Origin of the sequence: Dyella sp. BiH032, assembly GCF_031954525.1 — a bacterium.
In the GTDB taxonomy this organism is placed as follows: domain Bacteria; phylum Pseudomonadota; class Gammaproteobacteria; order Xanthomonadales; family Rhodanobacteraceae; genus Dyella_D.
On the sequence record NZ_CP134867.1, the window covers coordinates 516,225 to 625,667 of the forward strand.

General features: G+C 65.0%; 112 protein-coding genes, 2 tRNA genes and 1 pseudogene (2 of these 115 running past the window's edge). 37 read left to right on the forward strand and 78 right to left on the reverse strand.

Annotated elements, in window-relative coordinates:
• From RKE25_RS02040 to RKE25_RS02060, 5 genes are all read right to left on the reverse strand, one after another.
• On the reverse strand, positions 1–17 hold the 5' end (the start) of the coding sequence (locus tag RKE25_RS02040) for an autotransporter-associated beta strand repeat-containing protein (RefSeq protein WP_311840605.1). Its footprint begins 4,591 nt before the window's first position; only the first 17 of its 4,608 coding nucleotides appear in the window; its start codon is at positions 15–17; its stop codon lies beyond the left edge, outside the window.
• Between the two features lie 576 nt (positions 18–593).
• Positions 594–1,007: a VOC family protein gene (locus RKE25_RS02045; protein WP_311840606.1), complete on the reverse strand. Its 414-nt coding sequence runs from the start codon at positions 1,005–1,007 to the stop codon at positions 594–596.
• 164 nt (positions 1,008–1,171) lie between these two features.
• A complete protein-coding gene (locus RKE25_RS02050; protein ID WP_311840607.1) occupies positions 1,172–1,399 on the reverse strand; it encodes a hypothetical protein in 228 nt (75 codons plus the stop codon).
• A gap of 161 nt (positions 1,400–1,560) precedes the next feature.
• The gene (locus RKE25_RS02055; protein ID WP_311840608.1) at positions 1,561–2,790 is read right to left on the reverse strand and encodes an RNA polymerase sigma factor; all 1,230 of its coding nucleotides are present in this window, start codon (positions 2,788–2,790) and stop codon (positions 1,561–1,563) included.
• Positions 2,790–3,218 (reverse strand): YciI family protein, encoded by a 429-nt coding sequence (locus RKE25_RS02060; RefSeq protein WP_311840609.1) that lies wholly within the window; start codon positions 3,216–3,218, stop codon positions 2,790–2,792. The genes RKE25_RS02055 and RKE25_RS02060 overlap by 1 nt, the downstream gene beginning before the upstream one ends.
• 109 nt (positions 3,219–3,327) lie before the next feature.
• Between RKE25_RS02060 and RKE25_RS02065 the strand changes: the two genes are divergently transcribed.
• The gene (locus RKE25_RS02065) at positions 3,328–3,843 is read left to right on the forward strand and encodes a DUF6151 family protein (RefSeq protein ID WP_311840610.1); all 516 of its coding nucleotides are present in this window, start codon (positions 3,328–3,330) and stop codon (positions 3,841–3,843) included.
• Between the two features lie 36 nt (positions 3,844–3,879).
• On the opposite strand, the gene RKE25_RS02070 is transcribed toward RKE25_RS02065, so the two are convergent.
• Positions 3,880–4,809, reverse strand: a complete 930-nt coding sequence (locus RKE25_RS02070; RefSeq protein WP_311840611.1) for a LysR family transcriptional regulator — start codon at positions 4,807–4,809, stop codon at positions 3,880–3,882.
• Positions 4,810–4,929: 120 nt separating this feature from the next.
• On the opposite strand from RKE25_RS02070, the gene RKE25_RS02075 reads away from it, so the two are divergent.
• On the forward strand, positions 4,930–5,685 hold the full coding sequence (locus RKE25_RS02075; protein WP_311840612.1) for an SDR family oxidoreductase: 756 nt from the start codon (positions 4,930–4,932) through the stop codon (positions 5,683–5,685).
• A 123-nt stretch (positions 5,686–5,808) separates the two neighbouring features.
• On the opposite strand, the gene RKE25_RS02080 is transcribed toward RKE25_RS02075, so the two are convergent.
• Together RKE25_RS02080 and RKE25_RS02085 are read right to left on the reverse strand one after the other, a co-directional pair.
• The gene (locus RKE25_RS02080) at positions 5,809–6,681 is read right to left on the reverse strand and encodes an NmrA family NAD(P)-binding protein (RefSeq protein ID WP_311840613.1); all 873 of its coding nucleotides are present in this window, start codon (positions 6,679–6,681) and stop codon (positions 5,809–5,811) included.
• Positions 6,682–6,711: 30 nt separating this feature from the next.
• Positions 6,712–7,644, reverse strand: a complete 933-nt coding sequence (locus tag RKE25_RS02085) for an NADP-dependent oxidoreductase (RefSeq protein WP_311840614.1) — start codon at positions 7,642–7,644, stop codon at positions 6,712–6,714.
• Positions 7,645–7,760: 116 nt separating this feature from the next.
• Here RKE25_RS02085 and RKE25_RS02090 point away from each other — a divergent pair, with 116 nt between their 5' ends.
• Positions 7,761–8,645: a LysR family transcriptional regulator gene (locus RKE25_RS02090; protein WP_311840615.1), complete on the forward strand. Its 885-nt coding sequence runs from the start codon at positions 7,761–7,763 to the stop codon at positions 8,643–8,645.
• Between the two features lie 125 nt (positions 8,646–8,770).
• On the opposite strand, the gene RKE25_RS02095 is transcribed toward RKE25_RS02090, so the two are convergent.
• Positions 8,771–9,751 carry a lipase family protein gene (locus RKE25_RS02095; protein ID WP_311840616.1) on the reverse strand — a complete coding sequence of 327 codons (981 nt, stop codon included), beginning with the start codon at positions 9,749–9,751 and terminating at the stop codon, positions 8,771–8,773.
• A gap of 457 nt (positions 9,752–10,208) precedes the next feature.
• Here RKE25_RS02095 and RKE25_RS02100 point away from each other — a divergent pair, with 457 nt between their 5' ends.
• Positions 10,209–10,919 carry an rRNA pseudouridine synthase gene (locus tag RKE25_RS02100; RefSeq protein ID WP_311842307.1) on the forward strand — a complete coding sequence of 237 codons (711 nt, stop codon included), beginning with the start codon at positions 10,209–10,211 and terminating at the stop codon, positions 10,917–10,919.
• Between the two features lie 212 nt (positions 10,920–11,131).
• The gene (locus RKE25_RS02105) at positions 11,132–12,655 is read left to right on the forward strand and encodes an alpha/beta hydrolase (RefSeq protein ID WP_311840617.1); all 1,524 of its coding nucleotides are present in this window, start codon (positions 11,132–11,134) and stop codon (positions 12,653–12,655) included.
• A 33-nt stretch (positions 12,656–12,688) separates the two neighbouring features.
• Here the strand turns inward: RKE25_RS02105 and RKE25_RS02110 are convergent, their stop codons facing one another.
• The gene (locus RKE25_RS02110) at positions 12,689–13,459 is read right to left on the reverse strand and encodes a TIGR00266 family protein (RefSeq protein WP_311840618.1); all 771 of its coding nucleotides are present in this window, start codon (positions 13,457–13,459) and stop codon (positions 12,689–12,691) included.
• A 282-nt stretch (positions 13,460–13,741) separates the two neighbouring features.
• Here RKE25_RS02110 and RKE25_RS02115 point away from each other — a divergent pair.
• Positions 13,742–13,993: pseudogene (locus RKE25_RS02115) on the forward strand (RebB family R body protein); the annotation flags it as partial.
• 485 nt (positions 13,994–14,478) lie between these two features.
• On the opposite strand, the gene RKE25_RS02120 reads toward RKE25_RS02115, so the two are convergent.
• Entirely contained in the window at positions 14,479–15,399 is a 921-nt protein-coding gene (locus RKE25_RS02120; protein WP_311840619.1) for a hypothetical protein, read from the reverse strand.
• A 662-nt stretch (positions 15,400–16,061) separates the two neighbouring features.
• Here RKE25_RS02120 and RKE25_RS02125 point away from each other — a divergent pair.
• A complete protein-coding gene (locus RKE25_RS02125) occupies positions 16,062–16,364 on the forward strand; it encodes a hypothetical protein (protein ID WP_311840620.1) in 303 nt (100 codons plus the stop codon).
• Positions 16,365–16,475: 111 nt separating this feature from the next.
• Here RKE25_RS02125 and RKE25_RS02130 read toward each other — a convergent pair whose 3' ends face one another.
• From RKE25_RS02130 to RKE25_RS02140, 3 genes are all read right to left on the reverse strand, one after another.
• Positions 16,476–20,189 (reverse strand): hypothetical protein, encoded by a 3,714-nt coding sequence (locus RKE25_RS02130; protein WP_311840621.1) that lies wholly within the window; start codon positions 20,187–20,189, stop codon positions 16,476–16,478.
• A 207-nt stretch (positions 20,190–20,396) separates the two neighbouring features.
• Positions 20,397–21,398, reverse strand: coding sequence for an HNH endonuclease (locus tag RKE25_RS02135; protein ID WP_311840622.1), 1,002 nt, complete (start codon positions 21,396–21,398; stop codon positions 20,397–20,399).
• Positions 21,399–21,401: 3 nt separating this feature from the next.
• Positions 21,402–21,662 carry a MazG-like family protein gene (locus RKE25_RS02140; protein ID WP_311840623.1) on the reverse strand — a complete coding sequence of 87 codons (261 nt, stop codon included), beginning with the start codon at positions 21,660–21,662 and terminating at the stop codon, positions 21,402–21,404.
• 803 nt (positions 21,663–22,465) lie between these two features.
• Here RKE25_RS02140 and RKE25_RS02145 point away from each other — a divergent pair.
• Positions 22,466–22,942, forward strand: coding sequence for a DUF805 domain-containing protein (locus tag RKE25_RS02145; protein WP_343215234.1), 477 nt, complete (start codon positions 22,466–22,468; stop codon positions 22,940–22,942).
• Positions 22,943–23,082: 140 nt separating this feature from the next.
• A complete protein-coding gene (locus RKE25_RS02150; protein ID WP_311840624.1) occupies positions 23,083–24,699 on the forward strand; it encodes an FAD-dependent oxidoreductase in 1,617 nt (538 codons plus the stop codon).
• A 187-nt stretch (positions 24,700–24,886) separates the two neighbouring features.
• On the opposite strand, the gene RKE25_RS02155 is transcribed toward RKE25_RS02150, so the two are convergent.
• Positions 24,887–25,984 (reverse strand): PQQ-dependent sugar dehydrogenase, encoded by a 1,098-nt coding sequence (locus tag RKE25_RS02155; RefSeq protein WP_311840625.1) that lies wholly within the window; start codon positions 25,982–25,984, stop codon positions 24,887–24,889.
• Positions 25,985–26,198: 214 nt separating this feature from the next.
• Between RKE25_RS02155 and RKE25_RS02160 the strand changes: the two genes are divergently transcribed.
• The 3 genes from RKE25_RS02160 to RKE25_RS02170 all read left to right on the forward strand — a co-directional run bounded on the left by RKE25_RS02160 (position 26,199) and on the right by RKE25_RS02170 (position 28,769).
• Entirely contained in the window at positions 26,199–27,344 is a 1,146-nt protein-coding gene (locus RKE25_RS02160) for a histidine kinase (protein ID WP_311840626.1), read from the forward strand.
• Complete coding sequence (locus RKE25_RS02165) at positions 27,341–28,165, forward strand: LytTR family DNA-binding domain-containing protein (protein WP_311840627.1); 825 nt, start codon at positions 27,341–27,343, stop codon at positions 28,163–28,165. The genes RKE25_RS02160 and RKE25_RS02165 overlap by 4 nt, the downstream gene beginning before the upstream one ends.
• 112 nt (positions 28,166–28,277) lie before the next feature.
• Positions 28,278–28,769 (forward strand): nuclear transport factor 2 family protein, encoded by a 492-nt coding sequence (locus RKE25_RS02170; RefSeq protein WP_311840628.1) that lies wholly within the window; start codon positions 28,278–28,280, stop codon positions 28,767–28,769.
• 129 nt (positions 28,770–28,898) lie between these two features.
• Here the strand turns inward: RKE25_RS02170 and RKE25_RS02175 are convergent, their stop codons facing one another.
• The 9 genes from RKE25_RS02175 to poxB form a co-directional block, all read right to left on the reverse strand.
• Positions 28,899–29,237 carry a hypothetical protein gene (locus RKE25_RS02175; protein WP_311840629.1) on the reverse strand — a complete coding sequence of 113 codons (339 nt, stop codon included), beginning with the start codon at positions 29,235–29,237 and terminating at the stop codon, positions 28,899–28,901.
• 77 nt (positions 29,238–29,314) lie between these two features.
• Entirely contained in the window at positions 29,315–30,151 is an 837-nt protein-coding gene (locus RKE25_RS02180; protein ID WP_311840630.1) for a type II CAAX endopeptidase family protein, read from the reverse strand.
• A 385-nt stretch (positions 30,152–30,536) separates the two neighbouring features.
• A complete protein-coding gene (locus RKE25_RS02185; protein ID WP_311840631.1) occupies positions 30,537–31,007 on the reverse strand; it encodes a hypothetical protein in 471 nt (156 codons plus the stop codon).
• Between the two features lie 42 nt (positions 31,008–31,049).
• On the reverse strand, positions 31,050–32,570 hold the full coding sequence (locus RKE25_RS02190) for a TolC family protein (RefSeq protein WP_311840632.1): 1,521 nt from the start codon (positions 32,568–32,570) through the stop codon (positions 31,050–31,052).
• Positions 32,557–34,431 carry an FUSC family protein gene (locus RKE25_RS02195; RefSeq protein WP_311840633.1) on the reverse strand — a complete coding sequence of 625 codons (1,875 nt, stop codon included), beginning with the start codon at positions 34,429–34,431 and terminating at the stop codon, positions 32,557–32,559. Before RKE25_RS02195 ends, RKE25_RS02190 begins: the two co-directional genes overlap by 14 nt.
• A gap of 70 nt (positions 34,432–34,501) precedes the next feature.
• On the reverse strand, positions 34,502–35,557 hold the full coding sequence (gene mdtN, locus RKE25_RS02200) for a multidrug transporter subunit MdtN (RefSeq protein WP_311840634.1): 1,056 nt from the start codon (positions 35,555–35,557) through the stop codon (positions 34,502–34,504).
• Positions 35,554–35,871, reverse strand: coding sequence for a hypothetical protein (locus tag RKE25_RS02205; RefSeq protein WP_311840635.1), 318 nt, complete (start codon positions 35,869–35,871; stop codon positions 35,554–35,556). The genes mdtN and RKE25_RS02205 overlap by 4 nt, the downstream gene beginning before the upstream one ends.
• Positions 35,858–37,105 carry an MFS transporter gene (locus RKE25_RS02210; protein ID WP_311840636.1) on the reverse strand — a complete coding sequence of 416 codons (1,248 nt, stop codon included), beginning with the start codon at positions 37,103–37,105 and terminating at the stop codon, positions 35,858–35,860. The genes RKE25_RS02205 and RKE25_RS02210 overlap by 14 nt, the downstream gene beginning before the upstream one ends.
• 80 nt (positions 37,106–37,185) lie before the next feature.
• Entirely contained in the window at positions 37,186–38,907 is a 1,722-nt protein-coding gene (gene poxB / locus RKE25_RS02215) for a ubiquinone-dependent pyruvate dehydrogenase (RefSeq protein WP_311840637.1), read from the reverse strand.
• A 204-nt stretch (positions 38,908–39,111) separates the two neighbouring features.
• On the opposite strand from poxB, the gene RKE25_RS02220 reads away from it, so the two are divergent.
• Positions 39,112–40,212, forward strand: a complete 1,101-nt coding sequence (locus tag RKE25_RS02220; RefSeq protein ID WP_311840638.1) for an AraC family transcriptional regulator — start codon at positions 39,112–39,114, stop codon at positions 40,210–40,212.
• 157 nt (positions 40,213–40,369) lie between these two features.
• On the opposite strand, the gene RKE25_RS02225 is transcribed toward RKE25_RS02220, so the two are convergent.
• Positions 40,370–40,666 (reverse strand): SRPBCC domain-containing protein, encoded by a 297-nt coding sequence (locus tag RKE25_RS02225; protein WP_311840639.1) that lies wholly within the window; start codon positions 40,664–40,666, stop codon positions 40,370–40,372.
• A gap of 456 nt (positions 40,667–41,122) precedes the next feature.
• Between RKE25_RS02225 and RKE25_RS02230 the strand changes: the two genes are divergently transcribed.
• Positions 41,123–41,725: a TetR/AcrR family transcriptional regulator gene (locus RKE25_RS02230; RefSeq protein ID WP_311840640.1), complete on the forward strand. Its 603-nt coding sequence runs from the start codon at positions 41,123–41,125 to the stop codon at positions 41,723–41,725.
• Between the two features lie 113 nt (positions 41,726–41,838).
• Positions 41,839–42,873: an alpha/beta hydrolase gene (locus RKE25_RS02235; RefSeq protein ID WP_311840641.1), complete on the forward strand. Its 1,035-nt coding sequence runs from the start codon at positions 41,839–41,841 to the stop codon at positions 42,871–42,873.
• A gap of 67 nt (positions 42,874–42,940) precedes the next feature.
• Here the strand turns inward: RKE25_RS02235 and RKE25_RS02240 are convergent, their stop codons facing one another.
• Both RKE25_RS02240 and RKE25_RS02245 read right to left on the reverse strand, forming a co-directional pair.
• Positions 42,941–43,534 (reverse strand): NAD(P)H-dependent oxidoreductase, encoded by a 594-nt coding sequence (locus RKE25_RS02240; RefSeq protein WP_311840642.1) that lies wholly within the window; start codon positions 43,532–43,534, stop codon positions 42,941–42,943.
• A gap of 48 nt (positions 43,535–43,582) precedes the next feature.
• Entirely contained in the window at positions 43,583–44,431 is an 849-nt protein-coding gene (locus RKE25_RS02245) for a class III extradiol ring-cleavage dioxygenase (RefSeq protein ID WP_311840643.1), read from the reverse strand.
• Between the two features lie 80 nt (positions 44,432–44,511).
• On the opposite strand from RKE25_RS02245, the gene RKE25_RS02250 reads away from it, so the two are divergent.
• Entirely contained in the window at positions 44,512–44,886 is a 375-nt protein-coding gene (locus tag RKE25_RS02250; protein ID WP_311840644.1) for a helix-turn-helix domain-containing protein, read from the forward strand.
• A 100-nt stretch (positions 44,887–44,986) separates the two neighbouring features.
• Here the strand turns inward: RKE25_RS02250 and RKE25_RS02255 are convergent, their stop codons facing one another.
• The gene (locus tag RKE25_RS02255) at positions 44,987–45,895 is read right to left on the reverse strand and encodes an AraC family transcriptional regulator (protein ID WP_311840645.1); all 909 of its coding nucleotides are present in this window, start codon (positions 45,893–45,895) and stop codon (positions 44,987–44,989) included.
• A 132-nt stretch (positions 45,896–46,027) separates the two neighbouring features.
• On the opposite strand from RKE25_RS02255, the gene RKE25_RS02260 reads away from it, so the two are divergent.
• Entirely contained in the window at positions 46,028–46,750 is a 723-nt protein-coding gene (locus RKE25_RS02260) for an SDR family oxidoreductase (protein WP_311840646.1), read from the forward strand.
• Between the two features lie 20 nt (positions 46,751–46,770).
• Here RKE25_RS02260 and RKE25_RS02265 read toward each other — a convergent pair whose 3' ends face one another.
• Positions 46,771–47,346 carry a TetR/AcrR family transcriptional regulator gene (locus RKE25_RS02265; protein WP_311840647.1) on the reverse strand — a complete coding sequence of 192 codons (576 nt, stop codon included), beginning with the start codon at positions 47,344–47,346 and terminating at the stop codon, positions 46,771–46,773.
• Positions 47,347–47,470: 124 nt separating this feature from the next.
• Here RKE25_RS02265 and RKE25_RS02270 point away from each other — a divergent pair, with 124 nt between their 5' ends.
• Entirely contained in the window at positions 47,471–48,880 is a 1,410-nt protein-coding gene (locus RKE25_RS02270) for an amidase (protein ID WP_311840648.1), read from the forward strand.
• A gap of 142 nt (positions 48,881–49,022) precedes the next feature.
• Here RKE25_RS02270 and RKE25_RS02275 read toward each other — a convergent pair.
• Positions 49,023–49,098 (reverse strand) — tRNA-Ile (locus tag RKE25_RS02275).
• 161 nt (positions 49,099–49,259) lie between these two features.
• On the opposite strand from RKE25_RS02275, the gene RKE25_RS02280 reads away from it, so the two are divergent.
• Positions 49,260–49,637, forward strand: coding sequence for a SnoaL-like domain-containing protein (locus RKE25_RS02280; protein WP_311840649.1), 378 nt, complete (start codon positions 49,260–49,262; stop codon positions 49,635–49,637).
• A 70-nt stretch (positions 49,638–49,707) separates the two neighbouring features.
• Here the strand turns inward: RKE25_RS02280 and rpoD are convergent, their stop codons facing one another.
• Positions 49,708–51,567: an RNA polymerase sigma factor RpoD gene (gene rpoD / locus RKE25_RS02285; RefSeq protein ID WP_311840650.1), complete on the reverse strand. Its 1,860-nt coding sequence runs from the start codon at positions 51,565–51,567 to the stop codon at positions 49,708–49,710.
• Positions 51,568–51,734: 167 nt separating this feature from the next.
• The gene (gene dtd / locus RKE25_RS02290; RefSeq protein WP_311840651.1) at positions 51,735–52,175 is read right to left on the reverse strand and encodes a D-aminoacyl-tRNA deacylase; all 441 of its coding nucleotides are present in this window, start codon (positions 52,173–52,175) and stop codon (positions 51,735–51,737) included.
• A gap of 126 nt (positions 52,176–52,301) precedes the next feature.
• On the opposite strand from dtd, the gene RKE25_RS02295 reads away from it, so the two are divergent.
• Positions 52,302–53,210, forward strand: coding sequence for a lipid A biosynthesis acyltransferase (locus tag RKE25_RS02295; protein WP_311840652.1), 909 nt, complete (start codon positions 52,302–52,304; stop codon positions 53,208–53,210).
• A 3-nt stretch (positions 53,211–53,213) separates the two neighbouring features.
• On the opposite strand, the gene RKE25_RS02300 is transcribed toward RKE25_RS02295, so the two are convergent.
• The 4 genes from RKE25_RS02300 to RKE25_RS02315 all read right to left on the reverse strand — a co-directional run bounded on the left by RKE25_RS02300 (position 53,214) and on the right by RKE25_RS02315 (position 57,213).
• Positions 53,214–53,549 (reverse strand): hypothetical protein, encoded by a 336-nt coding sequence (locus RKE25_RS02300; RefSeq protein WP_311840653.1) that lies wholly within the window; start codon positions 53,547–53,549, stop codon positions 53,214–53,216.
• A 7-nt stretch (positions 53,550–53,556) separates the two neighbouring features.
• A complete protein-coding gene (locus RKE25_RS02305; RefSeq protein ID WP_311840654.1) occupies positions 53,557–55,263 on the reverse strand; it encodes a glycosyltransferase family 39 protein in 1,707 nt (568 codons plus the stop codon).
• Between the two features lie 91 nt (positions 55,264–55,354).
• Complete coding sequence (locus tag RKE25_RS02310) at positions 55,355–56,395, reverse strand: CDP-glycerol glycerophosphotransferase family protein (RefSeq protein WP_311840655.1); 1,041 nt, start codon at positions 56,393–56,395, stop codon at positions 55,355–55,357.
• A 2-nt stretch (positions 56,396–56,397) separates the two neighbouring features.
• Positions 56,398–57,213 carry a glycosyltransferase family 2 protein gene (locus RKE25_RS02315; protein WP_311840656.1) on the reverse strand — a complete coding sequence of 272 codons (816 nt, stop codon included), beginning with the start codon at positions 57,211–57,213 and terminating at the stop codon, positions 56,398–56,400.
• 766 nt (positions 57,214–57,979) lie between these two features.
• Between RKE25_RS02315 and RKE25_RS02320 the strand changes: the two genes are divergently transcribed.
• The 5 genes from RKE25_RS02320 to RKE25_RS02340 all read left to right on the forward strand — a co-directional run bounded on the left by RKE25_RS02320 (position 57,980) and on the right by RKE25_RS02340 (position 63,109).
• The gene (locus tag RKE25_RS02320; RefSeq protein WP_311840657.1) at positions 57,980–58,909 is read left to right on the forward strand and encodes a hypothetical protein; all 930 of its coding nucleotides are present in this window, start codon (positions 57,980–57,982) and stop codon (positions 58,907–58,909) included.
• A gap of 74 nt (positions 58,910–58,983) precedes the next feature.
• Complete coding sequence (locus RKE25_RS02325; protein WP_311840658.1) at positions 58,984–59,880, forward strand: glycosyltransferase family 2 protein; 897 nt, start codon at positions 58,984–58,986, stop codon at positions 59,878–59,880.
• Positions 59,877–61,100: an O-antigen ligase family protein gene (locus RKE25_RS02330; RefSeq protein WP_311840659.1), complete on the forward strand. Its 1,224-nt coding sequence runs from the start codon at positions 59,877–59,879 to the stop codon at positions 61,098–61,100. The genes RKE25_RS02325 and RKE25_RS02330 overlap by 4 nt, the downstream gene beginning before the upstream one ends.
• The gene (locus tag RKE25_RS02335; protein ID WP_311840660.1) at positions 61,097–61,978 is read left to right on the forward strand and encodes a glycosyltransferase family 2 protein; all 882 of its coding nucleotides are present in this window, start codon (positions 61,097–61,099) and stop codon (positions 61,976–61,978) included. Before RKE25_RS02330 ends, RKE25_RS02335 begins: the two co-directional genes overlap by 4 nt.
• Before the next feature lie 21 nt (positions 61,979–61,999).
• Positions 62,000–63,109, forward strand: a complete 1,110-nt coding sequence (locus tag RKE25_RS02340) for a glycosyltransferase family 4 protein (RefSeq protein ID WP_311840661.1) — start codon at positions 62,000–62,002, stop codon at positions 63,107–63,109.
• A gap of 12 nt (positions 63,110–63,121) precedes the next feature.
• Here the strand turns inward: RKE25_RS02340 and RKE25_RS02345 are convergent, their stop codons facing one another.
• The 4 genes from RKE25_RS02345 to def all read right to left on the reverse strand — a co-directional run bounded on the left by RKE25_RS02345 (position 63,122) and on the right by def (position 67,667).
• Positions 63,122–64,849, reverse strand: coding sequence for a glycosyltransferase family 39 protein (locus RKE25_RS02345; protein ID WP_311840662.1), 1,728 nt, complete (start codon positions 64,847–64,849; stop codon positions 63,122–63,124).
• 78 nt (positions 64,850–64,927) lie between these two features.
• Entirely contained in the window at positions 64,928–66,223 is a 1,296-nt protein-coding gene (rsmB, locus tag RKE25_RS02350; protein ID WP_311840663.1) for a 16S rRNA (cytosine(967)-C(5))-methyltransferase RsmB, read from the reverse strand.
• On the reverse strand, positions 66,220–67,146 hold the full coding sequence (fmt, locus tag RKE25_RS02355) for a methionyl-tRNA formyltransferase (RefSeq protein ID WP_311842309.1): 927 nt from the start codon (positions 67,144–67,146) through the stop codon (positions 66,220–66,222). The genes rsmB and fmt overlap by 4 nt, the downstream gene beginning before the upstream one ends.
• 11 nt (positions 67,147–67,157) lie before the next feature.
• The gene (gene def / locus RKE25_RS02360) at positions 67,158–67,667 is read right to left on the reverse strand and encodes a peptide deformylase (protein ID WP_311840664.1); all 510 of its coding nucleotides are present in this window, start codon (positions 67,665–67,667) and stop codon (positions 67,158–67,160) included.
• 189 nt (positions 67,668–67,856) lie between these two features.
• Here def and RKE25_RS02365 point away from each other — a divergent pair, with 189 nt between their 5' ends.
• The 6 genes from RKE25_RS02365 to purD all read left to right on the forward strand — a co-directional run bounded on the left by RKE25_RS02365 (position 67,857) and on the right by purD (position 76,394).
• Positions 67,857–68,981: a LysM domain-containing protein gene (locus RKE25_RS02365; protein WP_311840665.1), complete on the forward strand. Its 1,125-nt coding sequence runs from the start codon at positions 67,857–67,859 to the stop codon at positions 68,979–68,981.
• A gap of 77 nt (positions 68,982–69,058) precedes the next feature.
• On the forward strand, positions 69,059–70,192 hold the full coding sequence (dprA, locus tag RKE25_RS02370) for a DNA-processing protein DprA (RefSeq protein WP_311840666.1): 1,134 nt from the start codon (positions 69,059–69,061) through the stop codon (positions 70,190–70,192).
• A 165-nt stretch (positions 70,193–70,357) separates the two neighbouring features.
• Positions 70,358–72,859 (forward strand): DNA topoisomerase I, encoded by a 2,502-nt coding sequence (locus tag RKE25_RS02375; protein ID WP_311840667.1) that lies wholly within the window; start codon positions 70,358–70,360, stop codon positions 72,857–72,859.
• A complete protein-coding gene (locus RKE25_RS02380; RefSeq protein ID WP_311840668.1) occupies positions 72,860–73,432 on the forward strand; it encodes a Sua5/YciO/YrdC/YwlC family protein in 573 nt (190 codons plus the stop codon).
• A 199-nt stretch (positions 73,433–73,631) separates the two neighbouring features.
• On the forward strand, positions 73,632–74,999 hold the full coding sequence (locus tag RKE25_RS02385) for an AMP-binding protein (protein WP_311840669.1): 1,368 nt from the start codon (positions 73,632–73,634) through the stop codon (positions 74,997–74,999).
• A gap of 111 nt (positions 75,000–75,110) precedes the next feature.
• On the forward strand, positions 75,111–76,394 hold the full coding sequence (gene purD / locus RKE25_RS02390; RefSeq protein WP_311840670.1) for a phosphoribosylamine--glycine ligase: 1,284 nt from the start codon (positions 75,111–75,113) through the stop codon (positions 76,392–76,394).
• A gap of 68 nt (positions 76,395–76,462) precedes the next feature.
• Here purD and RKE25_RS02395 read toward each other — a convergent pair whose 3' ends face one another.
• Positions 76,463–76,801 (reverse strand): hypothetical protein, encoded by a 339-nt coding sequence (locus tag RKE25_RS02395; protein WP_311840671.1) that lies wholly within the window; start codon positions 76,799–76,801, stop codon positions 76,463–76,465.
• Between the two features lie 52 nt (positions 76,802–76,853).
• Between RKE25_RS02395 and RKE25_RS02400 the strand changes: the two genes are divergently transcribed.
• Together RKE25_RS02400 and RKE25_RS02405 are read left to right on the forward strand one after the other, a co-directional pair.
• The gene (locus RKE25_RS02400; protein WP_311840672.1) at positions 76,854–77,615 is read left to right on the forward strand and encodes a hypothetical protein; all 762 of its coding nucleotides are present in this window, start codon (positions 76,854–76,856) and stop codon (positions 77,613–77,615) included.
• Between the two features lie 158 nt (positions 77,616–77,773).
• Positions 77,774–79,648, forward strand: a complete 1,875-nt coding sequence (locus RKE25_RS02405; protein ID WP_311840673.1) for an MFS transporter — start codon at positions 77,774–77,776, stop codon at positions 79,646–79,648.
• Positions 79,649–79,669: 21 nt separating this feature from the next.
• Here RKE25_RS02405 and ampE read toward each other — a convergent pair whose 3' ends face one another.
• The 8 genes from ampE to RKE25_RS02445 form a co-directional block, all read right to left on the reverse strand.
• Positions 79,670–80,539 carry a regulatory signaling modulator protein AmpE gene (gene ampE / locus RKE25_RS02410; protein WP_311840674.1) on the reverse strand — a complete coding sequence of 290 codons (870 nt, stop codon included), beginning with the start codon at positions 80,537–80,539 and terminating at the stop codon, positions 79,670–79,672.
• A gap of 99 nt (positions 80,540–80,638) precedes the next feature.
• A complete protein-coding gene (nudC, locus tag RKE25_RS02415; protein ID WP_311840675.1) occupies positions 80,639–81,631 on the reverse strand; it encodes an NAD(+) diphosphatase in 993 nt (330 codons plus the stop codon).
• 13 nt (positions 81,632–81,644) lie between these two features.
• A complete protein-coding gene (gene erpA, locus RKE25_RS02420) occupies positions 81,645–82,022 on the reverse strand; it encodes an iron-sulfur cluster insertion protein ErpA (RefSeq protein WP_311840676.1) in 378 nt (125 codons plus the stop codon).
• Between the two features lie 64 nt (positions 82,023–82,086).
• The gene (locus RKE25_RS02425) at positions 82,087–82,509 is read right to left on the reverse strand and encodes a polymer-forming cytoskeletal protein (RefSeq protein WP_311840677.1); all 423 of its coding nucleotides are present in this window, start codon (positions 82,507–82,509) and stop codon (positions 82,087–82,089) included.
• The gene (locus tag RKE25_RS02430; protein WP_311840678.1) at positions 82,496–83,245 is read right to left on the reverse strand and encodes a DUF6776 family protein; all 750 of its coding nucleotides are present in this window, start codon (positions 83,243–83,245) and stop codon (positions 82,496–82,498) included. Before RKE25_RS02430 ends, RKE25_RS02425 begins: the two co-directional genes overlap by 14 nt.
• A gap of 122 nt (positions 83,246–83,367) precedes the next feature.
• Positions 83,368–83,838, reverse strand: a complete 471-nt coding sequence (bfr, locus tag RKE25_RS02435) for a bacterioferritin (protein ID WP_311840679.1) — start codon at positions 83,836–83,838, stop codon at positions 83,368–83,370.
• 144 nt (positions 83,839–83,982) lie between these two features.
• Positions 83,983–84,180, reverse strand: a complete 198-nt coding sequence (locus tag RKE25_RS02440; protein WP_311840680.1) for a (2Fe-2S)-binding protein — start codon at positions 84,178–84,180, stop codon at positions 83,983–83,985.
• A gap of 79 nt (positions 84,181–84,259) precedes the next feature.
• On the reverse strand, positions 84,260–84,817 hold the full coding sequence (locus RKE25_RS02445) for an RNA pyrophosphohydrolase (RefSeq protein WP_311840681.1): 558 nt from the start codon (positions 84,815–84,817) through the stop codon (positions 84,260–84,262).
• Between the two features lie 184 nt (positions 84,818–85,001).
• Between RKE25_RS02445 and RKE25_RS02450 the strand changes: the two genes are divergently transcribed.
• Positions 85,002–85,078: transfer RNA gene (locus tag RKE25_RS02450), tRNA-Met, on the forward strand.
• 212 nt (positions 85,079–85,290) lie between these two features.
• A complete protein-coding gene (locus RKE25_RS02455) occupies positions 85,291–86,511 on the forward strand; it encodes an integrase arm-type DNA-binding domain-containing protein (protein ID WP_311840682.1) in 1,221 nt (406 codons plus the stop codon).
• Here the strand turns inward: RKE25_RS02455 and RKE25_RS02460 are convergent.
• Positions 86,508–86,852, reverse strand: a complete 345-nt coding sequence (locus tag RKE25_RS02460; RefSeq protein ID WP_311840683.1) for a hypothetical protein — start codon at positions 86,850–86,852, stop codon at positions 86,508–86,510. The two genes, RKE25_RS02455 and RKE25_RS02460, sit on opposite strands and share 4 nt — an antisense overlap.
• Before the next feature lie 101 nt (positions 86,853–86,953).
• Between RKE25_RS02460 and RKE25_RS02465 the strand changes: the two genes are divergently transcribed.
• The gene (locus RKE25_RS02465) at positions 86,954–87,445 is read left to right on the forward strand and encodes a hypothetical protein (protein ID WP_311840684.1); all 492 of its coding nucleotides are present in this window, start codon (positions 86,954–86,956) and stop codon (positions 87,443–87,445) included.
• Between the two features lie 42 nt (positions 87,446–87,487).
• Here RKE25_RS02465 and RKE25_RS02470 read toward each other — a convergent pair whose 3' ends face one another.
• From RKE25_RS02470 to RKE25_RS02525, 12 genes are all read right to left on the reverse strand, one after another.
• The gene (locus RKE25_RS02470; protein WP_311840685.1) at positions 87,488–89,080 is read right to left on the reverse strand and encodes a hypothetical protein; all 1,593 of its coding nucleotides are present in this window, start codon (positions 89,078–89,080) and stop codon (positions 87,488–87,490) included.
• 91 nt (positions 89,081–89,171) lie between these two features.
• Positions 89,172–90,002: a S24 family peptidase gene (locus RKE25_RS02475; RefSeq protein WP_311840686.1), complete on the reverse strand. Its 831-nt coding sequence runs from the start codon at positions 90,000–90,002 to the stop codon at positions 89,172–89,174.
• Positions 89,999–90,325, reverse strand: coding sequence for a hypothetical protein (locus RKE25_RS02480; RefSeq protein WP_311840687.1), 327 nt, complete (start codon positions 90,323–90,325; stop codon positions 89,999–90,001). Before RKE25_RS02480 ends, RKE25_RS02475 begins: the two co-directional genes overlap by 4 nt.
• A 389-nt stretch (positions 90,326–90,714) precedes the next feature.
• The gene (locus RKE25_RS02485; RefSeq protein WP_311840688.1) at positions 90,715–91,146 is read right to left on the reverse strand and encodes a hypothetical protein; all 432 of its coding nucleotides are present in this window, start codon (positions 91,144–91,146) and stop codon (positions 90,715–90,717) included.
• 219 nt (positions 91,147–91,365) lie between these two features.
• Entirely contained in the window at positions 91,366–94,059 is a 2,694-nt protein-coding gene (locus tag RKE25_RS02490) for a toprim domain-containing protein (protein ID WP_311840689.1), read from the reverse strand.
• 8 nt (positions 94,060–94,067) lie between these two features.
• Positions 94,068–94,352 (reverse strand): hypothetical protein, encoded by a 285-nt coding sequence (locus RKE25_RS02495; RefSeq protein ID WP_311840690.1) that lies wholly within the window; start codon positions 94,350–94,352, stop codon positions 94,068–94,070.
• Complete coding sequence (locus RKE25_RS02500) at positions 94,349–94,666, reverse strand: hypothetical protein (RefSeq protein ID WP_311840691.1); 318 nt, start codon at positions 94,664–94,666, stop codon at positions 94,349–94,351. Before RKE25_RS02500 ends, RKE25_RS02495 begins: the two co-directional genes overlap by 4 nt.
• On the reverse strand, positions 94,659–95,033 hold the full coding sequence (locus tag RKE25_RS02505) for a hypothetical protein (RefSeq protein WP_311840692.1): 375 nt from the start codon (positions 95,031–95,033) through the stop codon (positions 94,659–94,661). Before RKE25_RS02505 ends, RKE25_RS02500 begins: the two co-directional genes overlap by 8 nt.
• Complete coding sequence (locus RKE25_RS02510) at positions 95,030–95,299, reverse strand: AlpA family phage regulatory protein (RefSeq protein ID WP_311840693.1); 270 nt, start codon at positions 95,297–95,299, stop codon at positions 95,030–95,032. The genes RKE25_RS02505 and RKE25_RS02510 overlap by 4 nt, the downstream gene beginning before the upstream one ends.
• 10 nt (positions 95,300–95,309) lie before the next feature.
• Entirely contained in the window at positions 95,310–95,645 is a 336-nt protein-coding gene (locus RKE25_RS02515) for a hypothetical protein (RefSeq protein ID WP_311840694.1), read from the reverse strand.
• Positions 95,646–95,675: 30 nt separating this feature from the next.
• On the reverse strand, positions 95,676–95,990 hold the full coding sequence (locus RKE25_RS02520; protein WP_311840695.1) for an ogr/Delta-like zinc finger family protein: 315 nt from the start codon (positions 95,988–95,990) through the stop codon (positions 95,676–95,678).
• Positions 95,987–96,178: a hypothetical protein gene (locus tag RKE25_RS02525; RefSeq protein WP_311840696.1), complete on the reverse strand. Its 192-nt coding sequence runs from the start codon at positions 96,176–96,178 to the stop codon at positions 95,987–95,989. The genes RKE25_RS02520 and RKE25_RS02525 overlap by 4 nt, the downstream gene beginning before the upstream one ends.
• Before the next feature lie 151 nt (positions 96,179–96,329).
• On the opposite strand from RKE25_RS02525, the gene RKE25_RS02530 reads away from it, so the two are divergent.
• Positions 96,330–96,728, forward strand: coding sequence for a helix-turn-helix domain-containing protein (locus RKE25_RS02530; protein WP_311840697.1), 399 nt, complete (start codon positions 96,330–96,332; stop codon positions 96,726–96,728).
• Positions 96,729–96,783: 55 nt separating this feature from the next.
• Here the strand turns inward: RKE25_RS02530 and RKE25_RS02535 are convergent, their stop codons facing one another.
• From RKE25_RS02535 to RKE25_RS02610, 16 genes are all read right to left on the reverse strand, one after another.
• Positions 96,784–97,107 carry a hypothetical protein gene (locus RKE25_RS02535; RefSeq protein ID WP_311840698.1) on the reverse strand — a complete coding sequence of 108 codons (324 nt, stop codon included), beginning with the start codon at positions 97,105–97,107 and terminating at the stop codon, positions 96,784–96,786.
• 10 nt (positions 97,108–97,117) lie between these two features.
• A complete protein-coding gene (locus tag RKE25_RS02540; protein WP_311840699.1) occupies positions 97,118–98,056 on the reverse strand; it encodes a hypothetical protein in 939 nt (312 codons plus the stop codon).
• 244 nt (positions 98,057–98,300) lie between these two features.
• On the reverse strand, positions 98,301–98,519 hold the full coding sequence (locus RKE25_RS02545; protein WP_311840700.1) for a hypothetical protein: 219 nt from the start codon (positions 98,517–98,519) through the stop codon (positions 98,301–98,303).
• The gene (locus RKE25_RS02550) at positions 98,519–98,881 is read right to left on the reverse strand and encodes a hypothetical protein (RefSeq protein ID WP_311840701.1); all 363 of its coding nucleotides are present in this window, start codon (positions 98,879–98,881) and stop codon (positions 98,519–98,521) included. Before RKE25_RS02550 ends, RKE25_RS02545 begins: the two co-directional genes overlap by 1 nt.
• Before the next feature lie 279 nt (positions 98,882–99,160).
• Entirely contained in the window at positions 99,161–100,189 is a 1,029-nt protein-coding gene (locus RKE25_RS02555) for a phage late control D family protein (RefSeq protein ID WP_311840702.1), read from the reverse strand.
• Complete coding sequence (locus RKE25_RS02560; protein WP_311840703.1) at positions 100,186–100,644, reverse strand: phage tail protein; 459 nt, start codon at positions 100,642–100,644, stop codon at positions 100,186–100,188. Before RKE25_RS02560 ends, RKE25_RS02555 begins: the two co-directional genes overlap by 4 nt.
• A 10-nt stretch (positions 100,645–100,654) precedes the next feature.
• Positions 100,655–103,450, reverse strand: coding sequence for a hypothetical protein (locus tag RKE25_RS02565; RefSeq protein ID WP_311840704.1), 2,796 nt, complete (start codon positions 103,448–103,450; stop codon positions 100,655–100,657).
• A 1-nt stretch (position 103,451) separates the two neighbouring features.
• Positions 103,452–103,565 carry a GpE family phage tail protein gene (locus RKE25_RS02570; protein ID WP_311840705.1) on the reverse strand — a complete coding sequence of 38 codons (114 nt, stop codon included), beginning with the start codon at positions 103,563–103,565 and terminating at the stop codon, positions 103,452–103,454.
• 8 nt (positions 103,566–103,573) lie between these two features.
• A complete protein-coding gene (locus RKE25_RS02575) occupies positions 103,574–103,894 on the reverse strand; it encodes a phage tail assembly protein (protein WP_311840706.1) in 321 nt (106 codons plus the stop codon).
• A 53-nt stretch (positions 103,895–103,947) separates the two neighbouring features.
• Positions 103,948–104,457: a phage major tail tube protein gene (locus RKE25_RS02580; RefSeq protein WP_311840707.1), complete on the reverse strand. Its 510-nt coding sequence runs from the start codon at positions 104,455–104,457 to the stop codon at positions 103,948–103,950.
• A 56-nt stretch (positions 104,458–104,513) separates the two neighbouring features.
• Complete coding sequence (locus RKE25_RS02585; protein ID WP_311840708.1) at positions 104,514–105,692, reverse strand: phage tail sheath protein; 1,179 nt, start codon at positions 105,690–105,692, stop codon at positions 104,514–104,516.
• Positions 105,693–105,715: 23 nt separating this feature from the next.
• Positions 105,716–106,069, reverse strand: a complete 354-nt coding sequence (locus RKE25_RS02590; RefSeq protein WP_311840709.1) for a GPW/gp25 family protein — start codon at positions 106,067–106,069, stop codon at positions 105,716–105,718.
• A gap of 1 nt (position 106,070) precedes the next feature.
• The gene (locus RKE25_RS02595; protein ID WP_311840710.1) at positions 106,071–106,643 is read right to left on the reverse strand and encodes a phage baseplate assembly protein V; all 573 of its coding nucleotides are present in this window, start codon (positions 106,641–106,643) and stop codon (positions 106,071–106,073) included.
• A gap of 73 nt (positions 106,644–106,716) precedes the next feature.
• Positions 106,717–107,427 carry a hypothetical protein gene (locus tag RKE25_RS02600; protein ID WP_311840711.1) on the reverse strand — a complete coding sequence of 237 codons (711 nt, stop codon included), beginning with the start codon at positions 107,425–107,427 and terminating at the stop codon, positions 106,717–106,719.
• Positions 107,427–107,792: a hypothetical protein gene (locus tag RKE25_RS02605; RefSeq protein ID WP_311840712.1), complete on the reverse strand. Its 366-nt coding sequence runs from the start codon at positions 107,790–107,792 to the stop codon at positions 107,427–107,429. Before RKE25_RS02605 ends, RKE25_RS02600 begins: the two co-directional genes overlap by 1 nt.
• Positions 107,789–109,443, reverse strand: the 3' portion of a protein-coding gene (locus tag RKE25_RS02610) for a hypothetical protein (protein WP_311840713.1). Its footprint extends 427 nt past the window's final position; 1,655 of the gene's 2,082 nt are visible here — the last part of the coding sequence; its start codon lies beyond the right edge, outside the window; the stop codon is at positions 107,789–107,791. Before RKE25_RS02610 ends, RKE25_RS02605 begins: the two co-directional genes overlap by 4 nt.

A 109,443-nucleotide genomic window follows, 5' to 3' on the forward strand; every position in this document is an offset into this window, starting at 1 on the left:
CGGTAAACGTGATTCATGCTTTCCCCTGTCGTTACGTCGATACCGCGCGATGGCGGACGTGCCGACGTGCAGGCGTGCGTCGTCGGCATGGTCGTGCACCGCGTTCGGCGGCAGGTGGGCAACCACAGGCGCGCAGGCCAGACGCCTTCGCGCCCGGACCTTGCACACATCAAGCGATCCCCCTTACAGACGGCGTTCGCCGTTTTCCTTCATCGAGCCGAAGACGCTCCGCTACGCCGGGTGTATGCCGATGGCTTTTCGGCCATGCATGACCGTCCAAGCGCTTCATGCCGAGCATCTATGCGATTCGCAGGCCAAGGTCGTCTTTCTGGAAGACGGCTTTGGCTGACCGCGAATGATACGGCAGTCCTCCGCGCACGGATGCGATACGGACAGGGCCGCTTTTTACCCTGGGCTATCGAAGGAGATCCTGATTCCGCGCTGGCCGCTGTGCGGGAGCCCGGCGGATGCAACGGACGGATGACGCTCGCGTCAGGCGATGCATATGGTGGTACTCATGCGACTCCCGGAGGCGGCCGTACCCCGGGGCAAGCCCTTCGGGCGAAGGCGTAGCTGCCTTCGCCCGATCCTGCTTAGCCGTGCGGCGGGATGGCGCTGGGGTCCATCCACATGATTTCCCAGATGTGGCCATCCGGATCCTCGAAGCTGCGGCCGAACATGAAGCCGTAGTCCTGGACGGGCGTGGGGTCGGCCTTGCCGCCGGCCGCGCTGGCCTTCTCGACGATGGCGGACACCTCGTCGCGGCTGGCCGCCGACAGGCACAGCAGCACCTGGGCATTGGCATGCGCGTCGACGATCGGCTTGCTGGTGAACTGGCGCCACTTGTCGTGGGTGAGCAACATCGTGTGGATGGTATCGGAGAACACCATGCCCGACGCGGTGTCGTCCGAGAACGCCGGGTTCTTCACCGCGCCGACCGCTTCGTAGAACGCCGTGGAGCGCTTGAGGTCCGTCACCGGGAGGTTGACGAAGATCATCTTGTTCATGAGGTTGCCTTGGGTTACGCGCCGGGGCGGGATTGCCGCGGCTGTCTACCGACGAGCGGGACGGAGGGAAATCGACAAAGGCCGTCATGCCAAGAATCTTTTATCGGCGCGACGGTCTCGTTCCAGGTGGGCGGCTCATCCGTCACTGCCGGCCGCGAACCGGCTTACGCCTCGGCCTTCATCACGATCAGCTGCGGGCTGTCGTCCAGGCCTTCGATGCGATCCGCCAGATGGACATGGCCGAACTCGGCGCGCTCCATGTCGGCGGCGAGGTGGGTGAGCACCTCGGCGATCGCGCGCAGCTCGTCCGGCGTGCACACCATGGTGACCTCGGAGAGCTTCAGGGGAGCTTGCGAGGTGACGGCGTTGTCCGCGTAGCCGAAGAGCTTCATGCCTGGGAATCCCTGATTCGATGGGGCGCGGAGTGTAGCAGGGGGGCGTGCGGCGGAGCTTTCGCGCCACCGTCGGCGTGATCCGCGGCACGGTCCGCACACAGGGACCTGAAGGTCGAGGCGGGGCGAGTACGTTGCCAACCGTCGAATCGCCCACCGCCCTACCCGAGTTCCGACAGCCGCCGTCGCAGGAACCGCTGCTCCGCCGCCTGTCGCGTAAGGGCGAGCGCGTGTTCGTAGGACTGGCGTGCTTCCCAGGCGCGCCCGAGCCGGCGCAGGACATCCGCGCGGGCCGCGTGCGCGTACATATAGTGTTTGAGCCCACCGGTCAGCATGGCCGCGTCGATAGCCATCAAGCCCGCTTCCGGCCCATCGCGCGCGGCGATGGCTGCGGCGCGGTTGAGCGCGACCACCGGCGACGGTTCCAGCTGGTACAGGATGTCGTAGAGCGATATGACCCGGGACCAATCGGTGCGCTCGAAGCTCTCGGCGTCCGTGTGCGCGGCGGCGATCATCGCCTGCAGCAGGTAGGGGCCCGCCTTCCGCGTGGTGAGGGCGTCGGCGACCAGCTGCTCGGCCTCGGCGATCTGCTCGCGATTCCAGAGCGAGCGGTCCTGGTCTTCGAGAGAGACGAAGTCGCCCGCCGCGTCTACGCGGGCGGCCCGGCGCGCGTCGTGCGACAGCATCAGGGCGAGAAGGCCATGCGCTTCGGGTTCGCGCAGCAGTCCGGCGACCAGGCGTCCCAGCCGCAGCGCTTCGTCGCACAGCAATGGCCGCATCAATGTGTCGCCGGCGGTGGCGACATAGCCTTCGTTGAAGACGAGGTAGATGACCTTGAGCACCGGTTCGAGGCGGAGCGGCAGGTCGGCCGGCGATGGCGTTTCGTAGGGAACGCCCGCGTCGCGCAGCTTGGCCTTGGCGCGTACGACGCGCTGGCCGATGGTGGGCGCCGGCACCAGATAGGCGCGGGCGATGTCCTCGGTGGTGAGTCCCGCCACTTCGCGCAAGGTGAGCGCGACCTGTGCGTCCGGCGATAGCGCGGGGTGGCAGCACAGGAAGATCAGCCGCAGCTCGTCGTCCTCGATGGCTTCCGGCAGCTCGGGCGCCGGGGTGGTTTCGTCGAACGCCGGTGCCGCGAGCAACGCCTCCGCGAGCCGCCCGTCGCGGCGCCAGCGGTCGATGGTCTTGAAGCGCCCGGCTGAAACCAGCCAGCCATACGGGTTGGCGGGAACGCCTTCGACGGGCCAGCGGTCGGCGGCCGCGGCGAAGGCTTCGTGCAGCGCTTCCTCGGCGGCGTCGAAATTCCCCAGCAGCCGGATCAGCGTGGCACGGACGCGCCGCGCCTCCTGCCGATAGGCCGCTTCCAGCGCGACGTAGGCGCCCGGCTCCATCACAGGACCGGGCGGGGTTTCGAGTCATCGGGCACGGGGCGCACTTCGATCGAGCCCAGCGTGGCGAAGGGCAGGCCGCCGGCGATCTGCACCGCCGCGTTGAGGTCGGGCGCCTCGATCACCACCAGGCCGCCGAGCATGTCCTTGGTTTCCAGGAAAGGGCCGTCGGTGGCGGAGAGGCTGCCGTCGCGCACCTGCACGGTCATGGCCTCGTCCGGCAGGGCCAGCGGCTGGGCGAAGACGAGCTGGCCCTTGGCGCTCAACGATTGGTTGTGCGTACTCGCGGCCACAAGCATGGCATTCGATGTCGGGCTGCCGTCGAAGACCTTCCTGGGATCGAAATAGATCAGGCAGACGTAGCGCATGGCGAGGTTCCCCTGGCGGATGGTGTCGTCTACTAGTCGATCCAGCACGGCCGAATTCGACATGGACGGAGAAAAAAAGCCTGCCGCTGTCGAAAACCGTGATGCACGGGCGACCACCCACTACCGGTCATCGCCGCATGACCCCATCCCCAACGGACCAAGGAGTCATGCCATGCCGCCCCAGCCGCGCCATACCTCGTCCTGCGCTTGCGGCGCCGTCCTGCTCGAAGCCTTCGGCCCGCCGATCGACGCCGTGGCCTGCCATTGCGCGGACTGCCGGAACGCGGGCCAGCGGATTCAGGCGCTGCCGGAGGCCCCACCCGTCCTCGACGCCGGCGGCGGCACCGCCTTCCTCGTCTTCCGCAAGGACCGCATGCGTCCGGTCCGCGGCGCCGAGCGCCTGCGCGCGCTCAAGCTCAAGCCCGCATCGCCCACCTCGCGCTATATCGCCACCTGCTGCAACGCGATGATGTACGCCGGTTTCGACGACGCCAAACACTGGGTGTCGATGCATCGCGACCGCTTCCAGGGCGAGGTGCCGGCGGTGCGGATGCGCGTGTGCACCGGTTCCTTGCCGGACGACGCCGTTCCGACGGATCTCCCGCGCCATCGGGGCTACCCGTTGTCGTTGATAGGGAGGCTGGTGCTGGCCGGGCTGGGCAAGTGGATGCGAGGGGCGGCCGGCTGAGCGCATGGCGCAGGCGCCGCGGCTCGTATCGCCGCATCAGCCCCGGTCGCGGCCCGGATGGCGGTCGTAGGGCTGGAACACGCGCGCGACCCATTCGACGAAGGCGCGCAGCCGGGCGTTCTCGTGCTTGGACCGCTCGAACACCACGTGCAGGTCGTGCAGCGGGCGTTGCCAATCCGGCAGCAAGTGGACGAGACGGCCGCTTTCGAGATAGGGCGCGGCCATGAAGCCGAACGTCTGGCCCACGCCCAGGCCGTGCACGAGCGCGTTCAAGTGCGCCGTACTCTCGTTCACCAGCAGGCCATGGCTGCTCCGTGGGTCGATCTCCATCGTGTCCTCGCCGCGCTGGAACAGCAGGCGGAACGGGCGGCCCGTGAGCGACGAGAAGTAACCGACCACGTCGTGCTTCTCGCGCAGGTCGTCCGGGTGCGCGGGGGTGCCGCGGGCCCGCAGGTAGAGCGGGCTGGCGCAGGTCACGTAGTCGAGGCTGGCGATGCGCCGGGCGACCAGCGAGGTATCGGTGAGCGCGCCGCCGCGGATCACGCAGTCGACCGCATCGCCCACCAGGTCGACGTGCCGGTCGCTGACGCCCAGCTCCAGGCGGATGTGCGGAAAGGCGGCGCGGAACTCCACCAGCCGCGGCAACAGGATGAGGTTCGCCAGCGAGGACCCGACATCCACGCGCAGCCGGCCGCGCGGACCGTCCTGCGGGTCCGAGAACAGCGTGTCCATCTCATCGAGATCGGCGAGCACCTGCGTGGCGCGCTGGTAATAGGCCTTGCCTTCGTCGGTGACCGACACCTTGCGCGTGGAGCGCTGGAACAGCTTCACGCCCAGGTGCTGTTCCAGCTCCTGGATCAGCTTGGTGACGGTAGCGCGCGGCATGTCCAGCGCGTCGGACGCCTTGCCGAAGCCGCCGGACTCGGCGATCCGGACGAACACGCGCAGCGCGGTCAACTGATCCATGGGGGCTCCGGTGGCGACTATTCACCGGTGTGAATAGTGATGTGCGGCTGCCCATCTTAATCCGCCGTGGCCCGCGGCCTACCGTACGCCCATCGCATCACTCACTCACGGAGTTACCTCATGAATACCCGACTGAAAGGCAAGATCGCCCTGGTCACCGGCGGCACCAGCGGCATCGGCCTCGCCTCCGCGCTGGAACTGGCCCGCGAGGGCGCCAAGGTCTATGTCACCGGCCGCCGCCAGGCGGAACTCGACGCCGCCGTGGCGGCCATCGGCGCGAGCGCCACCGGTGTGCGCGGCGACGTGACCCGGCCCGACGACCTGGCTGCGCTCGCCGCGCTGATCAAGGACAAGGAAGGTCGCCTGGACATCCTCTTCGCCAACGCCGGCGGCGGCACCATGGCGCCGCTGGGCCAGATCACCGAGCAGCACTTCGACGACACGTTCGACCGCAACGTCAAGGCACTGGTCTTCACCGTGCAGGCCATGCTGCCGCTGATGCCGGCGGGGGGCTCGATCATCCTCACCGGCTCCATCGCCGGCAGCAAAGGCACGGCCGCCTTCAGCATCTACAGCGCTTCGAAGGCTGCGGTGCGCGCACTGGCACGCAGCTGGGTGCTGGACCTGAAAGAGCGCCAGATCCGCGTCAACGTGGTGAGCCCGGGTTCGATCCGCACGGTTGGCTTGGCCGAGCTGGGCGGCGAGTCCAAGGATGCGCAGGATGGCTTGCTCGCCTACCTGGCCTCCCTGGTGCCGATCGGGCGGTTGGGCGAGGCGTCGGAGATCGCCAAAGTCGTGGCCTTCCTCGCTTCCGACGATTCGAGCTTCTTCAACGGCGCCGAGCTTTTCGCCGATGGCGGCCAGGCGCAGATCTGAGTGCTCGAAGCCATGTGGCACGGCCGTTTGCGTAACGTCGAACAGTGCCTGCGCCGGTAGACCAGGAAACGCCGGAAGGATCGAGGCATCGCGCCTCGATCCTTCCGCCTGTGCATGCGCCGGTTAGTCGTGCGAGCCCACCATCTCCCGCACCGCCTCGCGATAGCTGCGCAGCGACCGGCCCAGCATCTTCTCCAGTGTTCCGGCCGTGCCCTTCTCGGCATGCATGCCGCGTTGCTGGATGCCCTGCATCATCAGGCGCATGTCGTAGGCCAGCCAGTCCGGGCCGTAGGCGGCCATCTGCCGTTCGAAGCCATCGAGGTCGTCGCCGCCGTAGGGGATGTCGCGCTGCAGTGCTTCGCCCCAGATGCGTGCAGCGGACTCGCCGGTGAGTGCCTCGGGGCCGGCCACATCCAGCGTGCGCCGAGGCAGCGGATGGGGTGCGCGATGCCGTGCCAGCAGTTCGACGACCGCGATGTCGGCGATGTCGCGCACGTCCACCATGCTCACGCCGGCCTGGCCGATCGGCATCGGATAGACGCCGTAGTTCTCGACCACCGACTGGATGCGTTCGTCGTTCTGCATGAAGTACGCCGGGCGAAGGACGGTCACCGGCAGGTCGAGGCTTTTGATCATGCGCTCGACCGTGTGCTTGCCGGTGAAGTGCGGCACGTTGGTGTAGAGGTCGGCGTGGATCACCGACAGATAGACGATGCGTTCGATGCCCGCCTCGCGGGCCAGATTCAAGGTCATCAGCGCCTGGGTGGTTTCGTCGGCGGTGACGGCGTTGAGCAGGAACAAGGTGCGGACGCCGGACAGCGCCGCGCGCATGGAGGCCGCGCTGGTCATGTCGCCGACCACTTCCGTCACGCCCGCGGGGAGCGCGATCTTGCCCGGCGTGCGCACGAGCGCTTTCACTTCTTCGCCGCTGGCGGCGAGGCGCTGGACGATCCGGGAGCCGACAGTGCCGGAGGCACCGGTAATCAGGATGCTCATGGTCTTTTCCTCGAATGGGAGATGGGAAGGTCAGAGGGCGAAGTCGACGACGGTCTTGCCGACTTGCGGTTGCGTGCGGTTGCGCTCGATCGCGGCGGGCAGCTCGTCGAAGCGGACGGCGGCGGCGACCTTGGAGCGCAGGCGTCCGTCCGCCACGTCGTCGGCGATGGCCTGCAGCCGCGCGGTATCCGGCGTGTTCACGAACCACAGGCCGCGGCGGCCGGCGGGCGTGTTGGAGAGGATGGCCGGCGACGCGGTGCTGACGATGGCGCCGTCCTCGGCCAGTACCGACCACGAGCGGGCGAGTACTTCGCCGCCGACGTAATCGAGCACCAGATCGATGTCGCGGGCGGAAGCCTCGAACTGCTCCAGGTCATAGGCGATGACGTGGTCCGCGCCCAGGCCGCGCACATAGTCCGCGTGTTCGCTCAGCGCCGTGGCGAATACCTCGGCGCCCGCCTGGTGCGCGAACTGCACCGCGAACCCGCCCAGGCCGCCGGCGGCGCCGTGGATCAGGATGCGCTGGCCGGCATGGATGGGGCCGGCGAAGTGCAGGCTTTGCCACGCAGCGACGGCGGCCACTGGCAGCGCGGCGGCGTCCACGAAGCTCAGCGCGTCGGGAATGATGGCGAGGTTCGCCGCGTTCACGGCGACGAGATCCGCGTAGGCGCCCAGCCCGCCGAGCGGGCCCATGACGCGATCGCCTTCGCGCAGTCCCGTGACACCCGGGCCGACCGCCTCGACGACGCCGGCCAGTTCGATGCCCAGCGTGGTGGGCAGCTGCAGAGGGAAGGCGTCGCGGACGTAGCCTTCGCGGACTTTCCAATCCAGGCCGTTCACGCCGGCGGCGCGAACGCGGACCAGCGCTTGGCCCGGGCCGGCGGTCGGCGCTTCCGCGGACGCGACCTGGATGGCGTCGGGGCCGCCGTACTGGGTGAGGATCAGGGCACGCATGGTGTTCATGGGGTTCTCCTTGGGTTTGGGGCACCGAAGTGCTTGCGTGGGACCCAAGGTAGGCAGTTCCGCATTCAAAACACAGACTCTAAGATGTAGACATGTCGTATCAAAAATGAGACGCCATGGACCTCAACGCCCTCGAAGATTTCCAGCTGGTCGCCGCCCACGGCGGCTTCGGCAAAGCCAGCCGCGCGAGCGGTCGTTCCAAAGCCACCTTGTCGCGCCGTGTCGCCGACCTCGAAGAAGCATTGGGCCTGCGCCTGATCGAACGAGGCACGCAGCGGCTGGAGCTGACCGAAGCCGGCCAACTGCTGCTCAGCCGCACCGAAGGGCCGATGCGCGAAGTCACCGAAGCCGTCACGGCTGCGCGCGACGGCCAGGCCGCGCCGCGCGGCCGCTTGCGCATCGCGGCGCCGGTGTTGTTCTCGCAGTTGGTGTTGGGCCGGCTCGCCGCGCGGTTCCGCGCGCTCTATCCCGAAGTGGAAATCGAAGCCGTGGCGGAGGATCGCCGCGTCGATCTGGTCAACGAGCACTTCGACATCGCCATTCGCGTCAATCCGCGCAAGGACAGCGACCTGGTCGGCCGCTGCTTCGCCCGCGACCGGATGGTGCTCGCCGCCGCGCCCTCGGTACCGATGCCGAAAGGCCGGCGCGACAAACCGTTTCCGGTACCCGCCGTAGTGATGCCCACCTTCCGCGACGGCGATCTCTGGACGGTGCGCAACGGCCAGTTCACCGTCGCGCCGCAGCCGGTGCTGCGGCTGTCATCGCTGCTGATGGTGCGCGATGCCATCGCTGCCGGCGCGGGCGCGGCGATGGTGCCGCAGTCGATCATCGGCGGGCTGCTGGAGAAGGGCGAGCTGGTGAGCTGGGGCATCGCCGGCGACGAAGTGGAGCTCTGGGTGCTGCACACGTCGCGGCGATTGCAGAGCCCGAAAGTGCGGGCCTTCGTGGAGTTCATGAGCCAGCAGTATCCGGGTGGATCGCTGGTGATTCCGGCGGGATGAGGGCGATCGCCGGGATGTCACCTCTCCAGCGCATGTCGATGGAGAAACGCTTGGAGGACGACCGGTTCGATGATCCTCCCGATCGCCTCCCTCTCCACCGGACATCGGTGCCCTGCTTCACCGCATCACGAGTTAGGCGGCAACCAGACGTCCCCGTCCTTCAAGCCCAGCAAGGACAGGTAGGCATTGACGTGCTGGTAAGCAGCCTGTTTGTCGAAGTCGGTGTCCTTGTTCTCGATGATCGAGGTATTGACCGCCCCCGTGAGCGTCTGCGCGCCGGCCGTCGGCTGCTGGTAGTTCAGGAAATCCAGCACCAGCATGTTGTTGTTGATGCCGTTCTTGATCTTGTCGGGCGTGGCGATGTCTGGCTCGTAGATGGTCAGGATGGTCTGGATGCTGGTGGGGTTCCAGGCCTGCGGTACCGTGTCCTTCGAGTTGACGATGCGGGTCGACGCGCCGGCCATGGTCTGGTCGAAGTAATCGGCGAACTGTTGATTGCCGGCGGTCGGCCCGGCGAAGGTGAAGCAGCTCAAGGTGGCCGACGGGAGCTGCTCTTTCAGGTAAAGCGCGAGCACCGAGGCGAGGGCTCCGCCGAGGCTATGCCCGACCATGACGACCTTGCCGCCCGACGACGTCTGGCCCTGCAGGTAACTCACCAGGCTGGCGCCCGAGGACGTACTTTGGATGATGGCTTGCGCGCCGGCCATGGCGCCTTTCGAGATGGAGGCATCCGACGGCGCGCCCGAGATCAGCGCGCTCGCGCCGGTCTGGGCGATGTCGTTGTCTTCCTCGTCCACGTCGTAGTCCGAACTCCCGTTCGTCCCGCTGGTCACCACGCGCAAGTCGCCCGAAGGGTCTTTGAAAACGGCGGTGACGTTGGCGGTGTAGCCCGCGGTGTCTCCTTTGGTTCCCGGGTCCAGATAGATGGAAGGCCCCCACACGAGAGCGAAATCCTTCGCATACGTGGACTGCTTGATCCGGTTGACGATATTCGCCTGCACCACTGACACACTTGGGTTCTGTAGGGCATGGCCTTGGTCATCCACGGCGGCGTTGTTGAGTACAAACGCCAGCGTGAGATTGATGTTCGTGTCGTTCGAAGACATAGCCGCACTCCTTGCTTGGGTACAAGACAACGTTCCCCGCTCCGGGATGGAGGAGGTGCTCAGAAACGTGGGTCTTTGTCGCCGGCTGGGCGCGTGGAGGAAAGTCGATACGCTCCCTATTCGACTTGATCACCTTGGGTGCTGGTTGAACATGGCCTGCAGATTCGGGAGTACTCACCGTGCGGCATGCAAGCCATGATGTCCGTCTCGTGAAGCAAAGCTAAATGCGCAGCCGTGCAAGTGTCGTGAAAAACGCGACGTTCTTTTTTTGCAGCTTGGCGATCGTTTTTCTTGAGAGACGTCGGAGTAAAGAGGCAAAGCAACGGGTCACTCCGTGCAACGCGTCGCGTTGCCGAGCATGCGGACGCCGTTCCGATCTGCCGCAGCTGCTACTCGCCGCGCCGGCGCCAGCTGGGCGATGCCTATAATGGCGAACATCACTTTCCTGGCAGCACCCATGACCGAACCCGTACGCCTCGCCAAACGTGTCGCCGCTCTGGCTCAGTGCTCGCGGCGCGAGGCGGAGATGTATATCGAAGGCGGTTGGGTGCGCGTGGATGGCGTGACCATCGAGGAGCCGCAGTTCAAGGTGCTGGATGAGCGCATCGAGATTGATCCGCACGCGAAACTGGAACCGCCCGAGCCCGCCACGCTGGTGTTGCACAAACCTGCCGGCATCACGCTCGACGAGGCGCGCGCTCTGGTGAATCCGCAGAGTCACGCCGAGGACGACCCCTCCGGCGTGCGTTTGCTCAAGCGCCACTTTGCTCGGCTGGAAGCACCATTGTCGTTGCCGGACAAAGCCAGCGGCCTGCTCGTGTTCACGCAGGACTGGCGCGTGAAGCGCCGGCTGGAAGAGGACGCCGACCGTATCGAGCAGGAGTTCGTAGTGGAAGTGACAGGCACGCTCGCGCCAAATGGCCTTGCCCTGCTCAACCACGGCCTGGTCTTCGACCATTACGCCTTGCCGCCGATCAAGGTGAGCTGGCAGAACGAAACGCACCTGCGCTTTGCATTGAAACGCATCGCGCCGGAGAAGATCGAGCGCATGTGCGCCGCGGTGGGGTTGAAGGTGCTGGCGATGAAGCGCCTTCGCGTCGGCCGCATTTCCATGGCGCGGTTGCAGCCGGGCGAATGGCGGTATCTGGCGGGTACGGATCGCTTCTGATCCGCGCCTGCAGGTGGCGATGGAGCGCCGGTTGTCGCGACACACTCACCTCGCGTGCCTTGGCGTCCTGCAATTCATCCGGCTCAATCCTTTCCCTCCGTTCCACCCCCGCCGCTCCCTTGCGCCAACCTGACCTTCCTGCCTAGATTCACGCCCATGCCGTAAGAACTCGCCAGGGGTGGCGTGCACGGCATTCGCGAAGGGAGAAGCCGATGCCGTTCCGTGCTGCACGCGTAGTCATGCGCGCGTCGTTGATCGCGCTTGTCATGGGTTCTTCGGCGTCATGGCCCGCCGCGGCAGCGGAACCTGCCCATCGCGCTGGCGAGACCGTCATCGAAAGCGGTGTGGCCACCGCGATCGACGGCTCGTCCATGCCCTACGAGATCGGCACGCTTTACGTGCCGGAGAATCGCACCAAGCCCGGCAGCCGGCTCATCGGCGTCGGCTTCGCGCGCATCAAGGCCGCGAAGCCAACCCAGGCGCCGCCCATCGTGCTGCTGGCGGGCGGGCCGGGCGTGACCATGCTCGATATCGTGCTGGACAAGGACGAGACCGCACGGCGGCGGGTCAAGGCGTGGCAAGCCTATGCGCAGGTGGCCGATCTGCTCGTCATCGAACAGCGCGGCTACACGCTGCGCGGCGATCGCATGGAGATCCCCAGCAAAGCGCTGCCGCTGGATCGCCCCACCACGGTGGCCGACGACATCGACGTCACCCGCGACTTGGCGCGCCGCGCACCCGCGGCGTATCCGCAGGCCGATCTCTCCGGCTACTCCATCGGCGAGATTGCCGATGACGTGGCCGATCTCAGCCGGGCGCTCGGCTACGACAAGATCAGCGTGGTCGGCGCGAGTTTCGGTTCGCAATGGGGCTTTGCCGTGATGAAGGCGCACCCGGGCCTGGTGGCGCGCGCTGTCATCACCTCGGCCGAGCCGCTGGACTACGGCTACGACATGCCTTCCCAGGTCTACAGCATCTATCAGCGCATTGCCTGGGAAGCCGATCAGGATCCCGCACTGAAACCCTGGTTGCCGTCCGGCGGACTCGTGGCGGCGATCTGGGCCGTGCGCGAGCGCCTGGCCAAGGCGCCGGTCACGGTGACGGTGAAGGACACCGCCGGCAAGACGCAGCGCGTGGTGCTCGGCGTGGAGGACTACCAGTCCGCGCTGCTCGACGCCGCGCAGCACGCCGCCACGTTCCCGCGCTTCGTGCTCGATCTCTACCACGAGCATTACGACGCCTGGGCGCGCGATGCCATCGCCAGCCGCGCGGGAGAAAACCGTTCGTTGATCAATCCGCTGATCAACATCGGTCTGGACATGAGCGCGGAGCGGAAAGCCCTGCTGCGCACCGATCCGGCGCTGCCGATCATCGGCGGCTGGAACTTCGCCGGTTATCTCGCGACCAAGGGCGAATGGGCCACGCCGGATGCCGGCGACCGTTTCCGGCGACCGGTCCGGGATACGACACCGGTGTTGTTCGTCCAGGGCGATTGGGACCCATCGACGCCGATGGAAAACACGCTGGCCATGCTGCCGTGGTTTCCCAACGCCCGCATGATGATCCTGCACCGGGCGCAGCATGGCGGCACGTTCCAGTGGCTGCGCACGCGGCCGGAACTGGCCGCCAAGGTCTATGACTTCCTGCGCACTGGGAGTTTCGGCGACTTGCCGAGCGAGGCGAGCCTCGACCCGGTGGCGTTCGAGAAGCCCGAAGTGGCCGCGCCGCCGCGCTGATACGGCGGCGGCCACGCCATGCCGCGTTTCAACTCACCGATCGTCCCCGCTTAGCAACGAGCCCACGATGCCGCCCACCAAGCCGCTGCCGAGCGCCGCACGGTTGGAGCCGCCTTCGCCGCTGGGCATGTATTCGGCCAACTGGTGCGCGAGCCGCGAGATGGGCAGCGTCTGCAGCCACACGGTGCCGGGGCCGGTGAGCGAAGCGAGGAAAATGCCGTCGCCGCCGAAGAGCGCGTTCTTGATGCCGGGCACGGTGACGATCTGGAAGTTCACCGAGCCCTGGAACGCGCCGACGTGCCCCGGATGAACGCGCAGGTTCTCGCCCGGCGCCAGATCTTTGCGGATCAATTCGCCGGAAAGCTCCAGCCACGCGGTGCCTGTGCCGCCGAGCTTCTGCAACATGAAGCCGCTGCCGCCGAAGATGCCCGCACCCAGCGATTGCTGAAAGCCCACGCTGATCGACACCTGCGGCGTGGCGCAGAGAAAGCCGTGCCGATGCACCATGTACTCGTTACCCGGGCTGAGCGACACCGGCACGATATGGCCCGGCACCTTGGTGGCGAACGCCACTTCGCCCGTAGTGCGCGCGGCCTTGTATTCGGTCATGAACAAGGTGCCGCCGCCGATCACGCGCTTGAGCGCACCGAACAGACCGCCACCACCGCCCATCTGGGTGTGCGTGCTCATCTGGATGGACGAGGTCATCCAGGAAAGCTCGCCACTTTCCGCGAAGATGCTTTCGTTGGGGTCGAGCTGGACTTCCAGTACGGGCATCACGGTGCCCTGGATGCGGGTTTGCATGAAGGTGTCCCTTGGGTCTCGGGTAGATCGCGGACGGAGGCCGCGCGGCGAGCGCATGGTCCGCGCAATTCGCGCCCGGGGAGAAGTGCCTTTTGGCGACGCAAGAACCTGCGTTCAGCGCCCGCGCCATGCCACACCAAACGTGGCACTGTGTGGCGCGGGCGGATTTCGACGATGCTATGCCCGCAGCAAGCAGGGGAATTCGGTACCAACACACCTACCCGGCTGGACGCGCGTCGCGATGGCGCGCGGCCGGGCGACCTCATTCGGAAGGGAGCTCTCATGTCCGCCACTACCCCATCCATCAATACGCCGGTCAACCCGCAGGTCACCGACGCCGTGACGCAAAGCAATGGCGTGCCCACCTACGGCCAGGCGCCGGCCATGGCGCTGGCCTACCTCTATCAGGTCACGGCCTGTGTACTTGCCAACGCCGCGCAGAACGCCGTCTCCGCACAGCAACAGAGCGCCATCACGGCGCAGGCGGCGACGACCGAGGCCGTGGTCCAGTTGTATGCGATCGACACGGCGAACAAGAGCCCGGCACTCGATGCGGCGCCGTCTTCCCGTGACATGGCAACGGCCGCGGCTTTGCCGGAGACGCTGGCGCATGGCGCTGGCGTGGCCGCGCCGCATCACGTGGTCGGCTTCGACCATGCCGGCCCCTGGGCCCATGCCGCGCACGAGTTGATGGGCGCCGTGGCCAGCGCGCTGCGCGAGTTCGAGCAAGTGGCGCAGGAAACCAACATGGCCACCATCAAGCAGGCGGCGACCACCGCGGTGTTGGCGAACATGATCAAGGCGCCGGAGCGGTTGGAGCAGTATCAGAAGATCTTGGCGTTGATCGAAGAGCTTTGAGGTCGCCAGCTACAGGCGACGCTTCGTGCGTTCACCATGGGCATATCCGCGCATGACCGTGCGCGGTTTCGATATGCCCATGGGCGCGCTCAGGTCAGGCCATGCACGGTGCCGGCCAGCGATGGAAGCCGCTCTGGCCGGCGATCACGCGCCGGCGTGGTTCACTTGGATGGAAGCAGGTGGAGCTTCGACACCTCTTGTCGCAGCGCTTCCTTATTCCCCTCCTTGGGCCAACCGATGACCTCGCCGGTCACCTTGCCGTCCTTGAGGAAGATAAACGTCGGCGTCTGCCAGATACGGACCTCAGGCCAGTCGTTTCCCGCATAAGCGATGGACATGGGCGCGGATGGGTGCTTGCGGTTCCAGTCCTGGAACGGGGTGATATCCACGCCACGATCCGGTGGCGATACCCACACGGACGACCGCTCGAAAATCCTCTCCAGCACGGGGTCCGACTCGATCGCCGCCATCGCGTGCTGCGTGAAATGGCAAAGAGGATGAGCCACCACCAGGATGTGCTCCCCTTGTTCCAGCGCCACCTTGCCTCCCGTCACCGCATTCCCGGCGGCGGCGATATGCAATACGGCATGGTGCACGTCGCCAACCGGCGCACCGCGATAGGCAATGGGCTTGGCCAGGCCCGCCTCGCCATGCTTCGCATAGTAGGCAGCCATCTCGTCAAACTTCCGCCCTTGGAAAAGCGCGGCATAGAACGTCTCGACTTCGCTGGATGAGGCTTCGTGCCGGGCTTCCAGAGCCATCGTGATCCGGCGCAGATCCGAGAGATGCGCATCCGTGGCTTCATAGAAATCCGCGGACGAGGCGGCCATGAACATGGCATGGAGATCGCGTGAGGGGACGTTCGCCAAATCCATGGACTGCACGGGTGCGAACAGCTGCGCATAGGTCGCGGAGATCAGGCGGGCGCGGTCCGCTGAGTTGGCGTTGTTTCTCGATACCTTCTCCAACTGCAGCTGGGCTTTCTCCCACGGCGTGGGCTCATCATGAGCTGCTGCCGCGCCGTGAAAGAGCACGCCGGCCATGACCAGGAGGATGGATAAGCGCCGAGCTAACGCCATCATGCAAGTTCCTTTGCGTGGATCGTGGATAACGAAGAGTATGTGCAGCGCGCACGGATCGGCGTTCGCGCAAGGCGTTTGACGGCCGAAGTTTCCTATCGATGCTGCCAAATCGCGCGGCGCTTTCGCAACCACACCAAGTTCGCGCACGTCGTAGGCGCGAGACTACAGACAACAAAAAATGATTTTGATAGTGTCGATGGCGTTGCCCGCGGAGTGGTGATGCGCGTCGCGGACAACCATGGCAGCAATGCTATGAGAGCGCGGGCCAAGGGTGCTGGACACACCCCTGACCCGCTGACCATAACCAACTAAACGGGAGTTGATCATGGCTAAGCCAGATCATACGGTACTTGCACGCCCGCCGATCCCCTCGGCGACATCCTCATCGCCAAATCGGGCCGTCTGCATACCTCGCAGACACGGTTGAAGAACCGCGGCCCAGGTGGTTTTCGTTGGAAGAATCCTAGCCGTGTAACCCGGCGCGTCGCCCTGCGCGACGGCGGAACTCACTGACGCCGCATTCCACTTCTCAATCAAGCCGCCCGGGGTCCAGCCATGGACCACCGGTGAAACCTCGAGTCCGTGTGATCGCGGCACGCTGAGTGGTTGGCGGCGTGCCGTTTTCGGAGCGGGGAGCGGCGCTTTATGACAAGGAGTTACTTATGGATGTTTTTGGCGAACCCTGGACCACACGTCATGCCCGCTATTTCGTTGATCCCAAAGCGGGGGCGGAGGCGCTGCTCAACGATGCCTCGGAATGGCTGCAGTACGCGCAGGCCAACCTCAATGTGCTGATCGAGCTGGTTAACGAGCGCGGTGCGCCAGACGTGCGGCGGTTGACAGTGGTGTTGGAAGGGATTGGCGCGTTTATCGAGATGGGGATGCGTAGCGCCGGGCAGGCGCATATGCGGGTGCAGTTGGAGAAGGTGCGGAAGGGGATGAGAAGTCCTGTAGCCGTGCCGTAGAGATACGGTGATCGCAGTGATAACGCAGTCGGCGGCCTTACTTCTGGCCGCCGCCACTCACGCATGCTTAGCCATGCGAAATGGCGCTGGGTTCCAAAAAGAGCGACGATATCAAGCGACCCCGGCTGGTGGAGATTTCCATACATCTGATTGCGACTCGTGGTCCTTGCGGAGCTTGAAGAGGGCAACAGGGTCTATTTCCAGGAATGCTACCGAGGCTTGAGGCTGGCCATGCATATGAAATATCTGTCGTTTAAATGATTCTTTATACGGTGCATAGGCGTTACTTCCTCCATATAGTCCATTGTTGGCAATTATTATCATCTGAAACATGTGGTAGTGAAGAGCTAAAGACATTTGGTCAAAAGTCCCCACATCTCTATTTAGAGCTGGTATTGCATAGACATCTGAAACATTGCGCAAGTCGGAGGCCAAGGATAGGTCAGTCGCGTCATAGCAAATTGAACCAGTTAACCAAAGCGGTCCGCTTGATACTTCTCCAAATTCGTAACCGATCAGCCATTGACAGGGTCTAAACCCCTGAAGGAGCGGGGTCCCTACATTAAGTTGGCGCTCCTGTGGAGATAGATTTTTCTTTCCCTGTAATCGGATGCGCATCTGTAGTCCATGCGACTTCGATGTCACCGGAATAATCCATAGCGCCGAGTTCACAAGTGGCTTTCCCTTCAGCAGCTCCTGATAGGTAAGGCCGGCAAGAATAATGGTTTTGTGAGCACGGGCAAAAGGAATAAGGTGAGTAGACACATCATTTGGATGAACCGCTAACTCAGGAAGTATCAGCCAGTCCAGGCGTCCTTCCTTACCCAAGTGGGTTTCTCGAAGGTCAAGCATGCGTTCTACTGCTGCGAGTGCGGCCGAGATGTGTCGTCTATGTTTCTTCCGAGTCACCTCATGATCACATTTGAGGTCATTTAGAGAGAAGTCTTGATCGGACGGAAAGATCGTTTGAACCACGCAAGCTCGTAACGGCCTAACTGCGCCGTCTCTTGCTAAGGCTGGGGCCGACATCGGTAGGATCAAAAGGTCATCGTCAACTCCACGAATACTCCTGAGCTCCAGCTGCCTGACACCGAGGGCCAGCCTAGTTGCCTCGAGACCACGCTCAACGAAACTAAATTCTGAGGGTACTCGGCACCCTGGCCACCGCAAGAGAGCCATCAAGAGCTTCTCGATCCACTCCGATATTGGCAACCAACCATCACCGAAGCTTTCATGTCCGCTAAATAATCCGTGGATACGCTGATAAGCGTGACCAGGTGCGGGTATGTATGTGCCGGCTAAGCTTCGCCAACTCCGCGAACGTACCGCCTGGGTGAAATCACAACGTGCGGTAAGTACGTAGCGGAGGAGAAAGCCTAGTTGAAAACGCCACCTTTCGCCTATGGGGCACCATTTGGGCGGGGAGTACAAAGATTCGGCCGAAGTAACAGATCGCGCTAGGTGAACCTGTTTGATTCTCCAAGGTTGTCTTACGTCATCAACACCTAAGTAGACGTTGATCGGGATAATTACTTCATTATCATGGCGCTCGATTGCATTAAGCAAACTGCTGGCAAAGCTGAGAACTGAAAATTCGTTGCGCAATGGACCGTCATTAGGACCGACCCCCACAACGTCCACCAGATTTTTCATTTCGGGCCTAATGGGGCGCATCGATAGACATAGATCATCAAGCTGTCGTTGCCCCAGAAGAGATTGAACTGAAGGCTGCTGTCTATAAACCTCCAGCGCCAGAGTCATATCCCTCTCAACCACTTCGGCCATTAGCCTTGGTGTCGCGTGCTTGGCGATCCTATCTATTGCCTGGAGGTCGTCTCCAAATGATCGGTACGAGAGCACCGCAAGAATCGCAAATTCTCTTGAAGAGGTGGGTAGGAATCTCCCCTCCTTGAACAGCAGCAATTCGCGATAATATTTGGTTTCTGAGTGGCCGCCCCTTCGTATCGTTAGGAGGCCAGGCTTTCTTCTTGTCGCCAGATACAGCAATAGCTGTTGTTTTAGGTACCACGGCAAAATAACAGCCTTCTGCTCCATGAGGCGCACTGCTTCACGCTCAAGGGCCAATCTATATTGCTCAATATCAATTCCCTCGGGCATGCTTTCGTCAGATTGGACGTAGCCGGTCTCCGTTGCGCCTGCACGGAATATCTCCGAAAGGCAATACCATGCTACACGCCGTGGAGCTCCTCGAGGGCCGCCTTTTGTTGTAAATGGCTTGAGCAAAAAAAGTACGTTTGTGAGAACGTCCTTCGACGGCCAAAGATCGAGCCCAATCCTTAGGAGGCGAACATTTGCTGGATCATCCAGCCACGCCTCTATTAGGCCGAGCGCGAACGCCTTTGCTTCCTCATCAAGCTCCCGCTTGGTCCTCTGTTCACGTAAGCCAGTTTCCTCGTCGCGGTATTGAAGACCAGCCGTCGGGTCATCAGGCTGCTCTAGGAGCATTGGGCGAAGTGATCTATATGTTGCGCGATACCGGCCGGCCGCGAATCTGGCGACCGTCGCATCTCTGACATCAGGAACCGGCGCTAAGGACCAATTGCGACTAGATGTTTGTGTTTCTGAGTAGCGCTGTTGCGATCGAATCAAACCTTGGACCGCATCTAATATTTCAACGCCACCTACGGTGTCGAAGCCGCCAGAGATTGCGCCTTGAATTCGGGCCATCTTCCTGCTTTGACGAACGAGCGGCTTCTGCTCCCCGCTAAGTGCAAAGGCGTGAGTCTTTTCATTGGAAACGACTAGCCCCGTCGCACTCCGGTCGAGAAGTCCCTGAAGCCAGATAGTGACTTCTTCTTCAATTTTTTCCAGAGGGATTCCAGATTCAACTGTCAGGATGATTCGAAGATCGTCAACATATCGTACGACGTCGACAACGACACCACCGGGAAAGACCTCGGTTGAACCAATGCTCCGTCGCAGGAGATCATCAAAGTCGAGGAGAACTAGATTGGCGAAGAATCCAGCGGATACTAGGCCCTGCGGTAGCGCGATGTGGCTAAATCCGTGAATTCCAGTCTTGCGCTCATAGTCGCCAACTTCTACTCGATCTCGTTCGCTCCAACTCCAAGAAAGTGCGCGCTCTGCGAGTTCCCGAAACCCCTGGTTCGCATCAGGGCCTAGCAGTTCGTCTAGCTTTGCGTTTAGTAGGGAGGGTCGAACTCGATCATAAAATCTACTCAGATCCGAATGGACAACTACATGCCGATTTGATCCATCCTGCGCACTGGATTCTGCGACAACGTCCGCTCTTGTAAGGAAGGTTCGGTAATCCTGAAAGTACGCCCTATATAGCTTTGAGGATCCCCATCTGTGTGTGAGAGCTAAACCTTGGCTATCGCAGAAGAGGCGGTTTCCATAGGAGATGACAGCTTGGCGGTCCGCATATGAGGTGTAGCTGCCGCGCGGGTCGCCTTGTCTAGTCTCCACTCGGTCCGCGACGCACATCATCACAGCGGTTGCCACGACCTGACTTCGGAGACTAACGTGAGCCAATGGACGAAGTTTTGATGTGACATCTTCCTCCACTGGTCGCCATTGCTGCCCATCCGGGCTTACTCGCCACCGTTGGCTTTTAGGTGCGGGGACAATGCGCAACTCATCATTGGACCACTCAGTAGGATTTTGAAGACTTTCCCGCAATCCGGCCAAGAACCTAGGTAAGTCGACCGCTGTACGATCTAGCTCCAGAGTGTCTGCGTACCAATTGTGATTGCGGATGTACGCGGAGGTCTTTTTCCATGCCTGAATAAGGACGAAGTCCTGTGTCAGCAAATCCAGGCTAGGGAACAATACTTCGATCATTTTTTCCCCTCCTCGTAGTAACGCCGGTGCAAGTTCGCTCTGGGGCCGAAACTGCAAGCTACGTAACTAGCCCACTTCTTGCCGTGCCTCGAACTTCCTCTAGAGCCTGGATCATCCTAATCGAGCGTGAGCAGGGCGATGCGAATTGAGGGCAGAGGCCATTAAAGAAGGCAAGAAGTAAAAATTTTTATGCCTCCAACCTTTGCATTACGCACGAATAGAAGGAGACATGTACTTCAGAGTGAGTGCCTCCAGACTAGGTTCTTGGCTCTTCTTCAAAGGTGATCGAATCTTTCGCGACTCGTATTTCGCATAGATGGACCTCAAAAGCCGCTTATGCAGTTCAATCGTCCCTTCCGGAGAAATCTTGAGCTGCCCAAGGTCAAACAACGTGTGGATATCAGCGCGAAGAAGTAGCCCGTTCTGGACCACATTGGAGTCCTTGCCAAAATACGGAGCGATGTGGGCCGCTTCTAGAACGGCTTCGATATCGCATCCCGTAACCGCGCACTTTCCCTCGTACGCAGCCATCAAGGCTTCGCGAAATTTAAGCTGGCCCTGCCGCCGCACGACTTCCCGAAGCACCTTCGTCCTGCCATCGGCCATGCTTGCAGGGTTGAACGAGTCTGCTTCGGAAGCCTCGGCTCGCACTTGTTCTAGCTCGAGTTCCAAGGGTAGATCGGGAAGTGAGCGTTGGAACATCTGCTCGACGAAGTGATCCAGCGAACCGAACTTCTCGAGAATGGTTTGTACTTTCTCGTCCGAGATTTTGGTGAACCCTTGATACTTGCGGTGGAGATAGCTGGCCACAGGTTCAGCCTGGACGCCCACATCGAGCGCCTGCGGCTGGGTGAGCAAGTACATGTACTCCCATGTACGGCCTTTGTCGTCCGTGCCCCAGATTTCGCGTGCCATGCCCTCGTCATGCAAGGTGCCGGAGACGATTGAAACGAACCTGTACCTGTTGCCGTAGACGGTCAGCACGATGTCGCCGACGCGTATGGCTTCCCACCTAGGCTTGTTCCTTGGCCCTGGTACGGCACCCCATGCATAGAAGCCGTCGGCATTGGTCAGCGCCTTGAATTGAGCCGTGCGCTCTGGACCGAGAACTTTCTCCATGCGTGAGAAGGAAACCGCCTGAGTGATTGAGTCTTTCAGGTGATCCCGGGCTTCGGGTGTGCCTGCGGTGAAGATGAAGATACGTCTCATAGCTCAGTAGTCCGAATACTTATCGGACTTCCCGCGGACGAGCTCCGCCGGGTACTTCGCATCGTTGAGCTTCAACTTCTCATCGGTGGCCGCGAGGATGTCGATGCCGGTGACTGAGCAGAAGCGCATGAGGTAGATGAATACGTCAGCGGCTTCCTGGGTGACGGCGTCTTTCTTTTCCTGGGGGATGGATGCGAAGTCTTCGCTGCCATCGCGCCACTGAAAGATCTCCATCAACTCCGATGCCTCGATGGCGAGCGCCATGCTGAGGTTCTTGGGTGTATGGAATTTGCCCCAGTCTCGATCTGCGCTGAACTGGTCGATCCGCTGCCGAAGCTCCGCGAAGGAAGGCATGGCGTTTGTAGGCATAGACGTTCCCCAAGGACTTGGGGCGCACGCGGACTCAATGCGAAGCAGCCACTCCATAGTGCAGCTTCTGGTACGAACCAGCCCCCGGGAAAGATCTTATACGAAATCTCCTGGTTGCTAGGACAAGGGCGACCGGCGCCGACGAGAGCTGCAAGAGGAGCTACAGGGGATAGAAGATCTGGAGTTGCTTACTGCAGCTGCTTACTTCGGCCGTGTTTTATCCGGACGCCAGACATTCGGCTCATTCCATGAGCCGAATAGACCCAACTATTCGGCTTACATCCACCCCAGTCTTCGGTAGCAGACGCAGCCCGGTCGCCTCCATCTCCCTGTGATTCCGCCAGCTGGGACTCGCATTCGGAGGTACTGAGGCGAACACTCGGCCGCTTTGCCTACTGGCAGCTGGCGGATAGGAGACAGGTCCATTAGCTCCTTGTGTGCTGCCAAAGCGCCGTATATGCACCGCATTGTTCGCCTTTCATATCAGGATGCCTTGGGCGTGATGCGCCTTACAGCAGGCCGCCACCCTCGTGCCGCACCCATGCCGTCCCCCTGTCGTCACGCAAGCAGCGCCTACGGCAGCATGATGCCAACACCCCAGACACCACCTGCCAAGGACCACCCATGCACATCAACGGCCCCCCCGCCTCCGCGAACTGCGCACCGCCCGTCAGTGGTCGCAGGAGCAGCTGGCGAAGCTGAGCGGCTTGAACCTGAGGACGATCCAGCGCCTGGAAGCGGGCGCCAAGGTCTCGACGGAATCCTTGCGGGCCTTGGCCGCTGTGTTGGAGGTGCCGGCCGAGAGTCTGCTGCTGGGTAGCCCGTCGCCCAGTCAGCCGGCGCTTCAGGCGATGCGCGAAGGCGTGTTGCGTGGTCTGGAGTTCAATGGGGTGACCTCACGGACGGATTTCTGGTGGTTTGCCCTGGCCGTGGCGATGCTGCTGGCCTTCGCTCAGCTGCTCGCCGAGGCCACCGCCCCGTTGCCGCTGCAGATCGCCTCTTTAATAGTGCTGTTGCCGTGGATCGCGGCATGCACCCGGCGCCTGCGCGATGCCGGCCTCAGCCCCTGGTGGCAGCTGATCAGCCTGGCGCCGGTGGCAGGGATCGTGGTGCTGCTCTATCTGCTCAGCTATCCGAGTAAGGCGGTGGAGCCGGGCGAAGCGGTCGTGGGCTGATTGCGTACGGCTGGGGCATCGCCACCGGCAAGGCGGCAGCCGGGGCGCGTGGTTGTCATAGGCTCATCGCCACAGTGGACAAGTTCCCTCTTCCCGTATGGGATAGCGCCATACCCACCAGACCCACACCGGAGCCCCAAGTGGAAACCATCGGCCGCGACCTCCGCGAAATGCAACGCGTCCCCCTGGACGCCGCCCACGTCGCCGCCATGCGCGCCGTCGGGTCCGAGGCCCACTATCCGGCGGGCACCTTTCTGGTGCAGCCGGGCGACCCGATCGACCGGTTCGTCTATGTCGACGAGGGGGAGATCGAGGTTGTGAATGCCTTTACGGGGGAGCGGCTGGTGCCTTCGACCCTGGGGCCGACGCAGTTCATGGGGGAGATCGCGTTCCTCAATGGCGGCACGTGGTCCTTGCCCATGCGGGCAGCGAAGGACACGCGCGTGCTGGAAGTGCCGCGCCCGGCCATGCTGCGGCTGATGTCCGAGATACCGGAGATGTCGGACATCATCATCACCGTGTTCTCGGCGCGCCGGCGCCGCCAGCTGGATGCGCGCGACGGCACGCTGGTGCTGATCGGCGAGGACGCGGACCGGAACCTGCAGCGGATCGGCGAATTCGCCAGCCGCAACCGCGTGCCGTACGTCTCCCTGGCCATCGGCAGCGCGGAGGCGCACCAGGTCGCCATCAGCTGCGGGACCACCGCGGATCGGCCGGTGGTGATCTTCGGCCGCAACCACGTCATGACCGAACCGACGCCCGACGCGGTGGCCCGGTTCTTCGGCCTCAATTTCGACTTGGCCGACGAGGAGCCGGTGGACGTGCTGATCGTGGGCGGCGGCCCCGCGGGCGTGGCGGCGGGCGTGTATGCAGGGGCCGAGGGCCTGAGCGCGATGGTGGTGGAGGACATGGCCATCGGCGGCCAGGCCGGCACCTCCAGCCGCATCGAGAACTACATGGGCTTTCCCACCGGCATCTCCGGCGCCGACCTGGTGTGGCGCGGCGAGGTGCAGGCGATGAAGTTCGGCACGCGCTTCATCATGCCGCGCCGGGTGGCGAGCGTGGAGCGGCGCGACGATGGCAAGTTCTGCGCCACGCTGGACAACGGCCAGCGCATCCTGGCCGGCGCCATTGTGGTGGCGACGGGCGTGCAGTACCGGCGGTTGCCGATCGACCGCATGGAGGAGTTCGAGGGCTCCGGGGTGTACTACGCCGCCACAGAGAACGAGGCGCGCCATTGCAAGAACGGCGAAGCGCTGATCGTCGGCGGCGGCAACTCCGCAGGCCAGGCCGCCATGTTCCTGAGCCGCGCGGCCAGCCACGTGCGCCTGCTGGTGCGCGGCCACTCGCTGGCATCGTCCATGTCGAACTACCTGTCCAGCCGGTTGGCAGCGGACCCGAAGATCACCATCGACTACGGCGCTTCGGTGCGCGCGCTGCATGGCGGCGAGCGGCTGGATGCCGTGACGGTGCATTACAGCGAACGTGGCGAGGATGTGACGGTGCCGGCGTGCGCGCTGTTCGTCATGGTGGGCGCGGCGCCGAACACGTCGTGGTTGTCGGGCCTGGTCAAGCTGGATGCGCAGGGCTTCGTCGAGACCGGGGAAGCGGCGGGCGCGGACTCACCGTATGCGACGTCGCAACCGGGCATCTTTGCGGTGGGTGACGTACGAGCCGGGTCGGTGAAGCGGGTGGCGTCGGCGGTGGGGGAAGGGTCGGTGGTGATTTCGAAGGTGTGGGGTTATTTGAACGGGTGAGGCATTGACGGGGAGTCTTGGAACGCATGAGTCAGGCGAGACTCTTGCCTCCGTTGGACGCTCTGTTTTCGGGTGTAACGGTTGGCCTCAGTGGGATGGCTCATGCCGGCGTGCCGCTGGCCGAAGCCGATGCATGCCACCCAAAGCGATAGGCCAGGCCGGCCTGTGTCTGGCCGCTTCATGCCGGTCATGGCCGCCGCTCCAGCCGCAGCAGGCGGCCTTCCGACTCGTCGGTGAGCACGTAGAGCGTGCCGTCCGGTGCCTGCTTGACGTTGCGCAGGCGGACACCGCTGAGCAGTTCCTCCTCACCCACCACGCGGTCGCCCTGCACGTCCAGCCGTAGCAGGCTGCCGGTGCCCAGCCCGGCGAGCAGCAGATCGCCACGCCATGCGGGGAACTGAGAACCGCGATAGACCACCAGGCCGGCGGGCGCGATCGTGCGGTCCGTCCAGGTCCAGGCCGGCGCCGTGTAGACCGCGCCGGGCAGCGTTTGCGGCAGGTAGTTGGCATCGCGGTGGCGGCCAGCGGTGCGCACGGGCCAACCGTAGTTGGCGCCCGGCTTCAGCAGGTTGATCTCGTCGCCGCGCGTCGGGCCGTGATCGGACATCCAGATGCGCCCGTCCGCGCCCTGCGCCAGGCCTTGCGCGTTGCGGATGCCGAGGGCGTAGAGCCCAGGCACGGCGCCCGCGCCGAAGCCGGGATTGCCGGGCGCGGGTTTGCCGTCCAGGGTGAAGCGGTAGACCTTGCCGCGCGTGTCGGTGGGGTCCTGCGAGACCGGCAACGGCGGGTTGCTGCTTTCGCGGAAGTGCCGCTCGCCGACAGTGAAGTAGAGACGGCGCTGTCGGTCGATCAGCAGTCCGCCGCCGTAGTGGAAGCGTTCGTCCGAATAGGGCGTGGCATCGAACAAGGGGCGCACGTCGGCGAGGCGGTCGTCGAGCAGGCGCGCGGTGGCTAGCCGTGTGGTGGTGCCGCCGGCGCCGCGCGCGGTATAGGCGAAGTAGAGGCGCCGGTTGCTCGTGAAATCCGGATGCAGCACCACGTCGAACAGGCCGGCGTTGTCGCCGCGTCCCTGTGCGGCGTTCTCCAGGTCATCGGGCATGCCGGCGATGGGGTGCTTCGTGCCATCCGGCCCGATGCGCACCAGGCCGCCTTCCTTCTCGCTGACCAGGAAATCCCCTTGCGGCAGGAAGGCCATCGACCAGGGGCGCTTGAGCCCCGTGGCCACAGGCACCGCATCCACCTTGGCCGTGGCCACGCTTGCGGCCAGCATCAGTGCGAACAGCATCGGCGACTCCTTTGGTATGGTGCTTCGCGATCCGTGCCGGACGCGCGTCGAGGAAGGAGGGGCATGCCCGTGTCGTCGATGAGGCTAGCGGCCGCCGCGGCGTCCGCCCGCGCGTTTGCGCTGAGGCGTGCTCCGCGCGCGCCGAAGCGAAGCGCATCGGCCGAACGATCGCCGTGCGCCGTCTATGCTGTCCCCAGCCCGTACTGACGACGCCATGACGCCTGACCCCATTGCCACCCGCCAAGCGGCGCCGCCTGCCGCGCTCGGCGAGCCGCCGCCGGAGCGGTCGACCCACGCGCTGTTCTGGTGGCTGCAGACGGGCGGCTGGGGCGGCGTGTTCCTGGTCAACTACTTTTCCGCACTCGCCAACGGCAAGCCGGCCGAGTACTGGACCGTGCTGCTCGCGGTGGCCATGGCCGGTTTTTTCGGCACGCTGGGCTTGCGCTATCTGCTGCGCGCCTGCGGCGACCGGCCGCCAGCGCGGGTGGCGTGGCTGATGATCGTGCCGGTGCTGCTGATCGCCGCGGCGATGGGGCTCACCTACAAGCTGGTGACCGACCTGGAATGGTGCCGCCAGTGCCTGCCCTTCACGCGCTTCGGCTTCTTCACCTACGTGATCAGCCAGCTCTACGTGGTGGGCGGCTGGGCCAGTCTCTATCTGGTGATGACCACCTGGCGGAAACTGCGCATGCAGACCGAGGCGGCACTGGCGGCCACTGCCATGGCGCATCAGGCGCAGCTGAAGATGCTGCGCTATCAACTGAACCCGCACTTCCTGTTCAACACCCTCAACGCGATCTCTACCTTGGTGCTGGACCGCGACAACGCCACCGCCAACCGGATGGTGCAGGGGTTGAGCGCCTTCCTTCGCCATTCGCTCGACGCGGACCCCATGCAGCGGGTGACGTTGAAGCAGGAGCTGGATGCGATCGGCCTGTATCTGGAGATCGAAAAGACCCGTTTCGCCGAACGCCTGCGGGTGCATGTGCACGTCGATCCCGCCTGCTGGTCGGCATTGCTGCCAAGCCTGCTGCTGCAGCCGTTGGTGGAGAACGCCATCAAGTACGCGGTGGCGAAGCGTGTGGAGGGCGGCACGATCGGCCTGCATGCCACGCGCGAGGGTGACCGCCTGAAACTGGCGGTGATCGACGATGGCCCCGGTTGGCCGGCGCTCGAAGGGCAAGGCGTGCCGCCGGACAGCGCGCCGCGCGGCAACCGGGTCGGCCTGGCCAATACGCGCGACCGATTGCGTGTGCTCTATGGGGCGCAGCAGAGCTTCGAGCTGCGCAACCGCGACGAGGGCGGCTTGGCGGTGACGATGACCTTGCCTTTCGAAGCCGTCGGAGCTTCACGCGAATGAGTACGCCGAGGACCAGACCGATCCGCACGCTGCTCGCCGACGACGAGCCCCTGGCCCGCCGTGGGCTGGAGCTGCGCCTGGCCGGCGAACCGGATATCCACATCGTCGGCCAGGTTGGCGATGGCGCGGCGACGGTGCGCGCGGTGACGGAACACGCGCCGGATCTGTTGTTCCTCGACGTGCAGATGCCCGGACTCGACGGTTTCGCGACCCTGCGCGCGATTCCGGCACAGCAAATGCCGCTGGTGGTTTTCGTCACCGCATACGACCAATACGCGCTTCACGCCTTCGAAGCCAACGCGGTGGACTACTTGCTGAAGCCCGTGGATGACAGCCGCCTGCACCAGGCCCTGTTCCGGGTGCGGGAAACGCTGGATCGCCGGGAGGCCAGCGCGCATCGCGCCAAGCTGCTCGGCTTGCTCGGCGCGCTGAGCGGACGTCCGGCGCTAAGCCTGGACGAAGCGCTGAGGGCCGAAGGCGCACGGGCGTTGCACGATCCGGATGCGCCGTTGGCCATCCGCGATGGCGCACGCACGCTGCGTCTGCCGCCCGCGAGCATTCGCTGGGTGGATGCCGCCGGCGATTACCTCTGCATCCATACCGACCACGACACCCACGTATTGCGCGCCACCTTGAGGCAGCTGGAAAAACGCCTGGAACCGACGCACTTCCCGCGCATCCACCGATCGACAATGGTCAACGCGGCGCGGGTGGTCGCGCTGCGGCCGCATCTCAACGGCGAATATTTCCTGACGCTGGACTGCGGGCAGGAGCTGAAATTGTCGCGCAGCTATCGTGACCGGCTTGCGCTGTTCAAATGAGGTGCCGCACCGCGCACGGATTGCGCCGAAACGAGTGAAATCCGCGGTGGAGGCCATTGTCCGGTAACGTCATGCCCGCGATCCTGCGGTCGGTTTTCCACGGAGACGCGCCATGAACCCGCAACGATTCCGCACCCGGCTCGCAGGCATCCTCATCATCTTGGCGACCGGTGTCCAGGCATTCCCCGCCGATATACCCAGGCCAAGTCCCGCGACGCAGCAGGACCCCGCCGCGCAGGAAGGCATGAAGCAGGCGATCCAGCATTATTTTCGCGGACAGGCGACGGGCGACGCATCGCACATGCGCCAAGCCTTCTTACCGAGTGCGCACATCGAGAGCGTACGCGACGGCAAGTTCACCTCGCTATCGCTGGATGAGTTCTGTGCGCTCTTCAAAGGCAAGGTCGCGGCGGATGAGGCTTCGCGCGTGCGGAGCATCGACTTCGTGGATGCCTCGGGCAATGCGGGCACGGCACGGGTGACGCTCAACTATGGCGCCTTGGTGATCACCGATTACTTCCTGTTGCTCAAGGTGGGCGACGAGTGGCGAATCGCCAACAAGATTTCTTACTTCGACCGGAAGGTGGTGGAGCGGGCAGGTTGAGGATGAGACACCGCAGATCGACGGATAGGGCCGGAGGTAGCTGACACCGCTACCTCCGGTTATCCATCGTGCGGAATGGAGCGTTTCGCGGTCGCATCCAGGGCGAATGTCACGCAACCGAAGACCGGCCTACTTCTCCCGGCAATTCGGTCCGTACCAAGCGTTGTTCTCCGTATCCAGGTTCGCGTCCATCATGGATGCGCTGCACACGGGGAACCGTGTATCGCCGTTGCGCCGGATGCTCCGCGCTTTCATGTCCGCATCGTTCTGCGCCTGCGCGTCGGCCCGGTTCTCCCGCCGTATGTCGATCTTCATCATGCAGTTGGCGAACTGGTCGGTTCCGGGTTGATAGCCGTAGCCGGCGCATTTGGCCTGGTCGGCGGCGCGTTGTTGTTCGGGGTTGACGGCCGCACAGCCCGTGGTGGCGCCGAAGGCGAATACCAAAAGCATCAAGGCGAATCTGCGCATATCTCCTCCTTGGTGACATGGAAACAGGGTGTTGCCTGCTGCTGCGAACGTGACGCTTGGTGTTACCGGCGATGAGCTTAGTCGCTCGGGGGTAGAAATGGCAGGCGGAATCGCGCGCGGTGTCGCCACGCATAGGCTGCCACTGCCAGGTTCAGTGCCGCCATGGATAACCAGATGGGCAAACCATTCGAAGGGGCTTGCGCCGGGTCTCTGAATACCGGTTGCCAAAGCGAACCTTCGCTCGTGCGCAGCAGCGCGTCCTGAGCCAGGTTGTTGGCGATATGAAACGCGGCGACGAAGGGCAGGCTTCGGGTGGCCAACATCAAACAGGCATAGAGCAGTCCACCGGAACCGACCACCAGCAAGCCGGGAAGCCAAGCCATGCCGCCGGCAAGATGCGCCGCTACAAAGATGAGCGTAGGTAGTACTACCGCCGCTGCAGCGCCATAAGCCTGGTAAAGCCGCTCCATGCCGTAGCTGCGATAACCCACTTCTTCCGCGACGCCGATGGTCAATGAGGCCACGGTTCCCGATATCAATACGTCCCAGCGCAACGTGGGATTCGCTTGCCAATGAAAAGGCGCCCAGTACCTGACGATGCCCGCCCAGCCCAAGGCCAGCAGTAGCCCGCCCGCAAAGCCCGCCAATGCGTACGCCAACACTCGCGGTTGGGCGGATACCCCATAACGTGACCAGGAGAGGCGATCGCGGCGGAGGTAGAAAGTGGTAAGCATCACGACGAACAGCATCACCAGCACGCACTTGAGCAGCCAGGTAAGGCTTGGATCCGTGTCACGGCTCGTCAGCACCATGGACAGGAAGGTGCCGCCAAATGCGAGCAGCGCCACGAGTGCAAAGTAGACCCAGACATACCAGGCGGGGCGCTGCCGCATTCCCTTTGAGGCTGTCGTCATGATGGGTGCCTTGGTAGATGCAGTTCGTGCATTGCGGGCCGACCAAGTTGGCCAAGTGTGCAAATTACATCGTTTTAGAAGTCCCCTTCTGGTAACGCCAGTGCAGCGTTAGTTTCGTGCGGAGATTGAAAGCGTACTTCCGCTTCTAACGGGGCGCAGGCTTTGAGTTAGCTATCCACCGTGCGCGAGCTGCCATCGTAGCCATGTGTGTAAACGGCAAGTTTTCCAAGACAGTCACTCCTTGGAAGATTGCATAGCCTGCGCGATCTCACAGAGTTTGGCCGCCCCCGCCTCGCATAGTTTGGCCACCATGAGGTGTGGATGAACTAACCGACGAAATCCTTCCATCAGCCCCTCTGGCGCCCGCACAAACTGCCTTAAAGCATCAGCGCCCTACCTGATGGGCATACTTGTGCCTGGGCGCCAGCCACTCAAGCTCGACCCGGCAAGCCTCCCCAAACGCCATCAGAAACTGCACTCCGCCCTGATCCACCAGCTCCTTCAGCTCGTGCAGGCTGCGGTTGGGTGCCAGATAGGCCTGGATCACCAGATTCATGGCTTTCTCCGCTTCGGTCACCACCTCCCGCGAGGCGACGAGCCGGATGCGCCCCACCAGGGCGTATAGCCGTACCAGGTCGCCCACGTCGTCTTTTTCATGGCTCAACGCGTCGCCGTAGCGCTTGGACGCTTCCACGATAAACGCGCTGAAGAGCTGCTCCCGCTTGCTCCATTCGGCCTGGCGGTTTTTGTCCGTCAGCTGGTATTGCTGGGTGAGCCATGAGGTGGCGAAGGAGGTGAGGCCGCCGATCGCCGCGCCAGTCAGGCCCGCAAACGCGGATATGTATGAAGCATCCATCGCGTGCCCCCCGGTTGATGGTCGTCGCAGTGTAGCTCTTGCCTATGGCGGAGGGCCGCCCAGTTCGCCGGTCGCCAGTGCCAGGGTGGCGGCAGCGGTCAGCGCGGCGCTGTGGGCGTCGCCAAGCGCGTTGCGGGCCAGCAACAGCTGGTTCTCCGCCAATGACACCTCGGTGATGGAACCCAGCCCTTTGCGATAAGCCGCAAGGGCCGCATCGAACGTGGTCTGTGCCGCTTGGACCAGTTTCCCGGCGGCGTCGTGGGCCGCCAGCGCGGTGCGTAGCGCATTCTCTGCGGCGACCACCTGGCGCACGGCTTCGTCGCGCACTTTGTTCAGCGTCACGTCGGCGCTGTCGGCTTCCGCGCGGGCGCGGGCCAGCATGGCCGAACGCGTGCCGCCGTCGTACAGGGGGACCGACACGCCAAGGAACACGCTGCTGTTGAAGCGGTGGCCGCTCGTATTCACCGCCGGCGGCTGCGGCCCTGCCGACGGCAAGGTGTTCACGCTCAGATCGCCGCGGCCATAGGCGCCCACGGCGGACAGGAAGACCTTGGGCATGAACTCGGCGCGCGCCGCACGTATCTTCGCCGCGCTGGCCTTGGTGGCAGCGTAGGCGCTCAGTACGTCCGGCCTTCGCGATAGTGCGCTTGCGATCCTGTCATCCAAAGAATCGCGTAGCTCCGATGGAAGAGGGCGCGCCGAGACATCGGCGAGATGAATCTCGTCCAGCGGCGGCAGGCCTACCGCGTTCATCAGCGCGAGATACGCATCGCGTTCGCTGCCATCGGCGTTCACCTGCGCCAGCTCGGCGGCCGCGGTGGCCTGGCGTGCCTGGGCCAGTTCCACTACCGTGCCGAGGCCTTGCCGGTAGCGGGCCTGAGCCGCGTCTTCCACCTGGCGTGCGTTCTGCACCGATTGCAGCGACGTGCGCTGGCGCCCGCGCGCGGCGGCATGCGCGTAGAAGGCTGCGCTGACGGCGTGGATGATCTGCTGATGCGCGGCAGTGAAAGCGATGTTGGATATCGCCGAAGCCTGCTTCGCCGCATCGACCACCGCCGTGCGCTCGCCGAAATCGAACAACAGCCACTGCACGGAAAGTGCCGACAGCGTGCCGCTTGCCGAGCCGCGGCTGCCGATACCGATACCATCGGCGGTCGCGTGGCCGTGGCTGTTCTGCCGTCCAGCCAGGGCGCTGGCCGTGATCTGCGGCAGGTAGGCGCTCTCCGCGATGCCTGCGGCCAGCGCGGCACGGCGCGCTTCGTTCCAGGCGATGCGCGTGGTGGGCTGAGTCGATTCGGCCAGGTCGATCAAAGTCGGCAGGGTGTAGACCTTGGCTTGATCGGTAACGGCCGGCGGCCTCGTGGCGAGGGCGCGGTTAGCCGGCAGTACGTAGCGGGAGCTGTCCTGGGTGTCCGGCGTGCCCGCCACGATCTCGCCCCCGGCGCTGACCTTGGGCGACCAGGGGCGATCGGGCGCCGGCGGTGCCATCTCCAGGCCGGAGGTGGCGCAGGCCGACAGGGCCAGGGTCGCCAGGGCCGTCAGTATTCGTTCAACCCGCTTCATCGGTGCGCTTCTCATCCATCTTCCCGTTGCGCGGGATGCGCTGTTCGATCGCGCACAGCGCCTGGTCACCGGCAGACCAGGCGGCATCCTCGACGCGTACCGCTTCCGGCGCTGCCTCATAAGCGCCGCCGCCCATCGCGCGTGCCATCCGGTCCAGGCGCCGGGCGAACGGCACGCCTGGGCGGGGGCCTCGCTCGGCGGCGATCAGCAGCGGTCCGACCGCTGCCCGCGCCTGCCGGACCAGAGCCCGCCGTTGCCGCAGCCAATGTGCCGAAGGGCGCAGTTGAGGCGGTTCGTATCGCGCCAGATCCAAGTCGCGGGCAAGCGACGCGCCGGCTGCGAGGACCATGGCAGCGGCACGGCGGCCTCCCGCCGCTGAGGCGGCGATGGTCATCTGGCTCAGTTGGCGCAGCAGCGCAGCGATGGCCGGATCGATGCGCGCGGCCACGCTGACCGGCCACACGCGAGTGAACACCAGATAGGTCACGAGGTTGCCCAGCACGATGCCGATCACGCGATCGCGCGCGACCGTAAGGTCGAATGCCGGCGCGGCACCCTGCATCACGCAAAGAAAGAAAGCGAAGGCCACCTGGAAGCCGGCATAGGCGATCTTCGGCCCGCCACCGGCGATCCACGCGGAAGCGAACGCTCCGGCGAAGACGATGGCTATCAGCCCTTCGACCGAGGTCGTCAACGGCAGCACGAACACCATGGCGGCGATACCGGCGGCGGCGCCGGCAAGGCAGCCGGCGATACGCAAGGCCAGCTTCTCCACGGTTTCGGCCGCGGTGGGCAGCGCCACGATGTAGCAGGTGAGAAAGCAGGTATGGATGCCCGGCCAGTCCAGCAGCTGATAGAGCACATAACAGGCCATGGCGGCCGCGGTGGTCTTGAGGGCGTACCGGACGTGTGTGGGGTTGGAGCATGCATCGGGCCGAAAGAAGCCGCCGCGACGCGGCGGCGCACGTTCGGCGGGAGGGCATGCCGCCGGCTCCGCGAACCTTGCGATCACGGCATCGAGTTCGTCCCAGGCTGCTGCCTGGGCAGGCGACGGCCCATCGCCGGGAGGCGGCACGACGTCCAACGGGTAACCGCCTTCGCCGAAGATGCTCGCCATGTCGTCGAGCGTGCGTGCGACTGCGGCAGCGCGTGCTGGCGGAAAGGATTCGCCGCGGCGGCACAGCACGTCCACGCACAGCATGAGCGTGATGCTCGACGTACACGCCCAGTCGAGCGCGCGTACGACGGCGGCCGGCGACGTTCGTTCGAGCGCGGCCATCTTCACCCAGGCCGGCGGCTTGCCAGGAAGTTGAGCCAGCGCGGCGGCGAAACGTGCGCGCGTACCAGCATCGGGGCAGCGCAGCATTGCCGCGCACAGGCGCAGCCGCGCGGCCAGTTCGCGCTCGATCAAGCGGCGCGGCGATGGCGCGGCCAGCAGGTTGACCACCAACGACACCCCGGCGGGGATACCGACGAACAGCCATGCATAGAGCAGCGCGCGCGTCGCCGTTTCACCCCCGGGCACGTCGCCCAGCAGGCCGAGCGCATAGCCGACGATGAGCGCGAGGGTGGCAGCGATGGGGCTGAGTCGGCTGGCCGAGGCGAGGAACAGCAAGCCGAACGAAATCGTCGCCATGCTCGCTACCCGCACCATGGGATCGTCGATCACCAGCATCGCCACGATCACCACCAGTGCGATGACCAGGGTCAGTACCAGCGTCAGCGCGATGTTCGTCACCACGCTGGTAGCGCGGTCGCTCGCGTTCAGAAAGAACACGACGTAAGCGGTGAGCGCGGCCTCCGGCGTCTGGTAATACTGCACGACCCAGGTGACCGCCGCGCAGATCGCGGCTTGCCGCAACGCAAACTCCCACCGTCCCGGCGTGGCCGTGAACAGGAGCAACCACGCGATACGACAGGCACGCCGGGTCTTATCGGCAAGCCGCGCCACGCTTCACCTCCACCACCGCGCTGGCGCCCAGGCGCATCAACGATGCGGGCGGATCGTGGAGCGCCACGCGTACAGGAAAGCGTTGCGCCACGCGCACCCAGTTGACCGACCGCTCGACGTAGGGAACCCCGCGTGGAAGGTTGATCCGCTCCTGGTCCAGCACCCCGGCGCCAAGCCCCTGCACGACCGCGCGAATCGGCCGGGAGCGATCGATCATCGAATAGACCGTGGCGCAATCGCCCACCTGGATGGCGTCCAGGTCGTACTCGCGGAAATTAGCCACGGCGAACCATTCGTCGGTCACCACGAGGGTGAACAGCGATTGTGAAGGAAGCACCATCTCGCCGGGCGTCACGGTGAGTCCGACGACCCGCCCGGCGCGCGGCGCGCGTACGGTGGTATCCGCCAAGGCCCGTTGCGCGATGGCCAGCGCCGCCTGCCGCGCGTGGACCGCCGCCAGGGCGCCGGCCTCGGTATCGATCGCACGTTCGGCGGCGGCCTGCTGCTCCTGCGCCTGCGACAGCGATGTGGCGGCATCGTGACGGGTGGTCTGCGCCTGATCGAACTGCTGCACCGGCAGGTAGCCGCTGGCGGTCAGGGGGCGCATGCGCTCCACTGTGCGATCCGCCAACTGGAGATGGGTGGCTGCGCGGCGCGTCTGCTCGCGCGCAATGTCGGCGGCGGAGCGTTGTGTGGACAGTACCCGCCGCTGCGTTTCCAGCGTGGCCTGCGCCAATTCCAGTTCGGCCTGTGCCTGGGCCACGGCCAAGCGGTAGGGCTCTGGGTCGATCTGGAACAGCAGTTGCCCCTGCGCCACCTGGTCGTTCTCAGCGACCGGAATGTCCACGATGCGTCCGCCGACGGCCGCCGCGACATGGACGATGTCGGCGTCGATGGTGGCGTCGTCCGTTGCAGGCAGCCGCGCCCGGCGGTAACCCATCGATATCGCCATCGCGATGGCGGCCAGCACCACTACGGCCACGATGCCGCGCCCCAGACGGCCATGCCGCCGCACGCCACCCTTGCGCATCGTCATCGCGCAAAACCCAGCCACCAGACGGCGAGCCCAGCCATCCATCCGCACCCGGCGCAGAACCACAGCGGGTACGGCAGCGCCTGCGCCGGCCCTCCGGCAAGCATGGCCGCTCGCGCCAACAGCGCGACCACGATGCCGGCCAGCGCACACAGCATCCAGGCAGGGACGTAGGCGCCGAAGAAGACGAACGCGGGCGCGCCGCCGTGCGCGCAACCTGAGAGGGCGAGCGCGGACGAGCCGCCCGCGGCGATGCGTGTGCTGCGATCTCGCCGCGCGCCTCGCGGACTGGCCGAATGCCAATCAGCGCCGCGCATGTGCGCCGGTCTCCTTGAGCAAGGCGGTCAGCAGCAGTGCCGCCGCGATGGCACCGGCCCAGAACAGGCCCGCTTCGCGGAAATGCGCTGCCGCATCCGCCACCCCATCGCCCAGGCCGGCGCCGTGCCGCCGCGCGAACATCGGCCCGATCGCCGCAGTCACGCCGAAGGTAAGGAAATTGATCGCGCCGGTTGCGCTGCCCTTGACCTCGTCCGGATTGGCTTCCTTGATGACCGTGTACGGAATCATCGCCGCGCCCGAGCCCACGCCGAACAACAGCAGCGTCGCCCAAGCAGTTGCCGCCCCGGGCGCGAATACCAGCTGCAGACAGCTGGCGAGCATCACCAGCGCGCCGCCGGCCAGGACCGGCTTGCGTCTTCCCAGGCGATCGGTCAGCCAGCCGAGCAACGGACAGCCGAACACCCAGCCCAGCGGCACCATCGACACAGCCAGTACGGCGCTGCCATACGAGAAGGCGCGGTCGGCCTGCAAGAACCGCACGCCCCAGATCATGTCGCCGATGGTGGTCGGCGCGAACAGCAGGCCTGCAATGGCGCCGCAAAGGTACGACTGCGGATTGGCGAACACGGTCTTGTATGTGCTCAACGCGCCGTGGCCGCGAGGGGCCGTCGGCGAAGCTTCCGCAGGGGTGATCATGAGCAGGACGAGACCGACCAGCAGCACCACCAGCCCTGATCCGAACCAAAAGGCGGAAACCGATATCCAGCCATGGATGAGCGGCCCCACGGCCATCTGGCCGGCGGTGCCGCCAAGCATCCCCAGACATTGCGTCACGCCGATCGCCGTGGCCAGCCTTCCTGCGGAAAACGCATGCGAGGCGAGGTAGACCGCGCCGGTGAAGGCGAAGGCCGAGCCGGCGCCTTGCAGCATGCGCGCCAGGTCGCCCACCACGGCCCAGGGCATCACGAACAACAGGCAACCGGCACCCAGTACCGCCATGCCCGCCGGCACCACGTACTTCGCGCCCAGCCGGTCGAGCAGCCAGCCGGCCACCAGGCTCGTCACCGAGTAGGTGTAGTAGTAGGTGCCGAGAATGCCGCTTACGCCGAGTGCGGATACGTGGAACGTGTCGGCGAGCTCCGGGATCATTACCGCCGGTGCCGAACGCACCGCGTATTCGAGAAAGTAGAAGGCCAGCGCGGCGACCCAGGCGATGGCGAACGCGCGGCGGATCCGGTCGTTCGTGGCCAGCGGACTATGGGGAACGGACATGGAGCGGCTCCTCGGGGAGTCGGGAAGCAGGCGGCGCGGGCGCCGCCCATCGGGTCATGCAGGGAAGGAAGCGAAAGCGGTCAGCGATCGAACGCGCCGCCGGCCACGTCCAGGATTTCGTCGGCATGGCCGCTGAGCACCGCCTTGAGCATCCACAGGCTGAAGCCCTTGGCCTGCTCGGCGCGTATCTTCGGCGGCATCACCAGTTCTTGCCGGTCCGTCACCACGTCGATCACGGCCGGGCCTTGGTAGGCGAGCGCCGTGGTCAATGCCTCCTTCAGCGCGGAGGGCTCCTCCACGCGGATGCCAAACATGCCCATGGATTGCGCCATGCGGGCGAAATCGGGGTTGTCCAGCCGCGTGCCGGTCGGTAGGAATCCGGCCGCTTTCATCTCGATGTCTACGAAACCGAGCAGGCCGTTGTTGAAGACGACGATCTTGATCGGCAGTCCGAGCTGGCGGATGGTCAGCAGGTCGCCCATGAGCATGCTGAAGCCACCGTCGCCGGAGAGCGATACGACCTGCCGTGCGGGAAAGGCGACCTGCGCACCGATCGCTTGCGGCATGGCATTGGCCATCGAGCCATGCAGGAAGGAACCGAGCAGGCGCCGTCGCCCATTCATTCTCAGGTAGCGGGCGGCCCACACCGTGGGCTCGCCCACGTCGCAGGTGAAGATCGCATCGTCGTCGGCCAGCTCGCTGATCCACGCCGCGACCAGCTGGGGATGGATCGGCCGATGGCTGGAATGCCGGTTGGCCAGATCGTCCAGGGACTGCCGGCTGGCGCGGTAGTGGCGTATGGCCTGGGTCAGGTGCGTGTCGTCGCGCTTGGCCTGCACTTTGGCGAGGAGGCGCGGTAGCACGTCCTGCACATCGCCGATCACCCCCAGGTCGAGGCGGCAGCGCCGGCCGAGATTCTCGCCGCGCAGATCCACCTGCGCGATGCGGGCCTTGGAGGGATAGAACTGACGGTAGGGGAAGTCCGTGCCGAGCATCAGCAAGGTGTCGCAGGCTTCCATGGCGTGATAGCCGGAAGCAAAGCCGATGAGGCCCGTCATGCCGACGTCGTAGGGGTTGTCCCATTCGACATGTTCTTTGCCACGCAGCGCGTGTACTACCGGCGCCTTGAGCCTGCCGGCCAGCTCCACCACCGCATCGTGGGCGCCGGCGCAACCGGCGCCGCACAGCAGCGTGATGCGCTGGGAGGTATCCAGCAGGCTGGCGAGTTCATCGATGTCCTTTTCGTCGGCGCATACGCGAGGCATGCGTGGCACCGGTCGCGGAGATGGTCGCTGCGGTCCGGCTTGTTTCAGCGCCACGTCGCCGGACAGCACGATCACGGCCACGCCTTGGCGGGTCACCGCTTCGCGAATGGCTGTCTCCACGATGCGCGGTACGTGCAGCGGATCGGAGACTAGTTCCACGTAGTGGCTGCATTCCTTGAACAGAGCCTGCGGATGGGTTTCCTGGAAATAACCCGAACCGATCTCCGTGCTGGGAATATGCGCGGCGATGGCCACCACCGGCACGCGGTTGCGGTGGCACTCGTACAAGCCATTGATCAGGTGCAGGTTGCCCGGGCCGCAACTGCCCGCACAGACGGTCACCTGCCCGGTCAGCTGTGCGTGGGCGCCGGCGGCAAACGCGGCTACCTCTTCATGTCGGACGGGGATCCAGGCGATGTGCCTGCCGGCCCTCAGTGCCTCGGTAATGCCGTTGAGCGAATCTCCCACCAACCCGTATACGTGCTCCACGCCTGCTGCTTCCAGCGTCTGCACCAATCGCTCGGCTACCGTCGTCACGCGTCCCCCAAAGTGGTTGGTCGTCTCAAGAAAGCCAGGCTGGCATGCGCGCCGGCCCCAGGTTTTCCCCCATGCACGCGCTTCCGGCAGCGGCCGCCGCAGTCGCGGGCCGCCGCCGTACGATCGGCGGGATGCAGGGGGTACGCTCAGGCCTAGTGTCCGAGGCGCGGCGGCTGCCACGGAATGATCGGATCGGCCTAATAATTGACCGGTGCGGCCAAACGTATGGTTTATTGGGCAGGCATTGCCTCTAATCCGCGCTCCCAGCGAAAAGGTCACCGGCAGCAGATGACGGCGAGTACGAGACGGCATATCCATGCAATCGGCATCCTGGTGGATCTGGCCGGTGAGATGGGCGTGCCGCCCAAGGCGTTGCTGTCCGGTTCGGGCGTCAAGCAAGGAAGCCTGGAGGATCCCATGTCGACGGTGTCGTTCGAGCAGGAATACCGCGTGATCCGGAACCTGCTGCGGCTTGCCGATGGCATGCCTGCTGTCGGCCTGCGCATCGGCCTGCGCTATCGCTTTACGTGGATCGCTCCGGTGGGCTTTGCCTTTATCAGCAGCCCGACGTTCCGCAGCGCCTTCGACGTGGCACTTCGTTATGCCGACCTCAATGCGTCCATGGTGCAGGTGGCGCCTGAGGGTGACGGTCGCGACTTGCATATCCGTTTTCTTGAGGAGCGCATCCCGGCGGATATCCGCGCCTTCGCGGTCGAGCGCACCATCGGCGTCATTCTCGCGCTGGCGCGGGAGCTATTGCAGCGCGTCGTCACCCCACGTTCCCTCGATCTGGCGCACGTGGTGGAACCGGTCGATGTCTACCGGAAGCTGCTCGGCGTGACGCCTCTGGAGCGTGGCAGGAGCCTGCTGGTACTCAAGCACAAGGATGTAGAACTTCCCCTGGAACGAGCCAACCCAGTCGCGTTGCGCCTGGCCGAGGAGCAATGCCAGCGTTATCTGGAAACCTGGCGGCGCCGGGAAGGCTTGGCGGCGCGCGTGCGCGACATCATCGCGCTGCAGCCACGCAATATGCCGCCGATCAAGCAGGTGGCGCTCGCGCTATGCATGTCCGAACGCACCATGCGCCGTCGCCTGAGCGATGAAGGCACCAGCTTCGTCGCGCTTTGCGACGAAACGCGGCAGGCGATCGCCGAGCAACTGCTGACGATCCAACGCTTGCCGCTGGAGCAGATCGCCGACCGCCTGGGTTACTCGGAGACGGCCGCGTTCATCCACGCTTTCAAGCGGTGGCATGGGGTGTCACCGCATGCCTATCGCATGGGCAAGCTGGCTCGGCGAGGTTGATGCCGATAGGCGATGTCTCGCACAGGTTGGCAAGGGAGCCGGGCTATGAGAGATGGCGCAAGCGTTTGGACGTACGGTTAATTGCCGACACGATTTGCGTGTGTCGTGCACCGGCTTGTAGTGCACGGTTGTTGCTCGCCATGGCAGGCCTGCTCGTCTACATGAGGCTCGCCACAACGAGGGAGAGCGTACGCGGCGCCTTCTGACGCCAGCCCTGCTCGAGTACCTGTCGCGTCTGTTCGTCTTCCGGTCGAAAGCCGTCCTGCTTGAGGCGAAGCAATGTGCGGTTGCCATCCAGCGGCGTCAGTGTCCATGACACGACGGTATCGATGGGCCCGCCCTTCCAGGTGTAGACCAGCCTTGCGGGTTCGACCGCCTCCACAATCCGGCAGTGCACCATCCCGTCAAATCCGGGCACAGGGTCTGTCATGAAATGAGGAGGGAGAACGTCCATCACGCAAACCGCGCGATGGCCATGCTGATAGTTGTGATGCCAAGAAGTGCGGCTGCCGCGCGGTGCCCTATGGTTGCACGGGCTTCCGACTTTGGGCCTGCGTGCTTGGACTTCATCTCGGATAGCGCCAAGCCCGCTTGTATGGCGAAGGCCACCAGGCCACAGACTGCCCCGGCAAGAAGAATGGATTCCGCGGCTCCCATCGCTGCTCCATGCAGGAGTCGCCACAGAACTCCACCGGAAACGATTGCTAAGATTCCAGCCGTGAGTTGCGGAATACGGAGGCGACTGACCGGACTGCCACCAAGTCTTGCGATAGCGAAGCTGGACCCCGCCCAGAACACCGCTGCAAGGACGTGGACCGCAATGATCGACATCAGGAGTTCTCGCACCGTCGCACCTCACCTTTAGTTTGGATATACACGGTGTATATATAATTAGCTAGTGAGTTCGCCAATGTCAAATCGCCCCTACCTGAGCCCGCTGCGTTCCGCGGCCGCGGCCGAAAAGCGCAAAGCGGTGCTCGATGCCGCCACGGACCTGCTGCGGCAAAAGAACATCGCTCAGTTTTCTTTGGACGCAGTCGCCAAGGCCGCTGGCGTCACCCGTTTGACGGTGTACAACCAGTTCGGCTCCCGGCGTGGACTCTTTGAGGCCGTGCTGGACGAGCTCGCGCAGCGCGGACGACTGCTTCGCCTTCCTGCTGCGTTGGAAGCAAAGGACCCGGCCGCTGCGCTGGACGCGCTGATCGAGATCTTCTGTGACTTCTGGGCAGGCGATTCCGCGCTTGGGCGGCTGCACGACGCGATCGCACTTGATGCGGAGTTTGGAGAGGTCCTGCAGGCCCGAAGCGAACTGCGTCGGCAAGCACTGACCGCGCTGCTGAAGCGCATGGGCTTCAAGCAGACGGCGGCGGCGCGAGAGGCCGTCGACCTGATTTACACGATGACGAGCTGTGCGTTCTACCGCTCCATGGCGGCAACGCAATCCGATGCAGCGGTGAGAAAAGTGATCAAGACCGTGGCGGCGGAGACGTTACATCGCCTGAAGCCAGCATAAGGACTGGTGGCGTTGCTGTCGTGCAGATCGAAGAACATGTCACTGACGCGCCAAGATGCCTCCCCTTAGTGCACGAAGACATTTTGCCGCGTCGCTACTGGCCTAAAGATTCCATGAACACCTTGCGTATACGTCGGATGATCGCCAAGGTCTTTCTCTTTCTCTTTCTCTTTCTCTTTCTCTTTCTCTTTCTCGGGCTCGCTTGTGTTGCCAGCTGGCCGCATGTCACGCGAGCAAGAACGCATCAGCACGAAGCGACCGATACCAAAAGTCGGTCTGAAGAAAATTGCTACGATCCTCATGACTCCAACGAGATCAGGCTGTGGGATGGAGTCGCCCCCGGCGCCGCAGGCAATGACCCATGCCGGGATATTCCCTTTCTCAGAATCTTTCCCGGACGAACCTCGGAGAACTCCGCGCACGTCGCCATCATCGTTATTCCGGGCGGGGGCTACGATCGTCTGAGTGATCGCAAAGAACAGGAGCCCGTCGCGGACTATTTCTCCCGAGAGTTGGGAGTGACCGCCTTCGTTCTTTACTACCGATTGGTTCAAAGAGATGGCACTTACCACTACCCGGTCCCCATGTGGGATGCGCAGAGAGCATTAAAGCTCGTGCGACACCGTTCGTCTCAGTTCGGCATTGACCCGTCGAAGATCGGCCTATTTGGCTTCTCTGCGGGCGGGCATCTCGCCGCTACGGTTGCTCTGCACGCCGCATCAGACTTTGACTTGCCCACACGAGACGGCATCGACTCAGTCAATGCCAACCCAAATTTCCTTGGCTTGGGCTATCCGGTCATTTCCATGTTGCCGGACCAGTACGCGTCGCCGAACTCGCTCAAACATTTGCTGGATGGATACGACGGTCGCGAGAAGGCTCGACTGGAGCCATACCTCTCCGCCCAGCTAAACGTCCCGCCCGGGCTATCGCCGGTATTCCTCTTCGAGAGCATGGACGACAAGCAGATCAGCGCCGAGAATAGCGTGATGTTTGCCCGGGCTTTACGCGAGGCAGGAATATCTGCGGAGGTCCATCTCTTTCCCCACGGCGTCCATGGCGCTGGCCTGGCTACTGGCATTCCGGACGAGGAAGAGTGGCCCGGCATGTTCCGGCGCTGGCTGGTGGAGCGCGGATTCGTTCACTGAGTGACGAATGGCGACCTTGGCATCCTGCATCCGGCTGGCCGATTGATGCCGGATGCCACGCGGCCGGTCAGGTGGTGGCCGAGCGCGCCGCCATGGTGGCGCCGGCCCACCAGCTCAGTTCGTCGAGTGCGTTCTTGGCGGCGGGCAACAGCGCCTGCTCGATCTCCTCGATCGGCTGGTTGCCGCCCATCGGAAGCACCTTCATGAAGTCGCTGCCGCCGATATGGACGGCCGAACGGGTGGAGACCATCTGGAGTTCGACGGCGATGCCGCGCAGGTGCTCCAACGCACGCGTGCCCCCCGCGCCACCGTAGGCGATGGCGGTGAACGGCTTGCGATTCCACTCCTTGTACGCTTGATCGAGTGCATTCTTGAGCCCGCCGGTGATCGAATGGTTGTACTCGGCCACCACGAAGATGAAGCCGTCGAACCCGGCGATCCGCGCCTGCCAGCGGAGCGCCTCGGGATCCTTGCTGGGCACGTGGAGGTTGGAGGCGGCCTCGGCGAAGAATGGCAGCGGGTGGTCGCGCAGGTCGACCCACTCGACGTCCATGTCGTTGCGGGCTTGCGCCTGCTTCAACATCCATTGCGCAGGTTTGTCGGCAAAGCGGGTCGGCCTGATGGAGCCGATGACAAGGGCGATGCGGGGCTTGGCGGTCATACCGTCCTCAGTTTCACGATTGAGAGGGACTAAGTGCGAGAGGTGCGATCAGGCGGCCGCGATCTCACTATTCGGCTGTGCGACGGGCAGACCGAATCGAAAGCTCGATGCGGTGATCGCGCCCATGAAGTCGGTCTGATGGTAGATGCGCGTTCCTGCGTCATGGCCGGCTGCGCCGAGGGCAACCATCAGCGGCAGGAGGTGGTCTTCACGCGGGTGCGCCGCGCGAGCCGAGGGCGCGCGGGTCCACTCGATAAGGCGCCTGCGCCGCTCATCGGGCGCGGCATCGACCAGCGTATCGCCGAGCCAGCGGTCGAACGTCGCCGAAGCGGAGCCGCCCCTGCCGCTGCGCATCGCCGCCGTGTCGTGAAAGCTGAAGCCGCTGCCGACGATCACGATGCCTTCGTTGCGCAGCGGCGCGAGCAACTCGCCGGCTTGGAGGTGCGCAGCAGGATCGAAATCCGATCGGAGTGCGAGCTGCACCACCGGCAGCGTTGCTTCCGGGTACATCGTCTGCATCAGGCTGAACGTGCCATGGTCGAAGCCGCGTTGCGGATCGAGGTCGGCGGCTAAGCCACCGCGCTCCAGGAGATCGCGCACTCTTCCTGCCAGTGCGGGATCGCCCGGTGCGTCGTAGCGGATGCGATACGTGTGCTCGGGAAAGCCGCCATAGTCATAGACCATCGGCGGGCGGGCAGAGGATGAGACCAGGAATCGACGTGCTTCCCAGTGCCCGGAGATCATCAACACGGCGCGCGGTGCTGCGCCCAATTCATGGCGAACCTGGTGAAGCGACGCTTCGAGCTGATCGTACATGCCCGGTCGGAGATGCTTCAGCCAGGGCCACGGTCCGCCACCGTGTGAGAGGAAGTAGGTCGGCATGCTTGCCAGCGCCATCGTTCTGTCCCTCAGCACGACAGTGGTAACGTTCTGCAACCGACTATCGAGTAGTTCGCGCCGACGGACAAGGAGGCACTTTGCAAGCACCAGATTACCAGGCGGAAACCGCCCAATGCGTTTACATCGGTCGCATGCTGGGGCGAGTCAGCGACAAGTGGACGATATTGATCGTCCGCGTGCTCGGGCGCGGGCCACACCGCTTCAATGCGCTTCGCCGCGAGGTGGGAGAGATCAGTCAGAAGGTGCTTGCTTCCACTCTGCGCGACTTGGAAGAGAACGGGCTCGTCTCCCGGAGGGTGACGCCCGTCAATCCACCCCAGGTGGAATATGCGCTCACCGAGCTCGGCCGTGATTTTCTGCGTCCGATCCGTGGGCTTGCAGAGTGGGCACTTGCGAACGCTGTCCGCATCGAGACGGCTCGCGCCGAGTACGCTGCCCGCGCATCCACTTGAATGACGCATAGGGCGCGGGAAGCGCCCCGCCACACCCCCTGTGCTCGATCCAGGGGCGCAAGCAAGAGCCACCTGCGACTTGAAGTACGTGCGGTTATCGTTATCGAACGGAAGCCGCAAATCGCCTTGGGGAAAGTCCGACCACCCGGGTGAAGGCAGTGCTGAATGCGCTTGGCGATTGAAACCCGATAGACAGACCGATTTCGCCGATACCTCTCGCACCGAGTCGCAGGGCGTCCTTTGCCAGCGCCATACGCCAATGCTGCAAGTATTCGACGGGCGCCATCCCGACCGTCGCGCGAAAACGCGTGGCAAAACCAGAACGCGAGATGCCACAGAGCCGAGCCAGACTGGCAACGGTCCAGTCCCTTGCCACGTCGCGATGAATGGCTGTGAGCGCACGCGCCATCTTGGGATCTTTCAGGCCCGCGATGAGCCCCGCGTGCTGCTGCGCTGAAAATGAGTTGCCTCGAAGAATCTCCACCAGGATCAACTCCATCAGGCGCGCGACGATGAATTCGCTGCCAGGCCCTGGGTGCGAGGACTCTGCTTCGTTCATGCTCATCAGGGTGCGGATGCGCGGCGAGGACGTGTCGCTTCCCGGAATATGAACCAGGGAGGGGAGCAGGTCGGTCAACAGGGACTCGCTTGCCGTATCGAAGAAAAATCGGCCGCCACGAAGGGTGACGGGTGACTTCGTGCCGCTACCGACTCGCAGCGTCGTCTTTCTTGTCCGGACGACGGCCGTCTCGCTATCGATCGGTTCGATCGATGGGTCCGAGCTGAGTATGAAGGGCGAGTCAGTACGAACGAGCACAAAGTCGTTGGCGCCCAGGCGCAACGGCGGCATACGCGGACGAAGCAGTTGGCACTCACCGCGCGACAGCCAGCAGAACAGGAGATCGTCCCGCTTCCGAAACGATACCGCCCATGAGCCACGCCCTTCGATGCCGCCCCACAGGGTGGCACGCGGCCGAAGTAGACCGATCAGATCAAGGAAAGGATCCATGTTTGGACAGTAGATAACGTTTTTTGGCCTTTCAGCTATCGATCGTACTTATACCGCTGCCTACGATGACCGGCAATCAACGGGTCTGAGCACATCGGACCTGCTCATCGACACTTTCCGTGGATGCAAGTCATGCTGAAAGAAAAACGTATCGCCGTACTTGGCGGCTCTCGCGGCATCGGTTTTGCCGTGGCCGAAGCCGCCGCGCTCGAAGGAGCCAGTGTCGTCATCGTCGCCAGCCAGCCCCAAAGCGTCGCCGATGCGGTGGATCGACTCCCCGAGGGGCGCGTCACGGGCAAGGCGGTGAACTTGAAATCCATGCTTGCCACGAGAGAGCTCTTCGCAGCACTGGGTGAGTTCGACCATCTGGTTTATACGGCGGGTGAGCCCCTTCCGTTCGGCCCGCGTGTTACGGATACCGACTTGGTGGCCGCTCGCGAATTCTTCGAGTTGCGCTATTGGGGTGCGCTCGCCGCAGTACAGGCGGCGAGCCCCCATATGCGGCGCGGTGGATCTATCGTCTTGACCGGCGGAACATCGGCACGGCGCCCGCCGGCGGGCTTTGCCTTTGCGGCAAGCATTTGCGGAGCCATCGAATCGCTGACGCGAGCTCTCGCCATCGAACTCGCCCCTATCCGGGTCAACGCCGTCGTGCCTGGCATGGTTGCCACCGATCTCTGGTCCGGCATACCTGCCGACACACGCGAACATATTTTCCGCGAAACCGCTGCGAAACTGCCCGTGGGACGAGTGGGCACACCTCATGACTTGGCCGAGGCCTACCTTTCGTTTATGCGAGGTGGCTACACGACCGGCCAGTCCGTGGTGGTGGACGGTGGCGGAACGCTCGTGTGACCGGCAGAGATAGACTCAAATTAAGCGGGTAAGAGCCCGGCCATCTGGTAGCTCTCAATCAAGGCATCAAAAAGCTTTATATCTGAGCGGCCGCGCGCCATAAGCTGAGCGCCAGAGATGGCCGCAAAGATCGCGCGTGCTCGCCGCTTGGCTTCTTTTGAGTCCACAACGTTAGCCGCCAGCAGTGCCTTCCCAAGCCAGGCAACATTGACCTCAGCGAAGACCTGGACTTCTTTTTTCACTACGTCAGGCAGATCGTCGTATTCGGCGGTCATGAAACTGCAGAGACATATGCGGTTGCCACTCTCCAGCGACTTCCGAAACGTCCCCGGGTATTTGCGCAGGCGATCGATAGGGTCCGGCGTGTTGGCGGACAGCGCTTCCAGCGTCGCCGCCGAGTCCTGCCAGTAGCGCTTGGCGACCGCTGCGGCGAGGTCTGCCTTACTCGGAAAATGGTGGTACAGGCTCGCGGCCTTGATACCAACCTCTTGAGCAAGGGACCGGACGTTCAATCCGCCGTACCCATGCGCCTGAGCCATCTTTGTCGCGACAGCCAGGATCCTATCGCTGGAGCTTGCGCCTGCCAGGTTTTCCACGAGCTGCCTCTGCGAAAAGGTATTGACGGGAGGGAGTATAGCGCCCAATCTGTTACCTAACAATCGTTAGGTAGGTGCCATATCTAGCGTTGTTGCCCACTACCCACCCCACCAAGAGGCGCTCATGAGCACCGAACTTGTCTACCAAGACGCAACGAAGCTAGCTGAGCTCATTCGCACCAAGGAAGTGTCTCCGGTCGAGGTTATGCAAGCACACCTTGACCGTATCGCTGCAGTGAATTTCAAGGTCAATGCCATCGTTACGATCGCCGATGGCGCGCTCAAAGCCGCGAAGGTCGCGGAGGCGGCTGTGCTCGCGGGTGAAGAACTCGGGACACTGCATGGTGTGCCCTTCACCGCGAAGGACTCCATCGATACCGCCGGTGTGCTGACCCAGCGCGGGTCGCCGATCTTCAGAGGTCGCGTACCTGATGTCGACGCAGTAAGCGTAGCGCGCCTGAAGAAGGCGGGTGGCATCCTGCTCGCGAAGACCAACCTCCCCGAGTTTTCCTACTGGATCGAGAGCGACAACTTACTCTCTGGTCGCTCGAACAACCCGTGGGACCTGACTCGCACGCCCGGCGGTTCCAGCGGTGGCGAATCGGCCGCTATCGCGGCGGGCATGTCGCCGATCGGCCTCGGCACTGATCTCGCCATTTCCGTGCGCGGCCCAGCTGCACAAACCGGTATCACTTCAATGAAGGCAACCCATGGCCGCGTGCCCATGACAGGCATTTGGCCACGCGCTCCACGCCGCTTCTGGCATGTCGGCCCGATGGCCCGTTCGATTCGCGACATCGCGCTTGCTTTCTCCCTACTGGCCGGTCCTGACGGCCGGGACGCATTTGCCAGCAGCACGGTCCAGTTCGATACCGGCATCCTCCGCCAACCCTATCGCCCGCTCCGGGTGGGCTGGATGGTGGGGCCGGGCTTCGGGCCGGTCGATCCCGAGGTGGCGGCCACCGTGCGAGAGGCCGCCGAGACGCTGAAGGAAATCGGCGTCTTTGTCGAACAGGTAGGTATCTCTGCCCTGGAACGCGACTTTGCGCTCGATGTTTTCAACAAGCTGCACGTCATGGAGATGAAGCCTGCTTTTGCCGCCGCCACAGCCGGTCGGAGCCGGGATGACATCTACAAGATGGCAACGACGATGCTCTCGCTTCCCGACACGTCGATAGATGACTACATCGAAGCCGAGCAAGCGGCCGAGCGATTGCGCGACGGTTTTGCCGATTACTTCAGTCGCTACGATGCGCTGATCACCCATGTTCTCCCGATTCCGGCCCACAAGCATGGCGTCGAGGAGTTCACCATTGACGGCCAGACCGTAGATGCAACCTATCTTCAGGGCGCGACCGTTCCGCTCAATGTCACCGGCTTGCCGGGTGTCTCGATGCGGTTTGGCACAAGTAAGGAAGGCCTGCCGATCAACGTGCAGATTGTCGGCAAGTGGCAAGCCGAGTCGACCATCCTTCATGTCGCGTCGCTGCTCGAGGCGGTGAGCCCGGTGCGCGGCCTTCGTCCGCTCCTGTGACAGCAACGCTCTCGGGAACCTGCCGTGTGTCGGGTATGTAGTTATGCGCGCATCGTGGACAAACTTGGCGGATATCCATCGAAGACTGGCCAGACCGGACGAACTTTGATGGATCGCAACACATACGCGGCTACGACTAAGCTGGTGGGCCCACCAGGATTCGAACCTGGAACCAAGGGATTATGAGTCCCCTGCTCTAACCGTTGAGCTATAGGCCCTGAAAACCCGCCGGTCGCGTTGCGCGGCCGGGCTTGCGCGAGGCCGTCATGTTAGCGGCGGCTGGATGGAGCGTCGAGGGTGCGGCCCGGGTGAAAGACACATTCGGGGCGACGGGCTTCAGCGTAGGCTGATAGGCCCTTTGGCGCGTGGAGATGGTGCGATGAGCACGGAATCGGTGGCGAAGCGGTTGGTGGCTTTGTGTCGCGAGGGCAAGTACGAGGAGGCGCAGAAGGAGCTGTATGCGCAGGATGCGGTGAGTCTCGAGCCGGAAGGCTTGCCGCCCGGGACGTTGGGGTCGGTGAAGGGGCTGGAGGCGATCTACGAGAAAGGCCGGAAGTTCAACGAGTCGATCGTGGAAGTGCACAGCAGCCATGTGAGCGATCCGGTGGTGGCGGGCAACTGGTTCAGTTGCGAAATGACGCTGGACGTGACGATGAAGGAATACGGGCGCGTGCCGATGACGGAGATCTGCGTCTATCACGTCAACAAGGAAGGCAAGATCGACAAGGAGCAGTTCTTCTACGACATGGGCGGTTGAGCGTTTTCGCCGCGCAAAAAAAAGCCCCGCTTGCGCGGGGCTTTTCGTTTCTTCCGTTGGCTAGCAGCGATCAGTCGATGTCGAGGAAGGAACGCAGCTGCTCCGAACGGCTCGGGTGGCGCAGCTTGCGCAGGGCCTTGGCTTCGATCTGGCGAATGCGCTCGCGGGTGACATCGAACTGCTTGCCGACTTCCTCGAGGGTGTGGTCGGTGTTCATGTCGATGCCGAAGCGCATGCGCAGCACCTTCGCTTCCCGCGGGGTGAGGCCGGCGAGCACTTCGCGCACGGTTTCCATCAGGCCCGTTTCCGTCGCCGACTCGATCGGCGAACTGGCGTTGGTGTCCTCGATGAAGTCGCCCAGATGCGAGTCTTCGTCGTCGCCGATGGGGGTTTCCATCGAGATCGGTTCCTTCGCGATCTTGAGCACCTTGCGGATCTTGTCCTCGGGCATCTCCATCTCCTTGGCCAGCTCCTCCGGCGTCGGCTCGCGGCCGAACTGCTGGAGCATCTGGCGGGAGATGCGGTTGAGCTTGTTGATCGTCTCGATCATGTGGACCGGGATGCGGATGGTGCGCGCCTGGTCCGCGATGGAGCGGGTGATGGCCTGGCGGATCCACCACGTGGCGTACGTGGAGAACTTGTAGCCGCGACGGTATTCGAACTTGTCCACCGCCTTCATCAAACCGATGTTGCCTTCCTGGATCAGGTCCAGGAACTGCAGGCCGCGGTTGGTGTACTTCTTGGCGATGGAGATCACCAGACGCAGGTTGGCCTCCACCATTTCCTTCTTGGCGCGACGGGCCTTGGCCTCGCCGACCGACATGGTGCGGTTGATTTCCTTGATGTCGGTGAGCGGCAGGAACAGCTTGTGCTCGATGGCGGCAAGCTTTTCCTGCTCGGCGTCGATCGATTCCTTGTAGGTCTTGATGTTCGGCGACCACTTCTGGCGCTTGCGGCCCAGCTCGTTCGCCCACTCGAGGTTGCCCTCGTTGCTGGGGAAGGTCTTGATGAACTCGGCCTTGGGCATCTTCACCTGCTTGACGAAGATGTCCATGAGCACGCGCTCGTGGTGGCGGATGTCGTTGACCACTTCGCGCAGTTTGCGCACGAAGCTGTCGATCAGCGCGGACGGGAGCTTGAGCTTGAGGAATTCCTCGGCCATCTGCTCGCGCAGCTTGGTGATCTTCTTGTCGTTGATGTCCGTGACCTTGGCCGCGGCTTTCTGGAACTTGCCGTAGTAGTCGCGCAGCAGTTCCATGCGGCGCTTGACTTCTTCCGGGTCCGGACCGGTCGGGCCGGCTTCCTCGTCCTCGGCGGCGCCTTCGGTCTCGTCGTCCTCGTCGGTCTCGGCGTCGCTGTCGGCGGCTTCTTCCTCGGCGGCGGCCAGGGCGGCGTCGGCGGCTTCCTCCAGGTCGGCGAAGCCGGCCAGGATCTCGCTCAGGCGGCGCTTGCCGTCCAGGTGCTGGTCGTATTCCTCCAGCAGCATCTCAATGGTGAGCGGGAAGCTGGCCAGCGCGGTCTGGACCTGGCCCAGGCCTTCCTCGATGCGCTTGGCGATGGCAATTTCGCCTTCGCGGGTGAGCAGTTCGACGGTGCCCATCTCGCGCATGTACATGCGCACGGGGTCGGTGGTGCGGCCCACTTCGGAGTCGACGGCGGACAGCAGCGCGACGGCTTCTTCGGCCGCGGCTTCGTCGTCGGTGGCGGTGCCGCTGGCGGTGTCGGCCAGCGGGTCGGCGTCCGGGGCGGCATCGTGCACTTCGATGCCCACGCCCTTGAGGACGGCCATGATGTCTTCGATCTGCTCAGGATCGACGATGTCGTCGGGCAGGTGGTCGTTGATTTCGGCGTAGGTCAGGTAGCCCTGCTCGAGACCTTTGGAAATGAGCGCCTTGATTTCGGACTGTTGCTCGGGAGCTTTGCTGTTCATACCTACCGCCGCATATGCAGGAACCGGTCAGTATAGCGATGTGATGCTTTTTTGACCAGTTTTCAAGTGAAAAATCTGGGCACCCGGTACACGCAAAAAGCGCGCCAAGCACCCGCCGTTTGGGAAGTTTTTTCGAGAATCGTCGCGGCCTCGCATAGGGTCCGCGGTCATGGCGTTTCGAGCCAGAAGGTGACTGGTCCATCGTTGACCAGCTGGACCTTCATATGGGCACCGAACCGGCCGATTTCCACCCTGGGGTGCGCATCCCGCGCCAATTCGACGAGCCGGTCGAACCAACGGCGGCCCTGTTCGGGCGACGCGGCGGTGGTGAAGCTTGGCCGCATGCCGGAACGGGTGTCGGCGGCCAGGGTGAACTGGCTGACCAGGAGCAGATCGCCGCCGGTGTCCTTGAGCGAACGGTTCATGCGGCCCTGCTCGTCGGCGAAGACGCGGTAGCCGAGGAGACGTTCGAGCATGCGGCGGGTACTGGCTTCGTCGTCGGTCGGCTGGACGGCGACCAGGGCGAGCAGGCCAGGGCCGATGGCGCCGACGGTTTCGTCGTCGACGTCGACGCGGGCGGAAAGGACGCGCTGGATCAGGGCGATCATCAATGAACGATTGGCATGGAGGGCGGCGCAAGGTTACCCACAAAACGACGTAGCGGCAGGAATGTGCACGGCTCGAGCCGCCGCGCGGGCCGGAGGCGCGGCGTCTGCGGCTACACTGCGCCGCTTATGCGCCTGGATATCTACCTTCTCTACTTGTTGCTGCGTCTCGTCGGCCGGCTGCCGTTGCGCATGCTGCATGGCTTCGGCGCGCTGCTGGGGCGGCTGTCCCTGCGGCTGGACGGCAAGGCCGTGCGCAATACCGACGTGAACCTGCGCATCACCCGGCCCGGCCTGGACGCGACGGCGCGCCGGGCGTTGCTGCGCGAGGTCATGATCGAGAGCGGAAAGTCCATCACCGAGATCGCCAAGATCTGGGGCAGCGATGCCGAACGCGCGCTGGACCTGGTGCGCGAGGTGCGTGGCGAGGCACTGTTCGATGCGGCGCTGGCCTCGGGCAAGGGCGTGATCATCGCCGCGCCGCACCTGGGCTGCTGGGAGCTGCTGAACTACTGGCTGTGCCGCAAGACGCCGATGGCCATCCTGTACCGTCCGCCGCGCATCGAGGCGATCGAAGGCTTGCTGCGCAAGGCGCGCGGCGCGCTGGCGCCGGAGCAGGTGCGGGCCGAGGGGGCGGGCGTACGCACGCTGTTCAAGCGCCTGGGCGCCGGCGGCACGGTGGGCATCCTGCCGGACCAGAAGCCGCGCGAGGGCGAGGGCCAGTTCGCGCCGTTCTTCGGCCGGGAGGCACTGACCATGGTGCTGCTGCCCCGGCTGGCGGCCCGCACGGGGGCGACGGTGCTGTTCGCCTTCGCCGAGCGGCTACCGCGCGGAGAGGGTTATCGCATCCATCTGCTGGCGGCGCCGGAAGGTCTGGCGGATGCCGACCAGCGGGTAGCCTGCACGGCGCTCAACCGGGGTGTGGAGGCCTGCGTGGAGCTGGCTTACGCGCAGTACCAGTGGCACTACAAGCGCTATTCGGCCAACGACCGGCCGAGCCCGTACGACCACCCGGAGATCCTGGACGAGGGGCGCTGAGCCTCAGCCGGGGTCGTTCGCGTCCCGCTCGACGCGGCGCAGGAACACGGTCATTTCCTTCTCGGCCTGCTTGTCGCCGCGCCCCTGCGCGGCGGCGATGCCCTGGCGCCAGGCCTCGGCGGCGCCGGCGCGGTCGTCCGTCGCCAGCAGGGCCTTGCCGAGCAGTTTCCAGGCAGCGGAATAGTGCGGGTCGAAGCGCACGGCCTGGCGCAGTTCCACGGCCGCAGCTGGCGCGTCGCCGGCGCTCAGCAGGGCGTTTCCGAGCGAGAAGCGCAGCAAGGCGCCGTCGCGGGGGCCGCCGCACTGGGCGCGCAGGTTGGCGATCAGCGCGGCGTTCATCGGCGGCTTACTGCAAGGCGCGGTAGCGCCAGGCATCGACTTGGTAGATGCGGGTCGGATGCGGCGGCTCCGGCGGCGTGTGGCCGGCGCGCTGGGCGGCCAGCGAGGCGGCCGGCCAGATCACCACCCAGCTGGAGCGGAACGGCTGCACCAGCAACGGATAGCGCAGGTCGGCGGCATCGAGCTTCTCCGGCCGGGTGATGATCAGTCCGTTCGGATGGGCACGGGCGAAGGCCTGGATGGACTCGCCTTCATTGAGCCGCTCGATCGGCCGGGTGATGCGGCCTTCGAAGTGAAACTGGCCTTCGTAGTTGCCGACGTAGCCGATGGCCCGACCCTCGGCATCCGCGGCACCCAGCAGCTGGGCGGCGGGGCGCAGGTCGAAGTTTTGCCACATAGTCAGGGTGAACAGCGTGTTGAGCGCCAGCGTGCCCACCAGGCCGGCGATGGCCAGGCGGCGCAGCTCGCCGCGGCCGCGCAGCAGCAGCAGCGCGCCAAGCACCACGAACACGATGCTGAAGAAGCGGCTGTACTGCGAGGTGGCGTCGATGAACTCGCCATGCATGACGTTGTGCGCCACCAGGTTCGGCAGCACGAACAGGAACACCGCGAACAGCAGGCCGCCGACGCCCAGCGGCCAAGTGCCCAGCCATGCCGAGTTGGCCAGCGCGGGGCGTTTCTCGCGCAGTACGGCGATGGCGCCGGCCAGCAGCAGCGCTGCCCCGGCGAACTCCGGCAGCGGGTAATACAGCTGCTTGCCGCTGATCAGCGAGAACGCGACGAGGATCGGCAGCAGCCAGCACAGGCCGAAGCGAATGCCCGGCTCCAGCGGGCGGCGCAGGGCGCCCAGGGCCACCCAGGCGCGCGGCCAGCCGCTGAAGGGGAACAGCAGCGCCGGAATCATCGGCAGGTACCACCAGAACGGGCGGGCGTGATCGAACGCGTCCACCACGCGGCCGGCCGTCTGGGTGAAGAACAGGCGCTGGCGATACGCCTCGCCGCCGCTGAAGCCGGCGGGCAGCGCCCAGGCCAGCAGGATGGCGCCGCCCAGCAGCATGGCCAGCACGCCACGGCCGTACCAGCGGACGCGGTGGGTATTGGCCCAGCTGCTCCACAGCGGGCCGAGCAGCCAGGGGAAGGCGATGTGCAGGAACATCACCGGGCCCTTGGTCATCAGGCCCGCGCCGATGCACAGGCCGAACAGCAGCCAGCGCGGCTCCTCGCGGTCGGTCTTCGGCGTGAGGCACAGCAGTGCGGCCAGCACCCACACGGCCAGCAGCACCTCGTACATGATCTGCAGGCCGAACAGGAACGCATAGGCCAGCGCCAGCAGCATCCACGGCGCGCCCTTGGCCACCCACGGGCGGTTGGGGAACAGGCGCCGCGCCAGGGTCGCCAGCAGCACCAGTTCGGTGCCGCCGAAGATCACCTCGAGGATGCGCGGCCAGACGTCGTTGACCCCGAACACGAACCAGCCGGCGTGGATCAGCCAGAACAGCAGCGGCACCTTTTCGCTGTAGGGCTCGCCATTGATGTGCGGCACCAGCCAGTGGCCGTGGTTCCACATCTCCCACGCCACGGCGAGGGTGCGGGTGGAATACAGGGGCATCGGCCCGTGCGAGAAGATCGCCAGCAGGGCGACCGCGGTCCACAGCGGCAGCCAGGGCCACAGGGATCGCAGGTGTTCGGAACGGCTGTAGGCGCTGGAGGGCACGGGCGGCTTCTTTCTCAGAGATGTTGCGATTCTAGTGCGGCCGGGCTTTCCGGTCGCTCAGCGAGTGCGGCGCCGTTCACACCGCGTCCTATCAGCCCTTCGGCCAGCGGGCCGGACCCCAGTAGCCGATGCGGCGGCGCAGCTTGAGCTTGCGCCACCAGTTGCGCGGCTTGGGCCGGCGATTGCGCCCGCCCTTGGCGATGAAGGCGTCGATCGCGTCCAGCACGCGCTCGCTGGAATGGCCGTCGCGGTAGGGGTGGATGGCGTCCGCGTATTCCCGGATGGCCTGCATCAGCTCGGGCGGGCGGCTGAGGGCGCGGCGGATCGCCGGCTCGAACTGGGCCGGGTCGTCGATATCGATGAGCTGCGGGCCTGGACGCCGATTCTTGAAGGTCACCACCGGCTTGCCGGTGAGCAAGAACTCGTTGAGCGCGGACGAGGTGTCCGAGCACATCAGATCAGCCTGCGGGAACAGCTCCAGGATGTTGTCGTTCTCGGCGAAGGTCAGGTGCTCGCCTTGCAGCGCCTTGAACTTGGCGATCGTCTCCGGGTTCATCTTCGGGTGGAAGGTGACGATCCAGCGCCATTCGCCGCTCTGCGACAGGCGCTTCACTTCCTCGTAGAGGGTCTCGGCCGCGCTCCACGAGGGCGAGAACGTGGAGTGGTAAAGGATCACCGGTTTCTCGCGCACGGGCGGCAGCGGGCCGGCGATCTCTTTCATGAAGGGGTCGAGCTTGGGCCAGCCGGTCTCGGCCACCGCGAAGTGGCCCATCTCGTCGGCCAGGGCCTGGAACTTGGCGGTATCGCGCGGGCCGGTGGTGCAGTACAGATCAAAGAAGCCGCGGATATAGATGTGGCGCGGCTTGCCGGCGTCGAAGCCGTGGAAGGTCTCCACCTTCACGCCGGGAAAGAAGTGCGGCAGGTGGTTGGACGAGGTGATGCAGGCGATGGGTTTCCATGCGCGCACTTCATTCACCGTGAGCAGCTGCTCGCCTTCAACCAGGTCTTCCGCGCCCGGACCATCGAAGAACCAGGCTGCTTCGTCGCCGCGGGCGCGGATGGCTTCCTGGACGGGGCGCAGGATGGCCAGCGCGTAGCGCTCCGAGCCGTAGAGAAGGTAGTGCTTGGGCATGGTCAGCGATCGATTCCGTGACGGGTCAGGGCATGGGCCGCGCTTTCCAGCGAGGCCGGGTTGTGGCGCATTTCGTAGTAGCGCATGCGCTTGTACACCGCGTACGAAGCGGCGGTCTGCGCGATCGCGTAGCCGCGCCAGCCGTCCAGGAAGGCGAGGCGGAACACATAGTCCTTGAGGAAAGCCAGCGCGAACACGAACGGCGTCTGCCACATGCGCACGGGCTTGCCCTTCTCCAGCCAGTCGCGGCACTTCAGCTCCGCATAGCGCAACACCTTGATCTGCTTCTCCGGCAGGCTGGGGTTGTTCTCGTGGTTGAAACGCGCTTGGAAAGTGACCGAGGGGCCGTCGAAGCGCAGCGATTCGTGCACGCGCACGTCCGCCCAGCGGGCGCGGTCGCGGTGGTAGAGGCGGGCCATCTTCTCGCCCATGGAGGGCAGGTAGAAGCGCATCGGCGCGCCCATGTAGATGGTGGCGCGGCGCAGGTAGGCGGCGCAGGCGTCGCTGGCCATCAGCGCCGGGAGCTTCGCAACCATTTCCTCGGCCAGGGCCGGGGTGAGGTATTCGTCCGCGTCCAGCGCCAGGATCCAGTCGTGGTTGCACTGCGTGGTGGCGAAGTTGCGCTGCGGGCCGAAGCCCAGCCACTCCTGGTGCACCACCCGGGCCCCGTGGGCCTGGGCGATCGCCACCGTGTCGTCGGTGCTGCCGCTGTCGATCACGACCTTCTCGGCGGCAAACGGCACGCTGTCCAGGCAACGGGCAATGTTCTTCGCCTCGTTGTAGGTCATGACGACGAGGGTGAGCGGGAGAGTTTGCATCGCGCAATATTGCCTGATGCGTTCCGAAAATTTAACCGGCTATTGAGCGCCGGCGATCCCGTATGGCTGAAATGAAGGCGCTTCATAAAACGGGGCGCCTTGCTATCAGGGCGGATCTCAATAATGGGTAGAGCCTAGCCTTGGCAGGCAGACGGCGATCGAAACGATTCGGACCACCGCGCCTTTTTGGCGATTGGAGTCTTAATTCAAGGTCCGAACTATCGGCTTGGGGTTATGCGGCTCCATCGATGGATTCCGGACGCCGATATTCAATGAGATCGCTTTTTTTAATTTCGCTGGATAATCAGGCGTGGATTTCCACGCCAGGCTACTGGCGCCGAACGCGAGAAGATTTCGTTCCAAAAGCTCCTCCGCTCGTCGATCGCCGTTACGGGCATTTATCCGCGCCCGGCAACGCCCCGACAGGCAGACGTCAGCCTCGGGCACCAGAATCAGAAATGGGAACAAGAGCGCAGGCTGCGGTTGGGGGCTTGCCTTCGCGCGCCGTTGGCCTTGGGGAAAGCGCCGATGCTGCTGCAGCCGATCACTCGTTTATCGGCTGCCTACGGGGTACCTCTGGAGCGAAGTAGGGGCGCTCGACTCGACGACGGCGGCCATGGCATCGAGCGATCGAAAAATCCAACGAGTCACCTCGGGGTCAGGCGGCTTCAAAGAATTTGCCCCCAATCGTCATGGATTGCTGGCGCTTTGTTGTAGACGAATGAGTAGCGGCGCTCTTGGCGGGGCCGAATGACGAGGGTGGCGCATGGCGGGTGGCGTGACGGGGACGACAGCGATGGATGACCGGCGTCCGCTGGTGATGGGTGCGGCGGCTGGTTACGAACCCGGCAAAGTCCGGCTGTTCTTGCAGAGCCTGGTGGCGACGGGGTTTCAGGGAACCCTGGTGTTCTTCATCTATCGCAGCCAGGAGACGGCTACGCGCGAGCTGGTGCGAAAGTATGCGCCGGGATTGGACGTAGAACTGGTCAAGATCCGCGGCATCCGTGAGCACGCCAAACTCGTGCGCTCCTGCATCAAGCGGCTTTTCGCCATGATGCCGGCCGAGTCCATACCTTCGCTCAAGCGCCGCCTGCTGCGGTTCCAGGGCATGCCTCATGTGACCCGCTATTTCCATTACGCCGACTACCTGGCCAAGCACGATGCTTTCTCCAGGGTGCTCCTGAGCGATGTGCGCGACGTAGTGTTCCAGTCCGATCCCTTTTTGGGATGGAGTAGCGGGCTTTACTTGGGCATGGAAAATCCCGCGCTGACGATTGCGACCGAGCCCTTCGACAGAGAATGGATCATGGACGCTTACGGCGAGGCGATGCTGGCGCGCATCGGCAGTCAACAGGTGTCATGTTCGGGCGTTACCTTCGGCGATGTGAATTCCATCAAAAAATATATCGATCAGATCCTGGCCGAGACCCTGTGGCAGCCGTTCAGCAAGATGAAGACGCGAATTTACGATCAGGCGTTTCACAACAAATTGCTGCACGAAGGCGAGCTGGCGGACGTGCACCTTTGCCAGCCGCTCCGTTCGCCTATCGCCACCCTGGGATGCCTGGACCCGGCCGCGTTCACGCTGGCGGACGGATTTCTGCTCAATGAGGATGGCCGCCCCGCCCCGATCGTCCATCAATATGACCGCCACTCTGTACTGGTAAAGGCATTCGAGCAGAGAATGCCCGCCTGAGGACCCGCTCCTCGGAAGGCGCGGACCGTCGTCCGCGGTTACGGCCGTGAATGGCCGCAAGAACCGACAGATCCATGCCCAAACCCCACGCCCCGACAGTCTCTCTGCTGATTTCCACTTACAACTGGAAAGAGGCACTCGAATTGGTTCTGCGCAGCGCTGCCGCGCAAAGTCGTCTGCCTGACGAAGTGATCGTGATGGACGATGGTTCGCGCGAGGACACGGCTGAACTGTTGCGACGCGTCGCCAAGGGGTTCCCCGTGCCGCTGCGCCATGTATGGCAACCGGACGAGGGGTTCCGCAAGGCGCGCATCCTCAACCGGGCGATCGCGGCAGCGCGCGGCGAATATCTGATCCAGCTCGATGGCGACATGATCATGCACCGGCATTTCGTGGCCGATCACCTGGCGCTCGCCGCCCCGGGGCGGTTCCTGCAGGGAACGCGTATCCGTACCACGGTGGCCGAGACGGCTCGGTTGCTCGCCGGTGGCGAGCCGCGGTTCGGCTGGTTCGTGGATGCCTATTTCCGGGATGACGGCGACCGCAGCACATACCATTTCGGGCGCCGCCACCACACCTTGCGCGTCCCCTGGCTGGCGCGCATCAAGAGCCGGTCCAGCGGCCACCCGATGGGGTGCAACGTAAGCTTCTGGCGCGAGGACCTGCTCCGCGTCAACGGTTACGACGAGCGCATGCACGGATATGGCAGCGAGGATCTCGAGATCGATATCCGCCTTCGCCATGCCGGGCTGCGCCGTTGCCAGATCAAATTCGCGGCGCTGGCACTGCATCTGGAGCATCCGAGCGTCGCGCCGCCCGACCCCAGCGACCCGTCCCTGCCCAACAACCGGCTCTTGTACGCGAGCCGCGACGACAGGCTCGTGCGTACCGCCCACGGCCTGGAAGCCCACTTGCCCGATTTTCGCGAACCCCCGCCCGACCTGCGCGATGCCACGGGACGCTTGGGATGAAGAGCGGACGTCCGTTAGTCCCGAAGGCCGTGGGCGCGCCCGCGGCACCGCGCGAGGATGCGCTTGAACGATGGCTTCACTGGCTGGTGTTCGCTGGCTTGGCGTGGCTGATCGTGGGCCTGGCCATCATGCCGTCCGGTGCCTCCTTCAATCCCGGGCGCTGGTACCAGCGCATCCTGGCGCTCACTCTGTATCTGCCCACGCTGGTGCTGCTGGTCAGGCACCCGCGGAACTGGCTGGATTTCTGGCGCCGGCCATTGATGCCCGCGGCGGTGCTGCTGTTGGCCTGGGGTTCGCTTTCCCTGCTGTGGGGGCATGCCGACCGGCCGGCCGATGAGGTGGCGAGAAACCTGAGCATCCTGCTTTTTCTTCTGGGCTGGCAGCAGGTGCTGGAAGGGGACCGTGAGCGCACGCGCTGGCTGCTGCTGGGGTGCGGGCTTGCCTTTGCGGTGGTGGCGATTCCAGCCATCGCCTGGGGGCTCATGTATCCGCCGAGCGACGGCCGGTTGGTGGGCTTTGGCGTGATGGCCAACGCAAACCTGGCCGCAGGCGCCATGGGCGCGGCGCTGGTCTGGCTATGGCCGTGGGCACCGGAAGGCCGGGGGCAGTTGGCGCTCAAATGGGGGGCGCTCAGCGTGCTCGCCCTGTTCGTGCTGTTGACCGAGGCACGAAGCGCGCTGGGTGCCCTGTTCTGTGCCCTGGTCGGGATGATCGTGGCGCGCGGCGGCAAGCGAGCCTACGGGTACGCGCTGGCGGTCGCCCTGCTTGGCGTGGTCGGCTTCGTGGTCGGCCTGCCCATGCTGATGGAGCGCGGCTGGTCGCTGCGCCCGGAGATATTCGCGCAGTCGATGAGCCTGTTCCTGCAACACCCTTGGCTGGGGCATGGCCAGGGGACTCCGTTCCAGCTTCATGCCGGCACCGAGACCCTCACCCATGCCCATAACCTCTTCACCCAACTGGCGATCGAGCTGGGCACGCCCGGCGTGCTGCTGTGGACGGGCCTGTGGCTGGCACTCGCCTGGCGGGCTTGGCGACACCGCCGGGAGGACCTGGCCCAGGTCGTCCTGGGGCTTTGGATTTTCGGCACCGTGCTGGTCCAGTTCGACTTGCCTTATCTGCTCGATAGCCCTCGTCCCGGCTGGCTGTTCACCTGGTTGCCGCTGGCGGCGAGCATGGCCCTGGGGCGTGACGCTCCGCGGAAGGAGACCGCCGGCTTATGAGCGTTTCGCTCGTGGTGCTTACCTACAACTGGCCGGAAGCGCTCACGCGGGTACTGGACACCGTCGCCGCCCAGCGCCGGCTGCCGGACGAAGTCATCGTCGCGGATGACGGATCCGGACCGCAGACGGCGGCGGTCATCGCGGCCAGGGAGGGGGCTTTTCCCGTGCCTCTGCGCCACGTCTGGCAGGAAGACCGGGGGTTTCGCGCAGCGCGCGCCCGCAACCGGGGTTTTGCGGCGGCGAAAGGCGATTACGTGGTACTGATCGACGGGGACATGTTGCTGCATCCGTCGTTCATCGCCGACCACCTGATGCTGGCGGAGCAGGGTTACTTTCTCCAGGGCGGTCGCCTCAAGGCCAACGGCGAGGAGAGCGCCCGCCTGCTGGCCGGCGGTTCGCCGGTTTTCGCGCCCTGGTTGCACGGCAACTTCCACGAGTTCGACGGGACGCGCCGCCTCTATGCGTTCCGCCAGCCGCTGCTCGCGCGCTGGAAAGCACGTGCCCGCCGCGGTGGGCGCGTCATGAGCTGCAATATGAGTTTCTGGCGCGAGGATCTGCTGCGCGTCAACGGCTTCGACGAACGCATGGAGGGTTACGGCGCCGAGGACCGCGAGCTGGCCGCGCGGCTGGAAAACGCCGGTGTCCGCCGGCGCCAGCTCAAGTGGGCCGCCTTGGCGGTGCACCTGGAGCACCGGTCGCGGGCACAACCGGACGTGGACGACCCCACCCTACCCAACAACCGGCTGTTCCGTCAGACCATCGAACAGCGCATCACGCGCTGCGAGCTGGGCATCGACCGCCATCTGGCCGAATTCGCGGAACAGCGGGCCGGAACAAACGCGCTGCAGGCACCGACCGGGTCATCCGCTAGTGTCTGACGCACCCTCTCCGGAGTCTGCGTGAAAGTTCTTTGCACCAATTTCCACACCGGCGACGGCGGCGGACATACCACGTACCTGCGCTGGCTCGCGGCCGGCTTGCGCGAGCGCCACGAGATCCACATAGCCGCGCCGCCGGGAAGCCGCCTTAACGAAGAGGCGAGGCGCATCGAGGGTGTGACGGTGTTGGACCAGCCGTTCCCGAACGGCTTGAACAAGTTCGCGGCCCGCGCCGCGGCGCGGCGTCAGCTGGCGGCCTACCTGCGCGAGCATCGCTTCGACCTGATCCACGTTAACGGATCGGCCGACCACCGGCTCGTCCTGGCTGCCCTGCCCGACCCGCGTCCGCGCATTGTGCTCACCAAGCACAACTCCAAGCCGATGACGGGCCTGGGGCATTGGTGGCGGGCCAGGCAGACCGACGCGGTGATCGCCGTGTGCGAGTACACGCGTCGGCAGCTCGCTCAAACCGCGTATCGGCGTTGTCTGCTTGCCACGGTCTACAACGGCGTCGATCTCGACCGGTACCGTCCTTGCCCAGCCGACGAGGCCGGCGCCGTGCGCGCGCACTGGGCCGGCGATCGGCAGGACGTCCTCATGCTCGGCAGCAATGCCGGCACGGCGGACTACAAGGGTTGGATGGACCTGGCCGAAGCGTTGCAATGGCTCGAACCGCAGGAGCGGCGCCGGTTGCGCGTGCTGGTGGCGGGCGTGCCGCCCAAGGCATCGGTGCGTGAGCGCATCGCCGGCATGGGCCTGGCGGAGACGGTGGTGTTTCCGGGCCTGCTGTCCGACGTGCGGCCGCTGGTGGCGGCGTTCGATGCCGGCTTCGTGCTCTCCTGGGACGTGGAGACCATCTCCTTCGCCTGCCGCGAAATGATGGCGATGGGCAAGCCGGTGCTGGTCAGCGATTACGCGGGCTTGCCGGAGAACATCCGCCCTGGCGAAGACGGTTGGGTGGTACCGGTACGGGATCGCGACGCGATCGCCGCGCAGATCCGGCAGCTACTGGCCGAGCGCGATCGCCTGCCGGCGATGGGCCGTGCCGCCCATGCTCATGCCCAGGCGGAGTTCGGCCTGGCGGCGTTCATCGAGCGCACCGAGGCGGTCTACCGGCAACTGCTGGGCTGAGCGCGGCGCGCCTTATTCCAGCGCGGCCGCCGGCACGCGGTCGACGTCCTCGCCGGGAACGCAGCCCGGAATCACCGCGTCCGCCTTGAACAGCCACCACTCGCGGCGGTTGGCATGGCCCAGGCTGATGGCCTTGCTGCGGTCGACGCACTTGTCCATCACGCCGTCCAGCGCGAACAGCCAGCGCCGAGCCGGCTCCTGCGCCTGCCACTTCACCGCTGCGGCGTACTGCTCGTGCCAGGGCACGGTGAAGCCGAAATCGGTGGCAGGGCGGTCGAGCATGAGCAGGTTCTGCTCCTTCCATGCCACCAGACCCAGTTCGTCGCCGGCGGGCACGCGCTCGCGCACGTCCTGCATCACGCCGGCGGCGGAGCTGGAATCGTTGAGCAGCGGATAGGCCCACAGGCTCCAGGCCAGCCACATGGCGGCCATGCCGCCGCAGACGGCCCACACGGCACGGCGCAGACGCAGGGCGGCGATCAGTAGCAGCTGTACGGCGCCGATCGCGACGAACATCCACCACAGCGCATGGCCACCGTCCTCGAAGCCGCGCGCGGTGGCGAATTCCGTGGCGAATTTCGGGTGCGCGGCGAGCGCGTAGGCGCCGACGCCGAGCATGGCTGCGCCCATCGCGCCGATGAACAGCAGGCCCGCGAGCCGCAGCCAGCGCTTCTGTAGCAGTTCGCCAAGGAACGGGCCGGTGATCAGCGCGACCATCGGCAGCGCCGGCATGATGTAGACGTCGCGCTTGCCTTTCGGAATGGCGAAAAAGATCAGGATCAGGATCACCCAGCCCAGCGGCAGCAGGATGCGCGCGTCCTTCGCTTTCAGGCGCTGCCACCAGCGCGGCAGCGTGCCCGGATAAGTCAGCGACAGCGGCAGCCAGCTGAAGAGGACGATCGGCACGTAGTAGAACGGCGAATGGTGATGGTCCCAGGACTTGCTGTAGCGGCCCGCCGTCTGGTGGAACAGGATGTCGTTGACGTACGCGGCGTAGGCCGGGTCGCCCGCGTGCGCCTTCGCGCCCAGCAGCATCGGCACCAGCCATAGCGCGATCGCCGCGAGCAGCGCCACCAGGCCCAGCGGCCAACGCCACCACGCACCGGGACCCATGCGGGACACACCGTCCCACTGCCCGCGCCAGGCGACCAGGTAAGGCACCAGCATGAACAGCGCGAGCACGCCCACGCCCTTGGTGATGACGCCGAGGCCGGCACAGAAGCAGCCGAACCAGAACGCGCGCCAGTGGGGGCCTTTCAGCAGGTGCAGCAGCAGGCTCCAGTTGGCGGCAGTGATGTAGAACATCACCAGCGGGTCGATCTGTGCGCGTTTGACCTGGTAGACGAACTGAAAGCTCACCAGTAGCGCCGCGGCCGCGTACAAGCCGGCTTGCCGGTTCCACAGGCGCCGGCCCAGGTCGTACACCAGCAGCAGCGTGCCCAGCGCGGCGAGCAGCGACGGCAGCAGGAAGGCGATGCGCCAGCTGCCGGTGATCGCAAAGCTGGCCGCTTCCGTCCACATCAGCATCGGCGGCTTGTCCGAATACAGCTCGCTGCCGCGATGCGGGAACAGCCAGTCGCCGCTTTCGACCATCTGCTTGGCGGCCAGCGTGAAGCGCGGCTCGTCCGAGGGCCAGGGATCGCGCAGGCCGATGCCGGCGCCGATCACGACCGCGGCGAAGATCAGCAGCAGCCAGAAATAGCGGCGTTCCTGGGAGGTGGCGTGCGAGGCAACGGACATGCGTGAGTTCCGGCGGCAGGGCCGCGACTGCGTGGCAATTCGAAGAAACGTGCGGGGCCCGGCGCCGGCCAGGCGCGATCAGGCCCGTTCGAGCACGGCATAGTACATGCCGTCGAGGTCTCCATCCCCGGGAAGCAGCTGCCAGCCCACGGATGCCGCCTGTCCGGCGGGCAGCGTGAAGGCGGCGGCGCGCGCATCGGGGCGGTCGGCGAGGAAGGCTTGCACCACGGCTTCGTTCTCCGACTTGAGCAGCGAGCAGGTCACATAGACGAGACGGCCGCCGGAGGCGAGCAGAGGCCACAGCGCATCGAGAATGCGCCGCTGCTGGGCAGCCAGCGCCGGGACGTCGCTCTCGCGGCGATGCAGGCGTACGTCGGGCCGGCGGCGCAGCACGCCGGTGGCGGAGCACGGCGCGTCGATCAGGATGCGGTCGAACGGACGGCCATCCCACCACGCGTCGGGCTGGCCGGCGTCGCCGACGATCAGCTCGGCCGACAGGCCGAGACGTTCGACATTCTGGCGGATGCGCGTGGCACGTCTGGCGTCGAACTCGACCGCGGTGAGGGCGAGGTCCGCACGCTCGAGCAAGTGGCAGGCTTTGCCGCCCGGGGCGGCACAGGCGTCGAGGACGCGGATGCCGTCGCGGACCTCGGCCAGGTCGGCAGCGATCTGGGCGGCACCGTCCTGTACGGCAAACAGGCCTTCGGCGAAACCCGGCATGCGGGTGACGTCCGTGCTGTGCGGCAGGACGATGCCGTCGGCGAGCCACGGATGCGGCTCGGCGGCGTAGCCGGCGGCGCGCAGCGGGGCGAGGAAGGCATCGCGGGTAGTGCGGCGCCGGTTGGCGCGCAGCATCAGCGGCGGCTCGAGGTTGTCGGCGGCCATGACTGCGTCCGCCTGTGCCGGCCAATCGCGGGCGATGGCCTTGGCCAGCCAGGCGGGATGGGCGTGACGGGTCTGCGGCTTGGCGTCCAGGGCCGCGAGCAGCTCGGTACGCTCGCGCTGCCAGCGCCGCAGGAGCGCGTTCACCAGCCCGGCCAGGCGCGGCCGCTGCAGCGCGCGCGCGGCCTGCACCGTGGCGGCGACGGCTGCATAGTCGGGGAGCTGCAGGATTTCCAGCTGCACCAGACCCAGGACGAGCAGCGCGTGCACGGCCGGCTCCTTCTGGCGCAGCGGCTTGTCGAGCAGGCGATCGAGCGCGGGGTCGAAGCGCAGCCACCAGCGCGCGCCGTCGTTGAGCAGGGCCGTGAACAGGGCGCGGTCGCGCGGATCGGCCAGCCGCGGCGCATGGCGCTCGGCGGCATCGCGCAGCGAGGCGCCGCGCAGGGCCACTTCGGCGAGGGCTTGCGCGGCGAGGGCACGGGTATCGGTCATCGGGGAGAGCGTAGGTCGGGACGGGCGTTGAGGTAGTCGGCCGCGCCAATGCGCTTGCCGCCCGCCCGCTGCAGCGCGGTCACCCGCAGCGCACCCTGGCCGCAGGCGATCTCGATGCCGTCGCGACCGGCGGACAGCACGCTGCCGGGCGCGGCATGGTGGTCGCGCTCGATGGCTTCCGCCGCCCAGATGCGCAGGCTCTCGCCGGCGATCTCGCCTTCGGCCACGGGCCAGGGATCGAAGGCGCGCACTTGGCGTTCGAGGGCGAGGGCGTCGCGCTGGAAGTCCAGCTTCGCCTCGGCCTTGTCCAGCTTGTGCGCGTAGGTGACGCCCTCGTCCGGCTGGGCTTGGGGAATGAGGGCATCGCCGGCCATGACGCGGCGCAGACCGTCGGCCAGGACCTCGGCACCGAGTGCGGAAAGGCGGTCGTGCAGGGTGCCGCCGGTGTCGTCGCGACCGATCGGTGTGCGGCGTTCCAGCAGCACCGGGCCGGTATCCAGGCCGGCTTCCATCTGCATCAGGTCCACGCCGCTTTCGGCATCGCCGGCGAGGATCGCGCGCTGGATCGGCGCAGCGCCGCGCCAGCGCGGCAGCAGGCTGGCATGTACGTTCCAGCAGCCCAGGCGCGGCAGGGCCAGCACCTTGCGCGGCAGGATCAGGCCGTAGGCGACCACCACCATCAGATCCGGCCGGAAGGCGGCGAGCGTGTCGCGCGCTTCCTGGCTCTTCAGCGACTCGGGTTGCTCCACCGGGATGCCGGCGGCCAGCGCGGCCTGCTTCACCGGGCTGGGGGTGAGCTTGCGGCCGCGTCCTGCGGGGCGGTCGGGCTGGGTATAGACGGCCACCACCTCGGCGCCGCTGGCGCGGCAGGCTTCCAGGCAGGGGACGGAGAACTCGGGCGTGCCGGCGAAGACGACGCGCAGGGGCGCGCCCATCAAGCGGTGGCCGCCTGCTTGCGCTGCTTCTCCAGGCGCTTGAGCAGCATGGAGCGCTTCAGGGGCGACAGGTAATCGACGAAAACCTTGCCGGCCAGGTGGTCCATCTCGTGCTGGATGCACACGGCCAGCGGGCCTTCGAATTCCCGGACGATCTCGTTGCCGTCCACGTCCTGGGCCTTGACCTTGATCTTCAGCGCGCGGGTCACGTCGGCATAGATGCCGGGGAAGGACAGGCAGCCTTCCTGGTATACCTGGGCGCCGTCCTTCTCGAGGATCTCGGCATTGATCAGCGCCAGGGGCTCGTTGCGCTCGTCGCTCATGTCGGCCACCAGGACGCGCTGGTGCACGTTCACCTGGGTGGCGGCCAGGCCCACGCCGTTGGCGGCGTACATGGTTTCGAACATGTCCGCCACGAACTGTTTCAGCTCGGCGTCGAACACGCGGACGGGCTCCGCCTTGGTACGCAGCCGGGGATCGGGGAACTCGAGAATGGTCAGGGTCGACATGCAAATCACCTCGGCGCCAAAAATGCGGCCGAATCGGTGAAAACCCAGCCCAGGCGCGATCTAGAATGAACCTCATTGTACGCCGGCAACCCCCCGTCTGGCAGACGAATTTGCCAACTGGCTCTGGTTGCGGGCGCTGAACCTTCGGTTACACTCCTCCGAGCATCGGGGGATGGGGGATTCCCGTTTATGATCAGAAAGTCCATCGGGCTGCTGGCCGGCATGCTGGTCACGGTTGCCGTGTACGCCGCTGGCGCCCAATTGCGTGCCGACCATCCCGATTCCTACACCGTGCGCAAAGGCGACACGCTGTGGAGCATCTCGGCGCGTTTCCTCTCCAAGCCCTGGTTGTGGCCGGAAATCTGGCAGGCCAATCCGCAGGTGCAGAACCCGCACCTGATCTATCCGGGCGACGTGCTCAACCTCTCCTTCATCAACGGTCCACGCCTCGGCCTGCAGCCGCGCGTGCGCGCCGAGGGTGAGCCGATCCCGGCGATTCCGCTGTCCGAGCTGCGCATGTTCCTGAAGGAAACGCGCGTGATGGACTCCAACGAAGTCAACGACTCGCCTTACGTGGTCGGCTTCGAGGAAGCGCGTCTGCGCGGCACGATCGGGCAGAACGTCTACGTGCGCAACCTGAAGGGCGACCCGGGCCAGCGTTGGGCGATCGTCCGTCCCACGCACGTGTTCCGCGGCTTCAACGAGGATGACCGCAGCGAGCCTTACGGCCTGGTCGGTCACGATCTCGATAGCGACGTTTCCATGGTCAACGGCCCCTGGAAGGAAGACTTCCGCGAGGACCATCACTACGGCCGCGGCAAGGACCTCGGCGTGGAAGTGACGGTGATCGGTACGGCCGAGACGCTGCGCACGGGCGATCCGTCCACGCTGCTCCTGCTGGATTCCACGCAGGAAATCCGCAAGGGCGATCGCATCATGCCGATCGACGACAAGCCCTACGACGCCTACTACTACCCGCATGCGCCGAAGGCGGTGCCAGACAACGCCCGCGTGATCGCCTTCACCGACGCGCTGGACGCCGTTGGGCCGAAGCAGGTGGTCGCGCTGTCGATCGGTGCGAAGGATGGCGTCGAGAACGGCCAGACCTATTCGATGGTGCATCCGGGCGAGACCATCCACGACGACGTCGCCAACAACAGCTGGAATCGCGGCGTGGGCCAGCGCGTGACGCTGCCGGAGGAATTCGTCGGCCACGTGATGGTGTTCCGCACCTTCGATCGCGTCAGCTACGGCCTGGTGATGGACGGCGTGAAGCCGGTCTCCAAGGGCGATCGCCTGACGATGCCCGAATAAAAACATCGGCATTGCCTGACAGAACGGCGCGGCATGTCCGCGCCGTTTTCGTTTGCGCCGCTGCGTAGACTGCGGCCATGAACGAAACCGACGAACTGCGCGCCTGGCTGGTCCTGCTGCGCACGCCGGGCCTGGGGCCGGCGACTCTCCGCGAATGGCTGGTTGCCGATGAGCGCCGTATCGACGCCGTGCTGGCCCACGCGCCGCGCCGGGCCGCGAGCCTCGGCGCGCCTGCGCTGGCCTGGCTGGAATGCCCGGACGAGGCGTTGCTGGCCGCCGACCTGGCTTGGCTGGAGCAGCCGGCGCGGCGGCTGCTGCGGTGTACGGACGCCGATTTCCCGCCGCTGCTGGAAGCGATCCCCGGCCCGCCTGCGGCGCTCTTCGTAGCCGGGGACCCCGGCCTGCTCCTGCTGCCCCAGGTGGCGATCGTGGGCGCCCGGGGCGCCACCGCGGCCGGCCTGGCGCATGCGCGGGCCTTCGCGCGGGAACTGGCCCTGGCCGGCTTCGTGGTCACCAGCGGCATGGCTGACGGGGTGGATGGCGCGGCGCACCTGGGCGCGCTGGACGCGGGGCGCCCGACCGTCGCCGTCATCGGCACCGGCGCGGACCGGGTTTACCCCGGAAAGCATCATGGGCTGGCGCGGCGCATCGCCGAGGCGGGGGCGCTGGTGAGCGAATTTCCGCTCGGCACGCCGGCCGTGGCCGGTCACTTCCCCCGGCGCAACCGCATCCTCTCTGGCCTCGCCCTGGGCACGCTGGTGGTGGAGGCGGATCTCAAGTCCGGGTCCCTGATCACCGCGCGGCTGGCCGGCGAACAGGGGCGGGAGGTTTTCGCCCTGCCCGGCTCCATCCATAATCCGCTCGCCCGTGGCTGCCACCGGCTGATCCGCGACGGCGCCCGCCTGGTGGAAACGGCTGGCGAAGTAGCCGAGGTCCTGGTCCCGCAGGCCCGCGCCCTGGGCGTCGAGCTTGCGGCCCGGCTGCAGGACGGTGCGACGGCGGAGGCGCCTTCGGATGCCGCCGCCGGCTGGAATGGCGATCCGGATTACGCGCGGCTCGTCGCGGCCTTGGGCCACGATCCGGCGTCCCTGGACGACCTGGCCGAACGCACGGGGCAGTCCGCCGCCGCCCTTTCCTCCATGCTGCTGATGCTGGAGCTGGAAGGGATCGTGGGCAGCCTCGCGGGCAATCGTTACCAGCGGCTTGCCTAGCGCGGACCCCGGCCCGCAGGGAGGGGCGCGAGGCCCCGGCCGAAGCCGTCCTGCTGCTCGTTTTCACGAGGCGGAGCTTGACGGCGTCAGCCGGGCATGCCTTTAACTAAATAAAGAAGGCCCGCCCAACGTGGCGGGCCGTTGGCTTCTGGAACCCCCGCTTACATGGCAAAGAACCTGCTCATCGTCGAGTCGCCCGCCAAGGCCAAGACGATCAACAAATACCTCGGCAAGGACTTTCAGGTCCTGGCCTCCTACGGTCACGTGCGTGACCTGAAGCCGAAGGAGGGCGCCGTCGATCCCGAGCATGGTTTTGCCATGGCCTACGAGATCATCGAGCGCAATCAGAAACACGTCGATGCCATCGCCAAGGCGGCCCAGGTCGCCGACGACATCTACCTGGCGACCGACTTGGATCGCGAAGGCGAGGCGATCAGCTGGCACATCAGCGAGATCCTCAAGCAGCGCGGCCTGACCAAGGGCAAGCAGCTGCACCGCGTGGTGTTCTCCGAGATCACCCCCAAGGCGATCAAGGCCGCCGTGGCTCAGCCGCGACAGCTTTCGCACGACCTGGTCGACGCCCAGCAGGCGCGCCGCGCGCTGGACTACCTGGTGGGCTTCAACCTGTCGCCGGTGCTGTGGCGCAAGGTGCAGCGCGGCCTGTCCGCCGGCCGCGTGCAGAGCCCGGCGCTGCGCATGATCGTGGAGCGCGAGGAAGAGATCGAAGCCTTCGTCGCCCGCGAGTACTGGAGCGTCGAAGCGGCGCTGCGCCACCCCGAAGGCGATTTCTCCGCCCGCCTCACCCGCCTCCACGGCAAGAAGTTCGAACAGTTCGACCTCACCAACGAGGCCGACGCCATGGCTGCCCGCAGCGCCCTGAAGGAGGCCGCGCGCGGCCGCCTCACGGTGAGCGAGGTCGGCAGCAAGGAGCGCAAGCGCCGCCCCGCGCCGCCATTCACCACCTCCACCCTGCAGCAGGAGGCCGCGCGCAAGCTCGGCTTCTCCACCAGCCGCACCATGAAGGTGGCCCAGGGCCTGTACGAAGGCGTCTCGCTCGGCAGCGAAGGCAACGTCGGCCTGATCACCTACATGCGTACCGACTCGGTGGCGCTGTCCGAGGACGCAGTGGGCGAACTGCGCCAGCTGATCGCCCGCGACTACGGCAACAAGGCGCTGCCGGACCACGCGCAGGCCTACAAGTCCAAGTCCAAGAACGCGCAGGAAGCGCACGAAGCGATCCGCCCGACTTCGGCCATGCGCACGCCGCGCGAAGTGGCCTCGTTCCTCAACGACGAGCAGCGCAAGCTGTACGAGCTGATCTGGAAGCGCACTGTCGCCTGCCAGATGATCCACGCCACGCTCAACACCGTGTCGGTGGATTTCGCCCTGCCGCACGTGGCCGGTGGCGACGCCGCGTTCCGTTCCACCGGCACCACCGTGGTCGATCCGGGCTTCCTCGCCGTGTACGAGGAGGGCCGTGACCAGAAGAGTGCGGAAGACGACGACGAAGGCCGCCGCCTGCCGAAGCTGGAGGTGGGCGAGCAGGTCGCGTTGCACGACATCCTCGCCGAGCAGCATTTCACCGAGCCGCCGCCGCGCTATTCCGAAGCGAGCCTGGTCAAGGCCCTGGAAGAACACGGCATCGGCCGCCCGTCCACGTACGCGAGCATCATCCAGGTGCTGCTCAACCGCGAGTACGTGTTCCTGGACAGCCGCCGCTTCAAGCCCACCGACGTGGGCCGCGCGGTGAGCAAGTTCCTGACCCAGCATTTCACCCGTTACGTCGACTACGACTTCACCGCCAAGCTCGAAGACGAGCTGGATGCGGTCAGCCGCGGCGAGGAAGCCTGGGTGCCGCTGATGGAACGCTTCTGGCAGCCGTTCAAGCAACAGGTGGAAGAGAAGACCGAAACGGTCGATCGCAGCGAAGCTACCGGTGCGCGCGAGCTGGGCACCGATCCCAAGAGCGGCAAGCCGGTGTCGGTACGCCTGGGCCGCTACGGGCCGTACGCGCAGATCGGCGACAAGGACCAGGACGAGAAGCTGCAGTTCGCCAGCCTGCGTCCGGGCCAGAGCATGCACACCATCACGCTCGACGAAGCGCTGGAGCTGTTCAAGCTGCCGCGCAAGCTCGGTCTGTCCGAGAGTGGCGAGGAAGTGTCGGTCGGCGTGGGCCGCTTCGGTCCTTTCGTGAAGCAGGGCAATACCTACGCATCGCTGAAGGCCGAGGACGACCCGTACACCATCGAGCTGCCGCGCGCGCTGCAGATCGTGCGCGAGAAGCTTGAGCTGCTGGCCAATCGCGTCATCCAGGACTTCGGCAACGGCGTGCAGGTGCTTAACGGCCGCTTCGGTCCGTACATCACCGATGGCGAGAAGAACGCCCGCATTCCGAAGGACCAGGACCCCAAGACCCTGACCGAGGCGCAGTGCGTGGAACTGCTCGCCGCGGCGCCGGTGAAGAAGGGCCGCGCCGCCGCGAAGAAGGCGGCGGCCAAGAGGGCGGCGCCGGCCGCCAAGAAAGCCGCCGCCAAGAAGGCGCCGGGGGAAAAGCCCGCGGCCAAGAAAGCCGCGGCGAAGAAGACGGCCACCAAGAAGACCGCCGCCAAGAAGACGGCGGCCAAGAAGGCCACCTCGAAGAAGCCGGCGGGCAAGGCCGAAGCCTGAGTGGCCCGCCGCTTCACGCTAGCCGAGCTGGATGAGGCCGCCGCGCTCCTGCGCGGCGGCGGCGTGCTGGCCTATCCGACCGAAGCCGTGTTCGGACTGGGTTGCGATCCCCACGATCGCGCCGCCTTCGACCGCATCTTCGCGCTCAAGCAGCGGCCGCCGACGCAGGGCGTGCTGCTGATCGCGGCGGACTTTGGGCAGGTGGAGCGGTACATCGACCGGGCCTCGGTGCCGGCGGAGGTGATGGCGCAGGTCCGGTCCAGCTGGCCGGGACCGAACACCTGGATCTTCCCCCGCTCGGCCGAGGTGCCGGACTGGGTCGCCGGCGCGCATGCCGGCATTGCGCTGCGCGTGACGGCGCATGAGCCCGCCGCCGCGCTGTGCCGCGCCTACGGCGGCGCCCTGGTCTCGACCAGCGCCAACCCGCACGGCGAGCCGCCTGCGCGCTCCGCGGCCGCCGTGGAGGCGTACTTCGGCGAGGTGCTGGAAGGGCTGCTGGACGGCCCCCTGGGCGGGCTCGAGCGGCCCACGGTGATCCGCGATGCGCTCACCGGCGCTATCATCCGCGGCTGACCCGCGCCGGCTCCGCCGGCACGCGTGGAGACCCTCGTGAATGCCTTCTGGATGCCGCCGGCGCCAGTGGGGAGGGATTCAGCGGCGGTCGCGAGGATGGGGAGCCTCGCCGGCATCGATCCATACCCATTCACGCCGGCCCGGCCCCGGGGCGGCCCAATGACGCGTTGCCGCTGACGGACCACAGGGAGACCAGCGCTTGGCCATTGTCTACGACAGCTACCGCCACGATCCGGCCGCTTCAGGGCTGCTGCCGCTGCTCGCCGTCGGACGGCCCGAGCGCACCGTGGCCTGGCGCGGTGCGCAGGCGGTGAGCGCCGCGCAGTTCCTGGCCCACGTCCAGCAGGTGGCCGCGTGCCTGCCGACCGCGTCGGCTGCCGTGAATCTCTGCGAAGACCGTTACGCCTTCCTCGTGGCCTTCTGCGCCATCGCCTTGCGTGGCCAGGCCAATCTGCTGCCGTCCTCGCGCGTGCCCCAGGCGGTGATGGAGGTGATGGCGGCGCATCCGGGCAGCTACGCCCTGGGCGAGCTGGCGCTGGATCCCGCGCCGCAGGGCTATCGGCGCATGCCGGTCCTGGACGCGCCTGCGCTGGGCAGCGACATGACCGCGCCGCTGATCCCGGCCGACCAGGTGGTGGCGATCGGCTACACCTCCGGGTCTACCGGCGTGCCCAAGGCGTACCCCAAGACCTGGCGGAGCTTCCACGCGAGCAACGCCGGCAACCTGCGCGCGCTGGGCGCCGTCGTCGGGGCGCGTTTCGACGTCGTTGCCACCGTGCCGCCGCAGCACATGTACGGCATGGAGACCTCCGTGCTGCTGCCGCTGCTGGGCGATGTCGGCGTACACGCGGCGCGGCCGTTCTTTCCCGCCGACGTGGCGGACGCACTGGCGCAGACCGAGGGTCCGCGCGTGCTGGTCATCACGCCGATCCATCTGCGCGCCCTGATCGAGGCGCGCGTGGTGCTGCCGCCGATCGCGGCGATGGTGTCGGCGACCGCACCGATGCCCCCCGAGCTCGCCGCCGCGGCGGAACAGCGCTTCGGCGCACCGCTGCTGGAAGTATTCGGTTCCACCGAAACCTGCGTGATCGCTTCGCGCCGCGCGGCCGCCGACGAGCCCTGGACGCTGTACGACGGCGTGCATCTGCATCCGCAGCCCGACGGCACGCTGGTGGAAGCGCCGCAACTGGCCCAGCCGATCACGCTGGCGGACATCGTCGCGCTGCAGGACGACGGCCGCCGCTTCCGCCTCTGCGGCCGGCACGCGGATCTGCTGGAAATCGCCGGCAAGCGCGCCTCGCTCGGCGACCTCACGCGCCGCCTGCTGGCGGTTCCCGGCGTGCAGGACGGCGTGGTGTTCCAGCTCGACGGGGACGCCATCGGCGTCAAGCGCATCGCCGCGCTCGCGGTGGCGCCGGGGCTCGACGAACAGGCCATCCTCGACGCCCTGCGCCATTCGGTCGAGCCGGTCTTCCTGCCTCGCCCGCTGCGCCTGGTCGATACATTGCCGCGCAACGAAACCGGCAAGCTGCCGCGCGCCGCGCTGCTGGACCTGATCGGCCGCTGACGGCCTCGAAAGGCCGCCGTACAGGCTTTCCGCCTGGCCGGTCGCCGGCCTGCTCCCGCTACAATGGCGCGCTGCGCCGCAAGGGCGCATCCCTTCGGAGTGGAGCAAGGCATGAAAGTCCTGGTCATCGGCAACGGCGGTCGCGAGCACGCGCTGGCGTGGAAGCTCAAGCAATCGCCGCGCGTGAGCGAAGTCATCGTCGCTCCCGGCAATGCCGGCACGGCGCACGAGCGCGGCCTTCGCAACGCGGACGTCGCCGTGACCGACCTGGACGGCCTGCTCAAGCTGGCGCGCGAAGAGAAAGTCGAACTGACCGTGGTGGGCCCGGAGGTTCCGCTGGTGGCCGGCGTGGTGGACAAATTCCGCGCGGCCGGCCTGCGCATCTTCGGCCCGCGCGCCATCGCCGCGCAGCTGGAAGGTTCCAAGGCGTTCGCGAAGGACTTCCTGCTTCGCCACAACATTCCCACTGCGCGCTACGCGGTGTTCACCCAGTTGGAACCGGCGCTGGCCTATGTGCGCAAGCACGGCGCGCCGATCGTGATCAAGGCCGACGGCCTGGCCGCCGGCAAGGGCGTGGTGGTGGCGCTGACCATGGCCGATGCGGAGCAGGCGCTGCACGACATGCTCGGCGCGCACAGCTTCGGCGACGCCTCGGCGCGCGTGGTGATCGAAGAGTTCCTCGACGGCGAGGAAGCCAGCTACATCGTGATGAGCGACGGCAGCCACGCGCTGCCGATGGCCAGCAGCCAGGACCACAAGCGTCGCGACGAGGGCGACCTCGGCCCCAACACCGGCGGCATGGGCGCGTATTCGCCCGCACCGGTGGTGACGCCGGATGTGGAGCGCCGCATCCTGAAGGAAGTGATCGAGCCCACGCTTCGCGGCATGGCCGCGGAAGGCGCGCCATTCATCGGCTTTCTCTATGCGGGCCTGATGATCGACAAGAGCGGCGCGCCCAAGGTAATCGAATTCAACGTGCGCTTCGGCGATCCGGAAACGCAACCGATCATGCTGCGGCTCAAGTCCGACCTGGTGGAACTGATCGAGGCCGCGCTGGACGGCGAGCTGCATCACACCACGGCGCAGTGGGACACCCGTCCGTCGATCGGCGTGGTGATGGCGGCGGGCGGCTACCCTGGCAAGGTGCGCAGCGGCGACGTCATCACGGGTCTGGACGCCGCGGTCGGCGCCGACGTGAAAGTGTTCCACGCGGGCACCAAGCTGGATGCGCAGGGACAGCCGGTCACGGCCGGCGGCCGCGTGCTGACGGTCTGCGCGCTCGGCAAGGACATCGCGGCGGCACGCGAGCATGCCTACGACGCGGTATCGAAAGTCCACTTCGACGGCGCGTTCTGCCGCCGCGACATCGCACACCGGGCCTTGCACAGGCACTGACAAGCCCACCACCAGGGAGATAACGGATGATCTCTTCACGACTTCGCAAGCATGGACGGATGCTTGCCCTACTCGTCCTCGCCGTATCCACAAGCCCCGTGTTTGCGGCTTCGTTCGATTGCGGGAAAGCCACCAATGCGGTGGAGAAAGCCATTTGCGCCGACCAGGCGCTTGGCTTGCTCGACGGCCAGGTGGACGAAAGCTATCGCCGCCTGATCGACAACGCGCCGTCGGCGCGCGTGCCGGCGCTGCGGAACGAGCAGAGAAGCTGGCTCAAGCAGCGCAACCAGTGTGGCGCCACGGATCTGCACGCGTGCCTGGCGAACTCGATGGGGCAGCGCGTGAAGCAGCTCGACGCGGGCCGCTGCCGAGGAAGAGGCGACGTTCGATCGCACCGTCGCCGACATTCCGCAGGATCCGGCAGCCGCGGCGCAGGCCCTGCGCGGCTATGCCGGCCCGTTGGCGTCGGCGTGGCTGGTCTATCTGCATGCCTTCGAACCGAAGGCCGGCATTACCGCCGACGAGGCGCGCCAGCGACGCGATGCCGCGGTCGACGGGCTGAGTGGCGATGACTACGCGCGCGAGCTCTATCTGGATACGGAAAGCAAAAAATACAGCCAGGACGACAACGCGCCGCTCACCTTGCTGCGCATGCTGATCGAGCGCGCAGGCTACGATGGCTCCGGGAGCGCGCGTCCCTATGTGCACTGCTTCGTCTTCGCCCGACAGGGGGATGCGGCTTATCGCGCGTTCGGCCCGCTCTATGGTTCGTCCCGCGACGGTCAGGCGCCGATCTGCCGGCCGCAGGGCGATCTGTTCGAACGTCCCGAATGGAAGCGCTTGCGGGCAGCCATGGCGCCGGTTCTGGACCGCGCGACGCGCGACAGCGGGACCATCCGCTATGGCTACTTTGCGGGCTGGGATATCCAGGAGCTGCGCTCGACCTTGTCCCCACGCGATTTCCTCAAGCCGCTGTCCCCGCAGCGGGCGGGCGATGCGGCAAAGCAGATCACCGACTGGGATGACGACAAAGCCTGGCCGGTCAAGGAGCGTAACGCGGTACTCGCGGCCTTGGATCCGGCGCGGCGCGCTACCGCCGCCTGGCTCCGCACGGAGCGTGGTTTCGGCGATGCGGAAGCAGCGGCGGCCGCGGCGCGCATCGTCCAGTCGTGGCTCTCGGAACGCCTGGGTTTCGTGGACGAAAACCTGTCGGGCGATTGACGACGCGGGTTGAACCCGGCGCTGCATGCAAGTGCCTCGTCTCCTCAGCCCGGCGTCCATCATCCGGCGCGCAGGACGGGCGTCAGCGCAGAGCGTCGCCCACCTCCAGGCCGGTGTTCCGGCTAGGCTATGCCATCGTTCTGGAGCCAAGGACCCGCATGAGCCAGTTCGCCCTGCTAGGCAGCCGCCGTTTTGCGCCGTTCTTCTGGACACAGGCGCTGGGCGCGTTCAACGACAACGCATTCCGCAACGCCATGGTGATGCTGGTGGCGTTCCAGATGTCGCTGGACGATCGCACGGTGTCGCTCTACACCAGCCTGGCGCCGGCGTTGTTCATCCTGCCGTTCTTCCTGTTTTCGGCCACGGCGGGGCAGCTCGCGGAGAAGTACGAGAAGACGCGGATCATTCGCTTCGTGAAGCTGTTCGAGATCGGCGCGATGCTGCTGGCCGCGGTGGGGTTCTATACCCATCACGTGTCGCTGCTGCTGGTGGTGCTGTTTCTGATGGGACTTCATTCGACTGTGTTCGGTCCGATCAAGTACGCCATTCTTCCGCAGGCGCTGAAGCCGCAGGAACTCGTCGGTGGCAATGGCCTGGTGGAGATGGGCACGCAGCTGGCGATGCTGGTCGGCATGATCGCGGGCAATGCGCTGATGCTGATCCATGGCGCAGGACCGGTAGCGGCATCCGCGCTCACCATCCTGGTGGCGTTGGTCGGTTATGCCGCGTCGCGGCAGATCCCCTCTGCGGCCGCCACGGCGCCGGAGCTGCGTTTCAGCTGGAATCCATATACCGAAACCGCCAAGGTGCTGAAGCTGACGCGCGCCGATCGAGCGGTGTTCAACGCGGTGCTGGGCATTTCCTGGTTCTGGTTCTTCGGTACGGTGCTCATCTCGCAGTTGCCGAACTACACGCGCTTGAACCTGGGGGGCGACGGTTCGGTAAACACGCTCGTGCTGACGTTGTTTTCCATCGGCACCGGCGTCGGCTCGCTGCTGTGCGAACGGATGTCCGGGCGGCGTGTGGAAGTGGGGCTGGTGCCGCTCGGTGCGTTCGGGCTGACCGTGTTCGGCGTGGACCTGTACTTCGCCAAGTCCGGGCTCGCCGCCATGCATGGCCTGGATTGGACGGCGTTCCTGCAGATGCCGGGCAGCTGGCGCATCGCACTGGATCTGACCCTGGTGGGCATGTTCGCAGGGTTCTACGTGGTGCCGCTGTTCGCGTTCGTGCAGAGCCGTGCGCCGCGCGAGCAGCTGTCGCGGATCATCGCCGGCAACAATATTCTCAACGCATTGCTGATCTGCCTGGCCTCGGGCTTCGGCCTGGGCCTGAGCGCGCTGGGGCTGCCGCCTTCGCAAATCTTCCTGATCACTGCCTTGCTCAACGTGGCGGTGGCCGTTTACATCTTCACCCTGGTGCCCGAGTTCATCATGCGGTTCATCACCTGGGTGCTGGTGAACACGCTGTACCGCGTGCGCGTGGACGGAACGCAGCATATCCCGGAGGAAGGGCCGGCCCTGCTGGTGTGCAACCACGTCAGCTTCATGGATCCGCTGCTGTTGATGGCGAATCTGCGCCGGCCGGCGCGCTTCGTCATGTACTACAAGATCTTCAACATCCCGCTGCTCAATTTTGTGTTCCGCACGGCGAAAGCCATTCCCATCGCCGGGCAGAAGGAAGACCCGGAGGTGTTGCGCAAGGCCTTCGACGATGTGGACGCGGCGCTTGCCGATGGCGAACTGGTGTGCATCTTCCCGGAGGGCGGCTTGACCAAGGACGGCGATATCGCGACGTTCCGTCCCGGGGTCGCGCACATTCTGGAACGGCGTCCGGTGCCGGTGGTGCCGATGGCCTTGCGCGGTCTCTGGGGCAGCGTGTGGAGCCGGCGCGACTCGATGCTGCGCCGCGCGCGTTTGCCGCGGCGCTTCCGGGCCCGCGTCGAAGTGGTGGTGGGGGAGCCGGTGGCGCCGGCGGAGGCTCGGCCGTCCGCGCTGGAGGCGCGGGTGCGCGAGCTGCGCGGCGAGATGGCTTGAGCGTGCGGGCCCGGCCGGGCCTCAGTGCATCCAGCCGGCCAGGACAATGAGCGCCACCAGGCTCAGCCACGCGAGCAAGGCGCGGACCAAGGCGCTGCGCAGGCGGCGCAGCTCGCCGAGTACGTCGATGCGTTCCTCGACGTAGCCGTCGCCGGCTTCGATATCCACCTCGACGTCCGCCCGCGCGGCGGCGCCGAGGAAGCCCGGCCCTTCGCGCAGCCAACTGCCGGGGATGGACTGCCGATGCCATTGCCGCCAGGCACCGATGACCGCGTCCCAATGGCCGACGAGGGCGAGGGTGAAGACCAGCAGCTGGGCGGGGATCCAGTCGAGGCTGTGCGCGATGCGGCGTGCCAGCGTGTAGGCCTCGGTGTCCAGGCCGAGCGAGGTATCCCGTCCCAGCGTCTGGGCGAGGCGATACAGCAGCGCGCCGGCCGGCCCGAGCACGAAGAACCAGAAGAGCACGCCGAAGCGGCGGCGAAGCGCTGCGTAAGCGACGGCCTCGCCGACGGCAACGGCGTTCCAGGCGATCGGCTCGCCATCGTCGGAAAGCGCCTGCAAAGCGGCCTGCCGGCTGACGCCATCGGGTGCGCGGAGAATCGCCTCCAGGTCGGCCTCGTAGGCGTGCGGGCCGAAGCAGTAGAGCAAGACCGCCAGCGAGAAGGCCAGGCCCAGCAGGTCGCGCATCGGCAGCAGGCCGATGACCCATACCAGTACCAGACACAGCACCACCGGCACGGCCAAGGTCAGCAAGGTGCGGCCGGCGCCGCTGGCATCGCCGAGCTGCGCGACCCAGCGCCGGAAGCCGGCATCGGCGCGCCAATGCGCCAGTTGGGGATGCAGGTGAAGCAGGCCGAGTGCGATGAGTGCGGTGAGCAGGCTGACGGCCATGTATGCGGACTCCCTAGCGTTGGCGCATTGTAGCGAGGAGCACGCGTGCGCCGCGCACGCGCGCGTCCTGTCTTTGGGGCATACGCCGTTCGGCGGGGATCAGCGCGCCGCGGTCGCCTGGCGCGAGCGCGCCTGTTCGACCAGTGCGTCCAGATCGAGACCGGCGCGCCATTGCAGCCAATGCGCCAGCAAGTGATAGGACACGGAGAGCGGCAGCGACGGCAGGAAGCTGCCGTCCATCAGGCCATCGACAATCTGCGCTGGCGTGAACCAGCGCGCTTCTTCGAGTTCGTCGTCGCGCAGGCGGATGGCGGGCGAGATGGCCTTGGCCACGAAACCCACCATCAGCGACGCCGGCAAAGGCCAGGGTTGGGAGGAATGATAGAAGACATCGCCCACGACGACGCCCGATTCCTCCGCGACCTCGCGACGTACGGCATCCTCCAGCGCCTCACCGGGTTCGACGAAGCCGGCGAGCGTGGAATAGCGTCCCTTCGGCCAGCCCGCCTGGCGGCCGAGCAGGCAGGCGCCCTCGTGTTCCACCAGGACGATGATCGCGGCGTCGGTGCGCGGGAAGTGGAGACGGCCGCAATCTGCATTGCTGCATTGGGCGCGGTGGCCGGAGGCGACCAGCGTCAGCGGCGCGCCGCAGCGCGCGCAGAACTGCGTTTCCCGCTGCCAGTGCGCCAGCCCCTTGGCGTAGGCGAACAGCCCCGCCTGGTCCGCCGGCAGGCGCAGGCCGGCATCGCGAAGACCGGCACGATGGGCGTGCAAGGGTGCTTCAAGCGCGGCCGCGCGGTCGGCATCGTCCAGCGCCAGCATGAAATGCGGGCGGCCATCGGCGAAACCGAGCAGGCTGGCCTTAACGTCGCCCAGCAGGGATTCGCGCTCGCTCGCGCTCAGCCAGCGCAGCGCTTCGCTGTCGTTGCGCAGATAGGCTTCGCCCAGGCCGTCCAGCAGGATGAAGCGCGCGGACGGCGACGCGGCCTGCTCCGCCACCCACGCCAGGTTCTCGCGGCGTTCGGCGACGCGGTCGAGGATCAGGCTGAGGCCGGAGAACGTGTTGGGGCGCGGCAGGGTTTTGCTGTCCATGCCCGGAAAGGCCTCAGGTCGAGAAAGAAGAGCCGCAGCCGCAGGTGGTCTTGGCGTTGGGATTGCGGATCACGAACTGCGAGCCGCTCAGGCTTTCCGAATAGTCGATCTCGGCGCCCGTGAGATATTGCAGCGAAAGCGGGTCGACCAGCAGCGTTACGCCCTCCCGATCCAGAGCGAAGTCGTCTTCCGCCTGGGCCTCGTCGAAGGTGAAGCCGTACTGGAAGCCCGAGCAACCGCCGCCGGTGATGTAGACCCGCAGCTTCAAGGAAGGATTGCCCTCTTCCTGGATCAGCTCGCGTACTTTCCGCGCGGCGGCTTCGGTGAACACCAGCGGCGCGCCGGCACTGCGGTAGTCGGGAACGGTGGGGAAGGGAACGATGGTATCCATCGCAATCACATGGGGCTGCAGCGGGCGATGCGCAAGGATACCGCGTTCCGCGCCACGGCACCGCTCAGGCGGGCAGCGGCTCGCGGAGGTCTTCCGGCGCCGGCAGTTCGCGGGTGGCATCGCCGGCCTGGTGGCTCATGCGGCCGTTCACCTGGGCGCCGGCGGACATCTCCAGCATCTTGTAGTGCACGTCGCCATGGATGCGTGCGAGGGGTGCCAGTTCCAGCCGCTCCTCGATGTGGATGTCGCCCTGCACGTGGCCGTTGATGATGGCGTGGGGCACGCGGATGTCGCCCTGAACGTACCCGTGCTCGCTGAGGGTGAACACGGCGTCCGGGCCGTCGCCCAGCACGGCGCCTTCGATGCGGCCGTCGAGGTGCAGCGCGCCGCTGAAGCGCAAGTCGCCCTGGATCACCGTGCCGCGGGCGATCAGGCTGGTGTCGTGGGAGGTGCTGGCGCGGTCGTTGCTGCGCTTACGGTTGAGCATGGGAATCCCCTGGCTTGGTGAGAGTGCCGCCGACGGCATCGGTCCAGGCGACGGCGCGGCTGACCGCTTCGTCGCCCGCGGGCTGCGCGCTGACGTACACGCGGTTCGGGCGGAAGTCCGCCGGCAGCACGATGGTGGCATGCAGTTCCTGGAAATATTTGAGGCGGAACGGAAGGCCGTCCTTCTGCGCGGTGTCCCCCAGGGCAGGCCATTCCAGCCGGGTGACCTTGTCGCCGCGCAGGCCTTCGATGCTGATCAGCACGGTGCCGCTGGTTTCCTCGCCGCGCTTGGCGTTCTGGGTGAGCGAGACGGTGAGATTCCAGCCGTGCGTCCCCTCGATCGGCTGCAGCCGGATGTCCTGCACGCGCAGGCCCCCGCGCTGGGCATCGCCACCGACCAGTCGGCCATAGAAGTCCAGATCGGCGCGCAGGCCGCTGATTTCTTCTTCACGTTCGGCGATGGTGTTGCGCAGCGAACGGTCGGCGATCTCGTTGACCTGGGCGGCGCGCTGGAGATTGGAGACCTGCTGCTTGAGGTCGTCGTTTTCGACCTTGAGCGACTGGATCTGGCGATGCTCGGTGGCCGCCGGCGTGGCGCGCCGCACCACCAGGCCTGTGACCAGTACCACGATCAGGAGGCTGGCGATCCACGCCACGCCCAGCCAGAGCCAGCGGCGGCGCTGGCCGGCCATATCGTGCGGGCGCACGATGAAGCGCGGCGGTGGGCGTGAAGCCATGGGGGGCCTTCCCGGGAAAACTCACGGTATAGCCGCGCCGTGACGAGACCGTCAAGGAACGGCCGCACGCTTCGTAAAGCGCCGCGTACCGTTCCTTGGGTATGTTTCTGAAGCGTGACGCCTCAGCTCGACATCTTGGCCTGCAGGTACCGCTCGGCGCCGATGTCCTTGACCAAGCCCTGCTGGGTTTCGAGCCAGTCGATGTGCTCTTCCTCGTCGTGGAGGATGCCCTTGAAGATGTCGCGGCTGACGTAGTCCGCAATGCCTTCGCTGTAGGCAATGGCTTCGCGCAGGTCCTTCACCGCCATCATCTCCAGGTCCAGGTCGCCCTGCAGGCATTCGAGCACGTTCTCGCCAATGCGCAGCTTGCCCAGGTGCTGCAGGTTGGGAAGACCTTCGAGGAACAGAATGCGCTCGATCAGATGATCGGCATGCTTCATTTCCTCGATCGATTCCTTGTACTCGTGCTCGGCCAGTTCGCCGTAGCCCCAGTCCTTGAACATGCGGTAATGCAGGAAGTACTGGTTGATGGCGGTCAGCTCGTTGTAGAGCACTTTGTTGAGGAATTCGATGACTTTGGCGTCGCCTTTCATGGTTCAAGTCTCCCTGGTAGCTGCGACCGCCGACTATACGGTTTCCGTCCGCGCGGCGACGGAACGCAAATGGGAATGCTTCGCTCAAGCGAAAACGAAAAACGCCCGCGCGAAGCGGGCGTCAGCGTAGGCGAATCGTTGGAATCAGGCCGTGACGATGGGTAGCTGGAGCAAGACCTGTTCGACGGCCTTGTCGAGCGTGGCGCGCGCTTCCTGCTCGCAGCAGCCGCAGCAATCCGAACAGCCGGTGCGCGCCTGCAATTCCGCGAAGGTATGCACGCCATCCGCCGCGGCGCGGCGGATGTCATGGTCAGTAACGGCGTTGCACATGCAGATGTACATGCGCAGTATGGGAACGCAAATGCGAATGATTGTCAACTGAGCGAGCCGTTGTCGCGGCCAGGCCGTTCAGGTCAGACTTTCAGGCTGCCTGGCAGCCCGGCCGGGGGCCTCGGCGATGATCGTCGTCATCCTGGCGGGGCAGATTGCCGATCTGAATGCTCAGCAAGGTCTCCACCATGGGGGCGAACTGGCGTAGCGCGCGTTCATAGACCTGGCGCTTGAAGTTCACCACGTGGTTGGCCGGGTACCAGAAATCCACCCAGCGCCAGATGTCGAACTCCGGTTTCTCACAGGCGTCGAGACGCAGCGCGTCCTCGCCGCTGACCAGCCGCAGCAGGAACCAGACCTGTTTCTGGCCGATGCACATGGGCCGCTGGTGGTGGCGGATGTACCGGCTGGGAAGCTTGTAGCGCAGCCAGCCGCGGGTGGCGCCGATCACTTCGACGTCCTCGGGGCACAGGCCGGTTTCCTCCGCCAGCTCGCGGTACATGGCTTCCAGCGGAGTTTCGTCGCTGCGCATGCCGCCCTGAGGAAACTGCCAGCCATCACGATTGACGCGGCGCGCCCAGAACAGGCGGCCGTCTGCGTTCAGCAGCACGATGCCCACATTCGGACGGTAGCCATCGACGTCGATCATGTCTTTCTCCTCGGGCCGGCCGGTGCGCGCCATGAATCCGGCAACACCTTGTTCCCGCGACCGATTCAACCACAGCCCCGGAAGCACCGGCAAGCTAAGGCTTGAACCCATGGATAAGGACGACTAAACTGCCGCGCCCTCGCCCCGGCGCCTTCAGCGCCCGCAGGGCGAACGACCTCACCGTGGCTAGGTAGCTCAGATGGTTAGAGCGCGGCACTCATAATGCTGAGGTCGGCGGTTCGATCCCGCCTCTAGCCACCACTTCTCTGTTTCACCCCTTCTCACCACATCGCAAACGGCCCGCCCGGGCCGCGAGCTGATGCGGTTTTCGCGTGTCTGGCGTCTCAACTTTCCTCAACCCGTTCTCAGCGAAGCTCAGTGCAAAAGGTGGTACTTCTGGTGGTACAACGTCACCGGGAAGACCCATGTACCACCACGCGGGGCGCGCGGCGGTGCATCCAAGGAGAGAGAGAATGGCTGAGCTCACGGCCGTGGCTGCGCGCAATGCGAAGCCACGCGAGAAGATGTACCGGCTAGCCGCCGGCAAGGGGCTTTACCTGCAGGTGATGCCGAACGGTTCCAAGTACTGGCGCCTGAAATATCGCCTGGCGCAGAAGCCCAAAATGATCGGGCTCGGCGTGTTTCCGGAGATGACATTGGCGGCCGCGCGTGACGCGCGTGACGACGCACGTCGGCTCCTGGCCAGCGGCGTCGATCCAAGCACCGCGCGGCGCGTCGACAAGGTGAAGCGCGAGGTGGAGGTGGAGAACACGTTTGAAGCGTGCGCTCGCGCCTGGTTCGCGCGGAAGTCCACCGGATGGGTCGAAACCTACTCCTGCAAAGTGATCCGGCGCTTGGAAATGTACGTGTTTCCGCGCATTGGATATATGCCGATCGCCGACATCGAGTCGTGGCAGCTGGTCGACGTCCTCGATCGCGCTGGGTCCGCTGACACTGCGCACCGCATCTTGACCTACCTGATGGATATCTATCGCTGGGCGAAGCGTGCAGGCAAAGCCAAGTTCAACATGGCTGCTGACCTCCAAGGTTCGTTGCCGTCGATCGTGCGATCGCAGTACCCGCACATCACTGACCCGGAGCGCATCGGGGAGTTTCTACGTGCCGTGGATGGCTATCGTGGTCTGACCGTGACCAAGCTTGCGCTCAAGTTTGCACCGTTGGTGTTCACGCGTCCGGGTGAGATGCGGATGGCGACCTGGTCGGAGTTCGACCTCGACAAGGGACTATGGGTCATTCCTGCAGAAAGGATGAAGATGCGAAAGGCATTGAAGGCGGTGGCTGAGCCACACGTGGTGCCCCTAAGCAGGCAGGCGGTGGATATTTTGAAGGAGCTGCATCGATACACTGGGTCGTGCCAGTACGCATTTCCCGGCGCGCGATCGACGAAGCGGCCGATGTCGAACAACACGCTCAACGCCGCGTTGCACAATCTCGGCTACAAGGACGAAATTGTTGTGCACGGTCTTAGGCATATGGCCAGCACCGCATTGAACGAGGCCGGCTGGAAAGAGGATGCAGTTGAGCGTCAGCTCGCCCACAAGGACAAGAACAAGATCCGCGGTACCTACAACAAAGCCAAATACCTGGAAGAGCGTAGCCAGATGATGCAGGCGTGGGCGGATTACCTCGATGGGTTGCGAAGCCGTAAGCCCGCAATTGCGAAAGCGGCTTAGCCGCCTGCGACGACTGCACCTTGATGCGTCAGCAGCTCGAGCAGGGCGTCCAGGTGCCTCCGAAACTCGACCGCTGCGAGGTCGAGTTGCTGGAACACTTCGCCTTCGGTGAGATCACCAGCTGCAGCCGCTCTGCTCAGCGACACGGCCACCCCGGATAGATACTCCGTGCGGCCGATCAAGTGCTCGACGATCTGCAGGGGTTCGGCGCTGCAGGCGTGCAGCCGGCCCGCTGCATGATGCGATTCTCGACGGGGGGAAGCGACGTGGCTTTCATCAACCTTCAATGTCATGATCCCAAGGCCCTCTGTGGCCCATTGTCCTGTGCTGATGTTAGCCATAGGCTAACACTGTTAGCAACGGGCTAACGCCGCGCCTCTGAGCGTGGCGTTTCGATTGGGGAACCCTTGCCGTCGCGGCAATCAGCGATAAGGAGCTGCTCGTGCAATTGAAGAAACATGGAATCGTGCTTGTCTCGGCGCTTTGCGTTCTGCCCGTCGCCGCTGCAGCTGCTGATGAAGAGTGCTGCCCTTCGGACGGCAATGGTGTACGCATGATGCAGAGCCTCGCAGCCAGCAGCGCCCCACCAACTGAGTGCTGCCCTTCTGGCGGCAACGGCATGGTCGCCGGCACCGGTATGGGCCTCGCTCAGCCAAATACGCTCGACTTGAGCACCTACCCAGGGTGGCACACCTACGCGTTCATGCGTGACGGCATTCGCTACGTTCAGATCAACGACGATGCGGGGAACATACATGCGGCGATCGCGACCGCAAATGGGTCGATGCTGATCCTGCCGATGGGCGAGGATGAAGTCCGGCGAGTCAGCATGCTTCCCGCGGGTCGCCCCATGTACGACGACGGCATTGTGGCAATCGCTCCGCAGGTTACTCCGACCGGCTCGATCGTCTGGTTGGTCAAGACCGCTCGGTGAAGCCTGTGCGCCGGGCGGTGCAATGCCGCCCGGCTGATCACATCAAGCGGCCACCTGCGCCGCTGCGATCGCCGGCTCGCTGATCAGTAAGGACACTCGATCCCGGTACTGATGCATTAGGCCGCCGCTTACCTCGACTCGGCCTCGCAGGTGGCTCAAATCCGTCGCGTCGGCGATGTCGAGACCAACTCCGCCTTCGCACTTGACCTGTACCACGGCCATGCAGTGGGAGAACGCGTAACCGCACCTCACCGATATGGTGATCAAGCTTGGGCGCGCTTGCCCGAAATGGTCGACCGCTTCGGTAACAGCGCGGTACACCGTGCGCTTCATGTCGAACGACAGCGGCGAGGCATTGCCCAACAGTCGCCAGTGAATGTCTACGCCAGACTCCCGGACTCCCGCGATCAGCGAGCTCGAACGCAGCACGGAGTAGAGGCCATCGTTCTCTAAGCGAAGCGGATAGAGCGGCTCGATGATTTCACCGCTGAAAGCCCTGGCCTCCAGTCGTGCGACATTGCTCAGCTCCATCGCCGCCGCAGGGTCGACACGGCGCACGCGCTCGATCATGGACCTGCTAGCACTGAGCCAGTTGGCATGGCCGGCCTGGGCGCGCCGCGCGCGGTTTTGAAGGCTCTGCTCGGCATGGCCGATGCTCATCCTCGCAGCGTTCAATGCCTTTCTAGCCTTGCGGTCCGATCGCGATGCCGATTTCGCCTTCTCCCGCGCCACCGAATTCTCGTACGACAACGCTGCGCCCAAGCACAGCATGCAGATCGAAACCACGGCTAGGTTCGTCTGAACGGGCAATAGGCTCTTAGAAACCGCACCGACCTGGTCTACGTAGTGCATAGACAACGCGATGCAGAGGTTCGCCGCGGCCGTGCCGAAGGCGGCGCCGCGCCAATGCTGGGAAACCGCCAGTGCGGCCGTCGGAATGAACAGCAGATAGCACGCGGCCTGCTGCAGCTCATCGCTCGGCAATTGGGTGCAGAACAAAGCGAAAGCGGCATATGCCGCTGCGGCGACGCCCACAGGCCAGCGCACGCGCGGGTATGCACCGACGCGTCGGTACTTCCACCACATCACGAGGGGCGCAAACAGCAAGATGCTCAGCAGGTCGCCGAGGATCTGCGCCGGGAGCTTTAGGTACTGCCCCTGCAGTGCCGGCACTCGGCCCGGAGCAGCAAGCTCTGCGTGGGGAAGGGCCAATGCATAAAGGCACGCCGATCCCACTAGCTTCGCGCCTACAGCTGCCATGACCATGCCAACGATGAGATGCAGGTTGGCGCGCGAGTCCGGCACGCGACCACCGTCGACGCGCTTAAGCACGTAGTGAGCTGCCATCGTAGAAACCGGGAACAGCGAGGCGGAAGCTGCTAGATACCAGACGGCGCCAAAGTCGTGCACAAGCGCCTGCCTGGTGAAAAGCAGGGACAGAAACTCACCGGCGTAAAGCGCGACCCACGAGCGGCGCGGCACCATCAAAAGCGCGGCAAACCTGATGCCAGCTGGCAGATACCACTGGTCGATTGAGCAGAAATAGGCCGCCCAGAAGGCGAACCCATAGGTCGCGGCAAGCAACGCATCCCGAGCCAGTCGCCAAATAGCCGCGACGCCTTCGTCCTTCCCCATTCCCCTGTCCCTGTGTCCGTATCTGTCACGTATGGCATTTTGCCGGTCAAAAGGCCGTGAATGCGGCCTTCACGCGAACATGTGACGCAGTTCACACTGCGCCTGGAATCACCAGTTTCGACACGATGCGCCCCTCGACTACGAGCGAGCTCAAGTCCTGGCCATAGAGGTCGATAGCGTCCTTTTGTGGGCGACTGCCCTGCACGCGAAAGCCGCCGTTGCTGATCTTCTTAATGCGCTTGATCAGGGGAACCTCGCCAAGGGTGAAGGCATATACACCATCGTGCGCTGGCGGCGTCGCGTTCTTTGTCGTATCGATGAATACGAGTTCGCCCACCTCGATCTCGCCCTTCATGTCGTCGCCGTGAATCCACGCCACGCGAATATGAGGTTCCAGAAGATCGCGGCGCGTAGCGAAAAGCTGTCGCGGGAACGATACCGTGTGCGCTCCGCCCGGCTCGATGTGAGAGGCAAGAATGGCAAAGGAAACCTGTTCGCCTTGATCGGCGGGAGAGTCGTCGTTGTCCATCCAGCCGGCGGGCAATCCGAGCCTTTGCTCGATGTCCCTGGCTGTCTCGTCGCTCATATCCCGTGAGCTCCGATCGTCATCGCCCTTCGGAACGGCGAGCCACTGATAGACCTGTGCGCGGTTCTTTCCGATTCGATCAGCAAGCTTGGCCGGCGTGCCGCTCTCCCTTTCAAGCTGGGCGAGTTTTGACCGGCGGATGTCTCTGACAGGGCGCATGAAACCTGGCGGCTGCGGGCCTCCAATGACCCGATTTAGCCCATAGGATAGCCCGCGCCCGGCAAAATCAGCCATGTTGGCCACCGTGCCCCCATCCAGTTGCTGCCGCTCCATTTGGCTCGAGACAGCGCGTGCCTCCGACACGCGCTGCTGGGGCCGAAAACCCTGCTTTGTCATGGGGTAGGCTCCAGGCCATGGCATCGCGCCCGATCGGCTTCTATTGCCGCCCGGACACCCTGGAAGGTCCGCGCGAACAGCCGCCCACCGGATGATGCTTCGCTGTAGGCCCGCCAGAACGCCGCCACGGCCGCCGCCGTGTCCTCGTCGCTCACGTCCCACGCAACGCCCGCGCCGATGCCCAGCGTGGCCCCAAGCCGCGTATACAGCGCTATGGCCTTGCCCCGGGGCATGGTCTTGTAGGAGCCGCCCAGGAAGACGCTGATGCGGCCGTCCACCTCGAGCAATACATCAGGCTTTCTCACCAGGTCGCCGAAAATCACGCTGCCATCCTCTCCGGCATATCAGCCGGTTCCAGGTTGGCGCGCGCGATGGCTGCGAGCTGCTTGCGCGGGAAGTTGAAACCAGCCTGTGCGCCTCCGTCAGCCATGACGCACCTCCTTGCGTGGACCGCGGCGACGCATCGGCACCACCGGTGCCGGTAGAGCCAAGGGGCGCTGGCTCATCACCGGCCCCCACTCGGCCTCTGCCTTCAACAAGGTGCTGTGCATTGCGGTCGTTCGCCCGCAACGACACTCGAGCATGTGGCGTTCAGTGGGGGTGTCCGAGTTCGTTTCGCGAGCGGTCCTGCCCAGCACCAGGATGTGCCGGGGCTCGTTCGTGCAGGCGCAGAGTGAAAACGTTCCTGCTGGGTGGCGGATCTGCCTCTGCATCATGCTTGCGCCTCCCCGTTGACAGACCGGCTACCGAACATGTCGGCCGGGCTCAGCACGCCCTCTTCCTGCAGTCGGTCCAACATCTCGCGTACCTTCGCTGGCATGAGGCAAAGGCGGTCCGCGAGCTTGGCGTCATCGCCAGGACCAACCCGGCCAGCGGCCCTCACGTGGCTCAGCACGCGCATGTAGTCCAGGTCAGGCGGAGCACTGCCCGGCATCGCGTCGGGCCGCATGGCCTGGACATCCTGCAGGGTGAGCGCCCCATCGAAAATGTCATTGCAGGCAGCTCGGATGACGTGCAGCCGAGCCGGCCGCACCAGCCCTAGGGCCTCGAGCATCGCCAACGACCCAAGCACGAAGTGCCCGTGCGCCGCCCGCGTCCTTGGGTGCTCCTGGACGTCGACCGCGATTCGGCCGACCAGCCGCATGAAGAGCGCTTCCGCCCGCTGGCTGGTGATACGGGTACCAGGTCGAGACCCGGCTACAATGCCGCGGGGCTTGGGCACCGGGCCATGGGATATGCGCTTACGCGTGGATGTCGCCGGCATGGCGGGATTTGTGGGTTGGTTCATCTCTCTCTCCTTGGCAGGAAAATGGTTCGGAGCCACACGGTTTCTGCTGGCCTGCGTCACCGTGGCGCCCCGCTCTTACTCGGGCTTACTTGATGCCGCGCGCTGGCGGCGGAATACCCAGCACTTCACCGTCACGCCTGCACCGTCGTGGACGTTGATCGCGCTGTTCACGCTCTTGTAGGCGAGGAACTTGCGCGCCCTGCTCTCGGGAAGCAGCCGCTTGAGTTCACTGATCGCCGGTATCTTGTTGATGCCGCGCTGAGTGGCGACGGCCATGAAGTGCGGCAGGCTCACGGCAAGCAGGTCGTCGTCCCTGCTGTGGTTCAGGCGGGGAATGCCTTCGCCTTCTCCGTCGAGGAAGTCGAACAGCTCCCAGAATTCCTGCACGATGGGGTGGTCCGCGTTAATCGCCTGCTGCCGCGCAATCGCCATTTCGATAAGGGCATTGCATGTGAGCTTCTTCTGCTCGGCGGTGATGGGGACGACATGATCAAGTGCATCGACCAGCGCCATCATCTGCGCATGGTTCTTGCAGATTCGCATGCTCTTGAGGTTGGGGTGTGCCTTGAGCATGGCTTCGTAGCCGGCGGAAAACTCGCTGTAGGTGTCGAGGATTTTCTTCTCTCGGCGCACCGCGGCCAGGATGAATCCGCTCACTCGGTCGATAGGCATGTTCTCTAGGCGTTTGGAGGCGACCGCGCCTTCGGCACTGTGCATGCTCTTGTCGAAGTGCAGATGGACAATTCGCTGCAGGACCGCGTCGCTCGCGTCGACAACGGCGTTCTGGCTTATCACCACGGAGCCACGGAAGGGTGGCTCGTAGGTTTCGTTGCCAGCGCTTTTCACGCCACGAGCGCGACCAATTCGGCCGTTGTACAGCGGCTTGAGCTCATCCCAATCGAATTGCTTGGCATGTAGCTTGTCGGAACCGTTGGAGCGATCAGCCTCGATCATCACCATGGGCAGATTGCCGACCTGTCCAAATGTACGCGTGCGTCCGGCTAGCGTGCTCTTCGTAGGATCGATGCCTTCATGTTCATCGCGGCCCAGCAGGCGCCACATGAATTCGATAAGAGTCGTCTTACCCGCGCCGGCCTCGCCAACCGCCTCGAGGAACGGATAGCTCTTGTCGAGGCCGCGAATCTGCTCGGCAAACAGGCTACCCAGCCAAAAGGCCAGGGCCACCATTCCCTTGACGCCAAACGCCGTCCATAGGTCCGCGAACCAGGCGTCCGAGTAGTCCTCCCGGCGCGAGTTGATGTCCAGTTTTAGGGACTGCAGCAGGCTCTTGACGTTGAGACGGCCGATCTCGAAATAGTCCTCGGCGTTGAGCTCGTAGAGGTTTCCATCCTTCACTGCGACGTCGCCGAAGATGTAGGCGCCGTGCTCCTTCGCGTACCCGACAAAGTCGATCGTCTCGACTTCCTTCAGTCCCTGTGCCGGAATCTGATCGCGCAGAAGGCGCTGCAGCTGCTCAGTCGTACCCGAGAAGAAGCAGCCGCCCGCAATGCTGGCGAGACGCTTGCCGAACTCGGCCGCAGCCATGACCTGGGCGCCGGTGAAGGTGTTCTTGACCGGCGGCTGATCGCCAGGACGCGTCACGCGGAAGTAGTACCAGCTCTCGTCGGTTACTTCGTTGCGCTGGAAATACAGGACGCGCGGATAGCCGTCGCAGATGCTATGCACCGCATTGCACTCTGAGAGGGCCTGCTCGCGCATCTCCTCTTCCGACAAGCCGGCGTCCTTGTCCTCGAGCGCGGCTTTTGCCTTTTCGTACTTGGCCAGATCGAGCTGGAACCACCACAGGCGCCGACCGAATTCAAACGGGAACTGGCTCTTGTTGCAGTGCCCGTACATCAGCATGGCTTTTGCGCTGGCCGAGCGCGCAATAAGCAGCGCGCCCTCGTACCGGTACTTCTTTATGTCGTCCGGAGAGAGGCGATCGAGCAGGTGCAGATCGTTCCAGTCGACCTTGCGCCCGGATTCCTGCGGAATCTGCGCCGCTTCGCAGTCCCAGCCTTGCGCCCGTGCCTGCTTCGACCACTTGCGGATGTAGCGCTGGCCAGCTCCGTCATCTTCTGTCCCGTCCGTATCCAGCGCCCACACCAGTGTCGGGCGGTCGCCGCCAGTTGCGGTCGCAAGCTCCGCGAGCTCGATTTCCGGGTAGTTGTTGCAGCTGAGGGCCGCCACAGCCGCAATGCCGTGCATCCACAACGCGATCGCGTCGAATATGCCCTCGACGATCCAGATTTCCTTCGCCGCCTTCAGGTCCAAGCCCGGCGGAGCCCACCAGTGCCCCTTGTAGCTCGCCCCGAAGTTGAAGCGGGCCTTCTTCTTGCCGAAGCGCTGGGGGCGATCAATGAGGCGCTCCCAGTAGCCACCGCCACGAAGCGGGAAACGGACTGTCGCTGTGCTTGCATCCAAGTCCCGATCGACGAAGCTTTCCTGCGTGTAGCAGCCGCGCAGGCGCGCGACGTCCAGGCCGCGCGCGGAGGCCAAATAGGCGTCCGCAGCGGCGTGCGGATTGCTCTCGGTCACCTTGAACCTGTCCGACCAGTTGTCGAACAGGTCCGGGTACAGCTCCTTGACGTGCCGCTCCCAGCGGCATTTGTCGATGCGACCGCATTTGATGACCCAAGGCTCGTCTGTGCGGGTGAAGAGCTCTTTCTTCTGACACTGCGGGCAGCGGCCGTCGCGCATCCAGTCGCCCTTGCCCTTCGGCTTGAGTCCGAAGTCCTGGTCGAGAAGTCGCGTGATGTCGGCGTGCAAGGATGGATTCACTGGACCGACTTCCTTGCAGCCGAAACATGGTGCGCCAGATCGTCGAGCAGTTGCTCGAACAGGCCAGAGTTGTCCGCCAGGTTGTCGCGATACACGCCGACCAAGTGCGGCGCGTACCGGCGGAGCGCGAACTGGTAGTCGCCGCTGGTGTACTCCACCGCGGCAGCTTCACCAGTGGCTCTACTCAGGAACACAGCGACCTGGCCGTGGGCGAGTACCGCATCGCACGCGCTTTGCGCGATACGGAATGTTCCCTTAGAGAGGTGGCCTAACACTCTCATGGCTCCCCCCTGTCGGAGTTGTCGTCGGCCGAGGGCGGCAGCTCCACGCCAAAGAAGCGAGCCGCCTTTTGGAGTTCGGCAAACGGGAGGTCGTACGAGATGTCGCCGATCCAGAGCGTGTGCGATCCGTAATGAGGGGCGCAGCGGACGTTCCGCATATCCTTCTTTCCCCACGCGAAGCTCAGCATTACCGATGCAGCGTCGCGCTTGCGCTTCCACAGGGTCGACCGGATGTGGTCGCCGTCGATAAAGAGATCGAGTGCGATGTCTCGAACGTTGGTGCGGAGTGAGATTCGGCGGATGGCTTCAGTCATGACCAAGCCCCCTCGCCAGCGCGACAACCATCAGTTCGGCCCAGGCGAGCGGCCACTGCAGGTACCACTGCTTGAGATATTCCCGATCCCAGTCCTGCTGGGCCTCGCGGTTCGCATTGAAGTAGTTGTCAAAGCCCTCGGCGATCTCAGCATCGCGGGCGCTGGCGTACTTGGCACCGTTTTCGCCCTCCCACGCGTCCGCGGGCTTCTCGGGCATCACGGGGGCGAACCACGACTGCGGCACCGCCGGTGCATGCGCCATGAAGTACGCGAGCAGGCTCATGCCATTGGTTCCCGGAAAGTCGCCATGAGGCGCCGCCCGGAATGCGGGCGCCTTGGCGATCTTGTCGCTGCGGGCGGTGTTCATTGCGCACCGCCTTCGCCGATGCCGGCCAGCCAAATGAGGAACGAGCTCTCGCGCAGACCTTTCGCCTGACCGCCAAGGCTCTGCAGCGCGGGAAACTGGCCTTGGGCGATGCGGCGATACAGCGTCGCTCGGCTGAGCCCGGACCGTTCCACAAGCTCAGGCAGGCGGAGCATGCGGTCGTGGGCGGGGAGCTGGGGCAGCAATGCAGTCTGAGCGCCCGCAGGCGGCTGCAGGCGGTGATCGAGGATACGGATGACTGCGGACATGGCGGCCCCCTTAGTGCACCGCGCCGCGGCGCTGTGCTTCGGCGCGTGCAATCCGCACGAGGTCACCGGCGGTGAAGGCGGTACGCACACCGGTGCATGGGTCCACCACAAACACCGCGAAGCTCGTGCTGCGCTGCATGTCGATGTGGACGTTCGTCGCCTTGGCATCGATTTCGCCGATGGCCTGCAGGGAAACAACGTTCGCCCGGTCAGCAGTCAGGCCACAACGCTCCTGCAGGAATGCCGCGCAGCGGCCGACAAGCAGGTTCCGGTCGTGGTTGAGGTGCTGGTTTTGGTTGGCGAGCAGGTAGCCGATAGCTTCCTCACGCGCATTGGTGTGGCTCATCTCTCTCTCCTTGGCAGGGTGATTTGCCGGCTAGCCGGCGGCGCGCATGGCTGCTGGCTCGGCCATGGCGTTCTCGCTGGGGGCGCGCTGCGCTCTCAGCGGAATCTGGATTTCGGGATTCGGCGTGTCGCTCGGGCACAGCGTCCGCAGGACCTCGAGCGAGGCGAGCCAGATGTGCCCGCAGGCGTCGTTCTGGCACTCGAAACGGAGCTCGGTGTAGAGCGCAGTGATGACATAGCTGGTTCGGATGCGCGCCCAGGCATTGCAGTGCGGGCAGCGGGTCCGAAGGCGGGTTACCTGGTGATCGGAACCTGAACGCGAAGCGTGATGGCCGGCACGGGTCATGCGTGATTCACTCCATCGGCGATATCAGGGTGGTCGGCTCGCTGCGCCGTCGATTCGTACACGGGCAGGCCAAGGAGGTAGATCTCCCGAGCTAGCGCCGCACTGGTCGTGCCGCGCTGTTCCACAAGGTTTTCGTGCTTCTTCAGCTCGGGGGCGAGCAGCCGGAGCGCGATCTGACGTTTTTCCACGCCCCTTGGGGCGTACCTACGGACAGGGGGTTTGCGCATGCTCGGCATGAGATACGATGGCCTGAATGTGTCACACAATTCGCAGAATACACGCAATTTGCGTGATTGCAATAGTCAGTCTGCGGAATTCACGCGTGTTGCGGGGTCATCAATGAGCAAGATCAATGCAGGTCCGGTTATCAACCGGATGCGTCAGGCGGCTGGCGTGGACACGGATATCGCTCTGGGCGCGTTGTTTGGCCTGGGGACTAGCGCGGTTTCCGGCTGGCGTCAGCGCAACAAAGTCCCTTACGAGGAATGCGTGATTCTCGCGCAGCGCAAGAGCGTGAGCGTCGACTGGCTGCTCTTTGGCATAGGCGCGCTGCACATCGCCGAGGGAGCTGCGGCGGCCGGGGAGGAAGATAGCGACCCGCGCCTACAGCGCATGCTCAGCTTCTTCCGCACTTGGATGGCAACCCATGAAGAAGATTCGAAAGCATGGCTCGAAATGCAGCTTGCGCGAGCGATACCTGAGTACGCTGACCACCTTGCCACAAGGCGCCAGAACTGACGAAACAAAAAAGGGCGGCCTCACGGCCGCCCTTTTGTTCGTAGGCAGATTCGCTCTATCCGCCATACAGCGTGATACATGCGATCACGCCGAGGCCAATGCAAAGCAGGCTGAGCAGCTTCGCGGCAAAGGACATCCGTACTCCGCTGCGAAGGCGCTCCTCATACAGCTCAGGAAGCCTCTTCGACAGACCGCGCCACGACCTGTTCAGCAGGTGCGCTCCGAGCCAGCCGGTAAGACTAGCGACAAGCAACAGATCAAAGCGCCTTGCGGGCGGCCCCATAACCGCAGCAACAAGGCAGGCGGCAATGCCGAGGATGGCGAGCAAGAACACCCATTCGCTGCGCTTATCCGGAAGTCCAAGCCATTGAGCGATCATCTACCGGTCCTCAGTTGAAACAGCCCATGCCCATATCGTTGCCCATATCATCCGAGACGTCCCAATCACCGTAGAAGTTGAAGCTGTTTGACACAGGATAATTGAACATCCCGTCAGCACTGTGCTCCGCTACGCCCCTCTGAGTTCCGGACGTGTTCGAGATGTCATTGGCGGCGTTCTGCACGCGCTCGACAACGCCCGCTGTTGTTCCACCAATAGCATCCCACGCATCCGGGTCGTTGTCTTGAATGAGGGTCGCGATCCCCGTGCCTATCGCCGACCCGACCCCCCAAGCAGCGATGAGGTTGCCGCCGGCATAGATGACCGTCTCCGAAAGCGCCGCGCCAGGGCCGAGACTACCAACCGGCGCCGTGCGGAATTCGAGATAGATTTCCTCGAGGGTCATGTAGCGGGTCGGTGCCGGCCCAGACATGGGCATGATCGTCGTCGGGATTTTCACCTCGCCAGCGGCAACGCGCGACGTGTAGAGCATCGCGACCGATGGTGAGGCGGAGCGCTGTACCGCGGCGGAGACGTCGCTAACACCGAACGTGCCCGCAACGCGCACCAAGTCCTTGGCGCTGAGGCGTGAAGCCATGATGTCCAGGAGCTTCGGCGGGCGCCCAGCATTGGACTGCTTGTACACACGGGCGATGCCCGCCAGCTCCTTGTCGGAAAGCCTGGACATAATCTGTGAGGGGGAGCCGTGGGTGAAGTTCGCTTCGACGACGTTGGCGAACTTGGCGTGAATTTCTTCAGGAGTAGTGCCTAGCGTCCTGGCCGGGCGGAGCCTCACGACATCCTGTATCGGCGGATTCGGATCTCCCTCGCCGCAGCTCGGCAACAAATTGGGATGAGGAGCCCTGGGAGTAATACCTGCGTGTGCCTGTGTGGTGCCGAAAGATGCAGCAAGAAGTGCAGCGACGAGCAAGGTAGAGCGAAATTCCATGAGTTGTTTTCCCTTCCAAAATAGCCCCCTTTCGGGGGCAAATGTTCGAAGTGAAAAACCTTTGCAGTCAACGCATTTGGGGCCGAAAAATATCGCCGATCCAGCAAGAACTTCCGTGCAAGACTCGTGAAACATCAGTGCTGCGAACGCGTGCAAGCCATCGCAAGTTATGGCTGTAGTCTTTCGCCTACAGAAAATTGAGAATTAGCGCGCACAACGCACGCTGATCCATCACCGCGCTGCGCTAGTGACCACGCATCGAAAGTGCGTGCTGCAGCAACTCTACGCTTTCGTCCGCCAAGTCGCACAAGCGCGAACGCGCGCGCTTGCGGATGCCTGGCTCGCTAGCCAAAAGAGATCGAAGATAGCGCAGCTGATGCAACGCTTCGATCGCGATGCGATCGCCGGGCACAGGTGCAGCGGCCGGCGCCCGCCGAGGCTTGAAGGGGATGACGATGCCCATCAGGCGTCCTCCCCGAGCAGCATGCGGTGGTCGAGACCCAGCAGTTCGGCCACGGATGGCAGCTCGTCGCGTTGCAGACGCCATGCTGCGCCGTCCATACGCAGCTCGTAGTGAGTTCCCAGCGATACACCGTCATGGTGCGCCTGTTGAGCCAGCAGCAGCGGCGTGGCGCTGGTCGCACTCGCGACTTGCCTCAAGGCGCCGACGTCGTCGTCATCGGGAAGCAGCAGCGTGCCACGCAGCTGCAAGCCTCGACCATCGAGCGCCGGTTCGAGAGAGAGGACCAGATGGCGACCGCCAAGCGCGCGGCTCTGTAGGTGCAGCGACCCGGCGTTGCCCGCCGGCATGGTGAAGACATTCATGCGGTACTCCTTGTGGACCGAAGGAATCCGCCACCTCGCGACCAAACGAGGGTGACGGACGACGCGCGGTTGGTCGACCGGTCACAAGGAACCGGCAGGGCCTGAGCCCTCCGCGCGCCGCCCGCCATAAACGAGCTGCCCGGCCAGTGTACAGGCATGAAAAAAGCGCCTGCTCGGGGCTGGGCGCTTACGCGCCTTGTGAGTTTCGGGCGACCAAACCCGACCGCCGAATTAGCGGCCGCGTGGTGACTGTCTCATCACGTCTCAACGGCTGTCAAGCTACTCGCTCTTCTCCGGCGCCTTGTCCACGTGCAGCGGCTTCGTTTCCAGCTCGAGCTCCGTGGTAAGTCCCGACTCGTTGACGTGGTGCTTGGCGCTCTTGATTAGCCAGTCCGTCACATCGATGTCCGGCTTGAAACCGCGCACGGAAACGTGCGTTTCCGGGTACAGCTCGGGCCGTCCGCGGGCGAGCGTGATTTCGAAGGAGGATACGCCGCGCTGCAGTCGCCGATACTCGCTGCGCGCCGCCCGCATGGCGTTCGACTTGCTCGCGTAAATGGTGCGCAGCACTTTCACGCCCTGGCCATCGTCATTGCCCACGAGCACGTCGCCGGTGTGCCCACGCCCCTTGTCCTCGTAGCGTCCGCGCACGCCGCTGTACGCACCGCGCTCCGCCGCATGCCAGCGGTGGCGATCGCCGGACGCGCGCCCGATGGTGGCGGCCGGGATGGGTTTGCCGCCCGCCGTGGTGCCTTGGCCGATCGGCGCGAAGATGAGCGCGCCGGCTTTGATGGTCGCCACCGCGTCGTAGCGCAGGCCAAGGCGCGTCAGGAAGTTGATGTCGCTCTCGCTGGTCTGGTCGATATGGTCGACGGCTTGATCGCGAAGCGACGGGTGGCAGCGCGGCGTCAGGTTGTTGCGGCCTGCCAGTTCGTCAACGATGGCGGCCACCGTCGTGTCATGCCAGCTTTGCTCGCGCTGCCCGCGCAGGCTGCTCTTCAGGTGCGCGCTGCGCGCGACAAGGGTCAATTCATCCGGCGTACCGGAATGTTCCACTTCGTCGACGGTAAATGTCCCCATGTCCACCAGGCCGGTGCTGTCCCAACCGAGCCACACGTGCAGCGTCGCGCCCCGCGGCGGGATGGCGAGCTGCCCATCGTGATCGGTAAGGCGGATATCCAGCTGGTCGGCGGTTTCGCGCCGGCAGCTAGTGACACTGAGTCCGATCAGGCGAGGCCGCAGTGTGCCGGTGAGGTCGCGCCCATCCAGGGTGACACGCCAGCGCGGAATCGGGGTGCCGGCCGTCACGCGACATTCCCCATGCGACTTCCATTGTCGATCGTCGCCATCCGCTCTGCGCTTGGATCACCGGTCGCGTCGACCTGTTCATCGTCGACGCGCTTCAGCTGCAGGGTGAAGTCGGTGCGCCGGGCCAGCCCGTCTTGCGTGAAGGCGGAGCCGCCCTCCTGCAGGCTGGTGATGATCCAAGCGCCCATCACACGGCCAGTGCCGGAAACCATCGCGTAGGCGAGGCCGGCGTCGCCCATCGCCCGCAGCGTTTGCAAGCTGTCGGCGCGGCCAGCCACTTCGGGCGCGAGCGTGCCGGTGAGGGTGAATGAGTCTTCGCCCTGTCCGATGTACTGCGTGGCTTCACGTGCCCCGACGCGGCTGTTCGACGCATGCCGCCAGGCGGTCGAACGCTGCAGCTCGTGGTACGTCAGGTTAGGAATCTCGAAAACGAACTGTCCAAGAGCCATGAGCATGGTCGGCCTCCTACTCGTCGATATCGGCGAAGCGACTGCGCCGCTGCTTCGCTGCGTCGCGATCGCGGCGATCAAGCTCGTCGCGAATTGCGCGTGCCGTGTCCTTAGCATCGCCGCCAGCCGCCGCTGGCACGGTGATGTGATAGACGTTGCTGGTGGACGCAGATGCCGACGTCGCCTTGACCGGCGTGTTGTCGAAGCGCAAGGCGTCCGTGGCCAGCACCTTCAGTGCTTCACCCTGGCCCATGCCCCCGGCACGCAGCTGCCCGTAGCGGTCTTTGAGGGCGTCCACCTGCGGCTTCATCTTCTCCGCGGCATCGATGTAGGCCGAGGTGTCGGCCGGGCCGTCGCCGAGGCCCAGCGCGCGCCGCATGGCCTGCCAGCGCTCGACCAGCCAGCGAATCTTCCCGCCGATCCATTCGAACGCTGCCACGAAGGGCGCCTTAATCGCGTCGCCGATGCTGCTCGCGTTCGTGACGATCCAGCCGATGCCTTCGCCGATCGTCGTGCCGAGCCAGGTGAACGCTTTGACCACCCAGGTGACGGCCTCGACGACGCCGGTCAGGACGTAGCCCAGCGCGCGGCCAAACACGGCGCCCGCCGACGATGCGGCGTCGAGCTGCTCCTTGGTGGCCTGCATCGGACTGAAGAGCTCGCCGAACCATCGCCACACGGATTCAAGCGACCCCACCAAGGCATCCCACAGCGGCTTGAGCGGCGACAGCGCCGCGCCCAGCGCGCCGAGTGCCGGACCCAGCACTTCGGACAATCCCTGGCCGATGCCCACGAAAAACGCCTTGATCGGCTGCCAGTACTTCCACACAAGGAAGACGACGGCGCCAATGGCGGCCGCGATCGCGAGCAAGGGCCAGCTCACGGCACCCAAGGCCAGTACGGCGCCGCGGGCTCCCATTGCGACGCGGCCAAGCAGGCCCGGGCCGGCGGCGACCGCGCCCGCGCCACCAGCGCGCGCGGCTAGGCCAAGGCCGGCGCGCCCGATGGCGAAGCGCAACAGGGAGAACTGGCCGATCAGCCCACCGAGCGTGATCATCAGGCCGCCGGCAGCGACGGCCAGCACACCAATCACCGACGCGACCAGGCCGAGCCCGCGAGCCAGAGCCGGATGGCGGTCAGCCCAGGCCGTCATGGCCTTCAACGCATTCACCATGCGAGCCAGTAGGCCCACGTAGGTCGGTAGGATCTGCTCGCCGAGCTCGCGGTAGAGGTCAGCCTTGCGCTTCTCCAGGTCGATCTGCTGACCCTGTGCCGTCCGCCCGGCTTCAGAATACAGCGCCTCCACGCCGAACGCCTTCGGCGCTGCCGCCAAGTGCTTGGCGATGTTTGCGCGCTCTAGGAACATCGATGCGAACAAGTCGCCGCCTTTGCGGCCCGAGAACAGCGAGTTGATCTTGCTGACCACCTGCTTGTCGTTGAGCTTGCCGTCCGGGTTGATCGCCGGAATGACGCGCTCCATCAGGTAGCGAAACGGGTTGCTCTCGTAGAGCTCCACGTCTTTAAGCGCGCCCGGCAGAAGCTTCGTGATGTGGCCGGTTTTGCCGTACTTCACGGCATCCTTGTTGATCAGGCCGAGCTTGGCCAGCTCTTCGGCGGACTGCTGGGTGCTGCGACCGGCGGCCCAGTTCTGGTAGGCGGTGGCCAGGCCCGTCCCGGTGCGGTGGCCTCCCATTTCCTGCATGGTGTGCAGCAGGCCGAAGAAGAACGACTGGTCGTCCAGCTGCTTCGCAGCCACGCCGCCGGTCTTGATCATGTTCAGCATGTCTTCGGAGGTGATCATGCCGCCCGAGGCCACGTAAGCCTGGGTGGCAAAGTCGACCACGCGCTTCAGCGATTCCGGCGTCTTGGCCGCGCCACGAAGCTCCGCCGTCTTGAGCAGGTCAGCGAACATCAGCTCGGCACGCTCGCCATGCCCCTCGCCGTGGCCGCCTTGGGCCATTACGGCTTCGATGCCGAACTTCATTTTGGCGAGGAATGGCGTGACTGCCTCGGCTTCGTGCATGTCGCGCAGGACCGTGTACGCCTCCTTCAGCATCTTGAGGTTGTCGGTAGCGCTGTTGCCCATGACGTCCATGCCACGAGCGAACTTCGTTGCGTCCTCGACCGCGGCGTCGCCGATGCCCTGCGCGCGCAGCTGCGCCACCTGGGTCTGAAACGCCTTTGCCTCTTCGATCGTGGGGTTGATAGCACCGAGGATGTGCCGACCTGCGGCCATCGATCCATAGCCGGCGATCGACATGTTGGCTCCCAGCGCCTGGCCCCTGGACAGGCGCGCGTCGAGCTCGCGGCGCCGGTTGGCCAGCTCCCCCTGCGTGCGCAGCTGAGCTGTCTGCTTCTCGAGCGTGGCATTGGTCTCGCGCGTCGCGGTGCGCAGGCGGACCTCTTCCGAGGCGAGCTTGGCGGTATTGACGCCGGCTGCAGCCAAGTGACCGCGAAGCGCCTGCAGCTTCGCCTGCTGGGCGTCTTCTTCGCCACGGAGCTTGCGCGCCTCAGCCGTCAGGCGGTTGAACTCCGCCCGAAGGCTCTCGGACGGCGACAAGCTGGACCGCATCTGAGAAGCAACGTCCGAGATGCGCTTCTGCAGTGCTTCCATGCGCGCCGCGGTGGTCTTCGATCCTTCCTTGAGCTTGCGGAACTCCGCGACCTGTTGCTGCGCGCGATCCAGCTCGCGGAGCCGATCCCGTGTCTTGCGGAGCGCCTCGCCGGCGGCCCGGCTGCTACCCTGGACGCGACGGAGCGGCGCGCTGACCTTGTCCAGCATCTGCAGCAGCACTTGCAGCTTGAGATCCACGTTACTCCGCTCCGTTGCGTTGGCGGGCGCGCTCGCGCCACTCGACAAGTTCAAGCAGGGTCATGTCCAACATCGCGGCAGGTGGCCAGTGGAACACGACCGCGATGTCGGCCATCGCGTCCTCTACTGTTCGAGGGACGCTTTCACACCCTTCGGCAACAAAAAACCGAGGATCTCGGCACCGATCTGCATCAGGTCCGCCGGTCCCATACTGTTCATGTCTGCGGACGTGAGCGTGGGGATCGAAATACGAGGTGCGACCTTGATGATCGCGCCCACATCGAGCTGGGAAAGCTCCGACAGGCTCACGCCGCGGAGTTCGCCGGCCATCGGGCGGCGCAGCAGGATCTGCGTGATCGACTGGTCGCCGCGCTGAATGGGGGTCTCCAGCGTGATCGTGGCGCCGTTGTCGGGCGAGGTGGTGGGATTGGTATTCTCGCTCATGATTCTCTCCATGCAGGGGAAGGGCCGCCGGGCACGGCCGGCGGCTAAGTGAGTTACAGGCCGATCGCGCGGCGCTGCTCGGCCAGGCGGTCCTTGCCGTCGACGATGAACACGAAGTTGAGCAGATCGATCTCGATCTTCGTGACGCCGTTGATCGAGAGCTTGTAGTAACTGCAGGTGGTCGTGTACTTGTGCTCGGTGTTCTCGCCGGTCTTGGAGTCGCCGAACTCGATCTCCTTGTGGCGGCCACGAACCACCACCTCGACAGCATCGACGCCACCATCGTCGTCGTGCTGATACGCACCGGCGAAACGCACGAGAATGCCGGACGCGGAGGTGATGCCGTACTGCGACAAGGCCGAATCCAGTAGGCCGCCGCCGGTCCACTCCAGGTGGATGACTTCCTGCCCCAGGTCGATTTCGACGGGACCATCCATGCCGCCGCCGCGCCACTCTTCCATCTTGCGGGAGAGCTTCGGCAGGGTGATCGAAGCCACCAGGCCGACGTAGTTGTTGCCGTCGTTGAACACATTGAAATTCTTGAGCTTGCGCGGGAGCGCCATGGCGGTGGTCCTCTAGGGTGCGGTGATTGCCGGCCACGCGCGGTGGCCGGACGATTTCAGGCGTTGATCGCTGCGGCGAAATCGGACAGGAAGCGATCCGTGATGCGCTGACGCAGCTGCAGGTTCTCCAGCGGCGGCACCGGCGTGTACTCGTAGTCGATCACGAGCTTGCCGCCCGCGAGGCTCGCCGGATCGTTCGCCGATTCCTGGTACCAGGCATTGGCGTCGATGATGTAGCCGCCGCTTTTGAGTTCGCGGAACTTGGCGTTGATGCCCTCGAGGATGTCCTTGACCAAGCTCGGGTACATGGGCTTGTCCACCGCCCACATATGGCCTTCGGCGATCGTGTCGGCCAGCACCTGAGCCGTGCGCGTGGCCGACTCGAAAACGAACTTGGGCTCGTCCGAGCAGGTGCGATCACCCCAGAACCGGAAGCCCTGGCTGTTGACCAGCGTGGTGACGCCCGCGGCGTTCAGCAGCCCGGCATCCGTCGATGGGTCCTGAAGATCCCAGCTCACGTCGATGCTGATGCCCGTGACGCCATTGACACCGACGTTCGAGAGCGTCTTCTGCCAGCCCTGCGCTTCGTCGATGGCCGCGCGCAAGCCGAGTGCATAGGCGACCGCCGGCACTTCCACCGTCTTGCTGGTCGCGTTATCCCAGGCCATGAAGTTCGGCCACAGAAGCATCACCTCGCGCTGGCTGAAGGTGGCCCGATAGGCGGTCGCCTCCGCCACGCTGGTCGCGCCATGCGCGTGTACATAGGCCATGCCGCGCAGCTTCTGCGCGATCGTCGCCAGGGCGACGGCGACCGCCTGCGTGTCGAGCCCGGGCGCGCCGATGATGCGCGGCTTCACGCCCAGGCGGCTCTGCGCCGCCAGAAGTGCCTGCGCGCCCGTGAGGCGCCCGTTGGCATCCGTGCCGCCGATCACGTTGGTGGCGGTGGCTGCTTCGTCGACGCCCTTGGCGACGCGCACGACCACCACGATCGGCTTGGTCTGCTGCGCGATCGCGTTCAGCGAGGTCGACAGCGTGCCGCCGGCGGCCGTACCGGCCTTGCCGAGGGCCGCAGCGACATCGGTCACCAGGACCGGCGTGTTGAGCGGGAACGTCGCCTGGTCTGCGTCCTCCCCGGTGGCCAAGAGGCCGATGACGGCGGTCGAGACGGTGGTGAAGGTGCGGCCGCCGTCCGTGACTTCGAGGACGCGTACGCCGTGGTGGTAATCGGTAGCCATGATGGAACCTCTCTGGGTGGGCGCTACGCGCGCAGTTGCAGGGGAACGGTGAAGGCGGTGGCGGCGCTCGAGGCGCTGTCGCTGCGCGTGCCCTGAATGGTCACGATCAGTTGACCAGGCACATCGCCGAGGTCGATGTCGACGCTGGTCAGCCGTAGCCGCGGCTCCCAGCGCATGAGCGCGGTGGCGATCGCCGCGAACACGCGAAGGCGCGTGTTTCCGGTGAGCGGTTGGTCGATCAGCCGCGGCAAGAGCGAGCCGTAGTCCCGCCGCATAACGCGCGAGCCAAGCGGCGTGCCGAGGATGTCGCCGACGCTCTGCGCGAGGTGAGCGAGTCCCTCGATGGGCTTGCCGGTGTTGGCATCCATCCCGCGCATATCAGCTCGCCACCGGCTCGCCGGATAGGCCAGGTCCGGGTTGGACGTTCTTGTGCGGATGTTTGACCAGGCTGACGCCGTTGGAAACCACGTCGACGCTGGCGGTCACCTTTGCATCGACGGTCACGTCTTCCGTCACGTGCAGTTTGCCGATGATCTTCGTGTCGCCAGTGACCTCGATCCCGCCAGGAGCGGCGATCTTCACCCTGGCGCCGTCCGGTAAGGTGGCGCGCAAGAGATGGGCTTCGGGGTCGTACACCACCACCGCGCCGTCGTCGTATACCGCGCCGTGGGCGGAATCGCTGAACCCGTCAGGCCGCCCGGCCACATCCGTGTAGAGCCCACGCAGGGCCACGCCACGTGCGGGATCGCCGCCCGGGCACAGCAGCATCACTTGCTCGCCGACAGAAGGTGCCCACCACGTGCGCGCTAAGCCGGCTCGGCCCTCGATCCACGGCACGGGGGGCGTAAGGAGTCCACCCACGCGCACACGGCACTTCGCTGCGGCGTGATCGACGGAATCGATCACGCCGCACCGAAGGAGGTTCTCTATCAGGCGCGGCAGGTCGGACATGCATGGCATGCTGCCGATCCGCCGAACGCGCGCGCCATGGCGCGGGTGTGTACCGCGCCGGAGTTACACAGGGTCAGTCGTTCGGCTGTGGCGATCCGTAGACGTCCATGCGCACCTGAAACTGCTTCGTGGTCACGCGTCCGGCCGGGTCCATCAAATCGACGGTGACGACGAATATCACGTCGCCATGCAACACCGGATAGTTGCCGTTGTAGACGTAGCCCGACCCGTTGTAGATGTCCAGGATGCGATCCGCGTTCACAGGTTGGAACGAACCGGCGCCATTGTTTGTCGTGATATAGCCAGCCACAGCACCCGAGCCGGTGTAGCGGTTGACCGCAATGCCCGAAGATATCCGGACCTGATAAGAGCCCGCCGAGTTTGATCCCGTGACGAACTTCGAGGTGTTGACGGTCCACCATCCGCCGCCGCCCAGCACTTGCTGACGCAAATAGCCGTCCGGATTGAACATCAGGCGGAACTCGGCCGTGCCTAGCACCGCGACGCCGGACGTTGTTTCCTTATCGAAGCCAGCGGCGTCATGGTTGATCACCGACCAGTAATTGGCCGTGCCCTTCTTGGCCCACTTCGGCCCGTTGTCGGCTCCCGCCTGGTCGCGGAATCCAATGGCGTCACCCGGCGTGCCATACATCGCAGACGCGTAACGAAGGGTCGTGCCATCGGCACGCAGAAACCCCGTGGCTACGGGGCCGTCGCCCACTACATCCGGGTCGTAAAGATCATCGGTGTCTACACCGGCGCCGTTGCGATACCCGCTCGCCATTAGCCGGCTACCTCCGCTGATGCGGCCTTCGCTGCCGCGCGCTCATTGAACAGGGTGTCATAGGCCGCCTTGATGATCATCGCCATGCCGGCAGCTGACACCTTTGACAGGTCCACCCCGGTCACCGGGTCATTTCCGATCCCAAGGCAGCGGGTGGCGATCTCATCGACCGTCACCTGCAACACGTCGTAGTCGCCAGCGGTTGCTTGGAACGTACCGTTGACGAAGATGGACTCGCGAGCCTGGAAGGATATCCACGCCGCGCCTGATTGCGGGTTGTAGAACAGGTGCGTCTGTTCCGCGATCATTTCCGCCGTGATGCCGGCAGCGAGCGCGCGGATGCGGGCATTGGCTGATTCGGTCATTGACTCTTCTCCCTCTTGTTGATGAGCCGCTCCAAGGCGGCAATGCGCTTTTCGTGCTCGGTGAGATGGAGCGCGTTGTCCATCGACGCCTCGAGGGCCACGCCAGCCTTGTCGACAGCGAGCAAGCCGCTCAGGCGGCCGCGATGAGGGCCACGAAGAACGTGATGCGGCGCGTGCCTCGCGAGGCGTTGTGCCACAACGCCAACGTCTCGCGCGCCATCCGCCACCCTGGTCCACTCCGAAAACATGCGGGCCAGCGTCAGCGCCAAGCCGCGTTTGACCGCCCGGGGCTTGATGTCAGTCTTCAACCGGCGATCTGAGTACTGGAACCCACCATTCGCTATAACGGCACCGCCATCGGTAATGCGAGCAACGACGGCGTTGTATGCGTTGTTGACGATTTCCAGGTCGCCGTTACTCGGGTTGGTCCGCAGGTATTTGGATACCCCGCTGGTGCTGCCGATACGCAAATTTCCGCCGTTCGACACGTACACTGCTGAAGTGCTTGAGCTGATGCTCCGGATATCGCCGTTCCAGTTAAGCGTGTAATAGCTGTTCGCGTTTCCGCGCGAGATGTTGCAGATGTCGTCACCGGAACCGTTCAACCCGTGAATGAACATGGTCCCGCCAGCGCCCATACCGGTGAAGCGAAGCGGAGCCACCGAAGTGAATGTGGTGTCGTCGGTGTTGAAGGTAGCCTTGCCGGCCAAGACCGTAAAACCCTGGCCAAACGTCCATGGCGAGGTGGTCTGTAGTCCTACGTAGGCGCTATTTGCGGGATTGACGCCGTCGATGTTGATGCCGTTCGTATAGCGAAACAGGACTCGACCCGCGCCGCTTCCGACGTCCACGTCGAGCGGGTAGCCGCTGGTTGCGTTTGGACCAACCATTACGCTCGTGGCGCTCAGCGATCCCGTGAGCTTGCCACCGGATAGGTTGAGCTTTTGGGCGAGCGCGTTCGTGACTGTGGTTGCGAAGTTGGGGTCATCGCCCATCGCATCCGCGAGTTCTTTCAGCGTATCCAAGGCGCCGGGCGCACCATTGATCAGACCGTTGACGGCCGCGCTGATCTGCGCGGCAACGGCTGCCGGCGTGGTCTTTGCGTCGAGCGCAGCCTGCAGACCGTTGATATCGCTGATTGGGTGCGAATGCTGCTTGGCGGCCGCGCCGATATCGGCGAGCACGTCGGCCGGTGCACGCGGCACCATCGGATTCGCGCCGGCGCCCATCAGGAAGTAGCCTGCGGGCAAGCTGGCGATGCCAGTGCCGCCGCGCGCAACCACCAGCGTGCCGGACGTGATGTCCGCGGCGCTGTGCTGGTGAGGCGACGGGGTGAAGTCGGTCGGCACGCCGGTCAGGTTCGACCAGGCGCGGTAGAAGCTGCCGTGCTGGCCGTCCAGCAAGTCCGCGTCCAAGCCGTTGCCGGCGCCTTCGTCCTTGAGGGCCGCCGACTTGATCGCCAGCGCGGTCCGAAAAACGGCGGCGTTGGCCGCGGTGAGCAGCCCCTTCACGAACGTGGACGGTGCCCCAAGTCCGAGGCGGGCGTTCAGGGCCGCGAGAAGCCCTTTAGGCGTGACGGCGCGCTGGGCATCGTTGCCGGCGGTCGTTTCGTCGTCGGTGGCGAGTTCCACGACGCCAAGTAGCTCGGTAG

Excerpts from the sequence above, each read along its gene's own strand:
- RKE25_RS02045 (WP_311840606.1), bottom strand. The coding sequence starts at position 1,007 with ATGAACAAGATGATCTTCGTCAACCTCCCGGTGACGGACCTCAAGCGC.
- RKE25_RS02050 (WP_311840607.1), bottom strand. The coding sequence starts at position 1,399 with ATGAAGCTCTTCGGCTACGCGGACAACGCCGTCACCTCGCAAGCTCCC.
- RKE25_RS02055 (WP_311840608.1), bottom strand. The coding sequence starts at position 2,790 with ATGGAGCCGGGCGCCTACGTCGCGCTGGAAGCGGCCTATCGGCAGGAG.
- RKE25_RS02060 (WP_311840609.1), bottom strand. The coding sequence starts at position 3,218 with ATGTCGAATTCGGCCGTGCTGGATCGACTAGTAGACGACACCATCCGC.
- RKE25_RS02065 (WP_311840610.1), top strand. The coding sequence starts at position 3,328 with ATGCCGCCCCAGCCGCGCCATACCTCGTCCTGCGCTTGCGGCGCCGTC.
- RKE25_RS02070 (WP_311840611.1), bottom strand. The coding sequence starts at position 4,809 with ATGGATCAGTTGACCGCGCTGCGCGTGTTCGTCCGGATCGCCGAGTCC.
- RKE25_RS02075 (WP_311840612.1), top strand. The coding sequence starts at position 4,930 with ATGAATACCCGACTGAAAGGCAAGATCGCCCTGGTCACCGGCGGCACC.
- RKE25_RS02080 (WP_311840613.1), bottom strand. The coding sequence starts at position 6,681 with ATGAGCATCCTGATTACCGGTGCCTCCGGCACTGTCGGCTCCCGGATC.
- RKE25_RS02085 (WP_311840614.1), bottom strand. The coding sequence starts at position 7,644 with ATGAACACCATGCGTGCCCTGATCCTCACCCAGTACGGCGGCCCCGAC.
- RKE25_RS02090 (WP_311840615.1), top strand. The coding sequence starts at position 7,761 with ATGGACCTCAACGCCCTCGAAGATTTCCAGCTGGTCGCCGCCCACGGC.
- RKE25_RS02095 (WP_311840616.1), bottom strand. The coding sequence starts at position 9,751 with ATGTCTTCGAACGACACGAACATCAATCTCACGCTGGCGTTTGTACTC.
- RKE25_RS02100 (WP_311842307.1), top strand. The coding sequence starts at position 10,209 with ATGACCGAACCCGTACGCCTCGCCAAACGTGTCGCCGCTCTGGCTCAG.
- RKE25_RS02105 (WP_311840617.1), top strand. The coding sequence starts at position 11,132 with ATGCCGTTCCGTGCTGCACGCGTAGTCATGCGCGCGTCGTTGATCGCG.
- RKE25_RS02110 (WP_311840618.1), bottom strand. The coding sequence starts at position 13,459 with ATGCAAACCCGCATCCAGGGCACCGTGATGCCCGTACTGGAAGTCCAG.
- RKE25_RS02120 (WP_311840619.1), bottom strand. The coding sequence starts at position 15,399 with ATGATGGCGTTAGCTCGGCGCTTATCCATCCTCCTGGTCATGGCCGGC.
- RKE25_RS02125 (WP_311840620.1), top strand. The coding sequence starts at position 16,062 with ATGGATGTTTTTGGCGAACCCTGGACCACACGTCATGCCCGCTATTTC.
- RKE25_RS02130 (WP_311840621.1), bottom strand. The coding sequence starts at position 20,189 with ATGATCGAAGTATTGTTCCCTAGCCTGGATTTGCTGACACAGGACTTC.
- RKE25_RS02135 (WP_311840622.1), bottom strand. The coding sequence starts at position 21,398 with ATGAGACGTATCTTCATCTTCACCGCAGGCACACCCGAAGCCCGGGAT.
- RKE25_RS02140 (WP_311840623.1), bottom strand. The coding sequence starts at position 21,662 with ATGGCGCTCGCCATCGAGGCATCGGAGTTGATGGAGATCTTTCAGTGG.
- RKE25_RS02155 (WP_311840625.1), bottom strand. The coding sequence starts at position 25,984 with ATGCTGTTCGCACTGATGCTGGCCGCAAGCGTGGCCACGGCCAAGGTG.
- RKE25_RS02160 (WP_311840626.1), top strand. The coding sequence starts at position 26,199 with ATGACGCCTGACCCCATTGCCACCCGCCAAGCGGCGCCGCCTGCCGCG.
- RKE25_RS02165 (WP_311840627.1), top strand. The coding sequence starts at position 27,341 with ATGAGTACGCCGAGGACCAGACCGATCCGCACGCTGCTCGCCGACGAC.
- RKE25_RS02170 (WP_311840628.1), top strand. The coding sequence starts at position 28,278 with ATGAACCCGCAACGATTCCGCACCCGGCTCGCAGGCATCCTCATCATC.
- RKE25_RS02175 (WP_311840629.1), bottom strand. The coding sequence starts at position 29,237 with ATGCGCAGATTCGCCTTGATGCTTTTGGTATTCGCCTTCGGCGCCACC.
- RKE25_RS02180 (WP_311840630.1), bottom strand. The coding sequence starts at position 30,151 with ATGACGACAGCCTCAAAGGGAATGCGGCAGCGCCCCGCCTGGTATGTC.
- RKE25_RS02185 (WP_311840631.1), bottom strand. The coding sequence starts at position 31,007 with ATGGATGCTTCATACATATCCGCGTTTGCGGGCCTGACTGGCGCGGCG.
- RKE25_RS02190 (WP_311840632.1), bottom strand. The coding sequence starts at position 32,570 with ATGAAGCGGGTTGAACGAATACTGACGGCCCTGGCGACCCTGGCCCTG.
- mdtN (WP_311840634.1), bottom strand. The coding sequence starts at position 35,557 with ATGACGATGCGCAAGGGTGGCGTGCGGCGGCATGGCCGTCTGGGGCGC.
- RKE25_RS02205 (WP_311840635.1), bottom strand. The coding sequence starts at position 35,871 with ATGCGCGGCGCTGATTGGCATTCGGCCAGTCCGCGAGGCGCGCGGCGA.
- RKE25_RS02210 (WP_311840636.1), bottom strand. The coding sequence starts at position 37,105 with ATGTCCGTTCCCCATAGTCCGCTGGCCACGAACGACCGGATCCGCCGC.
- RKE25_RS02225 (WP_311840639.1), bottom strand. The coding sequence starts at position 40,666 with ATGGACGTTCTCCCTCCTCATTTCATGACAGACCCTGTGCCCGGATTT.
- RKE25_RS02230 (WP_311840640.1), top strand. The coding sequence starts at position 41,123 with ATGTCAAATCGCCCCTACCTGAGCCCGCTGCGTTCCGCGGCCGCGGCC.
- RKE25_RS02235 (WP_311840641.1), top strand. The coding sequence starts at position 41,839 with ATGAACACCTTGCGTATACGTCGGATGATCGCCAAGGTCTTTCTCTTT.
- RKE25_RS02240 (WP_311840642.1), bottom strand. The coding sequence starts at position 43,534 with ATGACCGCCAAGCCCCGCATCGCCCTTGTCATCGGCTCCATCAGGCCG.
- RKE25_RS02245 (WP_311840643.1), bottom strand. The coding sequence starts at position 44,431 with ATGGCGCTGGCAAGCATGCCGACCTACTTCCTCTCACACGGTGGCGGA.
- RKE25_RS02255 (WP_311840645.1), bottom strand. The coding sequence starts at position 45,895 with ATGGATCCTTTCCTTGATCTGATCGGTCTACTTCGGCCGCGTGCCACC.
- RKE25_RS02260 (WP_311840646.1), top strand. The coding sequence starts at position 46,028 with ATGCTGAAAGAAAAACGTATCGCCGTACTTGGCGGCTCTCGCGGCATC.
- RKE25_RS02270 (WP_311840648.1), top strand. The coding sequence starts at position 47,471 with ATGAGCACCGAACTTGTCTACCAAGACGCAACGAAGCTAGCTGAGCTC.
- RKE25_RS02280 (WP_311840649.1), top strand. The coding sequence starts at position 49,260 with ATGAGCACGGAATCGGTGGCGAAGCGGTTGGTGGCTTTGTGTCGCGAG.
- rpoD (WP_311840650.1), bottom strand. The coding sequence starts at position 51,567 with ATGAACAGCAAAGCTCCCGAGCAACAGTCCGAAATCAAGGCGCTCATT.
- dtd (WP_311840651.1), bottom strand. The coding sequence starts at position 52,175 with ATGATCGCCCTGATCCAGCGCGTCCTTTCCGCCCGCGTCGACGTCGAC.
- RKE25_RS02295 (WP_311840652.1), top strand. The coding sequence starts at position 52,302 with ATGCGCCTGGATATCTACCTTCTCTACTTGTTGCTGCGTCTCGTCGGC.
- RKE25_RS02300 (WP_311840653.1), bottom strand. The coding sequence starts at position 53,549 with ATGAACGCCGCGCTGATCGCCAACCTGCGCGCCCAGTGCGGCGGCCCC.
- RKE25_RS02310 (WP_311840655.1), bottom strand. The coding sequence starts at position 56,395 with ATGCCCAAGCACTACCTTCTCTACGGCTCGGAGCGCTACGCGCTGGCC.
- RKE25_RS02315 (WP_311840656.1), bottom strand. The coding sequence starts at position 57,213 with ATGCAAACTCTCCCGCTCACCCTCGTCGTCATGACCTACAACGAGGCG.
- RKE25_RS02320 (WP_311840657.1), top strand. The coding sequence starts at position 57,980 with ATGGCGGGTGGCGTGACGGGGACGACAGCGATGGATGACCGGCGTCCG.
- RKE25_RS02325 (WP_311840658.1), top strand. The coding sequence starts at position 58,984 with ATGCCCAAACCCCACGCCCCGACAGTCTCTCTGCTGATTTCCACTTAC.
- RKE25_RS02330 (WP_311840659.1), top strand. The coding sequence starts at position 59,877 with ATGAAGAGCGGACGTCCGTTAGTCCCGAAGGCCGTGGGCGCGCCCGCG.
- RKE25_RS02335 (WP_311840660.1), top strand. The coding sequence starts at position 61,097 with ATGAGCGTTTCGCTCGTGGTGCTTACCTACAACTGGCCGGAAGCGCTC.
- RKE25_RS02345 (WP_311840662.1), bottom strand. The coding sequence starts at position 64,849 with ATGTCCGTTGCCTCGCACGCCACCTCCCAGGAACGCCGCTATTTCTGG.
- rsmB (WP_311840663.1), bottom strand. The coding sequence starts at position 66,223 with ATGACCGATACCCGTGCCCTCGCCGCGCAAGCCCTCGCCGAAGTGGCC.
- def (WP_311840664.1), bottom strand. The coding sequence starts at position 67,667 with ATGTCGACCCTGACCATTCTCGAGTTCCCCGATCCCCGGCTGCGTACC.
- RKE25_RS02365 (WP_311840665.1), top strand. The coding sequence starts at position 67,857 with ATGATCAGAAAGTCCATCGGGCTGCTGGCCGGCATGCTGGTCACGGTT.
- dprA (WP_311840666.1), top strand. The coding sequence starts at position 69,059 with ATGAACGAAACCGACGAACTGCGCGCCTGGCTGGTCCTGCTGCGCACG.
- RKE25_RS02375 (WP_311840667.1), top strand. The coding sequence starts at position 70,358 with ATGGCAAAGAACCTGCTCATCGTCGAGTCGCCCGCCAAGGCCAAGACG.
- purD (WP_311840670.1), top strand. The coding sequence starts at position 75,111 with ATGAAAGTCCTGGTCATCGGCAACGGCGGTCGCGAGCACGCGCTGGCG.
- RKE25_RS02395 (WP_311840671.1), bottom strand. The coding sequence starts at position 76,801 with ATGTCGGCGACGGTGCGATCGAACGTCGCCTCTTCCTCGGCAGCGGCC.
- RKE25_RS02405 (WP_311840673.1), top strand. The coding sequence starts at position 77,774 with ATGAGCCAGTTCGCCCTGCTAGGCAGCCGCCGTTTTGCGCCGTTCTTC.
- ampE (WP_311840674.1), bottom strand. The coding sequence starts at position 80,539 with ATGGCCGTCAGCCTGCTCACCGCACTCATCGCACTCGGCCTGCTTCAC.
- nudC (WP_311840675.1), bottom strand. The coding sequence starts at position 81,631 with ATGGACAGCAAAACCCTGCCGCGCCCCAACACGTTCTCCGGCCTCAGC.
- erpA (WP_311840676.1), bottom strand. The coding sequence starts at position 82,022 with ATGGATACCATCGTTCCCTTCCCCACCGTTCCCGACTACCGCAGTGCC.
- RKE25_RS02425 (WP_311840677.1), bottom strand. The coding sequence starts at position 82,509 with ATGCTCAACCGTAAGCGCAGCAACGACCGCGCCAGCACCTCCCACGAC.
- RKE25_RS02430 (WP_311840678.1), bottom strand. The coding sequence starts at position 83,245 with ATGGCTTCACGCCCACCGCCGCGCTTCATCGTGCGCCCGCACGATATG.
- bfr (WP_311840679.1), bottom strand. The coding sequence starts at position 83,838 with ATGAAAGGCGACGCCAAAGTCATCGAATTCCTCAACAAAGTGCTCTAC.
- RKE25_RS02440 (WP_311840680.1), bottom strand. The coding sequence starts at position 84,180 with ATGTACATCTGCATGTGCAACGCCGTTACTGACCATGACATCCGCCGC.
- RKE25_RS02445 (WP_311840681.1), bottom strand. The coding sequence starts at position 84,817 with ATGATCGACGTCGATGGCTACCGTCCGAATGTGGGCATCGTGCTGCTG.
- RKE25_RS02455 (WP_311840682.1), top strand. The coding sequence starts at position 85,291 with ATGGCTGAGCTCACGGCCGTGGCTGCGCGCAATGCGAAGCCACGCGAG.
- RKE25_RS02460 (WP_311840683.1), bottom strand. The coding sequence starts at position 86,852 with ATGGCTAACATCAGCACAGGACAATGGGCCACAGAGGGCCTTGGGATC.
- RKE25_RS02470 (WP_311840685.1), bottom strand. The coding sequence starts at position 89,080 with ATGGGGAAGGACGAAGGCGTCGCGGCTATTTGGCGACTGGCTCGGGAT.
- RKE25_RS02475 (WP_311840686.1), bottom strand. The coding sequence starts at position 90,002 with ATGACAAAGCAGGGTTTTCGGCCCCAGCAGCGCGTGTCGGAGGCACGC.
- RKE25_RS02485 (WP_311840688.1), bottom strand. The coding sequence starts at position 91,146 with ATGCGGCTGGTCGGCCGAATCGCGGTCGACGTCCAGGAGCACCCAAGG.
- RKE25_RS02495 (WP_311840690.1), bottom strand. The coding sequence starts at position 94,352 with ATGAGAGTGTTAGGCCACCTCTCTAAGGGAACATTCCGTATCGCGCAA.
- RKE25_RS02500 (WP_311840691.1), bottom strand. The coding sequence starts at position 94,666 with ATGACTGAAGCCATCCGCCGAATCTCACTCCGCACCAACGTTCGAGAC.
- RKE25_RS02505 (WP_311840692.1), bottom strand. The coding sequence starts at position 95,033 with ATGAACACCGCCCGCAGCGACAAGATCGCCAAGGCGCCCGCATTCCGG.
- RKE25_RS02510 (WP_311840693.1), bottom strand. The coding sequence starts at position 95,299 with ATGTCCGCAGTCATCCGTATCCTCGATCACCGCCTGCAGCCGCCTGCG.
- RKE25_RS02515 (WP_311840694.1), bottom strand. The coding sequence starts at position 95,645 with ATGAGCCACACCAATGCGCGTGAGGAAGCTATCGGCTACCTGCTCGCC.
- RKE25_RS02520 (WP_311840695.1), bottom strand. The coding sequence starts at position 95,990 with ATGACCCGTGCCGGCCATCACGCTTCGCGTTCAGGTTCCGATCACCAG.
- RKE25_RS02530 (WP_311840697.1), top strand. The coding sequence starts at position 96,330 with ATGAGCAAGATCAATGCAGGTCCGGTTATCAACCGGATGCGTCAGGCG.
- RKE25_RS02535 (WP_311840698.1), bottom strand. The coding sequence starts at position 97,107 with ATGATCGCTCAATGGCTTGGACTTCCGGATAAGCGCAGCGAATGGGTG.
- RKE25_RS02540 (WP_311840699.1), bottom strand. The coding sequence starts at position 98,056 with ATGGAATTTCGCTCTACCTTGCTCGTCGCTGCACTTCTTGCTGCATCT.
- RKE25_RS02545 (WP_311840700.1), bottom strand. The coding sequence starts at position 98,519 with ATGGGCATCGTCATCCCCTTCAAGCCTCGGCGGGCGCCGGCCGCTGCA.
- RKE25_RS02550 (WP_311840701.1), bottom strand. The coding sequence starts at position 98,881 with ATGAATGTCTTCACCATGCCGGCGGGCAACGCCGGGTCGCTGCACCTA.
- RKE25_RS02560 (WP_311840703.1), bottom strand. The coding sequence starts at position 100,644 with ATGCTCATGGCTCTTGGACAGTTCGTTTTCGAGATTCCTAACCTGACG.
- RKE25_RS02570 (WP_311840705.1), bottom strand. The coding sequence starts at position 103,565 with ATGGCCGACATCGCGGTCGTGTTCCACTGGCCACCTGCCGCGATGTTG.
- RKE25_RS02575 (WP_311840706.1), bottom strand. The coding sequence starts at position 103,894 with ATGAGCGAGAATACCAATCCCACCACCTCGCCCGACAACGGCGCCACG.
- RKE25_RS02580 (WP_311840707.1), bottom strand. The coding sequence starts at position 104,457 with ATGGCGCTCCCGCGCAAGCTCAAGAATTTCAATGTGTTCAACGACGGC.
- RKE25_RS02585 (WP_311840708.1), bottom strand. The coding sequence starts at position 105,692 with ATGGCTACCGATTACCACCACGGCGTACGCGTCCTCGAAGTCACGGAC.
- RKE25_RS02590 (WP_311840709.1), bottom strand. The coding sequence starts at position 106,069 with ATGCGCGGGATGGATGCCAACACCGGCAAGCCCATCGAGGGACTCGCT.
- RKE25_RS02595 (WP_311840710.1), bottom strand. The coding sequence starts at position 106,643 with ATGTCCGACCTGCCGCGCCTGATAGAGAACCTCCTTCGGTGCGGCGTG.
- RKE25_RS02600 (WP_311840711.1), bottom strand. The coding sequence starts at position 107,427 with ATGGCGAGCGGGTATCGCAACGGCGCCGGTGTAGACACCGATGATCTT.
- RKE25_RS02605 (WP_311840712.1), bottom strand. The coding sequence starts at position 107,792 with ATGACCGAATCAGCCAATGCCCGCATCCGCGCGCTCGCTGCCGGCATC.